Consider the following 112,834-nt stretch of genomic DNA (forward strand, 5'->3'; position numbering starts at 1 on the left):
GCGCGTGCGACGACGTCGGCGTGGTTGCTGTTGCGGAAGGTCGTCACGAGGCCCGGCTGCGCGAAGCCCAGGCGCAGGGTCGTGGCGTCGAGCTCGAGGACCTGCGCGTGCTGGTTGACGAGCGCCCACGAGGGCAGCCGCAGCCGCCGCAGCGTGGTGAGCACGTCGGGCCAGCGACGCCGCAGCATCTCGGTGTCCGCGGCCGCGGCGACCGCGCCCGGCGCCGGCGCGGCGGGCGGAGCGACCGGCGGCGCGGCGGGCGGAGCGACCGGCGGCGCGGCGGGCGGAGCGACCGGCGGCGCGACGGGTGGGGCGGCGGACGCCGCGGGACGCTGCGAGGCAGCCGGTGCCGCGGGCTGCGAGGCGGCCGGTGCGGTCGGCGCGGCAGGGGGCGACGCGGCCGGTGCGGGCGCTGCAGGCTGCGACACCGTCGCCGCGACGGCCGGTGCCGGGGAGTCGACCCGCGGCGCGTCCCCCCGCGACCCGGTGTCGCGCCCGGCGCCGGCGTCGGGCGCCGGACGTCCCTGCGCACCGGTCGCGGCCGGTGCCGTCGACGACGCGCGGACCTCCGCGGTGCTGGGCGTGCCGGTCGTCCCCGGCGCGACCCGTGCGTCCGCGGGCTCGGATGCACGTGCGGACCGCGCGGGGGCTGCGACCGGTGCCGCGTGGTCGCGCGCCGCCGGCGCCGCCGGCGCCGCCGGTGCGGCCGGTGCGGCCGGTGCGGCGCCGCCGCCCGCGGCGAACCCGCGCTCGAGGCGGTCGATCCGGGCGCCGAGCCCGGTGCGGGAGTCGTCGACGCTCGGCAGCAGCAGGCGCGCCATGAGCAGCTCGAGGTGCAGCCGGGGCGACGTCGCGCCGACCATCTCGGTGAGGGCGGCGTTGGCGAGGTCGGCCGACCGGGACAGCTCCGACGCGCCGAGGTGCGTGGACTGCCGCCGCATCCGGTCGAGCTGGTCCGTCGGCACGTCGCGCAGGACCGCGTCCGCCGCGTCGCCCGACGCCGACAGGACGATGAGGTCGCGCAGCCGCTCGAGCAGGTCCTCGACGAAGCGCCGCGGCTCGTGGCCCGTCGCGACGACCCTCTCGACCACGCGGAAGGCCGACGCGCCGTCGCGCGCCGCGATCGCGTCGACGAGGTCGTCGAGCAGCGAGCTGTGGGTGTAGCCGAGCAGCGCGACCGCACCCTCGTAGACCAGCCCTTCGTCGCCGGAGCCGGCGATGAGCTGGTCGAGGACCGACAGCGTGTCGCGGACGGACCCGCCCCCCGAGCGCACGACGAGCGGCAGCACACCGGGGCCGACGGGCACGCCCTCGGTGGCGCACAGCTGCTCCAGGTAGGGCACGAGCACGTCGGGCGGGACGAGCCGGAACGGGTAGTGGTGGGTGCGCGAGCGGATGGTCCCGATGACCTTGTCGGGCTCCGTGGTCGCGAAGATGAACTTCACGTGCGGCGGCGGCTCCTCGACGATCTTGAGCAGCGCGTTGAAGCCCTGCGGCGAGACCATGTGCGCCTCGTCGAGGATGAAGACCTTGTACCGGTCGCGCGCGGGGGCGAACGTCGCGCGCTCGCGCAGCTCACGCGCGTCGTCCACACCGCCGTGGCTGGCCGCGTCGATCTCCACGACGTCGAGCGACCCGCTGCCGCCGCGCGCGAGCTCGACGCACGACGGGCACACGCCGCACGGGGTGTCGGTCGGCCCCTCGGCGCAGTTGAGGCAGCGCGCGAGGATGCGCGCGCTCGTCGTCTTGCCGCAGCCGCGCGGACCGGAGAACAGGTAGGCGTGGTTGGCCTGCCCGGAGCGCAGCGCCTGCCGCAGGGGCGCGGTCACGTGGTCCTGCCCGATCACCTCGGCGAAGGACTCGGGCCGGTAGCGGCGGTACAGCGCGGTCGTCACACCCCGAGCCTACGGTCCCCCACCCACACGCCGACACCGCCGTCCCCAGCCCCGACGCCCCCGGCCCGGCCCCACGACGTGGCCGTGTCCGTCCGCCCGGACGACGGCGTCCGCCAGGACCCCGGTGCAGCTGCGGACGCGTCGCCTCCGTGGCCGCCACGACGAGCAGCACCCCCAGGGTCAGGCTGCCGACGAGCAGCAGCAGCCGCTGCAAGGCCGCGAGCGCGCGGGGCGGGGCGCGCAGGAGCGGGAGCGAGGGCACGAGCCGACGACCTCCGGGCATGCAAGGACCCCCCGCACACCCGCCAGAGCTCGCCTGCCCTTGCTGCCTTCCGGCCCTGGGGGAGTTCAGCGAGATGACGCCGTACGAGGGGTCTGGGCACCACCTTAACCCAGGTGGGGGCGACGTCGCGTCCGTCGGTCGCGACGTCGCCCTCCCGGGCGGGACCTCACGGATCGAGCGGGGGGAGCCGCTGCGTGGGGGGACCGTCGTCGCCGGTCTGACGCGCGATCCGCTCGGTCGCCGAGGGGTCGCCGGCCGACGTCGTGCGCCGCGGCGTCGTGCCGCCGGACGTCACGCTGCGACGCTCCGGCGGACGCACCGGCTCGGGCTCGACGTCGGGCGGCGAGGCGGGGCGCGCCGGCATCGCGGGCGTTCGACGGCCGACGGGTGCGGGTGCGGGGGCGGGCTCGACGATCTCGACCACCTCGACGACCTCGACGTCGACGATGTCCTCGGCGACGTCACGGCGCGGGCCGGGGCCACCGTCGGGCTCGCGCTCCGCGCCACCCCACTCGGGCCAGTCCGCGAGCACCTCGTCGTCGTCGGGAGCGGGCGTCGGCGTGGGGACCTCGCTGACGGTGGGCGACGCACCGGACGGCGTCGCAGGGCCGGCGTCGACGCCCTCGGACCCACCGCGACGCTCGGCGGGCGCCGGCAGGACGCGCGACGCGGCCCACAGCCCGAGCCCCAGCACGACGGTGTAGGTGCCGCCGAGCACGAGCAGCACCGAGATCGCGACGCGCTCGGACGAGTCGAGCGACAGCGCCAGCACGACGGCCAGGACGACGACGACCACGCCCCAGACCCACGCGAGCAGCCCGAGCCGGTGCACGACGCCCCGGTGCCCGCCACGCGCGGCGACGGCCGCGCCGTACCCGCCGAGGAACGTCGTCACGAGCGCCACGGCGGTGACGACCAGCCACGTCGCGACGCCCTGCACGGCCAGGACGACGAGGCCGACCAGGGCCATCGCGACCGCGGGGAGCGTGAGGACACCGAGCACGGCGCCGACGACGGGCGCGCGCCACCGGTCGAGCTCCCCCGGGTCGGTCCGCGGCGCGGACGTCGCATCGGGGGCGGGACGGGAGCCGTGGGGCGGCCGGTCCTCGGGGGGCTGCGAGGGGTCCTGGGTCATGAGCCCACGCTAACGAAGGTCCGGCGATCCGGACATTCGTCCGGCTGCCCCGGCGCGGACCTGCACGCTCCCCTCACACGCGCGCCGCGCGCGGGGCCCGCCCGGCGGGCGTCGGTCGGGCGTCGCGCGCGATGATGGCCCCATGCCCGACGCACGCACCCCCGCCCCTCTGTCGCCCATCCGCACCGCCCGGGGGTCCGTCGCGATCGTCGGCGGGTACGTCGTCCCGGTGGCGTCGGCGCCGCTGGACGGGGCGACGGTGCTGGTCGAGGACGGTGTCGTGACGGCCGTCGGCACGGACGTCGTCGTGCCGGACGGCGTGCGGGTCCTCGACGCGACGGGGCGCTGGGTGCTGCCCGGGTTCGTCGAGGCGCACGCGCACATGGGCGTCATGGAGGAGGCCGAGGGCTGGGCCGGTGACGACACCAACGAGAAGACCGGACCCAACGGTGCGGCGCTGCGCGCGATCGACGGCATCAACGTCGAGGACGAGGGGTTCCGCGACGCCCTCGTCGGCGGCGTGACGTCGGCCGTGGTCAAGCCGGGGTCGGCCAACCCGATCGGCGGGCGGACCGTGGCGATCAAGACGTGGGGCGGGCGGACGGTCGACGAGCAGGTCATCCGGCACGACGTGTCCGTGAAGTCGGCGCTGGGCGAGAACCCCAAGCGCGTGTACGGCGACCAGAAGAAGCTGCCGTCGACGCGCCTGGGCGTGGCCGCCGTCATCCGTGCGGCGTTCGTCGAGGCGCAGGGCTACGCGGCGCGCCGGGACGCCGCCGCCGCCAAGGGCGAGCCGTTCGAGCGGGACCTCGCCAAGGAGACGCTCGCCGCCGTACTGGCGGGCGACCTCGCGTGGGACCAGCACACGCACCGCGCCGACGACATCGCGACCGCGCTGCGCCTCGCCGAGGAGTTCGGGTACCGGCTCGTCGTCAACCACGGCACGGACGGCGCCGCGGTCGCGGACGTGCTCGCCGAGCGCGACGTGCCCGTCATCTTCGGCCCGCTGTTCACATCACGGACGAAGGTCGAGCTGCGCGACCGCGCGATCGCGAACCTCGGGGTCCTGGCGCGCGCGGGGGTGCGGGTCGCGATCACGACGGACCACCCGGTGGTGCCGATCAACTTCCTCGTCCACCAGGCGTCGCTCGCCGTCAAGGAGGGCCTGGACCGCGACACCGCGCTGCGGGCGCTGACGGTGAACCCGGCCGCGTTCATGGGCCTCGACGAGCGGGTCGGTGCCCTGACGCCCGGTCTCGACGGCGACGTCGTGGTCTGGTCCGGCGACCCGCTCGACGTCACCGCCCGGGCCGAGCACGTCTTCGTCACCGGCACCGAGGTGTACACGTGGGACCCGACCGCCCGCGGCGGCCTGGGCGAGGGCCGCGTCCGCGAGCGCGCGGATCGCTTCACGCTCTGACGGGTCCGCCACCTCCCGCCGCGGGACGACCCGTCGTCGAGACCGGGCTGAGTCGTCGAAAGAGGGCCGGACGACGACCCACGCCGGTCTCGATGCACCCGCGTCCCGCGACGTGGACGCCGGACAGGTGAGTCAGTCCGTCAGGACGTGGCGCAGGTAGCGCTCCGGGGCGTCGAGGAAGCCGCGCCAGCCGACGACGAGGTCCAGGTCCTCCCACGCGCACTCGCGCAGGCCCCACTCCCCGACCTCGTAGACCGTCGCGCCGGGCAGCGCCGCGAGCAGGGGCGAGTGCGTCGAGAGGATCACCTGCGAGTCGTGCTGGACGAGGTCGTGCAGGTGGCGCAGCAGCGCGAGGCTGCCGGTGAACGACAGCGCGGACTCGGGCTCGTCGAGCACGTACAGGCCGGGGCGCATCATCCGCGAGCCGATGAGCTCGAGGAACGACTCCCCGTGGGACATCTCGTGGAACACCGGGTCGTTGCCGGGGTGCTCGTCGAGGTACGTGTAGAAGCCGTGCATCGTCTCGGCCCGCAGGAAGAACCCGCGTCGCGGGGCACCGGCGCCCCGCACCAGCTGGACGTCGTGCGCGAACCCCGACTCGGTGGGCCGCGTGCGGTGCATCGACCCGGTCGACCCGCCCTCGGCCGCCATGCCGAACGCGGTGGCGATGCCCTCGACCAGCGTCGACTTGCCGGCCCCGTTGTCCCCCACCAGCACGGTCACCGGGCCCAGGTCCCAGCCCTGCTCGAGCACCTGACGCACTGCGGGGACGGTCAGGTGCCAGTCCCCGCCGCGCTCCGTGTCGAGCCCCGACACCCCCGTCCGCGCCTGCACCCGGCGCACGGGCAGCGTGCTCCACGGACCTGTGCGCGCCACCATGCGCCCACCCCACCACGGACCGCCGACAGGCGTCGACACGCGCGTCGCAGGCGACGAGGAGTACGCGATGGCTGATGTTCTCGTAGCAGTTCTCGAAGGGCCCGTGTTCGACGTCGCCGAGCTGGAGCGCGGAGCACGCCACGAGTGGGGCACTGTGGCGTTCACGGCGTCGACAGGCGAGCGGCGACAGTCCTCCACCGGCCAGCTGGAGCTCCACCACGACGGCCGGAGCGTCCGCATCGTCGCGCTCGTCGGGGGCGAGGGGTTGGGGATCGAGGGAGACGACGACCTCGTCGCCGAGGTCCTCGCGTGGCTCGCACGATGCCGCCCGGTTCTGGACGGTGCCCTCGCAGTGGTCACCGACTGGGCTGCCGAACCGCTGGAGCTCACCCCCGGCACGGCGGTCGACGAGCTACGAGCCCGACGCCTCTGAACAGCACCCGTTAACGCACCAGGCCGGACCCCTGAGGGTCCGGCCTGGGCCGACGTCCGGCGACGTCGCACGGCGGAGGATGGGGGATTCGAACCCCCGAGGGTGTTACCCCAACACGCTTTCCAAGCGTGCGCCATAGGCCACTAGGCGAATCCTCCTGGTGCCGCGCGCCCGTGAGCGGGCGTACTGCGGGTAGGAGTCTAGCCGAGGAAGGCGCGCCCCTCGTACGTCGGTGGCGGTCCCGTGGGGGCGAGGGCCGTCACGGCTCGATGCGCACGTCGGTCCCCCGCAGCGCCGCGCGGAACCCGTCACCCTGCACGGTGACGTCCCGCAGGACGAGCCCGTCCGGCATGCCCTCGATCTCCTGCTCGATCGTCACGAGCTCGCGCGCGAGCGCCCCGAACAGGTCGGCGAGGAAGCCCGGCCCGCCGATGTCGATGGTGCGGGGCTCGATGACGAGACGGCCCGCGCGCACCGTGACCGTCCCGGTCGCCTCGACGTCGAGCACGCGGCCGAGGCCCTCGAACGTGCGGTGCACCGCCGCCTCGTCGGGGCTGCCCGGGACGGGTCCGACGCGCACGTCGGGGCCGATCTGCGCGGCGACGAGCGCGAACGGCACGGTGGCGTCGACCGTGAGCGCGCCCGCGACCAGGCCGGACGCCCCCGTCCGCACGTCCTCGCCCGTCACCTCGACGTCGTGCAGCGTGCCGTCGGGCGTCGCCAGGGTGTCCGCGTCGAGCGTGAGCCCGCCCAGCCACAGGTCGCCCGCGGCAAGGTCGTCGGGCGGCGCTCCGCCCGCGGGGTCGGCCTGCGTCGTCGGCCCCGCTGCAGGCTCCTTCGACGACGCAGGCCGGGTCAGCGCGAACGCCGCGACGACGACCACCGCCACCATCACCAGCACGGCGACACCCGCGCCGACCAACCCGTCCACCAGCCGCCGTCGTTCCATGGGCGAAGTCTCGCCCGGCACGGCCGGGCGCACCCGGCGAACGGGCCACCCGTCCCCCGCCGGTCACGGATCGGCGGCGGGCCGACGAGTCCGGCCGTCGCGGGCGGTCTACCGTCGCACCCACCTCCGACCCAGGGAGCACCCCCATGTCCTTCCAGGCCTATCTCGACGCCGTCGAGGAGAAGACCGGACTCACACCGCGCCAGCTGCTCGAGCAGGCCCGCGAGCGCGGTTTCGACGCGTCCACCAAGGCCGGCCCCATCCTCGCGTGGCTCGCCGACGAGTACGGGCTGGGCCGCGGCCACGGCATGGCCGTGGTGCACGTCCTCACCAAGGGCCCCGCGATCTCGGGCAAGCACGTCGGCACGACGGGGTCGCACCGCGACGCCTCGGACACGCTGTGGCTCGACGGGCGGGCGACGCGCCCGGCGTGAGCCACCGCGCGTGACCGCCGGTGGCGCGACGGGCACGACCTCAGGCCAGCGCCCCGCCCATCACCGCGAGCGTCGACGTCACGGTCCAGGTCGTCCAGCGCTCCTGGGTCCACCCGCGGTCCTCGACCAGGCGTCGCCACGACTCGTGGGAGTACAGCAGCTCGACGACGTCGAGCACGTGCTCCATGTCGAAGGGCCGCGGCACACCGCGCGCCGTGAGGAGCGCGAGCAGGCCGCGCGTCTCGGCGCGGCGGCGGGCGGTCATCGCGACGTACTCGTCGCGCACCTCGGCGTCGGTGCCGGCGGCGACGAGGAACGCCTCCCACAGGCGCACCGACCGGGCGTACGCGTCGGCGACGAACACGGTCAGGGTCCGCAGCAGGGCCTCGGGGTCGTCGGGCAGGCTCCCCGCCTGCGCGGCCGCGCCGTCACCCAGGGAGTGCTCCCCCTCGGCACCCGCGAACACCAGCTCGAACGCCCGCACGAGCAGCTCACGCTTGGGCCCCTGCGCCTTGACGGTGCCCACCGGGACACCGGCCCGGCGCGCGATGCGGGTCAGGGTGGCGCCGTCGTAGCCGACGGCCGTGACCTCGTCGGCGACCGCGCGCAGCACCCGCTCGCGGGTGGCGGCGCCCTGGTCGGCGCGGCCGGCCGGTCGGGAGGGGCGGGAGGTGTCGGCCGTCACCGTTGCCCTCCCGTCGGGGTGGTGAAATGCTCCGCGCGTCGCCGCCCAGCCTAGGGCCCGACGGCACGAGCGCACCCGCCGGGGAGGACCGCCATGCCCACGACCGTCGTCGCGGCGTGCCCGATGCACGCGCACGTCGCGCCGCTCCTGCCGGTCGCCCGCGGCCTGGTCGGCGCGGGGCACCGCGTGCGCTTCCTCACCGGCGAGCGGTTCCGCGACGAGGTGGAGGCGACCGGCGCCGAGCTCGTCCCCCTGCCCGCCGACGCCGGGTTCGACGAGCGCACGCTCGACGTCGACGAGCCGGACCGTGCCGGGCGCACCGGGATCGGCCTGCTGCGCTGGGACCTCACGCACATGTTCATCGGGCGCTTCGAGGCGCAGGTCGCGGCGCTCGACGCCCTCGTCGACGGCTCGGTCGGCGCGCTCGTCTTCGAGCCCCTGTTCCTCGGTGCGTTCGCGGTCGCGACGCGCCCGCGCGCGTCCCGGCCGCGCACGGTCGTCGTCTCGATCTTCCCGTCGGCGGCCCCGCACCCGGGCGTCCCGCCGTTCGGGCCCGGGCTGACGCCGCTGCCCGGGCTGCGCGGTCGGCTCCGCGACGTGCTCGTGCGTGCCGCCGTCGAGCGCGTCGCGCTGCGCTCGGTGCACGTCGCCTCGCGCCGCGCCGCGCACCGGGTCGGGGTGCGCCCGCCGGCCGGCTTCGTGTTCGGGTGGACGAGCGCCGCCGACGTGACGATCCAGTGCACGGTCCCGGGCTTCGAGTACCCGCGCCCCCGCCTGGGCGACGCGTTCCGGCTCGTCGGTCCGGTCGGCGTGCCGCGACCGGGCAGCGTCGACGTCGACCCCGCGCTCCTGCCGCCCTGGTGGGGCGACCTCGACGGCCGGACGGTCGTGCACGTCACGCAGGGCACGGTCGCCAACGACGACGTGGGCCAGCTGCTGCGTCCGACGATCGACGCGCTCGCCGACGAGGACGTGCTCGTGGTGGCGGCGACCGGCGGCACGCCCGTGGACCGCCTCGGGCCGCTGCCCGGCAACGTCCGCGCCGCGACGATGGTCCCGTACGCCGCGCTGCTGCCCCGCACGGACGTCATGGTCACCAACGGCGGGTACGGCGGCGTGCACTGGGCGCTCGCGCACGGCGTCCCGCTGGTCGTCGCGGGGTCGACCGAGGACAAGGCGGAGGTCGGCGCGCGGGTCCGGTGGAGCGGCGCCGGCGTGCGGCTGCGCGGCAACCGCCCGGCGCCCGAGCAGGTGCGCGCGGCCGTCCGCACCGTCCGGGACGACCCCGCCTACCGCGCGGCCGCCCGGCGCCTCGCCGAGCAGATCGCGGCGTCGCCGGGGGTCGCCGGGGTGGTCGAGGCCGTCGAGGGCGGCCGTCCGGTGGCGTCCGGACCGCCGGCCTGACGGCGGCCACCGGCGCGGGCTCCGCCGTGCGCCCCGCCACGCACGGCCGTACGGTCGGACGCGTGACGACAGGCGCGCGGCAGGTGCTGACCGACGGGTTCGGGAGGGTCGGACCGGTGATCCGGGCCGCCCTGGAGGGCACGGACGCGGCGGCGCGCACGTGGCGCCCCACGCCGCAGGCCACCACGCTCGCGTGGCTCGCGTGGCACGTCGCCCGCGGGCAGGACGCCCAGGTCGCACCGCTCGCCGGTGTCGAGCAGCTCTGGACCGCGGAGGGGTGGGCCGACCGCTTCGGTCTCCCGTTCGACCGTGACGCCACCGGCTACGGGCAGTCGCCCGACGAGGTCGCCCTCGTCGACGCCTCGCCGGACCTGCTGCTGGGCTACCTCGACGCGACGACCGCGCAGACCGTCGCGTACCTCGAGCGTGTCGAGGACGACGACCTCGCCACGGTCGTCGACACGTCGTGGGACCCGCCGGTGACGCTCGGCGTGCGGCTCGTCAGCATCCTCGACGACTGCGTGCAGCACGCCGGGCAGGCCGCCTACCTGCGGGGCCTGCTCCCCCGCGAGCTGCTCGCCTGAGCAGCTCGCGGGACCCAGGTCGTCGTGACGCCGGCTCCGGCGGCCCTCAGGACGCCGGGACCGGCGCCGGGCGACGGGTGAGCTGCCCGGTCGCCGCCAGAACGCCGACGACCACGGCGAGCACCGCCCAGCCCACCAGGCCCAGCGGCCCCACGACCGCCATGTCCGTCGTCTCACCGGCGGCGGCGAGCAGCAGCACCAGCCCGGCCGCCGCGTTGAGCGCTCCGTGCCCGACGACGGCCGGCCACAGCGAGCCGCTGCGCAGCCGCAGCCACCCGAGCAGGACGCCCCAGGCGACGCACCCGCCGGTCATGAGCAGCACGCCGGTGACGTCGGTACGCCCGAAGTTGTAGCCCAGCAGGATCAGCGGCGAGTGCCACAGCCCCCAGACCACGCCGCTGACCAGCAGCGCGGGCCAGGTGCCGAGCGGCAGCAGCGCGGGCAGGAGCCAGCCGCGCCACCCGACCTCCTCCCCCAGCGCCGCGACGCTGTTGACCAGCGCCCCGACCGGGATCGACGCGAGCTGCAGGGCGACCAGCACACCCACCGGGGGCAGCTCGGCACCCGCGGGCAGCGTCTGCTCGACCTGCGCCGCGAAGCCGGAGAACGTCACGAGGTCCAGCCGGACCAGCCCGAGCGCGGCCGAGAGGAACGTGACCGCGGCGACGACGACGACCGGCACGACGACCGCCAGGCCCACGAACCCGAGCGTCCGGCGGACCGGGCGCAGCGGCCAGGTACCGAGCGCGCGCAGGCGGTCGCGGGCGGGGACCCGCAGGGCGAGGGTGACCACCGCGACGGCGACCGCGGGCGTCCACATCATGACGACCCCCACGAGCGACGTCAGCGGTGACGCGATCCCGTCGCCGAGCCACAGCGGCAGCGCGACGAGCCACGCCAGCGCGTACGCGACGACGACGAAGACGGCCACCGCGGCCCACGGCACACGAGGCGGCCACGGGTCGGCCTGCTCCTGCGGCTCGTGCGGACCGGCCTCACCTGCGGTCGTCCGGGCGGCGGGGACAGGCACCGAGGGTGCGGGGCCGGACGACGGGCTGCCCGGCGCGGACGGGGGCGGGGCGGGGTGGACGGTCACGTGACGTTCCTCTCGGGTGGGCGATTGTTCTATAAGTTATCAAACATCGCCTCCTGCGCCCAGCCTCCTCAGCCATCTCCGGGCACAGGCGTGACCGGACCGGCCCACCACCGTGTGGGACGCCGGCGGTAGCGTCGCCGACGTGACGGAGTTCGAGGTCGAGGCCCCGCTGTGGCAGGTCGAGAACGGGTCGTGGGTCTTCGCGTCGCTGCCGTTCCCGGTCGCGGACGAGATCGACGACCTCACCCGTGGCCGTCAGGGCGGCTTCGGGTCCGTGCGCGTGGAGGTGACGCTCGGCCCGACGACGTGGCGCACGTCCCTGTTCCCCGACAAGCGCCGGGAGACGTACGTGCTGCCGGTGAAGAAGGCCGTGCGCACGGCCGCCGGCGTCGCGGTGGGCGAGGTGGTCCACGTGCGGCTGCGGCTCGTCGACCTGTGACGCGACCTCAGGAGGTGACGCGCCCCTTCGCGAAGTACGCCAGCGGGCCGACCCAGTTGACGAGCAGCGCGAGACACCAGGCGATCTTCGGGCCGTTCACCTGCTCGGCCGGCCGCTTCACCAGGTCCCGGAACGCGGCCGCGGTGAGCGCCACCTGCGCTGCCCCGACCGTCGCGACGACCACGCGCTGGCCGCGTCGCAGCTCGCGCCACTTCTTCTGCTTCAGGTGCATGTCGGACCTCCGTGTCGTGCGGGCACGCGCCGCGGGGACGCCGCCCCCATCGTCCATCAGTCCGGCGCGCCGCGCCGGGCAGGACGTCCCGACGTGCCGCGCGTTCCGCACCGCGCGCGTCGGCGCCGGGCCGTAGCCTGACGCCATGGAGCTCACCCTGGGTCTCGACGAGGCCCTCACGCTGGCCCGCGCGGCCGACGCCATCCCGTCCGCGGTGACCGACGTCCGCGGCGGTGACCGCCTGGTGCAGGCGCAGGTGAAGGTGCACGAGCTGCCCGGCGTGCCCGGTGCCGTGCGCATGGCGACGCGGCTCGCGGGGCCGGTCGACGTGCGCGTCGAGGACCGCGGCGTCACGGGTCGCACGTGGAGCGTCGCGATCGTCGCGTCGCACCCCGTGCTGCGGATGGACCTCAGCGGGTTCGTCACCGACGCCGTGCGCGGGCAGCTCGTCAAGCTGCCCCCGGGCGTCGCCACGGTCCACACGCAGGAGGGCGCGACCGTCGTCGAGGTCGACCTCGACCGCCTGGGCCCGCTGGTCGGCGAGGCCCTGCCGGCGGCCCGCGCCCTGCCGGTGCGCGTCGACGACCTCACGCTCGGGGACCGGCTGCGCCTGACGGCCACCGTCGGCTGAACGGCCGCGCCGGGGACCCGCCCGCCCGGGCCCCCGGCGCTCGGGCTCCGGCCGTTCAGGCCCCCGGCTCGACGGCCGTGAGCGAGCGCAGGTGCCCGACGAGGATCTCCTGCGAGCCCTTCGCCAGGTACTCCCCCGACCACCGTTCCTTGAGCTCGATGCGCGACCCGTCGTGCAGCTCGACCGTCGCGTGCACGGGCGACGACCGACGCACGGTCGCCGTCCGCACGTCCTCGTAGGACACGAACCGGTGCACGTGGGCGAGCTGGTGCACCGGCGCCGACTGCACGACGCCCATGAGACGTGCCTTGCCGCCGTCCGTCTTCTTGGGGCACGGCACCAGGACGAGCCCGCGGTCCAGGACGACGACGTCGTGGTCCGTGCCGTCGACCGAGACGTTCGCGAGCCCGCCGAGCACCGACGCACCGTGGGCGGTGGCGCGCTCGTGCACCTGGCCCACCGCCTGCGCGTCGACGCCCAGGCCGGCGAGCCACGCGCCCACCTGCTCGACGCCCGCGGGGTCGGCGGCGAGGTCCGCCCAGGCCGTCAGCTCGGGCTGGTCACCCTCCCGGGACCGCAACGTGGCGGGGCCCGCCCAGTCGAGGTGCCAGCGCGCGGCACCGCCGTTGACGAGGGCCGAGGACAGCACGGGCTCGAGGGCACCGGCCAGCGGGTGGGGCAGCCGCTCGCCCGCGGGGCCGACCGTCGGGCCCCCGGGCTCGATGCCCAGCTCGCGTGCCAGGTGCTCGCCGCGGCCCTGGGCCACGAGGTCCAGCACGGTGCCGAGCGTCGCGCGCTGGACGCCGGCGAGCCGCGCGGCGGCGCGGTGGACGCTGTCCGCGCGGCGCTGCTGCTCGGCGGCGACGGCGGGCGGGATCAGCTCGGGCCAGGGCAGCCGGCGACGGTCCTCGACGGCCAGCACCTCGTCGGCCAGGTGCGCCGCGAGGACCTCGATCCGCGGGACGAGCACGGTCGCGGGCCGCAGGTCGGGCGCGTGGGGGACGTCGGGCAGCCGGTCCATCGCGACCACGCGCTCCCCGATGGGCGGGTGGCTGTCCCAGCGCCCGGCCTGCTCGGTGCGCGGCGCGTCCCGCACGGCGGCCAGCTCCTCGGCGCGGCCGGCCAGCAGGTGCGGGAACCCCCCGAAGAAGGCGTCGGACGTGGGCGCCAGGCCGACCTCCCACCCGACGTTCACGTAGCACTCCAGGTAGAAGTCCCACGCGGCGTCGAGCACCGGCACCTCGCGCAGCGCTGACTGCGCGGTCGCGCGGCCCACCGAGGCGACCGACATCGCGTCGGCGGCCAGCTCCTGCCGGCGGCTCGTGGCGGCCGACACGAGCAGGTAGAGCTTGCCGTACTGGCGCAGCAACCAGCCCGCCGGCGACCCCGCCAGCTCGGCGAGGGTCGCACCGATCGCGACGCGGCCCCGGTGCACGACCACCGACAGCCGCGTGTCGTCGTGCGAGTAGTGGCCCATCTCGTGGGCGAGCACCGAGCGCAGCTGGGCGACGCTCAAGCCCTGCAGCAGCGGCACGCCGAGCAGCATGCGTCGCGTGCCGCCGACGAGACCGAGCAGGCGCGCGTCCTCCATGACGCCGGCATTGACGTCGGGCGCGAGCCGGATCTCGTCGGGGGCGCGGGTGGCCGTCAGGACCGCCAGCTCGTCGACCATGGCCCACAGCTCGGGCGCGTCGGCACGCAGGAGGACCGGACCCTGCGGCGGTGCGGGGCGTGCTCGGGCGACCTTCCACAGCGCGACGACGACGCCCGCGATCGCGACGACCGTGACGATCCCGAGCTTGCCCGCGAGCGGGCCGCTCCCGGACCGGAAGGCGAGCACCGTCGCGGCACCGAGGGCGGCGATGACGACCAGCGCGACGACGTAGAACCCGGCGAGCGTGACGACCGCGACGACGGCGCGCGACCTGGTGCTCATGCGGTGCCTCCTGGACTCCCCTGGAGGGCGCGTGCCGCCCGGTCCGCGGGGAGCGTAGCGGCGCGAGGGCGCTCTCCGTGGGCGAACGGGGAACGAGCTGTGGACGGAGCGCGCATCCCGTCCAGGCCCTGGTCACGGTCGGGGGAATCGTTCAGGTCCGTGCGGCTCAACCCCTCGCGCACGCCCGATACCTGCCGCTACGCTGTTGCACGTAGTCGCAGTGCTGTGTGTGTCCCGTTCTCCGGAGCGGACGACGGCCACCGTGATTCACCGGTCCCGGTCGTCGGGTCCGTAGTAACCGCATGAGGAGAATGACGTGCCCACTGGCATCGTGAAGTGGTTCAACGCTGAGAAGGGCTTCGGCTTCATCGCCCCCGAGGACGGCGGCCCGGACGTCTTCGTCCACTACTCGGCCATCCAGACGCAGGGCTACCGCTCGCTCGAGGAGAACCAGCGCGTGCAGTTCGACGTGCAGGCAGGCCCCAAGGGCCCGCAGGCCTCGAACGTCACCACCGCCTGAGCCTCACAGCTCACCGAGCCCACGGGCTCACCGAAGGGCGCCCCGACCACTGGTCGGGGCGCCCTTCGCCTTTCCCGTCCGGGCGCACCGCCCGGCAGGTGGGTTGCGCGCCTACCTAGTCAGCCTTACTGTCTAGCCATGGCACGACGCACCCCACCTCCGGCCCTCGGCCCCGGCGACGACGTCGCGACCGGCACCGACTGGCCCGGTGAGTGGCTGCGCGGCGTCCTGTCGCTGTGCGCCCTGCGCGTCCTGGTGGACGGGCCCACGTACGGCTACGACATCGCCCAGCGCCTCGCCGCCGCAGGGCTCGGCGAGATCAAGGGCGGCACGCTCTACCCGCTGCTCGGGCGGCTGCACGGCGCCGGGCTCCTCGACGAGGAGTGGCGCCCCGGCGACGGCGGGCCCGGCCGCAAGTACTACGCGCTGACGGCCGCCGGCCACGAGCACCTGCGCGACGAGAGCGCGCGCTGGTCCCGCTTCGCCCAGCTCACCCAGACGTTCGTCACGAGCCAGGAGGCCTCCCCATGAGCACGGACCCCACGGCGCTCGCCCCTCATGTCGAGGCACGTTGGCGCGACGCCTTCGTCAGCGAGCTGCGGCTGCGCGACGTCACCGGCGACGCGATCGGCGACGCGCTCGGCGAGGTCGACGCCCACTGCGCCGACGCCGGGCAGGACGCCGCGAGCGCGTTCGGCGACCCGGTGGGCTACGCCCGCACCCTGGCGCCCACGCTGCCGGTACGCCGACGCACTCCCCTGCGGGACGCCGCCGCGATCGTCACGCAGACGGCCGGCGTCATGGGCGTCGTCTGGTCGGTGCCGCCGTGGCTGCACGGCGAGGCCGTCGTCAGCTCGCGCGGCTGGGTCACCACCTCCGTCGTGGTGCTGCTCGTCGCCGTCGCCCTGTGCCTCGCGCCGACCGGGGTCCTGCGGTGGTTCCTGGCGCGCACGTGGTGGCAGGCCGCCCTCGTCGGCAGCGGGACCGCGGTCGCGCTCGCCGCGCTCGCCGCGCTCGTGCCGAACGCCCCGTTGACCGCGCCGTCGGGGCCGCTCGTCGCGGTGAGCGTCGCCCTGCTCGTCGCCGGTGCGCTCGCCCTGCACCTCGGCGGCGCGACGTCGGACGCGGTCAGGACGCCCGGCCAGGGCACCCACGCACCGACGCGCCGCGCGCGGCTCGCGTCGATCGGCCTGAGCGCGGCGCTCCCGTGCGTGGCCCTGGTGGTCGCCGGTGCGATGGCACTGCTCCCCCGATGAGCACCCGCGGCGCGACGCCCGCCATGCGGCGCTCCTCACGACGGCGCTCCAGGTCGGCGCCCTCGGCCCGGCGCTCGCGGGCGTCCTCCTCGTGACGCGCCTCTCGGCCTGAGGCTCAGCGGCTCCAGCGGCGCACGACGAGCCCCAGTCCCACCGCGAACGTCACCCCTGCGGCCGCGAGGTACGGGCCGTAGAAGCGCCGCAGCACCGGGGCCGCGGCACCCGCGGCCGCACCGACGACCGCACCGACCACGATCGACCGCGCACCGCGCGCACCGAGCGCGTGCACGGCCAGCGGCCCGGCCGGCACCCCGGCGGCACCCGCCTCGGCCGCGTAGACCTTGACCGGTACGCCGTTGAGCGCCTGCCGCCAGATGCCGCGGGCGCCGGCCGCGGCGAGGTCGGCCGCGGCCCGCGAGCGCATCGCCGGTGTGGTCAGCGGCGCGGGCGGCCGCTCGCCGCGGGCCGTCAGCGCGCGCGTGACCAGGATGCCAGCGACCGACCCGGCCGCCAGGAACCCGGCGGCCGGCAGGACACGGCGCGGGTGGGCGGCGGCGACCAGCACGAGGTACATCTCCGAGGTGACGGGCAGGCTCACGGCCTCGGCGAACCCCCAGCCGAACGCCCCCGCCATGCCGGCGGGCCCCGACATGTGGTTGCGCAGCACCCGCCAGGTGCGTGACCGCGACGGGACCGGCGGCCCGGCGGCCAGCATCCCCTCGATCTGCGCGACGAGCGGTGCCATGTCCGTCAGCTCGTGCGGGTTCACCGGGTGGCCCACCCGCACCTCGACCGGCCCCGGCGTCAGGCGGCCCTTCTTGGCGAGCAGCTCGCGCGTGCCGACGACGGCCACGGGGATGATCGGCACGTCGAACTCCTGCGCGATGCGCAGCGCCCCGCTGCGGAACCGGCCCAGCCGCCCGTCGGTGGAGCGCGTGCCCTCGGGGAAGACCAGCAGGCTCGACCCGCTGCCCAGCACCTCCGTGGCGCCCTCGATGAGCGACTCGTACCCGCCGCCGCCGTGGCGCCGCACGGGCACGGCGCCGATCGCGAGCTTGAGGAGACGTGCCTTCCAGGGGTCGTCGAACCAGTAGTCCCCCGCGGCGACCACCACCGGCTTGTACGGCGCGGGGAACGCCGCGATGAGCGCCGGGGTGTCGGCGTGCGACTGGTGGTTCGCGACGACGACCATCGCCTCGTAGGGCGCCGAGCCGACGACCCGGAACCCACCGACGAGGTGGAACACGTTGCGCCACACCGAGTGCCGCACGGCACCGCCCACGCTGAACCCCGGGGGCAGACCGACCCGACGTCGCAGCCGCCGGAACGTCTCGGCGGGCGTGTGGCCGTGCCCCTCGCGCGGGGCGTCGTCCGCGCTCACGCCAGCACCCAGGCGAGCGGCAGGACCAGCAGCAGGGAGTCGACGCGGTCGAGCAGCCCGCCGAAGCCGGGCAGCCACGTCCCCGCGTCCTTGACGCCCGCGCGCCGCTTCACCATCGACTCCACCAGGTCACCTCCCACGCCGCCGAGCACCACCGCCAGCACCAGACCGGCCGAGAACGCACCGAGGACCAGGAGCACGATCGTGCCACCCACGGCGGCGCCCACCAGACCGCCGACCGTCTTGTTCGGGCTCAGCGGCGACAGCGACCGGCGCGCCCACGCGAACCGCTTGAGCCCCTGACCGCCGCACCAGGCCGCGACGTCGGTCGCGGCGGCGGCGAAGCACAGCAGGAACGCGTCGGACCCGACCAGCACGAGGTGCGCGAGCGACCAGCACAGCCAGATCGACCCGAACGCGGCGCCCGTCGCGCGCTCCATGCCTCGCTCGAGGTCGCCCGACAGCACGGCGGGCACCGCGCACAGCAGGGCGACGAGCGGCACGAGCGCGAGCAGCCCGGGGTCGAGCCATGCCGCGAGTGGGTAAGCGACGGCCAGGACCAGCAGGATCGCGGTCTCGGGCCGGGGCAGCCGGGTCATCCGGGAGAACTCGCGGACCGCCTGCAGCGCGAGCAGCACCGCGAGCAGCGCGGTCGCGCCGGGGCCGAGCCACATCGGGATGCCGATGACGGGCAGGATCAGCGCCCACGTCGTCCACCGGCGCCGCAGCTCCGGCTTGCGCGACAGGAGCACGGGGACGGCCGCGACCGCGAGGATCCCCACGGTCAGCGCGAGCAGGAAGACCGCACGCCCGTCGAGGTCGAGGTGCCACCCGCCCAGGCGCAGGTCGAGGGCGTACGCCGTGCGGTCCAGACCGGTCCACGCCGCGAGGGGGTCGAGCACCCCGGGACGCTGCGACGGGTCGAGGCTCACGCTCCGGACCCGGCGAGGCCCGCAGCCGTGCCGTCGGGAGCCGCGGCGGCGACGGGCGAGGTGAGCACGCGGTGGGCGCGCCGGGCCCGGACCAGCGCGGTCAGCACGGACCCGACCACGACGACGACGGCCACCCCGGGCAGCAGCGTCGGGAGCGCGGTCGCGAGCACCGCGAACGCGCAGCGCTCGGTCTTGCCGAACGGGCCTCCGTTGAACCGCGGCGTCCCGGCCCCGGCACCGGCGAGCGACACGAACGTCGGCAGCGTCGCGGCGACGGCGGCGACCAGCACCCACGCCAGCGGCGTCAGCCCGGCGACGGTCTCACCGCCGGTCCGCACGGCCAGGACGGCCAGCCCCGCGAACATCAGCAGGTCGGACACGCGGTCGCCGAGCTCGTTGAGCACGAAGCCCCAGGGCCGTGCCACGCCGCGCGCCCGGGCGACCGCGCCGTCCAGGTTGGCACCCGCGAGGCGCACCGCGAGCAGCACGAGCGCCAGCGGCCACCAGCCCACCGCGATCGCGGCACCTGCGAGCGCCGCTCCGAGGACACCCACGAGGGTGAAGAGGTCGGGTGAGGTCCCGCGCGCCACAGCACCGGCGACGAACCGGTGCAGCCGTCGGGTGTACCAGGGCTTGAGCGCGTACAGCGACGGCATGGCGCGACTGTACAGACCTCCCGACGTGCGGCGGCGCGCGTCCGGGCCGCGCGCCGGGCACCCCCTAGACTCGGCCCGTGATCTTCAAGGCCGTCGGCGAGGGGCGCCCGTACCCGGACCACGGGCTCACGACGCCCGCACAGTGGTCGGACGTCCCTCCGCGCCAGGTCCGGCTCGACGAGCTCGTGACCACCAAGCGGACCCTCGACCTCGAGGCGCTGCTCGCGGACGACTCGACCTTCTACGGCGACCTGTTCGCCCACGTGGTCGAGTTCAAGGGGATCATGTACCTCGAGGACGGGCTGCACCGCGCCGTGCGGGCGGCACTGCACCAGCGGGCGATGCTGCACGCGCGCGTCCTGGTGCTGACGTGAGTGCGGTGCGCCGCAGGCCGGTGAAGGGCGGGACGTCGTGAGCGACCAGGACCGTGGACGCGCGCTGCGCCGCAGGCACATGCAGGAACGGCAGGCCGTCGTGTTCGGCGTGCTGCTCGCGTGCCTCGCGGTCGCCGGGCTCGGGTCCGCCGCCCTGTACACCGACAGCCTGTCGCTGCCGTTCCTCGAGCGCGGTTTCTCCGTGAAGCCCACGGTGGACACCGCGGCGATCGCCACCTACTGCCCGCCGGAGGGCGCGCTGCCCGTCCCGACGGGTCAGATCACGGTCGACGTGTACAACGGTGCCGGCATCGGCGGGCTCGCCGGGACGACCGCCACCCAGCTCGCGGACCGCGGCTTCGTCATCGGCGTGACCGAGAACGCGCCCTCGCCGGTCACCGGCACCGCGCGCATCATCTACGGCGCGTCGGGGAGCGCGGCCGCGTACACGCTGCAGGCCTTCGTCCCCGACGCGGTCCTGCAGAACGACGCCCGCGGCGACGCGCTGGTCGACCTCATCGTCGGCAAGGAGTTCACGGGTCTCCTCCCCCAGGAGCAGGTGGTCCTGGACCCGGCCGCGCCGCTCGTCGGCCCGGAGGGCTGCACCCCGTTCGCGGAGATGACGGCCCCCGCCGCGCCGCAGCCCACCGGCGAGCAGCCCGCGCAGGAGCAGCCCGCCGAAGGCTGACCGCCCTGCGACCTCAGCGCGGCAGCTCCTCGCCGCCGGGGACGGACGCCGGCGTCGCCGGCTCCTCGTGGGTGCCGCGCCACCGGGCGACGGCCCGCATGAGGTGGTAGAGCCCGATCGCGACGGCCGTGCCGATCGCGATGCCCTCGAACCGCAGCTCACCGGCCTGCCAGGTGAAGTTCGCGATGCCCACGATGAGGGCGACCGCGGCCGGCATGAGGTTCACCGGCGCCGAGAAGTCGACCTTGTTCTGCACCCAGATCCGCGCGCCGAGCAGGCCGATCATGCCGTAGAGGACGGCGGCGGCACCGCCGAGGACGCCTGCGGGGATGGTCGCGACGACGGCGCCGAACTTGGGCGAGAGCGCCAGCACGAGCGCCGTCGCGGCCGCCACCCAGTACGCCGCCGTGGAGTAGACCCGCGAGGCGGCCATGACGCCGATGTTCTCGGCGTACGTCGTGGTGCCCGACCCGCCGCCCGTGCCGGCGAGCGTGGTCGCCAGGCCGTCGGCCATGAGCGCGCGGCCCACGTACGGGTCGAGGTCGCGGTCGGTCATCGCGGCGACGGACTTCACGTGGCCCACGTTCTCCGCGACGAGCACGAGCACGACGGGCAGGAACAGCCCGAGGACGCTCAGGTCGAACGAGGGCGCGACGAACGGCGGCAGGCCCACCCAGGCGGCCTCACGGACGGCCGCCAGGTCGACCTCGCCGCGCAGCAGCGCGACGCCGTACCCGACGAGCACGCCGACGAGGATCGACAGGCGACCCAGGATCCCGCGGAACAGCACCGTGACCAGCACGATCGCGAGCAGCGTGACGGTCGCGGTCACGGGTGCGGCGCGGAATCCGGAGCACGTGCCGTCCGGCTCGCAGGACCCCCACGCGGCGGGCGCGAGGTTGAAGCCGATGAGCGCGACGATCGTGCCCGTCACGACCGGGGGCATGAGCGCGTCGATCCAGCCCGTGCCCGCCAGGTGCGCGACGACGCCCACGACGAACAGCGCGAGGCCCGTCACCAGGATGCCCCCGACCGCGACCGACTCCCCGCCGGTCGCGGTGGCCGCCGTGACGGGTGCGATGAACGCGAAGCTCGACCCCAGGTAGCTGGGCAGCCGGTTGCGCGTCACGAGCAGGAACAGCGCGGTGCCCAGGGCCGAGAAGAACAGGGTCGTCTGCGGGGAGAACCCCGTGAGGAGCGGGACGAGGAACGTCGCACCGAACATCGCCACGACGTGCTGCATGCCGATCCCGACGGTCCGCCCCCAGGCGAGCCGCTCGTCGGGGGCGACCACCTCACCGGGCGGCACCGTCCGCCCGTCGCCGTGCACGGTCCAGCCCCAGCCGCTCATGTCTGCTCCTCGTGTTGCGTGGTCCTCGCCCGCTCGCGAGGTTAGCGACCGCGGACCGGTGGCGTCAGGGACGGACGTCCGGTGCACGACGCCCGCGTCACGAACGACGCATTCCTCCCGTCGCCGCCCGTGGCTGACGCACGTGGCGGACGCCGCACCTCCGCCGAGCCCGAGGGTTCGCGGCATTCGTCCCGGACCGTCCCTCGCGCGGCCGTCGTCGCGTAACCTGGCGCGGCATCGTCACACCGAGGCAGGGGGACCCATGTCCGCACCGTCAGGGGCGTCACCTCGCACCGCGCCCGGACGGTTCGCCCGGGTGGTGCCGCCACAGGCGTGGCGCACCCCGCTCGTGTGGCTCGCGTTCCTCCTCGCCCACGCGTGGGTCGCCCGCGTCGGGCTCGTGGTGTGGGACTGGACGCTCGGCGACCTCGGGCTGTACCGCTGGTGGGCCTACATGGCGTTCGTCGACGGCAACTGGCCGGTGCTCGACTACGAGTGGGTCTACCCCGCGGGCGCGATCGTGCCCATGCTCGTCGCGGGGTTCGCCGGGCTGGCCGACGGCGGTCAGTACCCGCTCGCGTGGCTGGCGCTCGTCTCGGTCCTCAACGCCGTGGCGGTGGCGCTGCTGCTGCGCCGCCCCCACGGACGGGTCGCGGCGCTGTGGTTCGTCGCGTTCATCGCCCTGCTGGGCCCGGCGGGCCTGGGACGCCTCGACGGGTTCGTCGCGCCGCTGACCGTCGTCGCCCTGCTCGTGGCGCTCTCCCGCCCGCGGCTCTCCGCGGCGCTGCTCACCGCGAGCGCCTGGGTCAAGGTGGCACCCGGGGCCGCGGTGCTCCCCCTGGTGCTCGCGGCCCGCCGGCCGGTGCGCGATGTCGTCGTGCCCGCCCTCGCCGTGTGCGTGGTCGTCGTCGGGACGGTCGTCGCGCTCGGCGGCGGGGCGAACGTGCTGTCGTTCGTCACCGCGCAGGGCCAGCGCGACCTGCAGATCGAGTCGATCCTCGCGACGCCCTTCATGGTCGCGGGCCTCTGGTCCACCCAGGTGGTCCGGGGCTACGACGACAAGATCTTCACGTTCGAGATCACCGCGCCGGGCGCCCGGGCCGTCGCCGACGCGGCCACACCGGCGCTGCTCGTCGCGGTGCTCGCCGTCACCGTGCTGCTGTGGCGGTTGCGGCGCCGCGCGGGCGAGCAGCTCTGGACCGACACCGCGATGCGTGCCGACTTCGTCGTGCGCGGTGCGTTCGTCCTCACGCTCGTGCTGCTCGTGATGAACAAGGTCGGCAGCCCGCAGTTCGTCGCGTGGCTCGCCCCTGCGGTGGCCGTGGCCCTCGCGCTCGGCCTGCCCCGGTGGGGCGTGACGGCGTGGGGCGTGCTCGCGGTCGCCGGTGCGACGCAGCTCGCCTACCCGTGGATGTACGACAACATCGTCGACGGCGTGCCCGGGCCGACGTTCCTCCTCGCGGGACGCAACCTCGCCGTGGTCGCCCTGCTCGCCGTCGCCGTCCGGCAGCTCGTGCGGCTGCCGGCGCCCGAGGAGGACGCCGGGGCGGACGAGGGGGCGTCGGCGGCCGGTGAGGGACCGGCCGCCGACGGGTCAGGCGCCGTGCGCGGCGAGCCAGGCGAGCAGGTAGGCGCGCGAGCTGCCGTCGTCGACGGAGGTGTCGGATAGCCCGACCGCGTCGTCCCACGCGGCGGAGGCCTCCTCCGGGCCGGCCAGCGCCCGGTACATCAGCAGGTAGTCGCCGAACTTGACGTCCGGCCCGGCCGGGGTGGCCTCGTCGGCGGCCGCCAGGATCGTCGCCGGGTCCACGTCCACCGCGAGGTAGTCCGACACCGGGCCCATGGGGATGAGCAGGATGCCGAGCATCGCGCTGGGCTCGGGGCTGAACCACGTCGCGTAGTCGCGCTTGCCGCTCCAGTTGAGGGCGAAGACGCGGTGCTCGAACCCCTCGGTGACGGGGTCGTCGAGGTCGGGGTCCGTCCAGTAGTCCCGCGCCGACGCCGCCTCGGTCGACGCGAGCCAGGTGGCCTGCGTCAGCAGGTCGTCCTGCCCGGACGCGGCGGCCCACAGCCCCAGGCCGTTCCACGCGTTGACGGCCTCGGACGCGGACTCCTGGTTGTTGCCGTCGGCGAAGGGCGAGGTGCCCGACGCCCAGGCGTGGCCCGCGTACGGGTCGAAGGTGCGCAGCTGCGGCAGCTCCTGCGACGGCTCGGCCGCCGCGATGTCGGCGGCGAGCGCGTCCATGACCGGACGCAGGTCGTCGACGAGGTCGGGGTCGTCCGCACCGAGCAGGCCCGCTGCGGACAGCAGGTACCCGTAGTGGAAGTGGTGGTCGTTGAGCTCCTGGGACCCGAACGACCAGGTCCGTCCGATCACGGAGCGCGCGGCCTCGTCGTAGACGAAGCACCGCGCGTCGCGTGCGTCGCACCCGGTCGGCTCGGCCCACTCCCGCAGCGCGTCGGCCACGCGCGTGCGCAGCTCGGCGACCGTGTCCGGCGCACCGAGCGACTCGCCCAGCCGCACGAGCGTCGCCGCGCGGTACAGGTGCTTGCCGCCGTAGTACGTGTCGGAGGCGAAGGCCCCGGTCGCGGCGACGTCCAGCTCGAGCTGGGCGAGGACCGCGTCGCGGCGCTCGCCGTCGACGCCCTCGAGGTCGAGCTCACCGGTCGGGTGGAGCGTCGGCGCGAACGACGTGAGCGTCGACCCCGCGCACAGCTCGAGGGTCCCGTAGACGCTGCGGTAGGTGCCCAGGCCGCAGCCGTCCCGCTCGGGCTGGTCACCCGTGGTGTGGTGGCGCATCAGCACGTAGGCGCTCGGCGTCGCACCCGCCGTGCGGTAGGTGAGGGTCGTGCGTGCCACGTCGTCCCCGACGCCGTAGGTGACGTCGACGCCCACGACCGGGTCGACCGCGGCGGCCGCGAGGACCGCCGCCGCGTCGTCCGAGGGGTCGTCGGGCAGCGCGTACCACGCGGCCGTCGCACCCTGCGGCAGCGCGAGCGCGCCGTCGGTGAGGGTGCCGTCGGACACCGCGAGCGCCCAGGTCGTGCCCGCGACCTCCGCCTCGGCGACGCCGTCGGTGAGCGTGGTGAACCCCTCGCCCGCCACGACGTCGACGTCCGCCGCCGCCGTGAAGGAGACGAACGGCGACCCGGCCGCGACCGTGACGTCCCCGAGGGGCGCGCCGCCGGCGTCCAGCAGACGCGTCGTGACGGCCACGGGGTCGGCCGCGACGACCTGCGCGGACGCAGCCCCGACGTCGACCGTCACGGCCGGCACGTGCGGGCCGACCACGGCCTTGGCGCTGGTCACCGGGTCCGGCAGCCCGACCGTGAAACCGCTGGGCGTGAGCGCGAACGACAGCGGCAGCGGGAACACCGGCAGCAGCTCCTTGCCGAAGACGAGGCCCGAGTACCAGCGGTTGGAGGGCGGCGCGACGCCCTCGGCGAGGCGCACCGAGTCGATCTTCTTCGCGTCCGGTGCCTGCACGAGCGCGCTCGTGAGCGCGGCCGCGTCGACGTCCGGGGGCGTCGCGTCGTCGGGGCCGACGACCGGGGCCGCGGGAGCGCCCCCGCCGGAGCCGCCGGCGGCGGGCGCCACCGTGCCACCCCAGGGACGCAGCACGAGCAGCACGACGACCGCGGCCACGGCGAGGACGGCGAGCGCGACGACCCAGCGCGTGCGGCCGGAGCCCGGCAGGAACGTGGTTGCCCCGGTCATCCGAGCACCCCCTCGACGTAGGTGCGGATCTTGCCGGCGACCGTGGTCACGACGCCGTCGTTCATCAGGGCGATCTGCACGACGACCGGCGTGCCCGCCGAGACGAGCCCGTTGTCGGAGCCGTCGACGAGCTCGTCGCTGGTGACCCGCACGACGGCCTGCGCCTGGCCGTCGATGGTGGTCACCTCGACACGCTCGACCTTCCCGTCCAGGGTGGTCTCGTTGGGCAGCGTGATCGTCACGTCCGCGCCGTCGGGCAGGCGTGCGTACTCCTTGGCGGTCAGCGTGTACTCACCCTGCACGTACAGGGTGCCCGCGCGCTGCACGGTCGCGAGCGTCTGGGCCGAGGGCACGAAGGTCCCGCGCTTGGCCGCGAGCTGCGTGATGCGCCCGTCGCCGCTCGCGAGCAGGACGAGGCGCCGCTGGTCGTCGAGGCGCGTGAACTCGGGCGGCTCGACGACCAGGCCGTTCGCCAGGTCGTACGTGAGACCCGAGGAGTCGATGACGAACATCGGGTCGCCCTCCTTGACGACGTCGCCCACGTCGACGAGGTGGTCGGCGATGAGGCCGGCGTACGGGCTGCCGACGGCGTAGGTCTCGGAGAGGATCTGTGCGGAGTCGCTGGTGGCGCGACCCTTGGTCTCGTTGAGGTGGTAGGTCGCCAGGGCGGCGACGACGAGCACGAGGATCGTGCCCGCGAGCAGGCGGATGCGGCTGGCCCAGGTCATGGGGTCACCTCTCGGTCAGCGGGGTGTGTCAGGGCGCGCGGCGGCGTCGGCCGACGGCGTGGGTGCGTCCGGGACGGGTCGGTGGTGCGTCGGCGAGCGCCGACGGCGGGTGCGTCGGCGAGCGCCGACGGCGGGCGCGTCAGCGCGGTGCGGACGACGGGGTGCCCGTGCCCGCCTGCTCGAGCTCGAGCAGGGCGGCGTCGTCCGCGAGGTCGGCGGCTGCCTGGTCGTGCGTCGCGAGCGCACGCTCGCGGGCCCGCGCCTCGGCGCGTCCCCGGCGCCCCTCGCGCCACGCCGTGACGATGAAGCCGCCGAGGATGAGCGTGTTGGTCGCGTTCCACGCGAGTGCGAGGGTGAAGACGCCGGACGAGTACGTCTTCCAGGCCGCGACCGCGGTGGTGATGAGCAGGAACTGGAAGACCAGCACCTGCGGCTGCATGAAGGCGAAGGGTGAGCGGTAGGCGCCCTTGCGCCCGGTGACGTGCCACGCCTGCTCACGCCGCAGGACCGCGTTGACGAGGGCCCGGACGTAGATGGGGAACGACACCGACGCGAGCAGCAGCACCTCCCACCGGAACGAGCCGAGCGTGTAGAACGCGAGCAGGATCTGCATGACGTAGAAGCCCGCGTAGTACATCGCCCACGTCGCGGGCGTCATCGTCAGGTTCATCGGGGACAGGTCGAAGTAGATCTCCAGCGGCGGCACCAGCAGCAGGAGCAGCGGTGCGATGCCGGTGAGGTAGTGCGTCGCCGTCACGAAGTACTGGATGCGCTGGTCCATCGTGAGGTTGCGCTTCCGGGACAGCGGGTTGTGGGTGAGCATGATCTCGAAGCCGCCGGTCGCCCACCGCAGCTGCTGCTTGGTGTAGGCCTCGACGGTCTCGGGGGTGTCGCCCACGGCGAGGGTGGTCGGGATGTAGACGGTGCGCCAGCCGCGCTCGTGCAGCATGAGCGACGTCCAGACGTCCTCGGACTTCGAGTCCGTGTAGATGCCGCCGATCGCGTCGACCGCCGCACGCCGGTAGATGACGTTGGTGCCCACGCAGAACGCCGCGTTGAACCGGTTACGGCCCGGCTGCACGTAGCGGTAGAAGACCGCCTGCATGTACCCGGCGCCGCGGCTGATGACGTTGTCGTAGTTGCCGTACGTCTGCGGCGTCTGGACGAACGCGACGTCGGCCGTCGCGAAGAACGGCAGGGTCTCGTGCAGGAAGGCGGGCAGCGGGACGAAGTCCGCGTCGAACACGGCGAAGTACTCGCCCTTGGCGAGCGACATCGCGTGGTTGATGTTGCCGGCCTTGGCGCCGCCGCTCGACAGGCGGCGGACGTAGCGGGCGCCGAGCTCGGCGGCCAGGTCGCGGACGTCGTCCGAGCGGCCGTCGTCGAGCACCCAGGTGTTGTGCCGGCCCTGGATGTGCAGGGCGGCGCTCACGGTCCGGCGGATCGTCTCGAGGTCCTCGCCGTACGTCGTGATGAACACGTCGACCGTCACGGGACGGTCCTCGAGGTAGATCTGCCACCGCCAGGGCTCGTCCTCGGCGCCGTCGCGGATGATCTCCGCGAGGTCGTACAGGCGCTCCTGGGAGTGGTGGAAGGTGAAGCCGCGCGGGTTCCAGGCGGCGGACAGGACGGTCCACATCGCCAGGAGCGCGTGCGTGATGAGGATCGTCTCGGCGAGCATCACCAGCACGTACGGCAGGAAGTCGCCACGGTTGCCGGGGTTGAGCAGGAAGACCGCGTAGATCACGATGCCCGCGGCCGCCAGCAGCACCAGCAGCACGAGCGACGGGCTCTGCGTCGCCTCGTTCTCGGGCGAGCGCGTGCTCCGCGGCCGGTCACGCGTGTCGTCGGTCCGGCGTGGTTCGAGGATGAGTCGGTCGAAGGTGGTGGCCACGGGTCGCCCCCCAGAGGTGCGTCGGCGTTCGCTCGACGACCGTCCCCGGGTGGGGCCGGCGTCGCGTTCACGACGGCCTCGTTGGCGCCTGGTGCACGAGGGACCGACGGCCCGGGAGGTCCGGGACCTGCTGTGACGTGGTCCCTCGTGGATGTCACCGAAGGTAGGAGCACGCGGCGCGGGGTGTCATCCGGGACGGATGTCCGGTTCACCCGGTTGAGTCCCGGGCGCCACCCCGCGCCGCGTCGTGGAACCGTGTCCACCTGCACGGACGTCGAAAGATGACAACCGTGTGAACATTTCGAGCAGGACCGATACGTCCCACCATTCGGACATTCCGGGCCGCGCTGGGCCCGGCCGCGGGCTGCGTCGTCAGGCGCCCGGCAGGTGCGGCGCGACCTGCTCCGCGACGAGCTGCAGGTGCTCGAGGTCCGCGAGGTCCAGGACCTGCAGGTACACCCGCTCGACGCCCTGGGCGGCGAGCCAGGTCAGGCGCTCGACGGCCTCGTCGGGCGTGCCCGCGACGCCGTTGGCCCGCAGCTCGGGGACCTCGCGGCCGATCGCCGACGCACGTCGCGCCAGCTCGGCCTCGTCGCGGCCGACGCACAGCACGAGCGCGACCGACTGGACCAGCGTCTCCGGGTCGCGGCCGGCCTCGACGCACGCGGCCCGGACGTGCGCGATGCGCCCGGGCACGCTCGCGACCTCGGGGAACGCCTGGTTGTACTCGGCCGCGAACCGCGCCGCCAGTGCCGGCGTCCGCGTGGGACCGCCGCCGCCGACGATGACGGGGACGCCCGCGCGCGACGGGTCCAGCGGCGAACGCTGCTCCGGCTTGGGCAGCGCCGGGGAGTCGGTGAGCGTGTAGTGCTCCCCCGCGTGGTCGAACGTCTCGCCCACGGGGGTGCCCCACAGCCCGGTCACGATCTCGAGCTGCTCGGTGAGGATGCCGAAGCGCTTGGCCGGGAACGGGATGCCGTACGCGGCGTGCTCCGCCGCGAACCAGCCGGCCCCGAGCCCCAGCTCGACACGACCGCCCGACATCTGGTCGACCTGCGCGACCTGGATCGCCAGCACGCCCGGGTACCGGAACGTCGCCGACGACACCAGCGTGCCCAGCCGGATCCGGCTCGTCTCGCGGGCCAGCCCCGCGAGCGTCGTCCAGGCGTCGGTGGGCCCCGGGAGCCCGTCGCCGCCCATCGTCAGGTAGTGGTCGGAGCGGAAGAAGGCGTCGAAGCCGAGGTCCTCCGTCGCGCGCGCGACGGCGAGCACGTCGTCGTACGTGGCGCCCTGCTGGGGTTCGGTGAAGATGCGCAGATCCATGCCTGCCAGCCTCGCACGTGCCGCACGGCGACGCGGGTGCGGGGGGCGCGCACCGCGACGCCCGCCGGGTACGGTCACCCGGTGCGCTGGTGGGAACCCGGCCGGGGCCTGCGGGCGGTCCGGTGGACGTCGCTGCTCCTCGTCGTCGTGTGCGGGCTCATCGGGCTCGGGTGCGTCGTCGTCGCCCTGCGCGGCCGTCCGTCGGCGCTCGTGCCCGGGGCGGTCGTGGCCGCGCTCGCGCTGCGCGAGCTGCGACGTCTGCGGCGCGCACGCCCACGACCCGGTCCGTGACGCACGGCTCGACGTGCGCGACGGCGTCGCCCTTGGGACGGTGGTGCGATGCATGCCGCCACCCGCCTCGACGCAGCCCTCGAGCTCGCCGACTGGCGACGACGCACCGCCGCGACGTACGCGATGGTGCGGTCGCTCGCCGTCGACGACCCCCTCCAGGCGCACGCCGTCTGGGTCCAGGAGCGCGACGAGCTGTTCGCGTCGCACCCCGCGTCGCCGCTGACCGCCGACGCCCGCGCCGACTTCGCCGGGCTCGACGTCGCGCCCTACGACCCGGCGTACCGGTTCGAGGTCGAGGTCGAGCCCGCGGGTCAGCAGCGGCTCGACCTCACGACGGACACCGACGGCGTGGTGGGGTTCGACCGCGTCGGGACGGTCCGGCTCGGCCACCTGGGCGTGCTGACCCTGTGGTCGCTGCGCGGGTACGGCGGCGGGCTGTTCCTGCCCGTGCGCGACGCGCTCGCCGGACGCGGCACGTTCGGCGGCGGCCGGTACCTGCTCGACACCGTCAAGGGCGCCGACCTCGGGTGCGACCACGTGGGGCGGCTCGTCGTCGACCTCAACTTCGCCTACAACCCCTCGTGCGCGTACGACCCGACGTGGTCGTGCCCGCTGGCGACGCGCGCGAACACGCTCGCGGTCGAGGTGCCCGTCGGGGAGCGCCACCCGGCCCTGCCCTGACGCGCGGCGCCGGGGCTCACACCTGGCAGACGGGGCAGCGGAACAGGTTGCGCGTCGCCATCTCCTCGACGACCACGGGCGTGCCGCAGACGAGGCACGGCAGCCCCGCGCGGCCGTAGACCCAGTGGCGCAGCGTCGGGTCGACGCGGGCCGCCTCCCGGCCCGCGGCGTCGAGGTCCTCGCGCGTGAGGATGAAGCCGTCGCGGATGCCGTCGGCGAGGAGCCCGACCCAGTCCTGCCAGATCGCGCGCACCACGTCGGGCGGCACGCGGCGGCCCGGGGTCCACGGGTCGAGCCGCGCGCGGAACAGCAGCTCGGCGCGGTAGATGTTGCCGATCCCCGCGACCACCGACTGGTCCATGAGCAGCTGGCCGACCGCGACGTTGCGCCGCGTCACGCGGTCGACGACGACCTCACCCGCGGCGGTGGTGTCCTCGACGGTCTGCGGGTCCGGGCCGAGCCGGTCCCGCACGAGCGCCGCCTCGTCGGCCGTGAGCACCTCGCACGCCGTCGGACCGCGCAGGTCCGCGACGACCGAGCCCGAGTCCAGCCGCACGCGCACCTGACCCACCGGCGGCGGCGGCCACGTCGCGCCGCCCTCGACGAGCTGCTGCGACTCGCCCTCCCCCATCCGCAGCCGACGCGTCGACGGCGGCGGGTCCCCCGCGACGCCGGGGCGCCCGGCGCGCGCGGCCACGCGGGGAGCACCGAGGCTGCCGCGCGCCACGTCGCCCTCGCCCAGCGGGCTGACGTCGCCGTACAGGTCCCACGCGCCGTACAGGCCCAGGTGCACGCGCAGCACGTCGCCGCTGTCGAACGTGCAGAAGAGCTGCTTGCCGACGGCCGCCGCCCGCGTCATCCGCCGGCCGTCGAGCCGGGCCGCGCCGGCGGCGAACCGGCCCTGCGGGGAGCTCACGGCCAGGGTGGGGCCGACGAGGTCGAGCGTCATCTGCCGCGCGATCCGATGAACGGTATGACCCTCCGGCACGCGGACCACCCTAACGGCGCGGCGGCGCGCCCGGCCGCCCGGCCGGGGCCACGCGTGCCGCGCGACGGTGTGCGAGGGTCGCAGGGTGGACGACGACGTGACCCTGCCCCCGCACCCGCCGACGACACCGACGGGTGAGCCCGTGCCCGACGCGCGGAGCGCGGCCGCGGGCGCCACGACCGACCCGCACGTCGTCGCGACGACGTCGCTCGCGAACCTGCGGGACGTCGGCGGGCGGGTCACGACCGACGGCCGCACCGTGCGGCGCGGCGTCGCGTTCCGCTCGGCCGAGCTGCGGGCACCGTCGATCGCCGACGACCCCGCACTCGCCGCGCTCGGCATCCGCACGGTCGTCGACCTGCGGACCGACGTCGAGCGCACCGCCCTGCCCGACGTGCTGCCCGTCGGCGCGCGCGGCGTGCACGCCGACGTCCTGGCCCTGGACCCGCAGGCCCCCGCGTTCGACCCGGGCGAGCTGCTGCGACGCCCGCAGGAGGCGGGCGAGGTGCTGGCGGCGCTGGACCCCGCGGGCCGGATGCGGCAGACCTACGTCGACCTCGTCGTCGGCGACGCAGCCCGGACCGGCTACGCGACCCTGCTGCGCGAGCTGCTGGACCCCGCGGCCGCGCCCGTGCTGTACCACTGCACGGCCGGCAAGGACCGCACGGGCTGGGCGACGACGGTGCTGCTGCTCGCGGTGGGCGTCGACGAGGCGGGCGTGCGGGAGGAGTACCTGGCCGTGAACCCCACGGTGCGGGCCATGTACGCGCCGCTCCTGCAGCAGTTCGCCACCGTCGGCGGCGACCCGAGCCTCCTCGTCCCCCTGCTCGAGGTGCGCGAGGAGTACCTGGACGCGGCGCTCGGCGCGGTGCACGAGCACTTCGGGTCCGTCGACGGCTACCTGCGCGACGGGCTCGGGCTCGGCACCCCGGAGATCGGCGCGCTGCGCGCGGCGCTCGTCGCCTGACGGCGGCCGCCGCGGACGTCAGCGACGCACGGTGCCCAGGAAGTCGGTGACGGCCGTCAGGTACGCCGCGCGGGGCGCGTCGAGCGACAGCGCCAGGTCGTGGACGCCGCCCTCGACGACGACCTCGCGCACGTCCGCCCCGAGCCGCGGGGCCAACGCCGCGATGGTCGCGACGTCGAGGACCGTGTCGACGCCGTCCAGGTCGGTGCCGTCCGCCACGTCGGCGCCCGAGCGGGACGAGCGCGCGACCAGCACGGGGATGCCCAGAGCGAGCCCGCGCGCGACGCGCAGCTGCCCGGCGCGCACGGCGGCCAGCCAGCCCGCGCGCACGGGCACCCCGTCCGGGCGCTTGAGCGACGTGTCGAAGTCCCACCGCTCGGCGAGACGCGCGGCGTACCGCGACGGCGCCGACGCGACCACGGCCAGCGGCACCCGACGCGCGAGCGGCCGCAGCGCACCGTCCTGCAGCGGCCGCACCCACGACCGCTCGACGGACAGGAACGGGCTGTCCAGGACGACGGCGTCCGGGCGCCCGCGCCCGCGGTGCGCGTGCGCCCACAGCGCTGTCACGAGCCCGCCCGTCGAGTGCCCGTGCACCACGACCGGCAGCCCCGGCCACGTGCGCCGCGCCGCCGCGACGGCCCGCGTGAGGTCGGACGCCTGCTCGCGCAGGTCACCCTGGTAGTGGGGCACGTCGCCGGGACGCCACGACCGCCCCGCGCGACGCGCGTCGAGCGCGAGGAACGCCCATCCCGCGTCGCGGAAGGCGTCCGCCAGGTGCGGCGCGAAGAAGTAGTCGTTGTAGCCGTGCAGGTGCACGACGACCCCGCGCGGTGCGTCCGGCGCCTGCACCGGACGCACGAGCGTCAGCACGGGGTCCCGCCCGCCGGCCGCGACCGCGCGCGTGACCGTGGCCGGCGCCTGCGGGAGCCACCCGCGCAGCGTGCGGGCCTCGTACCCCGGCAGCAGCCGGTCCGGCTCCCACCCGTGGCGCGACGCCGTCACGCGGCGCCCGTCGTGACGTCCCGTCGTCCGTCGACGCCGAGCCCGCGCGGGAAGCGCACGGGCAGGAAGAGCACGAGCCCGACCGCCAGGACCGCGACGATGCCGAGCACACCCCAGTACTGCGCCCCCCCGATGCCGATCGCGAGCGAGAACGCCGCCGGCGCGAGGAACGTCGCGGCCCGTCCCGTCGTGGCGTACAGGCCGAACAGCTCGGTCTCGCGCCCCGGCTCGGCGAGCCGCGCGAGCAGCCCGCGCGACGCCGACTGCGCCGGCCCGACGCACGCCGACAGCACGAGCCCGCCGACCCAGAACGCCGACGTGCCCGCGTCGTGCAGCAGGAAGACCGCAGTCCCGGCGATGACGAGCACGACGAGCGACCAGGACACCAGGCGCCGCGGCCCGTACCGGTCGTCGAGCCAGCCGGCGCCGATGGTCGAGGCGCCCGCCACGACGTTGGCGGCGATCGCGAACACGATCACCTCGCTGCTGGTGAACCCGAAGGTGCCGGCCGCGAGCACGCCGCCGAACGTGAACACGCCCGTGAGCCCGTCCCGGAACACCGCGGACGCGATGAGGAACCGCAGGGTCGAGCGACGCTCGCGCCACAGCTCGGCGATGTGGCGCCCGACGGCGGCGTAGGCGCCGACGATGCCGACGCGCGCGGGCGGCGCGCCCGGACGGCGGTGGTCCGGCACCCCGACCAGCACGGGGACGGCGAAGACCAGGAACCAGACACCGGCGATGAGCATCGAGATGCGGACGTCGAGCCCGCCCTGCGACGTGACGCCGAACCAGCCGACGTCGGGCTGGATGAAGCCCACGTACAGGATGACGAGCAGCACGATCCCGCCGACGTACCCCGCGCCCCAGCCGATCCCGCTGATCCGCCCGATGGTCCGCGGCCCGCTGATCTGCAGCAGCAGCGCGTTGTAGGCGACCGAGCCGATCTCGAACGCGATGGTGCCGATCGCCAGCAGCGTCACGCCCAGGCGCACGGCGTCGGCCATGCCGCCCTCCACGGGCTGCACGAACCACAGGGCCAGCACCGACGCCCCCACGACGGCCGACGCGCCCGCGAGCAGGGGACGGCGCCGGCCACCCGCGTCCGCGAGCGTCCCCAGCGCGGGCGCGGTCAGCGCCACGAGCAGCCCCGCGGCCGCCAGGCCCCAACCGAGCCACTGGCTGTGCAGCGCCGTGACGGCCTCGACGTCGCTGCCCGGCTCCGCGAACGAGGACCCGGTGAGCCAGACCGTGAACACGAAGGTCGTGACGACGGCGTTGAACGCGGCCGACCCCCAGTCCCACGAGGCCCAGGCGGCGATCTGACGGGTGGCGGGAGGGGGCTCGACGACGTCGTCGGGTGGAGCCTCGGCAGCGGGGTGACCCATGCGCGCAGCGTACGGCTCGGGTGTGGCGCCCCGGTGGACCCCGGACGGGTGAGACGTGGACGGTTGCAGGGGCGACGCGACGTAGAGACCGGACACCGCGGCCACCGCGGGCGCGTACCAGGCGGGCGCCGCCCCAGGACGACCGTGCGCCGAGAACCGACCAGAGGCCTGCTCCATCTGCGGAGGGCAAGGGATTCGAACCCTTGAGCACGGGGTCACCGCACCAACGGTTTTCAAGACCGTCGCTTTCGGCCGCTCAGCCAGCCCTCCCGTGCTGCCGGACGAGCCGGCAGCGGCGACGAGTCTCCCACACGGCGGGCCCGGGACGGCGACGGGCGGGCGCCGGTCCGACGCCCGCCCGCCGGTCTCACGGGCAGCTGCTCAGGCTCTGGTCCTGCACGATCGCCCGGCTGCCGTTCTCCACCTTGACGTAGGTGTTGCCCAGACCGCGGCGGTCGTACCGCACCGTCCAGTCCTTGCCGTACCAGTTGATGAACCGGATCTTGTAGCACCAGCCACCGTCGACCTGCACGACGTCCCAGTCCTCGTTGCTCGGCGTCTTGCCGTTCTGGTAGATCGTGAGCGTGCCGCCGCTCACGCACGACGTGCTCGCGGTGCCGGTGGACCCGCTGCTGCAGGTCCAGTTGCGCCGCGCCGTGATCGGCAGGTTGTCGACGTTCTCCACGCGCGAGCACCCGCTCAGCGAGCTGCACGAGCCGCCGGCCTGTGCCGCCCCCGCGGGCACCACCACCGCGACCGCGGACACGAGCGCGACGGCCGCCGCGACGGCCAACCTCTGCTTCCCGATCTTCATGTCGTCCCCCTGCGTCGTCATCGACGTGCGCCCCGACCCGGTGTCGGGGCGTGCCGCCACCGTAGCGACGGGGTACGACACCACCGGCCGCGTCGCGGCCGCCCTCAGGCGGAGGGCACCCGCAGCACGTGCGCCTGCGCGTCGCCCGCCACCCGCACCCGCCACCGCTGCCCCGCGTCGCGGTAGACGCGTCGCGTGGTGCTCCCCCGGGACGGCTCGAACGCCTCCACCAGCGAGCCGTCGACCAGGACCTCCGCCGGTCCGTCCGTCGCCCACACGGTCACGACGTCGTCACCGTCCACGAGCGCCAGCTCCACACCGAGCGACGCCTCGACGCGCCACGCGGGCTCGTCGGTGACGAGGTCGCCGCCCGCGAGGTCCAACGGCTCGCCGCGCAGGCCGGCGAGTTCCGTGGCCGGACGCGTGACGACACGCCCGTCCCGGGTGACGGCGAGTTCCCGCGGGCACGAGAGCAGGCCCGCCCACCCGGCGGCCGCGACCTCCTCGGCCGTCCGGCTGCCGTCGCGCGACTCCCAGGACCACCCCCACACCAGGACGCGCCCGTCGTCGGTGACGAGCGCCTGGGGCGCGTAGAGGTCCGGCCCGTGGTCGAGCGGCGTCGAGGCGTCGACGACGAACCGCGGCGCGTCGCCGTCCAGGTCGAGACGTCCCGTGTACGCCGTGACGCCCAGCCGCTCGGGCTCGACCGTGCGGTCGAACCACGACACGAGCAGCACCCACCGGCGGTCGACGTGGACCAGCTGCGGGCACTCCCACACTCGCCCGGGTGCGTCGACGCCCGCCGGGACGTCGTCGGCCACGACCAGCGTGCCGAGCAGCCGCCAGTCGTCGAGGTCCGTGGCGTCGTACACGAGCACGGCCCCACCGAACGGCGTGCCCGCGCCCTGGATGCCCAGGCGCCGCCCCTCGACCGTCACCAGGAACGGGTCCCGCACGTCGACCACGCCGGGGACGTCCGGGTGCGGCGCGGCCCACCGCTCGGGCTGCACCCAGCGACCGTCCGGCCCGCGGCGCGCGACGGCCACGCCCGCGGTCCCCGTGTCGCCGGCCGTGGCCACCGCGCTGTAGACCAGCGCCACGTCGCCCCCGTCGTGGACCGCGACGCCGCTCCACGCGCCCCCCGCGTCGAGCGTCCCCGGCCGCGGCGTCAGCGCCGTCGCTTGGTGCTCCCAGCGCAGCAGGTCGGGCGAGCTGGCGTGACCCCAGTGGATGTCACCCCAGACGGGCGCGTGCGGGTTCCACTGGTACATGACGTGCCAGCGGCCGTCCCACCACCCGATCCCGTTGGGGTCGTTCAGCCAGCCGCGGGGTGCGCGGACGTGCCACCGGGGGGCGTGCGGGTCGGGGGTGGTCATGGCCCCAGTGTCGCCGGGCGGATGCGGGACGCGGCGAACGACGCGTCCCGCATGTCACGACGCGGGGTCCCCCTGCTCGGCCTCGTCGCGCTCGCCCTCGTCACCCTCGTCCTCGTCACCCCAGGGGGCGCGGAGAGGCTCGTCCGGCAGGCGTGTCCGACCATCGTCGAGCACGACCCAGCTCCCGTCCCGCGGCTCGCCCATCAGCACGACGTGCTCCCCCGCGGGCGCCTGCCCGCTGAAGACCCAGCGCTCGCCGCCGACGTCGAGAGTCGCCCACCGGGTACCGACGACGAGGACGCGCGCCGGGTGCGTCAGGCTCGCGGTCCTCGCCGCTCGGACCGCGGCGCGCTGCGGCATCCGCCATCGGGCGAGCACGACGCAGACGGGCGTGAGCATCACCCACAGCAGGACCTCGGCCCACCACGCGTAGGCCCAGTCGTCGTGGCTGGTCGTCGCGAGCACGTGCGCGGGATCCTCCGGGTCGACGACCACCGCCACCGTCGCGCCCGGTGCGGCGTCGTCGATCTCGGGGTACGACAGGGCGAGCCGTGCACGACGCCCGTCGACCTCGACCACGACGTCTGCCTCACCCCTGGCCGTCAGCGGCGGCCGGACCTCCACGACCGTGGCGGTGAGGACCGGTTGCGTCCGCAGCAGCCACGCGTCGTGCTCGGACGCCCGGTGCCCGGCGACCGCGGCAGCGGCCAGCAGCAGCACGACGAGCCAGGGGAACGTCCGACGCAGCGCGCCGCGACGTCCCCGGCGGCGGGCGCGCCGCAGCGCGTCGGCCGGCCAGGTCGGGACGGGCCGCGTCCCGCGAGCCGGCGGAGGCACCCGCACGACCCCGGCGCGGTGCCACGTCCACGTCTCCCGGAGCAGCGCACCTAGTCCGCCCGTGAGCAACGTGAGCACCGCCACGTCCGCGAGCTCCTCGAACCAGGCCGCGTCCGTCCACAGCCGCACCAGCGTCACGACGAGGGCGCCCAGGCCGAGCAGCCCGAGTCCGCCGACCCACAGCGGGACCAGCTCGCGCCATCCCGCGTCCGGCGTCGGCGGGCCGGCCCCGAGGTCTCGCGTCGCCTCGTCACCCCGGTCGAGCCGCGGGTGCCGGACGTCGTCGAGGGGCCGCTGCACAGGGCCGTCCGGGTCGACCTCGGGCCCGTCAGGAGCTGGCTCGAGGCTCTCACCAGGAGGCGGGTCGGCACGCACGGGCACATCGTGCAGCACGGGCAGGCAACCCGGCACCACGTCGTCAGGACCGACGTCGACGTCACCCGTCCGGGTGCGCCGTCGCTGTCAGCGCCACCATCGCGCGGGGCGCCCGGGGCTGACGACGTCGAGCCCCGCGGCCACCGCCGTGCGCGCCGTCGCCGCGTCGTACGTCGCGATCTCCCGCACGTCGCGGTGGGCGAGCGCCGCGCCGACGTGCAGCGCCGCGAACGCCCCCAGCCCGGGCGGCAGCAGGACCGCCCGCCGCAGCACCTGGTCGGACAGCCGCATCTGCGGCACCCGGGTCAGCGCGTCGAGCAGGGCGAGGGTCGCGTCGCTGCCGAGCAGCCCGGCGGTGACCCGCGCCTCGAGCACCGAGACCCGCGAGACCACGACGGCCGGCTCGTGCTCGGCGGCCCACGTGGCCCACGCGCGCGCCTCCGGGGCCGGGGGCAGGTAGCGGCTCAGGGCCGAGCCGTCGACGTACACGCTCGCCACCGGGTCGCTCGCCAGCAGGACCGCCGCGTCGAGGACCGTGCGTGGTACGGGCACGACGGCGTCCTTACTCGCGACGGTCCCCGGCACCCCGCCGGGGAGACGCGAACGGCCGGGCCCCGAGGGGTCCGGCCGGTCGCAGGTGGTGCGGTGGCTCACCGCTGGCGCAGACGCTCCATGGCGAGCTGCACGAGCGCGATGAGCGCCTGCTTGGTCGCCGCCCGGGACCGCGCGTCGGTGTAGAGCACCGGCACGTGGGCGGGGATGGCGAGCGCCTCGCGGACGTCGTCGAGCTGGTGCTTGGCGATCCCGTCGAAGCAGTTGACGCCGACGACGAACGGGATGCCGCGCGACTCGAAGTAGTCCACGGCGGGGAAGCACTGGTCCAGGCGGTCGGTGTCGACGAGCACGACGGCACCGATGGCCCCGCGGACGAGGTCGTCCCACATGAAGAGGAAGCGGTCCTGGCCCGGGGTCCCGAACAGGTACAGCCACAGCGAGCCCGGCAGCGCGATGCGACCGAAGTCCATCGCGACCGTCGTGGTCGTCTTGCGGTCGGACACGCCGCCGGCGTCGTCGACGCCCACGGAGTGCTCGGTCATGGCTGCTTCGGTGTTGAGCGGCTCGATGTCGGAGATCGAGCCGATGAAGGTCGTCTTGCCGACGGCGAAGCCGCCTGCGACGACGATCTTGACGACGGTGGGTGCGACTGCGCCCGCGGTACCCGACGGAGCGGCGACGGCGGCGTCAGAGGGCGGAAATGCCATTGAGAACACTCTCCAGCACGCTCAGGGACAGGGCGGGGGACTCACCGGTGTTGACCTCGACCGGCTGTGAGGTGTGCACGCGCACAGAGTTCGCGTCGGTGAGGTCGGACACGAGGATCCGAATCACACCGAGCGGAAGATGGAGGAGCGCCGACAGCTCGGCGACCGAGATGTACCCGGCCGACGCGTGCTGGATGATCGCGCGCTTCTCAGGCGTCAGACCCGTGCTCGCCACGGCGCCCGGCATCACCTCGACCAGAGCCTCGAGAGGCAGGTCGGAGCGTGACGAGCGCACGCGGCCGCCGGTCACGGCATAGGGCCGGACCGTTCGGGCCTCGTACTCGACGTGTTCGCTCATCGCAGCCGGCCTCAGGCGACGGGCGCCCGGGTCGCACCGTCGACGGGCAGCTGGCCACGCATCTCGGAGATGAGCTGCGGGGTCAGCGTCGCCTCGGTGCGCGAGACGAGCATCGCCATCTCGTAACCGATGAGGCCCACGTCGCAGGTCGCCTCCGCCACCACCGCGAGGACGGAGCCGTTGGAGACGCTCATGAGGAAGAGGAACAGATGGTCCATCTCGATGATCGCCTGACGCACCTCCCCCGCACGGAGCTGGCGGGCAGCGCCACGGGTGAGGCTCGACATGCCGGAGACGATGGCCGCGAGCTGGTCGCCGCTGGTGCGGTCGAGCTGCTCGGACATCGCCATGAGCAGGCCGTCGGCCGACACCACGAGCGTGTGGCGAGTGCCGGGCACGGTCCGGACGAAGTTGTCCAGGAGCCAGCCGAAATTGGCTGCCTCGGTGCTGAGCGCGGTCACACTTCCTCCTTCATGGTGCAGTCTGGACGGACTGCGGGCGGGGTGTCCACGGTGACGCACGGGCCACCGAGGTCTCGGGTTCGTTGGATCACGAGTGGTCACCGTCCTGGGGGCCGTGCGCCGCGCGACGACCGCGCGACGTTCCGGTCTGGAAGCTGGACAAGCGGGAACGCAGCTGATCGGCGTCTCGCTGGACGGGGCGCTCCTCCAGGGGAGCCGGTGCGGCGGGAACCGCGCTCGGCACACGCTTGGCGAGTCGCTCCGAACCGCCCGCTCCGACGGCACTGGGCCGGTACGCGGACAGCTGGCTGAGCTCGGAGAGAGCCTGCTCCTGGATGTCCGAGCGGAGAGCGAGCATCGCGGCCACCTCGTCGTCGAGCGTTCCCACGCGAGGCGCGGCGGACGGCGGGACGGAGGGGTGGGGGACCGTCGAGGCGGGCGCGGGCTGACGTCCTGCCCACTCCGGCGGCGACCACGAGGGCGCGGGACGCTCCTCCTGGACGATGGGGGTGGCAGCCGACTGCGGCGAGGCGGGCGCGGACCACGTGGGCGCGTCCCAGCCGTTCGACGGGGCGGCCTGCGGGGCCGGCGCGGCGGGGGCGGCGGACGCGCCGGCCTCGGGGCCCCACGCCGACGTGCGGACGGGCGTCCGCGTCACGGCGGGCGCGGGCGTCTCCTCGACCGGGTCGTCCTCCTTCTTCCGGCTGAAGAAGTTGCCCCACCGACGCTTCGGCTTGTCGTCCGACGGTGCGACGAGCTCGCCGAACGCCGGCGCTGCCGAGGTCGACGCCGCGGGTGCCGGCGTCGGCTGCCAGACCGGTGCCGAGGCGGCCGCGGGAGGTGCCACCGGCGCGGGGGCCACGGGAGCGGGTGCGACCGGGGCCACCGGCGCAGGTGCGACCGGAGCCGCATCCACCGGCCTGAACATCTCCGTCGGCTGGTCGGCGGCTGCGGACCGGGCCCACGCCGGGGTCGACGGGCGCCACTGGTCGGCGGCGGGTGCCGCAGCGGCGGCCGCCGGCGCGACGGGCGCCTGCTGGCCCTGCCACGTCGGCTCCTGCCACGCGCTCGGCGCGGCCTGGCGCGCCGGCTCGGGGGCCGGGGCCTCGACAGCGGGCGGGGGCGTGGCGGCGACCGGCGCCCAGGGGGCGGCGACCTCCTCCTCGACCTCCGGCTCCGACTCGACCTCGACCTGCCCGAGCTCCGCCACCGGCGACCCGGCCGGGGCCGACCAGACGGGCTGCCCGTTGAGCGTGGGCTCCGGGACGACCGGGAGAGCCCCGGTGTGCCACGCCCGGGCCTCGTCGAGCGACCGCTCGAAGGGCACGTACGGCGCCGTGTACTGCAGCGACGGGCTGTCGCTGCTGCCGGCCCAGCCGGAGTAGCCGCTGTACGAGGTGAACGTCGGCTCGGGCTCGTGCTGGGGCGTCTCCTCGGGGTCGGCCGCCCACGCGGCGGCCTCCTCGCGGGTCCACACCTGCGTCTCGTCACCGGCCGGCGCGAGCGGGGTCTGCGCCACGGGCTGCGCCCACGGCTGCTGCTCGTCCCAGGACGCGGCGGGAGCCTGCTGCTCCTCCCACGACGCGGCCGGAGCCTGCTGCTCGTTCCACGACGCAGCCGGAGCCTGCTGCTCCTCCCACGCCGCAGCCGGAGCCTGGGGCTCCTCCCACGACGGGGCCGGAGCCTGGGGCTCGTCCCACGACGCGGCCGGGGTCGGCTGCGGCTCGTCGGCCGGCGCCTCCTGCGCCCACGGTGCCACGTCGGCCTGCGGCGCGTGCCACGGCTCCTCCGCCTGCGTCGGCGCCCACGGCTTCTCGTCGGTGTGGGGCGCGGTCCAGGACTCGGTGTCCGGCGCGCTCCACTGCTCGACCGGGCGGTCGTCGGTCGCGTCGGTGGCCGAGGGCGCGGCAGAGCCGCGGCTCGGCAGCCCGCTGCTCAGGTCGCGCCACGACGGCACCGGCCAGCCGGAGTCCTCGGCGGGCGCCGAGGCTGTCACGGCCTGCTCGTGCTCGTCCGGCTCGAGCGACGGCACGACGAACGCGTCGGGCGACGGCGTGGTCACCGGCTCCGGCACGTCCTTGCCGCTGCGGAAGCCGGAGAACAGACCGGCACGGGCCGCCGGGTCGGCGGGGGCCGGGACCGGGCGCACCTCGTCCTGCTGCGGCTCGCTCGCCCACGCGGACGTCGCGGCACGAGCACGCGTCGGCAGACCCACGTGCAGCGGCGTCGCCGCGACCGCGGGGGCCCACTCGCCGGTGTCGACCGACAGCTCGGGCGACAGGCGGGTGTCCGGGGCGACCGGGAGGACGATGTTGTCCTCGTCGAACGTCTTGCGCGAACGCGTCGGCAGCCCACCGGGCGTGCTGAGCATCGGCACGGGGATCGAGTCGTCCTCGTCGGCCGCCGCGGGCTGCGCCACGGACGAGGAGCCCGTGTCGTCACCGCGACGGCGGCGCGGCAGCCCGAGCGACGTCTCGCCGTCGGTGAGCTCGGCGAGGTCGACGGCCCGCACCTCGGGGATCTCCACCTCCGGCAGCCCGGAGGACTGGGCGGGGGCGGAGCTGGGCGGGAGCGCCCCGTAGGCGTTGACCTCGTTGGCCGAGAACAGCGTGCTGGGGAACTTCACGTAGGCCTCGGTCCCGGTGCCGCCGACGCGCTTGCTCAGCGTCACCTCGGCACCGAGGCGCTGGGCGAGGCGGCCGACCACGTAGAGGCCGAGGCGCTGGGCACCGAGGGCGTCGCTCGCGGAGACGGACGCGATCTTGATGTTCGCGGCCTCGATCTCCGCGTCCGTCATGCCCAGGCCCTGGTCCGCGATCCGCACGATCACCGACGCGCCGGACACGCCGGTGCTGACGATGACGGGCGTCTCGGGCTCGGAGAACACCGTGGCGTTCTCGAGGATCTCGGCGATGAGGTGCGCGGCCGACAGGGCGTTGAACCCGAGCATGTGCGGGTCGACCTGCAGGTCGAGCTGGACGCGGTCGTACTGCTCGATCTCCGAGGAGGCCGTGCGGATGACGTCGGACAGCGGCATCGCGTCACGCAGGCGTCGGCCGGAGTCGATGCCGGCGAGCACGAGGAGCGACTCCGCGTTGCGGCGCATCCGGGTGGCGAGGTGGTCGAGGCGGAACAGGTTCGCCAGCGTCCCCGGGTCCTCCTCGGCGCGCTCCAGCGAGTCGATGAAGGACAGCTGCCGGTTGAGCAGGACCTGGTCGCGACGGGCGACGTTGACGAACATCTCGGCGATGGAGCCGCGCAGCGCGGCCTGCTCCTGGGCGACCTGCACGGTGGTCGCGTTGACCGCGTTGAACGCCTGGGCCAGCCGGCCGACCTCGTCGTTGGAGCGGACCGGGATCGGCGCCAGCGTGATCTCGGGGCCCTCGCCGGGCGTCGAGACCTGCTCGACGAGGCGGGGCAGCTGCTCGCGGACGTCGGCGGCGGCGCTGGTGAGGCGACGCAGCGGCACGACGATCGAGCGGGAGACCGTCACGGCGAAGAAGAAGGACACGATGAGAGCGAGCAGGGCGAGGGCGACGGTGATGAGGGCCTGGTCGCGCGCAGCGGTCACACCATCTGCGGCGAGCTCGTCGGCGCCGCGGAGCACACCGCTGTTGACCCCGCCGATCATCGTCATCTGGTCGGTCGTCTGCGCCGTCCACGACGCGATGTCGATCGTGGCGATCGCGCCCACGGAGCCCTGCGTGAAGAGGGCTCGCATGGACAGCAGGGTCGCGGTCGGGTCGCTCGTCCTGACCTCGAGGCCGTCGATGCCGAGCGCGCCCACCATGAGGCGCGCACGCTCACGAGCGAGCTCCGTGCCGGTCGTCTCCGACTGGAACTTGCGGGCGAGGGCGGGGCTGTCGACGACGGCGCTCTTCAGCTCGAAACCCGTGACGTACTCGTTGACGAGCGCGTCGCTGAGCATCGCGAGCTCGAGGTTCGCGGAGACGTACTCGGCCAGCTCGCGGTCGCGCAGCGAGTTGGCGACACCCTCCATGACGCGCGTCTGCCCGTCGAGGATGTCCTGGAAGCCGTTCTTGACGACGACACGGTTGCCGCTGCCGTCGACGCGCTCGCGCAGCTGGGGAAGAGCGGTCCGGTACGTGGTCTGCTGGTCCTGGAAGTCCTTGACGACCGCCGCGGGGAACTCAGCGAGGTCGAGGTCGGCCGTGACCTTCCTCGTGTCCGCGAGGGCGCTGTCCGTCACCTGACGCGCAGCCTCCACCTGCTCCGGGGGTGCCCCCGTCAGGGACAGGATCCGCTCCTGCTGGAACGCCGCCGTGAGCGGGCTCAGCGCATCGAGCGTGCGCACCACGGTCTGGGTCGCCCGCGCGTACCGGAGGTCGTTGATCGCGCCGTACGAGATGTACGTACCGGCCACGAGCAGAACGATCATGGGCACGGCGAGGACCGCCAGGACCTTGGCACGGATGCCGAGCCGTCGCAGCATGTCGATCCTTCCCTTCGCCCGACGTCGGACGCTTGCGCGATACCGGGTGCGTCCGTGGTGCGGCCACCGCCGGTGACTGCCGTCTGCGCTTCATCGGTACCTGGACAGCGGACCATTAGCCCGGGGCCCGAGTTTGCCACGGACCTCACCCGTCCCGATACGGCATCGAGGGGGCAGATCGGGCACCCGTGGACGGACCGCCCCGGCGCGTCAGCGTGCCGCCCCCCGGTCGGCCGGACTACCGTTCGCCCCGTGCGTGCCGTCGTCGTCACCTCTCCCGGCGGCCCCGAGGTGCTCGGGGTCCAGGACGTGCCCGACCCCGTCCCCGGGCCGGGCGAGGTGCTCGTCCGCGTGACGGCGGCCGGTGTGAACCGCGCTGACCTGCTGCAACGCGCCGGGCACTACCCTCCCCCGCCGGGTGCCCCCGCGTGGCCGGGGCTCGAGGTCGCCGGCGTCGTGCTGGAGACGGGTCCCCCGGCCCCGCCGTCCGACGCCGCCGCGCCGTCGGCACCCTCGCTGCGGCCCGGCGACCGTGTCGCCGGCCTGCTCGCGGGCGGAGGTTACGCCGAAAGAGTGACAATTCCGGCGTCCCAGACCCTCCTGGTCCCTCGGGAGGGTGACCTCGAGGGCGCTGCGGGGCTGCCGGAGGCCCTCGCGACCGTCTGGTCGAACCTGCGCGCGGCCGCCTTCGCCCCCGGTGAGACGCTGCTCGTGCACGGCGGTTCGGGTGGCGTCGGCTCGGTGGCGGTCCAGCTGGCGCACGCCCTGGGGCACCACGTCATCGCCACCGCCGGCGGACCGGAGCGGTGCGCGCGCGTGCGGGAGCTCGGGGCCGACGTCGTCGTCGACCACCGCGCGCAGGACGTCGCCGACGCGGTGCGCGACGCGACCGGCGGGCGCGGCGTGGACGTCGTCCTCGACGTCCTCGGCGGCCGCGCGCTGGGCGGCAACGTGCGGCTGCTGGCCGAGGGCGGCCGGCTCGTCGTCATCGGGCTGCAGCAGGGGCGGCGCGGCGAGCTCGACCTGCCGGCCCTCATGGCGCGGCGCGGGTCGGTCATCGCCACGACGCTGCGCGACCGTCCCGCCGCGCAGAAGGCCGCGATCATGGCCGACGTGCGCGCCCACGTCTGGCCGCTCGTGCTCGACGGCCGCGTGCGTCCCGTCGTGCACGCGCGCGTGCCGCTGGCCGACGCGCGCCGCGCGCACGAGCTGCTCGAGTCGGGCGAGGTGTTCGGCAAGGTCCTGCTGCTGCCCTGAGCGCGCGGGCGCAGGCGTCAGCCAAGCAGACCGGCCGCCAGCGCGGGCGCCAGGGCGGGTGCGAGCGGCAGGCGCGGCACGAGCGTCGCCTGGACCGCGTGGTAGATGTCCGCCTTCCCGGCCCACACGGTCCGCGAGACCCGGTTGTCGGTGCCGAGCTCGTGCCACCACGAGCCGCCGTCCCGGTCCAGCACGTGCTCGCCGATGTACTCCCACCACAGCGTGTAGAGGTCGTCGTAGCCCGCGTCGCCGGTCGCGGCGTGCAGCGCGGCGGCGGCGGCGACGGCCTCCGCCGCGACCCAGTGCATGCGCTCGCGGACGACGGGACGCCCCTGCCAGTCCACCGTGTAGACGAACCCCGGGGCGCCGTCGACGTCCCAGCCGTCGCGCACGGACGCGCCGAAGAGGTCGGCCGCGTCGTGCAGGAGCCACGCGGGTGCGTCGTCGCCGCGGGCCTGCAGCGCGGCGCGCGCGTGCAGCGTGAGGCGCGCCCACTCGAACCCGTGGCCCACGGTCGCGCCGTAGGGCCGGAAGGGGTGCGCCGGGGTGTCGGCGTTGTACTCACGGTCCTCGCGCCACGACGCGTCGTAGTGCTCCGGCAGGCGCCAGGAGCCGCCGCGCGCGAAGCCGTGCACCACCCGCTCGACGATCCGCACGGCGCGGTCGAGCCACCGCCGGTCGCCGGTGACGTCCGCGGCGGCGAGGTACGCCTCGACCGTGTGCATGTTCGCGTTGACGCCCCGGTACGGGTCGAGGTCCGTGAACGTGCGGTCCCACTCCTCGACGACCATGCCGGCCTCGTCGTCCCAGAACCGGCGCTCCTGCACGGCGAGCGCGTCGTCGAGCAGCGCGCGGGCGCCGGGGCGTCCCGCGACGGTCGCGCTCGCGGCCGCGAGGACGACGAACGCGTGCGGGTAGGCGGCCTTGGTGGTGTCGCGCGGCGTCCCGTCGGGCTCGACCTCGGCGAACCAGCCGCCGTGCTCGTCGTCGCGGAACAGCCCGGTCAGCGCCGCGAGCCCGTGGTCGACGAGGGCGGCGGACCCCGGCCGGCCGGCGAGGTGACCGAGCGCGTAGACGTGCGTCATGCGGCACGTGATCCACAGCTCGAGGGGGCCGGGCTGGGGACGCCCCACGTCGTCGAGCCGGGCGAAGCCGCCGCGCGCGAGCCGCGACGGACGCCCGAACTCCCACAGGCGGTCCGTCTCCGCCTCGAGCCAGCGGCCGTGCGCCGGGGTGCTGAGCCACGCCATCCACCCACCCTAGTCAGCGCTCGTCCGGGTGGGCCTGCGCCTGGCGGGCGTCTCGGCGATGATGGCGGGGTGGACCACGACGAGCAGCACGACGAGCAGCACGGCGGGCGCGCGACGGGCGAGACCCGGGTGGGCCCCGGAGCCGGGAGCGGGGGGTCGGCCCCGCGCGTCGTCGTCGTGCCCCCGGACGCTCCGGAGGGCGACGCGCGCCCCGGCGGTGACGAGGACCTGGCCGGCATGGTCGGCCAGCCGGCGAAGGTCATGCGGATCGGCACAATGATCAAGCAGCTCCTCGACGAGGTGCGCTCGGCCCCGCTCGACGAGGCCGCCCGCGCGCGGCTGGCGGAGATCCACGAGCGCTCGTTGCACGAGCTCGAGGAGGGCCTGTCCCCCGAGCTGCTCGCCGAGCTGCACCGCATCACGCTGCCGTTCACCGAGGACACGGCACCGTCGGACGCCGAGCTGCGGATCGCGCAGGCCCAGCTGGTCGGGTGGCTCGAGGGCCTGTTCCACGGCATCCAGACGGCGCTCGTCGCGCAGCAGATGGCGGCGCAGGCCCAGCTCACGCAGATGCGGCGCGCACTGCCGCCGGGGCACGCGCCGGGACCGGGTGGCCTCGTGGTCCCGGTGGCCCGCGACGAGGGTCCGGACGACCTGCGTCCGTCGACGGGCCAGTACCTCTAGCCGTCGGTGCCGCCGTCGGTGTCGCCGTCGGTCCCGCGGGACGGGCGGGCGGTCAGGGCGATGGCGCCCGAGACGAGGACCAGCCCGACCAGCTCGAGGCCGTGCGGCCACTGCCGCAGCGCCACGGCCCCCACGACGGCCGCGGTGGCCGGCAGCAGCGCGAGCAGGATCGCGAACGTCGCGGCGCTGACCCGGCGCAGGACGACCTGCTCGAGCACGTAGGGCACGAGCGAGGAGCACACGGCGATCGCGACGACGACGCCGGCGAGCCGCGCGTCGTGCAGGACCGGACCGGCACCGCCCACGAGGAACGGCGCGAGGACCAGCGCGCCCGCCGCCATGGCGACCGCCAGGCCCGACGGCCCGGGCGCCCCGGCCCGCGCGACCCGGCGCCCCAGGACGATGTACGCGGCCCAGCACGCGGCGGCGACGCCGATCGCGACGAGGCCGGTGACGGCACCGGGCCCGGTGTCGAGGCTGATGCCCGCCAGCAGCACGACCCCCACGGCGGCGACCGCGATCGCGGCACGGTCCCGCCAGCCGGACCCGGTCACCGCGGCCACGGCCACCGGCCCGAGGAACTCGAGCGCGACCGCCGTGCCCAGCGGCAGGTGCTCGATCGCGATGTAGAAGGTGACGTTCATCGTCGCGAGCACGACGCCGAAGACCACGGTCACCCGCAGGCGCCGCGCCTCCCACAGCTCCGCCACACGCCACGGCCGCCGCCACGCGAGCAGCACCGCCGCCGCGACGGTGACGCGCAGCCACGCGACCGTCCCCGCCGGGACCACCGCGAACAGCCCGACCGCGAGCGCTGCCCCGAGGTACTGCGTCAGCCCCGACAGCACGAACATCAGGGGAGCAGGCACGCCGCCAGGCTACGTCCCCCGTGCTCCCCCACCCGGCCCGCCACCCCTGGCACGCGAGAGAGCGATCCAGCACGTGCTGGATCGCTCTCTCGCGGACGACGGGCGGTGCGGCCGGGGGGTCAGCCCTTCACGGAGCCGGCCAGCAGGCCACGGACGAAGTACCGCTGGAGCGCCAGGAAGACGACCAGCGGGACGACCATCGCGACGAACGCCCCCGCCGACAGCAGGTGCCACTGCGACCCGCGCGTGCCGGCGAGCTCGGCGATGCGGACCGTCAGCGGCGCGACGTCCGTGGTGCCGCCGACGAACACGAGCGCGACGAGCAGGTCGTTCCACACCCAGAGGAACTGGAAGATGCCGAACGACGCGATCGCAGGCGTGAGCAGCGGCAGCAGCACCCGGAAGAACACGGTCACGTGCCCCGCGCCGTCGACGCGCGCGGCCTCGACGAGGGACGCCGGGATGTCCTTCATGAAGTTGTGCAGCAGGTAGATCGCCAGCGGCAGCGCGAAGATCGAGTGCGACAGCCACACGACCCAGAACGAGCCGGCGAGCCCCCACGACACGTACTGCTGGAGCAGCGGCAGCAGCGTGACCTGGATCGGCACGACCTGCAGCGCAAAGACGGCGACGAACAGGACCTCGCGGCCGCGGAACGGGATCCACGCGAACGCGTACGCCGCGAGCAGCGCGAGCGAGATCGGGATGACGACCGCGGGCAGCGTGATGACCAGGGAGTTGACGAAGAACGTCGCGAAGCTGGTCGACGAGCCGAACAGCACCTCGGTGTAGTTCTCGAGCGTGGACATCGGGTTGCCGAAGTACGTCCACCAGCCGCTGGTGCGGATCTCGGAGCGCGGGCGGAACGACGTGACGAGCAGGCCGAACGTGGGGACGGTCCACAGGATCGCCAGGACGATCGCGATGCCCGAGGCCCACGGCGAGCTGAGCCGCCCCTTGGCCGCGATCGCACGCTGCTCCGCCCGGGTCAGGCCCCGGACCTTGCGGGTGTCGACCTCGCCCGGGTCGATGAGCGTCGTCGGCGGGATGGCGGTCATCGGATCTCCTCCGCGAGCTTCAGCTGCCGCACGTTGTACGCGATGATCGGGATGACGAGGATGAAGAGGATGACGGCCAGAGCGGCGCCCAGCCCCTGGTTCCGCGCGGTGAAGCTCTGCGTGTAGAACTCGTAGGCCACGACCGACGTGCCGAAGTTGCCGCCGGTCATGGTGCGGACGATGTCGAAGACCTTCAGCGTCGCCATCGCGATGGTCGTCAGGACGACCACCAGCGCCGGCCGGATCGACGGCACGGTGATGAAGCGGAACATCGACAGACCGTGCAGACCGTCGAGGCGCGCGGCCTCGACGATGTCGTCGGGGATCGCCTTGACGGCGGCCGACAGCACGGTCATCGCGAAACCTGCCTGGATCCACACCATGACGACGATGAGGAACAGGTTGTTCCACGGCTGGTCCTGCAGGAACTGCTGCGGTTCCATGCCCAGCCACACGAGCAGCTGGTTGAGCAGACCCGTCTGCTGGATGTTGCCCTGCACGGGCTTGTACTCGTAGACGAACTTCCAGATGATCGACGCGCCCACCAGGGAGATCGACATCGGCAGGAAGACCAGCGTCTTCGCGACGTACTCGAACCTGGTGCGATCCACCAGCACGGCGTACACCAGGCCGAAGAACGTCGCCGCGAGCGGGACGAGCACGACCCACAGCGCGGTGTTGCGCAGCACGGTCTGGAACTGGTCCTCCGTGAACGCCGTGACGTAGTTGTCCACGCCGACGAAGTTGCGCCCACGCCCGTCGTGGAAGGAGCTCCACACGGTGCGCAGCCCGGGGTAGAGCAGGCCGAAGGAGAGGAAGAGCAGGGTCGGGCCGAGGAACCCGAGCACGACGAGCCACGTCGGTGCCCGCCTCAGCCGGTCGATCCCCAGGAGGATCGCACCCATCACGACGACGAAGAGCAGGATGGCAAGAACCATCAGCGTCAGCTTCTCGGCGGTCGTGTCGGGTTGGAGCAACCAGTCCACGATGGTCATCCCCTCGTCGTGCCGGTCGACGGCGACCGGTCAGCGGGTACGGCGGACGGCGTGGTGGGGGCCACCGATGTCGGCGACCCCCACCACGTGATGCTGCGACGTCAGCTGCTGGGCCAGTCGGCCTCGACGTTCGACAGCGTCGTCTGCGAGTCCTGCCCGGGGCTGATCCAGGAGACCATCTCGCGCCAGAACGAGCCGGCACCGACGGAACCCGGCATCTGGTCGGAGCCGTCGAAGCGGAACGTGTACGTCTCGTCCGTCAGCAGGTCGAAGGACAGCTGGTCGATCGGCGACTGCAGCAGCTCGGGGTCCAGGCCGCTGTTCGCGCTGATCCAGCCCTGGCCCGTGACCTCGGCCTTGGCGTTGGCCCACTGCGGGCTCGACAGGTACGCGTGGAAGGCCCCGACCTCCGGCCGGTCCGAGAACGCCGTGACGAACTCGCCGCCACCGAGCAGCGGCTTGTCGTCCTCGGAGGCACCCGGCAGGTAGAACGCGTAGACGTCACCGTCCTCCGCGACCTCGATCCCCTCGTCCCAGTTGGCCTGGTAGAAGTTCGCGGCCCGGTGCAGGAAGCACGTCCCGTCGGGGATGCCGTTGCCGGACTCGTTCCACGGGGCCGACGCGATCGACGCGACGTTGCCGAGGCCACCGTTGACGTAGTCCTCGTTCTTGAGGATGCCGCCGACCTCGTCGAGCGCCGCGACGATCTGCGGGTCGTCGAAGGGGATCTCGTGGTTGACCCACTGGTCGTAGACGTCCGGACCGGCGGTCCGCAGCACGACGTCCTCCAGCCAGTCGGTGGCCGGCCAGCCGGTGCCCTCGCCCGACTCGATGCCGGCGCACCACGGCTTGATGTCGGGGTTGTCCTCGACGATCTGGTCGGTCAGGTCGAGCAGACCCTGCCACGTCGTCGGGACCTCGTAGCCGTTCTCCTCGAACGCCGCCGGCGAGTACCAGACGAACGACTTCACGTTCGCACCGAGCGGCGTCGCGTAGAGCGTCCCGTCGACGGTCCCGTACTCGGCCCAGGCCTCGGTGTAGTACTCGCTCGCGTTGTCGATGACGGGCTGCGGTGCGGGCTGCACCGCATCGGGGAAGTCCGCGACGAGCGACCGCAGGAAGCCCGGCTGCGGGATGTAGGCGATGTCGGGCGGGTTGCCCGCCTCGAGCCGCACGGGCAGCTGCGCCTCGAACTCGCGCGACCCCTCGTAGTCGATCGTGGCGCCGGTGCACTCCTCGAAGGGTGCGTACGACGCCCGCTGCTCCTCGGCCTCCGGGTCGACGATCGAGGTGTAGACGGAGATCGTCTTGCCCTCGAGGTCTCCGTACTGCTCGAAGTCCGCGCAGTCGAACGTCGGCTCGGCGTCACCGCCCCCCGAGGTGTTGTCCCCGTCCCCGCTCGAGCATGCCGTCAGCACGAGCCCGAGCCCGGTGACAGCGGCAGCGAGCGTCAGCCCGCGGCTCTGCTGGATGCGCTTCATGTGACCTCCACGTCCATGTGGTCGTGCCGGCGGGCCCTGGTGGACCCGACCTGCCACGAGACAAGTCCGTTTCGCGGGCACCTGCAAGGGCAAACGCACGTCAACCGGTCACGATCGGATCACGGTCGGAACGTTGGGTGACCAGCGCGTCCGTCCCGTCACACCAGCACGTGCCGCAGCACGGCCACCGCCCCGTCGTCCTCGATGGTCCCGGTCACCTCGTCGGCCGCGCCGCGCACGGCGTCGTTCGCGTGCCCCATCGCGACCCCGCGCGCCGCCCAGCGCAGCATCTCCAGGTCGTTCTCGCCGTCGCCGATCGCGAGCGTCTCGTACGGCTCGACGCCCAGCGCGCGCCGGACCTCCTCGAGCGCGGAGGCCTTGGAGACGCCCCCGGGCGTGAGGTCGAGCCACGCGCTCCAGCCGACGGCGTACGTCACCTCGTGCAGCCCGACGCGCTCGACGATCGCGTGGAACTCCTCGGGGGTGCTCTGCGGCGCCCGGATGACGACGCGGGTCGCGGGTGCGGACGCGAGCTCGTCGAACGCGACGACCGTCACCTCGCCGGTCATCTCCCCCGGCGGGAACGGGGCCGAGACCCGGAAGCCGACACCGAGGTCCTCGACCGCGTACAGCGCGTCGGGCAGCTCCAGGGCGATGGCGCGCAGCGCGGGCCCGGGGTCGAACGTCACGGAGCCGGCGATCGTCCACCCGTTCTCCTCGTCGGCGTCGAGCCGTGCCGTCACCGCACCGTTGGAGCACACGACCCAGCCGTGGGTCAGACCCAGGTCCTGCGCGACGGCGACGGCCGAGTGGGCGGACCTGCCGGTGGCCAGGACGACGTGGACACCCGCGTCGACCAGCGCGGTCACCGTGGTGCGCACGTCGTCGCTGATGACGCCGTCGTAGGACATGAGCGTGCCGTCGACGTCGAGCGCGACCAGCCGGGTGCGGCTCATCGGACGGGCTCCAGGACCTCGAGGCCGCCCAGGTACGGCCGCAGGCCGTCGGGGACGCGCACCGAACCGTCGGCCTGCTGGTGGTTCTCGAGGATCGCGACGATCCAGCGCGTGGTGGCGAGCGTGCCGTTGAGCGTCGCGACCGTGCGCATGCCGTCGGCCGTGCGCTCGCGCACCCCGAGCCGGCGGGCCTGGAACGTCGTGCAGTTGGAGGTCGACGTGACCTCCATCCAGCGCTGCTGGCTGGGCAGCCACGCCTCGCAGTCGAACTTGCGCGCGGCGCTCGACCCGAGGTCGCCCGCGGCGGTGTCGATGACGCGGTACGGCAGGTCCACGAGCGCGAGCATCTCCTTCTCCCACGCCAGGATCCGCCGGTGCTCGTCGTACGCGTCGTCGGGACGCGTCCACACGAAGGCCTCGACCTTGTGGAACTGGTGCACGCGGATGATGCCGCGCGTGTCCTTGCCGTACGACCCGGCCTCGCGCCGGTAGCAGGCGCTCCACCCGGCGTAGCGCAGCGGACCGTCCGCCAGGTCGAGGATCTCGCCCGAGTGGTAGCCGGCCAGGGCGACCTCGCTGGTCCCGACGAGGTACAGGTCGTCCGCCTCGAGGCGGTAGATCTCGTCGGCGTGCGACCCGAGGAACCCGGTGCCGGCCATGATCTCGGGCTTCACGAGCGTGGGGGTGATCGTCGGCGTGAACCCGTTGCGCATCGCCAGGTCCATCGCGGCGTTGAGCAGCGCGAGCTCGAGGCGCGCGCCGACGCCCGTGAGGAAGTAGAAGCGTGCGCCCGAGACCTTGGCACCGCGCTCGGTGTCGATCGCGCGCAGCCCCTCGCCGAGCTCCAGGTGGTCCTTCACGACGAAGTCCGGGCCGTACTCGGCCGCGAGGTCGCGCGGCGTGCCGACGTGCTCGAGCACCGTGTAGTCGTCCTCGCCCCCGCTGGGGACGCCGTCCTCGATGACGTTGCCGATGCGCCGCGCGAGCTCGGTGGCGCGCGCCTCGGCCTGCTCGGCGTCACCCTGCAGGGCCTTCACGCGGGCGGCGAGCTGCTTGGTGTGCGCGAGCAGCGCCTGCTTCTCGTCACCGGAGGCCTGCGCGACCTGCTTGCCGAGGGACTTCTGCTCGGCCCGCAGCGTCTCGTACTCCGTCAGCGCGGAGCGACGCAGCGCGTCGGCGTCGAGCACCTCGTCGACGAGGTGCGGGTCCTCGCCGCGGGCCACCTGGCTGGCGCGCACGATGTCGGGTTCCTGGCGCAGGAGCTGCAGATCGATCACCCCCCGACCCTACCGACCCCGCCACCCGGGTTCCCGCCGGCGCCCGCGCTGCGGCGTCGGCCGCGCACCCGTAGATTGCGCGACATGTCATGGGTCGCGTGGGTCGCAGTGGTCGCCGGTGTGCTGGCGCTCGTCGCCGTCGGGCTGGGCCTGTGGGTCTGGCGTCAGCAGCGCAGTCTCGGCGCACGGCTCGCGGGGCCCGCACCCGCGTCGGCGGAGACGGGTCGACCCGCCGGCCAGCTCGTCGCGTTCGTCGCCAACCCGTCCAAGCCCGACGTCGCCGACCTGCGCGCCGCGGTCCGCAAGGCCGCGTCCGAGCAGTACCTGCCCGAGCCGATGTGGCTCGAGACGACCGTCGAGGACCCGGGCGTGGGTCAGGCGCGCTCGGCCGTCGCGTCCGGCGCTGACCTCGTGGTCGCCGTCGGCGGCGACGGCACCGTGCGCGCGGTCGCCGAGGCCCTCGCCGGGACGGGCGTGCCGATGGGTCTCATGCCGCTGGGCACGGGCAACCTCCTGGCCCGCAACCTCGACGTGCCGCTGAACGACCCGCTCGCGGCCCTGCAGCTCGCGCTCGACGGCACGGACAAGCCCATCGACGTGGGCTGGCTGCGCGTCGAGCGGTGGGAGTCGCAGATGGACGACGACATCGCCGAGGCCGCCGACGACCTGCCGGACGACACCGACAAGCCGCGCGACCACATCTTCCTCGTCATCGCCGGCCTGGGCTTCGACGCCGCCATGGTCGCCGACACCGACGACCAGCTCAAGGCCAAGGTCGGCTGGATCGCCTACTTCATGGCGGGCGTGCGCCACCTGCACGGACGGCGGCTGCGCGTGCGCCTCACGCTGGACGACAAGCCCGTCCAGCAGCTGCGCGCCCGCAGCCTGCTGGTCGGCAACTGCGGCAAGCTGCCCGGCGGCATCACGCTGCTGCCCGACGCGGTCCTCGACGACGGCGTGCTCGACATCGCCTCGATCGACACGCGCGGCGGCATCGCGGGCTGGGCGCAGCTGTTCGGCGAGGTCGTGCTGCAGGGCGTCGGCGTGCGCAACGAGTCCGCCGCGAAGATCGGCCGCATCGACCACGTACGGGCCCGCACCGCGCGCATCGAGGTGGCCGGGGGCGAGCACGTGCAGGTCGACGGCGACATCGTCGGGCGCGCGGGCGTCATCACCGCGCGCGTGGACCCCGGCGCCCTGGTCGTGCGCGTCGCGGCCTGAGCCCCGCCCTCGTCGGGGCGCGGCGCACGGCGGCCCGCGTCAGGCCGGGTCGCCGCCGCGCAGCCGGTCGAGCCACGCACGCGCCTCGACGAAGTCCGCGTCCGACGTGCCCACGTGGACCAGCGGCGCGACCGCGTCGGCACGCGGGTAGGACCCGAGGAACCGCACGTACGGGCACCGCCGGTGCAGGCCCATGAGCACCTCGCCCATGCGCTCGTCGGTCACGTGCCCCTCGGCGTCGATGGAGAACGAGTAGCGGCCCAGCGCGTCGCCGATGGGCCGCGACTCGATGCGCGAGAGGTTCACGCCGCGCACGGCGAACTGCTCGAGCATCGCGAGCAGCGCGCCTGCCTCGTTGTCCGGCAGGTGCACCACGAGCGTCGTCTTGTCGGCGCCCGTCGGCGCGGGCACGGGGCCGGGCGGTCCGACGACGACGAACCGCGTGAGCGCCGACGGGTTGTCCGCCACGTGCTCGGCCACGGGTGCCAGCCCGTACGTCCCGACCGCCGCCGGGGGCACGAGCGCGGCGTCGAACGCGAGCGCGCGCACCGCCGCCGGGTCGCCCGCCGCTTGGGCGAGCAGCGCCGCCGGTGCCGTGTTGCTCGTCGCCGGGACGTGCACCGCGTGCGGCAGGTGCGCCGCGAGCCACCGGCGGCACTGCACCCACGCGTGCGGGTGCGCCGCGATGCGCCGGACGTCCGCGAGCCGCACGCCCGCCGGGGCGACGAGCGTGAACTGCACCGGCACGAGCACCTCGCGCACGATGACGAGCGGCGACCCCGCGGCCAACGAGTCGAGCGTGGCGGTCACGCCGCCCTCGGCGGTCGACTCGATCGCGACGACCGCACGGTCGGCGTCGCCCGAGCGGACCGCGGCGATCGCGGAGCCCACGTCCGTCTGCGGCAGGTACACGGCCTCGTCGGGTGCCGCGACCTGCCGCAGCGCCTCCTCCGTGAAGGTGCCCGCAGGCCCGAGGTACGCGTAGCGCAGCACGGCGATCGGCCTCCCACCCGCGGGCGCCAGGGCCCGTCGTCTCCGTCGCGCACGGCACCGGACAGGTGCGCGGACGCGGCGCGACCGCGCGCGCGGCCCCGCCGAGCCTACTGGGCGCCCGTAGGCTGGGGTGGTGCCCCGGTCCCTGCGCGCGCTCGCCGCTGCCCTGCTCGCCGCGCTCGCGGTGCTGCTGGGTGCACCCGCGCAGGCGGCCGAGCGTGCGGTGCCCGAGCCCGTCCCCGGGCCGGTGGTGCTGGTGGGCGTCACGGGTCTGCGCTGGGACGACGTCGGTGCCCTGACGACGCCGGCGCTGTGGACGCTGTCGCGCGAGGGCTCCGTCGGCACGGTCGCGACCCGCTCGGTGCGCGCGCGCGGGTGCCCCGCCGACGGGTGGCTCGCGGTCTCCGCCGGCAACCGCGCGGCCGACCTCGTCGCGGACGACAAGACGTGCCGCTCGCTGCGCGACCCCGGCGAGTCCGGCGAGGTGCCCGGCTGGGAGGACTACCTCGCGAGCGCGGGCGCCGAGTCGTACGGCGCACGGCCCGGCATGCTCGGCGACCTGCTCGCGCGCACCGGCACCACCGTCACCGGCGTCGGGCCGGGTGCCGCCGTCGCGCTCGCGGACTCCGCGGGCCGGCCGGTCGGCGAGCACGTGCGCCTCCCCGCCGAGCAGCGCGGCCTCGCACAGGTCGTCCGGGACGCCGCCGCGGCCTCCGAGCTGCTCGTCGTCGACGCCGGCACGATCCGCGACCCCGGGTACGCGACCGTGGCGCGCCTGCCCTCCGCGACACCCAGCGCCGTCCCCGACGACGAGCTGCCCGGCATGGGCAGCGCCGACGACGACCTGCCGGGGTCCGAGTCCATCGTCGAGCCGACGCGCGCGCAGCAGGCGGTCCGGCTCGACGCCCGCATCGGCGCGGTGCTCGACGGCCTGTCGGGGCACGACGCCACCGTCCTCGTGGTCTCCCTGGCCGACTCGGGGCGCTCGGGCCTGCAGCTCGCGATCGGCCTCGGCCCGCGCGAGGTGCCACCCCCGTTCGCCGAGAGCCAGCTCACGTCGGGGTCCACGCGGCAGCCCGGCGTCGTCCAGGTCACCGACGTCACCCCGACGCTGCTCGCGCTGCTCCTGCTCGGCGACGACGCCCCCGCGCTGCCCGGCGCGCAGATCGTGCCCACGCCGGGCGCCGCGACCGGCGGCGAGCGCGTGGCCCGGCTGCTCGACGTGCAGCGGGAGGCCGGCGCGATCTCCCTGGTGTTCGGGTCGTTCTCGGCACGTCTCGTGCTCGCGCAGGCCGCACTCTTCGTCGCCGCGGCGATCATCCTGGTCGCGCGCGGCCGCGCCGACCACCCGCCCCTGCGCCCCGCGCTGCGGGTCCTGCAGGTCGGGGCGCTCGTCCTGGGGTCCGCCCCGGTCGCGTCGTTCCTCGCCGGGCTCGTGCCGTGGTGGCGTGCGGACCGTCCCGTCACCGCCTTCTGGCTCACGCTCCTCGCCTGGATCGTCGTCATCACGGCCGCCGCGCTCGCGGGCCCGTGGCGCCGCCACGTCCTCGGCCCCGCGGGCGTCGTCGCCGGCGTCACCGTCGTCACCCTCGTGCTCGACGCCGTGACCGGGTCGAACCTGGTCATCGACGGGCCCATGGGGGCGCACCGGATCGTCGCCGCGCGGTTCTACGGCATGAGCAACCAGGCGTTCGCCCTCATCACCGCCGGGGGCGTGCTGCTCGCGGTGGTGGTGGCGGACCACCTGCTGCGCATCGGCAGGCGGCGCCTGGCGGTCGCGTCGGTCGTGGCGATCGGCGCGCTGCTCGTCGTCGTCGACGGTGCGCCGCAGTGGGGCGCGGACTTCGGCGGCCCGCCCGCGATCATCCTGGCCTTCGCGATGCTCGCGGTCGCGGTCAGCGGGCGGCGCGTGTCGTGGCGGCTCGTGCTGCTCGTGGGCGCCGTCGGGGTGGCCGTCGTGCTCGGGTTCGCCGTGCTCGACTGGATGCGGCCCGCCGCGGACCGCACGCACCTGGGCAGGTTCCTCGACACCGTGCTCGAGGGCGGGCTGTGGGACGTCGTGTGGCGCAAGCTCTCGGTGAACCTGCGGGTCCTGACGTCCTGGCGCTACCTCGTCCTGGCCATCGGCGGCGTCGCGCTGACGTGGCTCGTGCTCGCGGGCCCGCGCGCGCACCGCGGCGGGCTGCTCGGCGCGGGGTCGCCGCTCGCGGACCTGCAGCGCGAGGTCCCGCTGCTGCGTCCGGCGGTCGCCGCCACGGGTGCGGCGCTCACGGTCGGCTTCCTCATGAACGACTCGGGCATCGTCGTGCCGGCCACGGGGATCGCGCTCGCGGTGCCGTGCCTGGTCGCGGCGTCGGCGCAGTGGCGGCTGGGCGCACGGCACGTCGAGGACGCGGGCGGTGCCGCGCCGACCTCGACGGACGCGACGGGAGCCCGTCGGACCGTCGGGGAGACCGCCGTCAGCGACCCGGACGCTGCGGGTCCGGCGACATCGTCCGCCTGACGCTCGACGCGGCGGCGCGCGCCCGGCGCGCGTTCACGGCGAGCTGCACGTCGCGGTACTGCGCGGCGCGGTGCAGCTGACCCTTGAGGTCCGTGCCCGAGGGCCGGTGCCGCAGCTCGCACGGCACCTCCAGGACGCGGAAGCCCAGGCGCAGCAGGTCGATCGTCATGCCCGCCTCGACGCCCCAGCCCCGCGCGAGCGGCGTCGCGGCCTCGAACGCCTCGCGGGTCAGGCAGCGCATGCCGGACAGCGGCTGCGTGGGCGTCCACCCCGTCATCGACGCGATGGCACGCCGCGCGGCGCCGACCACGAGCCCGCGACCACCCGCGCCGGGCTGCGGCGGCAGCAGGGCGATCGTGAGGTCCGCGATGCCGTCCATCACCGGCGGCACGAGCGGCGCGGTGTTGACGGCCGTGTCGGCCAGGTCGCCGTCGACGAACAGCAGGTGGCGCGGCGGCCGGTCGGGGGCGTCGCGCATCGCGACGACCGCGGCACCCGTCTCCATCGCCGCGGCCTTGCCGCGGTTGTGCGAGTGCCGCACCACGACCGCGCCGGCCTCGCGGGCGACGTGCTGCGTGTTGTCCTCGGACCCGTCGTCGACCACGAGCACGAGGTCGACGTGCGGGATGGCGCGCGCCGAGCGCACGGTCGCGGCGATCCGGCGCGACTCGTCCTTGGCCGGGATGATCACCGCCACGCGCTGGCGCTGCTTGTGCCCGCGCGCGGCGCGGGCCGCGCGCTCGGCGGTCGCGTCGGAGGCCGTGCCGGGGGCCGGGTCAGCGGTCACGTCGGCCATCGGTCGGACGGCCTCGCTTCCCGTGCGTGTCACGGGGCCCACCTTATCGACCGCAGGTGACACGTCGCCTCACGAGCGCCGGACGGCGCGCAGGCCGCCCCGTCAGCGCAGCGTGACCTGCCGCGCCACGAGGCCGGCGCGGGCCCGGCGGGCGTTCGCGTCGAGCGGCGTGTCGTCGGCCATCGCAGCCTCGAGGCGCGGCACGAAGGCGGCCAGGGGCTTCTCGACGTCGTCGGCCTCCGAGCCGCGCGCCAGCTCCCACACGGGCACGACGATGCCGGCGGCACGGAAGTAGCCGATGAACTTGGCGTCGTCGAAGCCGGACTCCCGGCGCGCGTGCAGCCGCGACAGGCCGTCGAGGACGACCTGCTCGTCCGCGGGCTGGGCCCAGCGCAGGTACTCGCGGGCGCCCATGCGGCACCAGTACGCGGACTCGGCGGCGGCCAGGCGGCGCGTGTCGATGATGCCGGCGTCGGCCTCCTCGAGCGCGGCCTGCAGGTCGGGGGTGACGTCGGTGCTCGGGTCGAGCCAGTAGGCGAAGCTCTCCTGCACCGTCACCTCGAACGGCACCGACAGGTCCAGGACGTCCTGCAGCCGGGGGCCCGGCGTGGGCAGGCCGATGGTCTCGATCGCGGTGCCGGGCTCGGCGTCCAGCGCCAGCAGCAGCGCGGTCGCGACGTCGCGGCTCGCGTCACCCGAGCTGGTGCCGGTCTGCAGCGCGACGAGCACGACGCCGTCCGTGCGGTGCAGGGCCGCCCAGCTGTTCGGCAGCACGGTGGTGACGACGACGTCACGTGCACCGTGCTCGGCGGTGGTGCGGGCGGTCGCGGTCGCCGCGGGCACGAGCTCGCGCAGCGCGACCCAGTCGGGCTCACCGGGGAGCCCCTCGAACGGGCGCAGCACGAAGTCGGGCGTGTTCTTGGCCATGCGTGCACCTTACCGACCCGCGAGACGTCCGGCCGAGCACGTGCGCCGCGGGGGTCGACTGCGGGAGGATCACCCGTATGGATCCGCGCGCCGGCACCCCCGCCCAGCCTTCCGACCTCGTCGACCTCGATGCCCTGCTCTCCGCCTACCACGACCGTCAGCCCGACCTCGACGACCCGGCGCAGCGGGTCGTGTTCGGCACGTCCGGCCACCGCGGCTCCTCGCTCGACGGCGCGTTCAACGAGGCGCACATCGTGGCGATCACCGCGGCCATCGTCGAGTACCGCCGCTCGCAGGGCACCGACGGCCCCCTGTTCATCGGCCGCGACACGCACGCGCTGTCCGAGCCGGCGTTCACGACGGCCCTCGAGGTGCTGGCCGCCGCGGGTGTCGAGGTGCACGTCGACGCGCGCGACTCGTGGACCCCGACGCCGGCGGTGTCGCTCGCGATCCTCACGCACAACGGTGCGGCGACGGGCGCGGGCGTGCGGACGCAGGGCCCGGGCCTGGCCGACGGCATCGTCGTGACCCCGTCGCACAACCCGCCGCGCGACGGCGGCTTCAAGTACAACCCGCCGCACGGCGGCCCCGCCGGGTCGGAGGCGACGGGCTGGATCGCGGACCGCGCCAACGAGATCCTCCGGACCGGCTGGCGCGACGTGCAGCGCGTCGGCATCCAGCAGGCGCTCGCGGCGGACACCACCCGCAAGCACGACTACCTGACGTCGTACGTCGACGACCTCGCGAACGTCGTGGACCTCGACGCGATCCGCGCCGCGGGCGTGCGCATCGGCGCCGACCCGCTGGGCGGCGCGTCGGTCGAGTACTGGGGCGCGATCGGCGAGCGCTACGGGCTCGACCTGACGGTCGTGAACCCGCACGTCGACCCGCGGTGGGCGTTCATGACGCTCGACTGGGACGGCAAGATCCGCATGGACTGCTCGTCGCCCTACGCGATGGCGTCGCTGCTGGAGCGGATGCAGCCCGGCGCCGACGGTCGCGCACCGTTCGACATCGCGACGGGCAACGACGCCGACGCGGACCGCCACGGCATCGTCACGCCCGACGCGGGCCTCATGAACCCCAACCACTACCTCGCGGTCGCGATCGCCTACCTGTACGGCGGTGCGCGCCCGGGCTGGCCCGCGGGGACCGCGATCGGCAAGACCCTGGTGTCGTCGTCGCTCATCGACCGGGTCGCCGCGTCGCTGGACCGCCGTCTGCTCGAGGTGCCCGTGGGCTTCAAGTGGTTCGTGCCCGGGCTCATCGACGGCTCGGTCGGGTTCGGCGGCGAGGAGTCCGCCGGGGCGTCCTTCCTGCGCACCGACGGCACGGTGTGGACGACCGACAAGGACGGCCTGCTGCCGGCGCTGCTCGCCTCGGAGATCCTGGCCACCACGGGGAAGTCGCCGTCGCAGCACCACGCCGAGCTCGTCGACCGGTTCGGCGAGTCCTTCTACGCGCGCGTCGACGCCGCGGCCACGCGCGAGCAGAAGGCGACGCTCGCGGCCCTGTCCCCCGAGCAGGTCACCGCGACCGAGCTGGCCGGTGAGCCGATCACGGCCAGGCTCACGAAGGCGCCCGGCAACGACGCGTCGATCGGCGGGCTGAAGGTCACCACCGAGAACGCGTGGTTTGCGGCGCGTCCGTCCGGCACCGAGGACGTCTACAAGATCTACGCCGAGTCGTTCGTCTCCCCCGAGCACCTCACGCAGGTGCAGGAGGCGGCCAAGGAGGTCGTCGCCCAGGCCCTGCAGGCCTGACCCCTGGTGGTCCCCTGGTGGCCGTGAGAGCGCCATCCGGTCTGTGTCTCGGGCTGGATCGCACTCTCACGACCCCGGGGGACGGCGGAGCCGGACCGGCCTCCTCACGGGGGTGAGGGACCGGCCCGGCTCGGTCGGGCCGGGTCAGGCCGTCAGGCGGCCCAGTCCCGTGAACTCCCAGCCGGCCGCACGCCACTGGTCGGCCGAGAGCTTGCCGCGCGCGTCGATGACCCGCGGGGTGCTGGTCAGGCCTGCGAGGCGCTGCGGGTCGACGTCGACGAACTGCTTCCACTCGGTGAGCACGAGCAGCACGTCGGACCCCTCCACGGCCTCGTCGACGCTCGTGCCGTAGCCCAGCGTCGGGAAGGCGCGGCGCGCGGTGTCGCCCGCCTCGGGGTCGTAGACCGTGACCTGCGCACCGCGCAGGTGCAGGGCCGCCGCCACGTTGAGCGCCGGCGAGTCGCGCACGTCGTCCGTCAGCGGCTTGAACGCCGCCCCCAGGACGCCGATGCGCTTGTTGAGCACCGACCCGCCGCAGGCCTCGAGTGCCATGTCGATGACGCGCTCGCGCTGGCCCATGTTGATCTCGTCGACCTGCTGCAGCAGCGCGGCCGCGCGGTTGGCGCCGAGCTCCTTGGACCGGTGCATGAGTGCACGGATGTCCTTGGGCAGGCAGCCGCCGCCGAAGCCGAGGCCGGCGTCGAGGAACTGGCGGCCGATGCGCACGTCGTGGCCCAGCGCGTCGGCCAGGACCGTGACGTCGGCGCCGGCGGCCTCGCAGACACCCGCGATCGCGTTGATGAACGAGATCTTGGTGGCGAGGAACGCGTTGGCGCTGACCTTGACGAGCTCGGCGGTCGGCAGGTCCGTCACGACGACGGGTGAGCCCTCGGCGATCGGCGCGGCGTAGACGGCACGCATGATCGCCTCGGACCGCTCCGAGACGCCGCCGAGCACGATGCGGTCGGGGTGGAGGGTGTCGCCGACGGCCTTGCCCTCGCGCAGGAACTCGGGGTTCCACAGCAGCTCGGCGTCGATCCCGGCCGGGACCGACGCGGCGACCAGCTCACGCAGCCGCGCGGCCGTGCCGACGGGGACGGTCGACTTGCCGACGATGACGGCGTCCTTGGTGAGGTGCTGCGCGATGACGCGCGTCGCGTCCTCGACGTACGCGAGGTTCGCGGCGTGCGACGTGCGCTGCTGCGGGGTGCCGACGCACACGAAGTGCACGTCGGCGCCGGCGACCGCGGACGCGGCGTCGGTCGTGAACCGCAGGCGGCCGGTGGCCAGGGTCTTCTCCAGCAGCTCGGGCAGCCCGGGCTCGAAGAACGGGACCTTGCCGGCGGCGAGGGCGTCGACCTTCGCCTGGTCGACGTCCACGCCGACCACGTCGAAGCCGAGCTCGGCCATCGCGACGGCGTGCGTCGCGCCGAGGTAGCCGGTGCCGAAGACCGTGATCCTGAGGTTCGCCGGGGCGGTCGTGGCCGCCCCGGCCGGACGGGGGGTGGTGCTGCGCTGGGTGCTCATGGGTCCTTCTTCTTCACGTCGGAGGTGTCAGGAGCCGGGGAGGAAGCCGGCGGAGGGGTCGCGGATGCCGTCGAGGAACGCCTGCTGGGAGTCCTCGCGCGAGGTGATGCGCCAGTCGTTGGTGACCAGCTGGCCCTCGCTGACCGTCGTGACGGTGTGGTGGAACCAGGCGAACCCGATGACGTCGGCGTTGCGCGGCTGCGCGAGGGCGTCGAACAGGTCGGTCACCCAGGCGGCCTTGTTGCCACCGGACTCCGACGCCCCGATCTCCGTCAGGAGGACCGGCTTGTCGGTGATGGCCCGCAGCTGGTCGAGCGAGCGGTCGAACGTCCACGAGAACGTGGGCGTCTGGTCCGCGTCGTACGGCGGGCGGTAGTAGCCGGACAGGCCGACCCAGTCCACGTACTCGTTGCCGGGGTACAGGCTCCGCGTGTACTCGAGCGGCTGGTTGAGCTTGGGCAGGCGGTTGACGATGTTGGGCGACCACACCCAGATCGCGTACTCGTTGGCGCCCTCGGCCTCGAAGATGTCGTGGACGTGCCGCCACACCTTGACGAAGTCGCCCCGGTTGTTGCCGTTGACCTGCGCGCCGTTGACGCCCAGCTCGGACCACGGGTACCAGGACCCGTTCATCTCGTGGTTCAGCCGGATCGCGACGGGCAGGCCCAGGGCCGTGACGTCCCGTGCGTACTGACGCAGGTAGTCGTCGAACGCGCCGTCGAGGATGCGGGGCAGCGAGTACTCCGGTGCCTCGGACTCGCCGTTGCTCGCCTCCATGGGCCGCGACTCCCACGTCACCATGGGCAGCGCGCCCTTGGTCCACGAGCGCGTGACCGCGTCGGCCCGGAACGGCGTGTCCCAGCCCTGGAAGTACCCAGCGAGGTCCGGCTGCACGCCGACCGTCGACGCGACCTGGTCGTGCTCCGACCAGGAGAACGGGGACTGCGCCGTGTACAGACCGAAGTACCGGTCCGTCGGGTGCACGATCGCGTCCCGGGTGGGCGTGCTCGGCCTGACCGGCTTGGCGGCCTCCGCACGGGCGGCGGCGGCCTGCCGGGCGAAGTCGACCTGCGACTGCGCGACCGCCGCGCGGATGGCGGCACCCTGCGCGTCACCGCGCGCCGCGGCGAGCTGACGCTCGAGCACGGCCTTCTGCTGCGAGCGGGCGTGGGCCGCGGCCTTCTCGGCCGCAGCCTTGGCCTTGCCGTTCGCGGCAGCAGCGGCCTTCTCGGCGGCGGCCTTGGCCTTGCCCCCGTCCTGCGCCGCGGCCTTGTCGGCGGCGGCCTTCTCCTGCGCCGCGGCCTTCTCGGCGGCGGACTTGGCCCGGCCGGACTCCGCACCGGCGGCGCGCTCGGCGGCCGCCTTGTCCTGCGAGGCCAGCAGGTCGGCGATCTCGTCGTCGCGGTCGGCGAGGACCGCCGCGAGATCGGCGTTCTCCTGCGTGAGCTGCCTCTCGGCCTCCGTCATGAGGGGGCCCGGCATGGCGCCCGAGGGCGAGAGCCAGACGACGCCGGTGACGGCACCGAGCGTGACGGCGAGCACGACGGCCGAGAGCTTGCCGACGAGTCCGAGGTGGCCGTCGAGCGTCCACCAGTGCTTTCCGGTGCGCTCAGACATAGGCCACCGCCATGAGGGCGAACATGAGGATCCCGATCAGGTAGGGGACGAGTGCGAGGGGGTTGCCACGGCGCCGGGCGGCGGGTGCGGCCTGCGCCTGGGCGCGGAGGCGGGTCTCGGCGCGCAGCGCGACACGGCCGCCGGCCGCGGCCTGGGCGTCGGGGCGCAGGACCGACACGCGCGGGACGGCGTGCCCGGCCTGCGTGGGCACGGTCGGCCGGTCGACGACGTCGACGGGAGCGGTGTGCGGCGTCGTGTCCTCGAGCTGTGCCATGAGGTCGCCGTCGGACGCGTCCTGCTGGCCCGCGACGTAGGCCCCGGCACGGGTGCCCCAGCCGGCGACGTGCGCCATGCGGAAGAACCCGATGATCCGGATCGGCATGAGGAAGAGCGTCGAGGTGATGATGAAGACGGGCAGCCGCAGGAAGTCCGAGGGCTTCTCCTGCAGGTGGCGGATCTGGCGGATCGCCATGGACAGCACCGACGAGACGATCATCAGGCTGACGACCCAGGCCAGGCCCTGCACGCCGGTCGTCGTCTCGAGGATCGCCTGGTACAGGTTGATGCCCGTGCCCGAGACCGCGCGGTAGACCCAGCCGGCGACGGTCCCGAAGAGCAGGAACGGCAGGATGATGTCGACGAGGAAGAAGATCGACAGGACGGGCGCGTGGCCGAGCATCCAGGGCAGCATGCGCAGGGTGTTGTACTGGCTGCCCCGCGACCAGCGCAGCTGCTGCTTGTAGAGCTTCTTGATCTCGAGCGGGGCGTCCGTGTAGACGAGGCTCGTGTGCTGGTAGACCGTGCGGTAGCCGGCCTTGAGCGTGAGGTTCGTCAGGGTGCGGTCGTCGGAGACCTCGAGGAAGACGCCGAGGAACTTCTCGGTCATGAACTTGTCCATGACCGACATGAGGATGTGCCGGCGGAACGCGATGGTGCGTCCCGGCAGGCAGCCGACCTGACCCAGCACGGACTGCGCGGGCATCGAGTACAGCGCACGCGTGTTCTCGAGCCAGTCGGCCCAGCGGGTGATCCAGGAGCGATTCGGCTCGAGGATGCGCTGGCGCGTCGTGACGCCGCCGACCGACGGGTCCGCGAACGGCTTGACGAGCTCGTCGAGCGCGCCGTCGGTCCACACGGTGTCGGAGTCGACGAGCACGGTGATGTCGCCGTGCGACATCACGGTGCCGATCTTCACGGCGTTGCGCTTGCCGGGGATCGGCGTGTGCACGCGCTGGACGACGGGTGCGAACTCGTCGCACACGCCCTCGAGCCCGGGGTTGGGTGCGCCGTTGATGACGACGATGACCTCGTCGGGCTGCTGCTCGACGATGCGCCGCAGGACGTCGCGGAAGAGGTCGAGCGGCTCGTCGACGACGGGGACGACGACGCTCGTGCTGATCGCGTACGGGGCGGTGACGGGACGGTAGCGCCGCGAGAGCACGACCTTGAGGATCCAGAGAGCCCAGACGATGGTCGAGAAGACGGCGAAGAGATAGATCTCGTTCTGGCCCTCGAACATGTGCCGCAGCTGCAGGATGAAGATGAACATGGGTCTCCTGTGCAGACCTGACGTGGGACGGGCTGCCCGACGTCGTCGGCGATGCAGCAGGGAGGGACCGGGCAGGCCCGGGAGCAGCCCGAGGGCTGGTGTGTCCGAGGGGAGCGGTGGCGCCGGGGCGGGTGCGACCCGTCGTCCGTCGTGCGCCGGTGCTGAGCGCCACTGGCGTGCGGCGCGTCGTCGGTGGTTCCACTCTGGGGCCCACCAGGGCGAAAGAGAAGTAAGACGGATGTTCAGGATTGAAACGACTCATCGGACAATTGTCCAGGTCCGACGGGCCCGCTCAGCGAACTCCCAGGTCACGTGCGAGATCGGCTGGCGCCGGTAAGTTCGCAGGTCAGCGCGCGATGTGAGGCACGTCACACCGGCGCGATCCCGCTCGACGCACCCCTCCTGTCGGCATTTTGTCGCGTCTCCGGCACCTCGTCCCGACAACGCCCGGACGTCCTGAGTGAACCGATTCACACCACGGTGCCCCGATCGCGCACCGGGTGGCCCCGTCGGCCGCCCGGACCCACCCGGCACCGCGGCCACCGCCGCAGCGCACGCACCCCCGGCGCCCGTCGTGGGCGCCGGATGCGACAGTGGAGGCATGCTCCAGCCCTACCGGGACGTCCTGGCACGCCCTGGCGCACTCGCGTTCTCCGGCACCGCCGTCGTCGCCCGGCTCCCCATGTCGATGGTCGGCATCGGGATCGTCCTCATGGTCTCGGCCCTGTACGGCTCCTACGGGCTCGCGGGACGCGTGTCCGCGGCCGTCGTGATCGCCCAGGCCGGCGGCGCACCGCTGCTCGCCCGGCTCGTCGACCGGCACGGCCAGGCCCGCGTCATGCGGCCCGCGATCATCGTGTCCGCCACGAGCCTGGTCGCGCTCGTCGTCGCCGCCTCGCTGCGCGCCCCCACCGTCTGGCTCTACGTCACCGCGCTGCTCGTCGGCGCGACCATCGGCTCGTTCGGGTCCCTCGTGCGCGCGCGGTGGAACCACTCCCTGGGCGACGACCCGCGCCGCGTCCACACCGCGTACTCGCTGGAGTCGGTGCTCGACGAGCTGGTGTTCGTCATCGGACCCGTCGCGGCGACCGTCCTGGCCACGAGCGTGTCCCCGACCGCCGCCCTCATCGTCCCGGTCGTCGCCATGGTGGTCGGCGGCCTGGCGTTCCTGAGCCTGCGCGACACCGAGCCGCCCGTCGCGCCCGCGCACGAGCCGCGGCCGCGCGGCAGCGTGCTGCGCCGCCCCGGGATGGTCGTCATCGTCCTGGTCTTCGTCGCCATCGGCTCGATCTTCGGCGCGACCGACGTCGCGACCGTCGCCTTCGCCGACGAGTCCGGCCGCAAGGAGCTCGCGGGCGTCATCCTGGCGGTCTTCGCGCTCGGCTCCCTGATCTCGGGTCTGCTCTACGGCGCCCGGCACTGGGTCTCGCCGCTGCACCGCCGGTTCGCGATCGGCGTGGTGGCCCTCGCGATCGGCGTCTGCGTCTTCTTCCTGGCGCAGACCCTCTGGGTGCTCGCTGCCGCGATGTTCGTGGTCGGGTTCTCGATCGCGCCGTCGATCATCAACGGCAACGCGCTCGTCGCCGAGCTCGTCCCCCCGGGCCGGCTCACCGAGGGCCTGACGTGGGTGGGCACCGGCCTGAGCATCGGGGTGTCCGTCGGGGCGTCGGTGGCGGGCAGCCGCATCGACGCGGCCGGGTCGCACGCGGGTTTCCTCGTCGTCGTCGTGTCCGGCGCGGCCGCGCTCGTCGCGACGCTCGCTGCCCTGCCCTCGCTGCGCCGCCACACCGCGCGACGCGCCGACCGGGCGGCCGCGCTCGCGGACGCCGCGCAGGCCGCGGACCGCGACGCCCGCGCGAGCGAGGACGAGCCGCCCAGCGCGACGGCGGGGGCGACGGTCGCGGCGTGCGAGCTCGCGCGCGACCGCACGGCCGAGCACCGCGACGAGCACGACCACTGACCCTGCGGGGTGCGACCCCGTCGCACGCCGCCCACGCTGAGGTGAACCCCACCTCTCACCGGAGGTCACCGTGGCCAGACGCACCGGCGGCGACCCGCTGCGCCGGCGGGCCTCTCAGGGCGTCGGGTGCCGCGCGTCGTAGTGCCAGAACGTGCGCTGCGCGCGGACGAGCACCCACAGCAGCACGACGCACGCGACCCCGCCGATCACCGCCGCCCCGGCCTCACCCACGCGCGTGGACAGCGCACCGAGCACCAGCTCACCCAGGCGCGGGCCGCCTGCCACGACGACGACGAACACGCCCTGCAGGCGGCCGCGCATGTGGTCCGGGGTCGCGGTCTGCAGGATGGTCTGGCGGAACACCGACGACACCGCGTCCGACGCGCCCGCGAGCGCGAGCGTCACGACCGCGAGGGCCAGCGCGAGGGGCAGCACGCCGTCCGGCGTCGTGCGGCCGGCGGTGACCAGGACGAGGCCGAACGCGACGATCGAGAGCCCCCACGCCGTGATCGCACCCGCGATGACGCGGCCCTGCCAGCGCACGCGCGCCAGGCCGCCGGAGAACAGGCCGGCGAGGATGCCACCGGCGGCGATCGCCGCGGTCAGCACGCCCGTCGTCGTCTCGCCGCCGCCGAGGTAGAGGACCCCCACGGCCGGGAACAGCACGCGCGGCATCGCGGTCACCATCGCGACGATGTCGACGAGGAACGTCATCCGCACGTTGGGCTGCGTGCCGAGGTAGCGCAGGCCGTCGACCACCGAGCCCAGGCCCAGGCGCTGCCGGCGGTCGTCGGACGGCTCGGGCGGCACGGGCGGCAGGCGCAGCAGGGCCGTGAGCGCGAACGTGAACAGCACCGCGTCCACCGCGTACGCCCACACGTAGCCGATGCCGGCGACCAGCGCCGCACCCGCGAGCGGGCCGAGCGTCAGCGCGACGTTCCAGCCCATGGTCTGCAGCGCGTTGGCCGCGGGCATCAGCCGCGGCTCGAGCAGGCGCGGGATGATCGCCGAGCGGGCGGGCGAGTTCACCGCACCGGCAGCCGACTGCACCGCCACCAGCGCGTACAGGACACCGACGTGCTCGTTGCCGACCGCGGCCTGCCCGACCAGCGCGAGGACGGCGACCCACGACACGACGGACGCGACGACGGCGACCGTGCGGCGGTCGTAGTGGTCGACGAGCGCACCGCCGTACAGCCCGAACACCACCAGCGGCACGAGCGCGCACATCCCCAGCACGCCGACGGCCAGCGTCGACGCCGTCAGCGCGTACACCTGCAGGCCGACCGCGACGACCGTGAGCTGCGAGCCGAGGTTCGCGACCGACAGGCCCAGCCACAGCCCCCGGAAGGCCGGGCTGACGCGCACAGGGGTCAGGTCGACGAGCAGCGAACGCACCGCAGCACCCTACGTTGCTCGGGGCAACGGACCGGGCCGTCAGGCCAGGGCCGTCAGCGCGTCCTTGACGACGACGTCCGGGCCGCCCGTCACCGGGACCGTGACGCCGTCCTCGTCCGCGCCCAGCGGCTCGAGCGTCGCGAGCTGGGACTCCAGCAGGCTCGGGGGCATCCAGTGCCCGCTGCGGTGCACGACGCGCTCGCGCAGGTCCTCGGGTGGGACGTCGAGGAGCAGGAAGCGCACGCGCCCCTGCGCCTCGCGCAGGACGTCGCGGTACTGCCGGCGCAGCGCCGAGCACGCGACCACGGTCGACCTGCCCTCGCCGGCGTGCACGCTCATCGTGTCGCGAACCGCCCGCAGCCAGGGACGCCGGTCGTCGTCGTCGAGCGGCGTCCCGGCGCTCATCTTGGCGACGTTCACCTCGGGGTGCAGCGCGTCACCCTCGAGGAACGGCCGCCCGAGCCGCTCGGCGACCGCCTGTCCGACGGTCGACTTGCCGGTACCGGACACTCCCATGACCACCAGGTGCTCGACGTCCACGCGCCCACCCTGCCATCCGTGGGGCCACCGCACCGCCCACCGGAGCCCCGTTCCCCGCAGGTCACCCTGCCGGGAACGGGGGTTCCGGTCGGGTGGTCAGACGCGCGGGGCGTCGGGGTTCGCGTCGTCGGCGTCGACGAGCGGGCCGTCCGCGGGCTCCCACGTCGACGTCTCGGACGACGCGTCGTCGTCCGACGAGCCGGACGAGCCGAACTTGCTCTTCGCGGTCGAGACCGCCTTCTCCTTCAGGGCGCCGCCCTGCGTCTTCGCGAACTCGGTCGCGGCCTGCTCCGCGTTGTGCACGTAGCCCTGCAGGCGCGGGTCCTGCCAGGTGTCCGACGCCCAGGTCTTGATCTTCTCGAACTGCTGACGGCCGGCACGGGTGCCCAGCAGGTAGCCGACCCCGGTGCCGACGACGAACGCGAGCTTGCCCTTCATGGGTGTCCTCCTTCGCCCCGGCCGCACGGGCCGGGGGGTGCGTGTGGTCGTACGAGGGCGGCGACCGGCCGGTGGGGTCCTCGGACGAGCGACCCCACCGGGCCACGTCGCCGGAGCCACCGAGCGTAGGGCCGCGACGGCCCGCCCGCGCGGTGAACCGCGCGGTCACCGCGCCGACGGCCTCGACGCGCGGCAGCGGCGCGGCGGCGCGAGACTGGCGGGCAGACCGGCCGCCCGGCCGGCTGTCCCGGAGGCTGCCATGGTCGCCACCTCGCCCGCCAGCACGCCGGCCCTCAAGCGCTCGGTCGGCCGCCGGATGCTGCTGGTCTTCGTCATCGGCGACATCCTCGGCGCCGGCATCTACGCGCTCACCGGCAAGGTCGCGGGGCAGGTCGGCGGAGCGATCTGGATCCCCTTCCTGCTCGCGTTCGGGCTCGCGGCGCTGACGGCCACCGCGTACGCCGAGCTCGTCGGCCGCTACCCCCGGGCCGCGGGTGCCGCGGTGTACGCGCAGCGGGCGTTCGGGCGGCCGTTCGTGACGTTCCTCGTGGCGTTCGCCGTGCTCATGAGCGGCATCACGAGCGCGAGCGCGGCGGCGCGGGCGTTCGGCGGGGACTACCTGGCCGAGCTCGTCACCGTCCCCACGCTCGTCGCCGCCTGGGCATTCGTCCTGGTCGTCGCGGTGGTCAACGCCGTCGGCGTCTCGGAGTCCGTGCGCGTGAACCTCGTCCTCACCGCCATCGAGGTCACGGGACTCGTCGTGATCCTCGTCATCGGGGCGCGCGCGTTCCTGGCCGGCGAGGGAGACCCGGGCCGGGCCATGACGCTCAGCAGCGACGGACCGGTGTGGATGGCCGTGCTCGGCGGCACCGCCCTCGCGTTCTACGCGCTGCTCGGGTTCGAGGACTCCGTCAACCTGGCCGAGGAGTGCCGGCACCCCCGCAACGACTTCCCGCGCGCGCTGTTCGGCGGCATCGCGGTCGCCGGCCTGATCTACCTCGCGGTCGCGTTCACGACGTCGATGCTGGTCGACACCGCGACGCTCGCCGAGTCCACCGGGCCGCTGCTGGAGGTGGTCCGGGTCGCGGGCCTGGTGTTCCCGCCGTGGCTGTTCGCGCTCATCGCCCTCGTCGCGGTGTCGAACACCGCCCTCATCAACATGATCATGGCGTCCCGCGTGGTCTACGGCATGTCGCGCGAGGGCATCGTGCCGTCCTGGCTGGGCCGCGTGGACCGCCGCCGCCGGACGCCCTGGGTCGCCATCGCCTTCACGACCGTCATCGCGCTCACCCTGGTCAGCACCGGTGACCTGTCGGGGCTCGCGGACACCACCGTGCTGCTCCTGCTCCTCGTCTTCGCCGTGGTCAACGTCTCGGTGCTCGTGCTGCGGCGACGCCCGGAGGACCGCGACGCCCGGATCGAGGGCGACGGCCCGCGCGGCTTCCGGGCACCCACGTGGGCCCCCGTCGCGGGTGCGGTCGTGTCGCTGGTCCTGGCGTCGCCGCTCACAGGACGGTCGGGCGACGTGTACGCGCGTGCCGGTCTGCTGCTCGGCATCGGCGTCGTGCTGTACGTGGTCAACCGGCTGTTCGTCGGGCCCGCCCGGCAGGCGGACGCGATCGACGCCTCCGCCCCGACCGACTCACCCTGACCTGGGCCCCTGCTGCGAGGTGATGCATGGACCCGGTGGTGTTCGCCGTCCTGGTGGTGCTGGTGATCGTCGCCGTGACGTCGTTCGCACCGCGGGTCGGGGTCGCCGCACCACTGCTGCTCGTGCTCATCGGGATGAGCGTGAGCCTGCTGCCGTTCGTGCCGCCGATCGAGGTCGAGCCCGAGCTGATCCTCGCGGTCGTGCTGCCGCCCCTGCTGTACTCGTCGGCCACCAACATGCCGACCATGGACTTCCGGCGGGACTTCCGGACGATCTCCGCGTTCTCCGTCGTGCTGGTGGGGGTGTCGGCGGTCGTCGTCGGGTTCGTCCTGGAGCGGCTGGTGCCGGGGATCGGACTGGCGACCGGCATCGCCGTCGGCGCCGTCGTCAGCCCGACCGACGCGGTCGCGACGTCCGTCGTCCGCAAGGCCGGCGTCTCGCCGCGCATCGTCACCGTCCTGGAGGGCGAGTCGCTGCTCAACGACGCGTCCGCGCTGGTGCTGCTGCGCTCCGCGATCGTCGCGACGGCCGGCACCGTGTCGCTGTGGGGCGTCGCCGGTGACTTCGTGTACGCCGTGGTCGTGGCGGTCGTCGTCGGGTACGCCGTGGGACGCCTGCACGTCTGGGCCCGCGGCCACCTGAGCCAGACCACCTCGAACGTCGCGCTGTCCTTCGTCGTGCCGTTCGTCGCGTTCCTGCCCGCGGAGCACCTGGGCGCGTCGGGCCTGGTCGCGGCGGTGACGGCGGGGCTCGTCACCGGGTCGGCCGCCCCGCGGGCGCTGCGGGCCCGCGACCGCGTCACCGAGCACGCCGTGTGGCGCACGATCGAGCTGCTGCTCGAGGGCGCCGTGTTCCTCGTCATGGGTCTCGAGGTGTTCGCCCTCATGGAGGACGTCGAGCACGCGCACGGCAGCGTGTGGACGGCCCTCGGGCTCGGTGCGGTCACCGCGACGCTCGTCGTCGCGCTGCGCTCCGTGTTCGTCGCGTGGTCCGTGTGGGAGCTCGCGCGCCGGGCCGACCGCAACCCGCAGGTCCGGGACTGGCTGACGCACGCGCAGGCGCGCCTGGACGCGGGCGAGACGGTGACGCCGCCGCCGGGCAGGCGGCGGCGCCGCGCGGCCGCGCGGGGCAGCGACGCCGGCAGGCTCGTGCGCCGGCGCATCGCCGACATCGACTACCTGGCGGCGGAGCGGTTCGGTCCGCGTGAGGGGGTCGTGCTGGTCTGGGCGGGCATGCGTGGTGTCGTGACGCTGGCCGCGGCGCAGTCGCTGCCGTCGGACACCCCGCAGCGGTCGCTGCTGGTCCTGGTGGCGTTCGTCGTCGCGGCCGGCACGCTCGTCGTCCAGGGCGCCACGCTGCCGTGGGTCGTGCGGCGGCTGGAGCTGACCGGTCGCGAGGAGGACGACCGCGAGGCGCTCGCCGCGCTGCGCGCCGAGCTGCGGCGGGCCGCCGTCGAACGCCTCGACGACCCGCGCCTGCGGCAGCCCGACGGCACCCCGTACCCGCCGTCCGCCGTGGAGCAGGTGCGCGAGCGCGTGGTCGCGCCCGACGCCGCGGCCGACGAGGACGCCGAGCCGGCCACGCGCGACCGCGCCACCGACCTGCGGCTGCAGCTGCTCGTCCTGCAGGCGCAGCGTGCGGAGCTGCTGCGCCTGCGCGATCTCGGCACGTACCCGTCGGCGGCGCTGCAGCGGGCGCTGACGGAGCTCGACGCCGTGCAGATCGGGCTCGAGCTGCGGTCGTGACCGGGCTCGGGGTCAGGCGCCCGGGCGGGGCAGGTCGGCGAGCCACCCCCGCACGCTCGCCTCGGCGCCGTGCAGGAGCTCGACCACGGCCGCCTGCGCGGCCGGGTCCGTGTGCAGCAGCCCGACGACGACGCCGACGGCCGCCGACGTCGTCAGCAGGGCGAGCGCCACGTCGCGGACGACGTGCCCGCGGCGCGCGGTGCCGTGCCGTGCCACGGACGCGCGGCCGCCGGAGCGCGTGTGCTGCGGCGGGCGGACCCACTCGGGGTCACGCGCGTGGTGCGCGGTCGCACGCCGGGGACGACCCTGTCCGCGGCGGTCGACGATGGTCGCCATCTGCGCAAACTAGACAGATCGCCCACGCACCGCACCCCTCGCACGGCGCGTCGGCGGCAGACTCACCTGGACGAGTGACCTGATCGGGTCCTGGCCCGTCCTCCGCCGCCGGAGCGCCCGGCGGCGTCAGGCGCCGACGTACTGCGCCAGGTGCTGCCCGGTGAGCGTCGAGCGGTCCGCGACCAGGTCGGTGGGCGTGCCCTCGAAGACCACGCGTCCACCGTCGTGCCCCGCGCCGGGGCCCAGGTCGATGATCCAGTCCGCGTGGGCCATGACGGCCTGGTGGTGCTCGATCACGATGACGGACTTGCCCGCGTCGACCAGCCGGTCGAGCAGCCCGAGGAGGTTCTCGACGTCGGCCAGGTGCAGGCCGGTGGTCGGCTCGTCCAGCACGTAGACGCCGCCCTTGTCGCCCAGGTGCGTCGCCAGCTTGAGGCGCTGGCGCTCACCGCCGGACAGCGTCGTGAGCGGCTGGCCGAGCGTGACGTACCCCAGCCCGACGTCGACGAGGCGCTGCAGGATCGCGTGCGCCGCGGGGATGCGCGACTCACCGGCGGAGAAGAACTCCTCCGCCACCGTGGCGGGCATCGCGAGCACCTCGCTGATGTCCCGCCCGCCGAGCCGGTACTCCAGCACCTCGGCCAGGAAGCGACGGCCCTCGCAGACCTCGCACGTGCTGGAGACGCCGGCCATCATGCCGAGGTCGGTGTAGACGACGCCCGCGCCGTTGCAGACGGGGCACGCGCCCTCCGAGTTGGCGCTGAACAGCGCGGGCTTCACGCCGTTGGCCTTGGCGAACGCCTTGCGGATCGGCTCGAGCAGCCCGGTGTACGTCGCGGGGTTGGAACGCCGCGAGCCGCGGATCGCGCCCTGGTCGATCGCGACCACGCCGTCGCGCCCCGCGACGGACCCGTGGATCAGCGAGCTCTTGCCCGACCCGGCCACGCCGGTGACGACGACGAGCACGCCGAGCGGCACGTCCACGTCGACGTCCCTCAGGTTGTGCGTGGCCGCGCCACGGATCTCGAGCACCCCGGTGGCCGGCCGGACGGCGGGCTTGAGCGCCGCGCGGTCGTCGAGGTGGCGCCCCGTGAGGGTGCCGCTGCGCCGCAGGCCCTCCACCGTCCCCTCGAACACCACGTGACCGCCGTCGGTGCCCGCGCCGGGCCCGAGGTCGACGACGTGGTCGGCGATCGCGATGGCCTCCGGCTTGTGCTCGACGACGAGCACCGTGTTGCCCTTGTCCCGCAGCCGCAGCAGCAGGTCGTTCATGCGGGCGATGTCGTGCGGGTGCAGGCCCACGGTCGGCTCGTCGAAGACGTAGGTGATGTCGGTGAGCGAGGACCCGAGGTGCCGGATCATCTTGGTGCGCTGCGCCTCGCCGCCGGACAGCGTGCCGGACGGGCGGTCGAGCGACAGGTACCCCAGCCCGATCTCGACGAACGAGTCGAGGCTCTCGCGCAGCGCCCCGAGCAGCGGCGCGACCGACGGCTCGTCGAGCTGCCGCACCCACGCGGCGAGGTCGGTGATCTGCATCGCGCACACGTCGGCGATGTTCACCCCGCCGATGCGCGACGCGCGGGCCCCCTCGTTGAGGCGCGTGCCGCCGCACTCGGGGCACGTCTGGAACGTGATCGCGCGCTCGACGAACGCGCGGATGTGCGGCTGCATCGCGTCGACGTCCTTGGCGAGGAACGACTTCTGGATCTTGGGGATCAGGCCCTCGTAGGTGACGTTGATGCCCTCGACCTTGATCCTGGTCGGCTCCTTGTACAGGAGTGCGTGCAGCTCTTTGTCGGTGAAGTCCCGGATCGGCTTGCCGGCGTCGAAGAACCCCGACGAGCGGAAGATGCGGCCGTACCAGCCGTCCATCGTGTACCCGGGGACGGTCAGCGCGCCCTCCTCGAGCGACTTCGCGTCGTCGTACAGCGCCGTGAGGTCGAAGTCGTTGACCTTGCCCATGCCCTCGCAGCGGGCGCACATGCCGCCGATCTGCTCGAACGAGACCTTCTGCGCGCGCTTGTGACCCTGCTCGACGGAGATCGCGCCGCTGGCACGGACGGTCGGCACGTTGAACGAGTAGGCCTGCGGGGAGCCGATGTGCGGGTCGCCGAGACGGCTGAACAGGATCCGCAGCATCGCGTTGGCGTCGGTCACGGTGCCGACCGTCGAGCGCGAGTTGGCGCCCATGCGCTCCTGGTCGACGATGATCGCGGTGGTCAGGCCCTCGAGGACGTCGACGTCGGGGCGCGCGAGGGTCGGCATGAAGCCCTGCACGAAGGCGCTGTAGGTCTCGTTGATGAGCCGCTGCGACTCCGCCGCGACGGTGCCGAACACCAGCGAGCTCTTGCCCGACCCGGAGACGCCCGTGAAGACGGTGAGCCGCCGCTTGGGGAGGTCGACGCTGACGTCCTGCAGGTTGTTCTCCCGCGCGCCGTGCACGCGGATGAGGTCGTGGGTGTCGGCGCGGGCTCCGGGCATGGGGGTGCTCATGTGTCCTCCGTGACGGTGCGGGCGCCCTCAGCGTAGGACCGGCGTGCGACACGCGCCCCGCCCCGCGCCTCGCCTCGCCGTGCCCCGCCACGCATGGCACGCTCCGGGGACAGAGCCCCGAGGTGAGGAGACCACGTGCCGGCATCGGCGGACGACGCGACCAGCGAACCGCGGCCCGTCGACGCGCACGACGCACGCCTGTCGCTGCTCGACTCTGCCGCCCAGGCGGCCGGCCTGGGCACGTTCCAGTGGGACCTGACCACGGGCGCGCTGCACTGGGACGCGACGCTCCTCGAGGTCTTCGGCTACGACGAGGGCTCGTTCCCCGGCACGATCGACGCGTTCGACGCCCGGCTGCACCCGGGGGACGCCGCCCTCGTCGCGGCCGCGCTGGAGACCGCGATCTCGACGTGCGGTGTGTACGAGGCCGAGTTCCGCGTCGTGCAGCGAGACGGCTCGACGCGCTGGCTGGCGGCACGGGGACGCGCACTGGCGGGTCCGTCGGGGCGCGCGGAGCACCTCATCGGCGTGACGACCGACACCACTGCGTTGCGCGAGCGGGACCTGCACGTCCAGCAGATCCTCGAGGACATGTCGACCGGCTACTTCTGGCTCGACGCGGACTGGCGCTTCGGCTACGTCAACGCGGAGGCGGAGCTCATCCTGGCCCGCACGCGCGCCGACCTGCTGGGCGGCGTCATCTGGGAGCTGTTCCCCGCCGCCGTGGGCGCCGCGTTCGAGGAGCACTACCGCGCGGTCGCGCGCACCGGCGCACCGCAGGTGTTCGACGCCTACTACCCTGCGCCGCTGGACGCCTGGTACGAGGTCCGCGCGATCCCCGAGCGGGGCGGCGTGGCCGTCTACTTCACGGACGTCACCGCGCGCCGGCGGGCCCTGGCCCTCGCCGAGGAGGGACGCGCCCGCTCCGACCTCCTCGCCGCGGTCGCGGCCGAGCTGGCCGATGCCGTCGACCCGGTCCGGGCCCTCGACGCCGTGCTGCCGCACCTCGTGCCCGGCGTCGCCGACTTCGCCATCGCGAGCCTTCTCGACGACGGGCCCGGGCCGTGGCGCACGCGCCTGCGCGACGTGTCCGCGCGGCACGCCGACCCGGACCTGCAGCCGGTCCTCGACGAGTACCGGTCGCTGCGGGTGCCCGCGCTGACCCGCACGTCGCTCGTCGCGGAGGTGCTCACGACGTCGCGTCCCGTGGTCCGGTACGGCGCGACGTCGCTCGACGACATCGTGGAGCCCGGTCCCGTGCGCGACCTGCTCGACCGGCTCGCACCCGAGACGCTCATGGTCCTGCCGCTGCGGGGGCGGGGCCGCACGCGCGGCGTCGTGACGCTGGCGCGCGGCGCGGGACGCGGGGGGTTCACGGACGCCGACGTGAAGGCGATGCGCGAGGTGACCGCCCAGATGGGCCTCGCGCTGGACAACGCCCACCTGCACTCGGCGCGCCGGGACCTGACCGAGGAGCTGCAGCGCAGCCTGCTCACCGAGCTGCCCGAGCCGGACCACCTGCACCTGGTCGCCCGGTACGTGCCGGCGTCGACGGGTACCCAGATCGGTGGTGACTGGTACGACGCGTTCCTGCTGCGGGACGGCTGCACGTGCCTGGTCATCGGTGACGTCACGGGCCACGACCTGCAGGCGGCCGTGAAGATGGCGCAGATCCGCAACGTCCTGCGGGGTGGCGCGCACGCGGTCGTGCAGCCGCCCGCGGCGATCCTGTCGGCGTACGACTGGGCCGCGCGTGACCTCCTCATCGGCGCGTTCAGCACCGCGATCCTCGCGCGGATCGAGCAGCCGGCCGAGCTGGTGCCGCAGGGTGCGCGGCTGCTGCGCTGGTCCAACGCCGGGCACCTGCCGCCGCTGCTGCTGCAGCCGGACGGGCGCGCGGAGCTGCTGTGGCGTCCGACCGACCTGCTGCTGGGCGTGCGCGCGCACACCGTGCGGCACGACCACACGGAGCTCCTGCTGCCCGGTGCCACGCTGCTGCTGTACACCGACGGCCTGGTCGAGAGCCGTGGTGAGCGCCTCCAGGTCAGCCTCGAGCGGTTGCGCGCGTGCGCCGAGCGCCACGCCCACCTGCCGCTGGAGGAGTTCTGCGACGCGGTCGTCGCCGAGCTCGCGCCCTCGAACGACGACGACGTGGCGCTGCTGGCCGTGCGGGCGTACCCCCAGGACGAGCCGCGACCGCCGGAGGCCGGTCCCCGGTACGTCCCGGCGGACGACGACGAGGCACCGACGGACCACCGGTTTGGTTGACGATTGAAGTAATCCGCCGTAACCTTCGGTTGTCACGACAACTAGAGGTCCGGAGATGACGATGCCCACGCCGACCACGCCCGCCGCCCCCGTCGAGGAGGCCGTCCTCGCGCCCGCCACGGCGATGGACGCCGTCACGCTGCACGTGGGCGACCTCGAGGGGATGTCGACGTACTACGCGAACGCCATCGCGATGGAGCCCCTGGAGGAGCGCAGCCGCGGGCGCCAGGTGCACCGCGTGCTCGGGCGTGGCACCACACCCCTGCTGCGGCTCGTCCACACCCCCGACCTCCCCACCGTCGACCCGCGCCAGGCCGGCCTGTTCCACACCGCGTTCCTCTTCGACGACGCCACCAGCCTGTCGGCCACCGTCTACCGCGCCGCGCAGGACCCGCGCAGCAGGTTCGTCGGGTCGAGCGACCACCTCGTCTCCGAGGCCTTCTACTTCACCGACCCCGAGGGCAACGGCATCGAGCTGTACACCGACCGGGACCGGGACCTGTGGCTGCACCGCGACGGCAACCTCGTCATGGGCACCGAGTACCTCGACCCGAACGCGTACCTGCGCACGCACCTGTCGCAGGAGGCCGTCGACGCCGGGCCCGCGCTCGCCGGGCGGGTCGGCCACGTGCACCTGCAGGTCGGGGACATCGCGGCGGCGGAGTCGTTCTACCTCGACGCCCTGGGCTTCGAGGCCACCGTGCGCGGCTACCCCGGTGCGCTGTTCGCGTCGGCGGGCGGCTACCACCACCACGTCGCGATGAACACGTGGAACAGCAGGGGCGCGGGCCCGCGCGCCTCGACGCTCGGCCTCGGGGACGTCGCGGTGACGGTCCCCGGACGCGAGGACCTCGACGCGCTCGCGGCCCGCCTGCGCGCCCGCGGCCTGACGTTCGCCGACGACGGCCGCGCGATCACGCTGCGCGACCCGTGGGACACCCAGGTCACGGTCTCGGTGCCGGGCACCACCACGGCGGACCTGCTCGCGCGCTGAGGCCCGCGCCGACCTGCGTCGTCAGAGCCGCCTCTCGAGCAGGACGACGTCGAGCCACGTGCCGGCGAGCGGGCCGTGCGTCATGAGCCCCAGCCGTTCGCGCGTGCCGACGACCCGGAACCCCGCGGCGGCGTGCAGCGCCAGGCTCGCGACGTTCTGCGGGAAGACGCCGCCCTGCACCGTCCAGAGGCCGCCGTCGCGCGCCGACGCGAGCAGGCGCTCGAGCAGGACGCGCCCGACGCCGCGGCCGCGGGCGGCCGGTGCGACGTAGACGGAGTGCTCCACGACGCCCGCGTACACCCGGCGTCGCGACACCGGCGAGACGGCGACCCAGCCGACGACGTCGCCGCCGTCCAGCGCGACGAAGCGGTGCTCGGGCAGGTGCCCGGCGTCGAACTCGTCCCAGGCCGGCGGCTGCGACTCGAACGTCGCCAGGCCGGTGGCGATGCCGGCGGCGTGGACGTCCAGGACCGCGGGCGCGTGCGCGGGGCGCATCGGGACGACGCGCAGCGCCCCGGCCGTCGACGTCACCGGGTGCGGGTCGGGCGGCATGGACCCATGATGCGCGATCCTCAGCGGCTGCGGACGAGGTCCTCGACGGCGTCGCGCAGCGTCGCCCGGGCCGCGTCGGCGTCGTCGAGGTAGCCCGCGACCATGGCGCCGTCGCGCAGGGCCGTCCAGCGACGCCCGCCCTCCTGCGGGTCGGGGTGGCCGCCGAGCCGCAGGGCCCGCGTGGCCGCGTCCTGCAGCCAGTCCCGGTGCGCGCGCACGACGCGCCGCACCGGGCTGGCCGGGTCCGGGAACTCGGCGGCGGCGTTGATGAACGGGCAGCCGCGGAAGCCGGGCCGGCACAGCTCGTCGGCGACGCGCAGCGTCATGCCGGTGAGCCACTCCCGCGCGGCGGCGGCGTCCTGCGGGACGTCGCCGACGGCCGCGCGCACGGCACGGTCGGTCGCGTCGAGGTACGCGACGACCAGCGCCTCCTTGCCCGGGAAGTGCCGGTAGAACGTCGCGCGCGTGACGCCGGCCTCGGCGATGACGCGGTCCACGCCGACCGCCCGCACGCCGTCGGCGTAGAAGAGCTCGGCCGCGGTGCGCAGCAGCCGGGCACGGGCGGCCGACGGCCCGCGCGCCCCGACGGCGTGCTGCGTCGCACCGGCGCCCTGCGCGTCAGCGGTTGACATCCCGGCCTCCCGGCGGTGAGGTGAGCAGTAAAGAGAACGAACGTTCTGTCTTGGAGGCTATCCCATGCCCGCTCTGTACACCGCCGTCGCCACCGCCACGGGCGAGGGCCGCGAGGGCCACACGCGCAGCTCCGACGGCCTCGTCGACGTCGACCTCGCCGTCCCGCGCGAGATGGGTGGCCCCGGCGGCGCCACCAACCCCGAGCAGCTGTTCGCCGCCGGGTACGCGGCGTGCTTCCACAGCGCGCTGAAGTCCGTGGCCCGGCGCGACAAGGTGACCTTCACCGACTCCGCGGTCACCGCCGAGGTCGGCATCGGCCCCACGGACGGCGGCGGCTTCGGGCTCGAGATCACGCTGCGCGTCGAGCTCGGCGGCGTCGACCAGGCGACGGCCGAGCGTCTCGTCGAGGCCGCGCACCAGGTGTGCCCCTACTCGAACGCGACCCGCGGCAACGTCCCCGTCACGCTGGAGACGGTGACGGCCTGAGGCACCCGGCGACCACCGGGCGGGCGCTCAGCGCGCGGGACCGCCCGGCGGGTCGACCGTCACGCACGCCGCGCACAGCCCCGACAGCGCGACGTGCGTCGGCTCGACGGTGAACCCGTCGCGGTCCAGCACGGCGCTGGCGACGCCGTCGAGCAGGTCGGGCGGCAGGTCCTGGACCACGCCGCACCGGCGGCACTCGGCGTGCAGGTGCTCCCGCCCCCCGTGCGCCAGGTGGTACGCCGTGCCGGTGCGCCGCACGTGCACGTGCTGGACGACCCCGAGGTCCGCGAGCGCGTCGAGCGTCCGGTAGACCGTGGCGCGGTGCACCCCCGCGTCCAGGGCCGCCACCCGGCCGACGACCTCCTCCGCGCCGAGGTGCGCGCCGTCGCCCACCAGGACCGTCAGCACGGCCCGCCGCGCGCGGGTCATGCGCTCACCCCGCGCCCGCAGCAGCACGCCGACGCGCTCGATCGTGGTCGCCGGGTCCGCGGCCACCGCCACCGCCGCCGCCGGCCGGCGGACCACCTCGCTCGTCATCGATCAGTCCCACCCCTCACGACGACTGACGGACGGCCGTCCGCTGCACGGTGGTTCCACTCTAGGACGGGGGGTCTGCCGGGTGTCGCCCGTTCTGGTGCAGTTACGACCCTGTCGCAGTAGCGTGGCGAGCGGCGCACGCACCTGATGCCTTCGGGTGCGACGCGTCCGGGGGGAGCGCCATGACAGCGACGTCCGGCACACGCACAGGGACCGTCCGCGGCCGGGGCCGCCTGACCAGGGGCGAGTGGGCGTCGATCTCCGTGATGGCGGCGGTCGTGCTCGCGCTCACCGTCGTCGGCTGGGGCGTGCTCGTCCTGGTCGTCGCGCCCGCGCAGTACCAGGTCGACTCGACCACGGTGTTCGGCGTCGGGCTGGGGCTGACCGCGTACACCCTGGGCATGCGGCACGCCTTCGACGCCGACCACATCGCCGCGATCGACAACACCACGCGCAAGCTCATGACCGACGGGCAGCGGCCCGTGTCCGTCGGCTTCTGGTTCTCGCTCGGGCACTCGAGCATCGTGTTCCTGCTGTGCGTGCTGCTCGCGCTCGGCGTGCGCGCGCTGGCGGGGCAGGTCGAGGACGAGTCGTCGACGCTGCAGCAGACCACCGGCATGATCGGCATCTCGGTGTCCGCGGTGTTCCTGCTCGTCATCGGCGTGGTCAACCTCGTGGTGCTGCGCCAGATCCTGCGGGTCTTCCGGGACATGCGCGGCGGCGCGTACGACGAGGCGACGCTCGAGCAGCACCTGGCCAACCGCGGCCTGATGAACCGCATCCTGTCGGGCGCGACGAAGGCCGTCCGCAAGCCGTGGCACATGTACCCCGTGGGCCTGCTCTTCGGCCTGGGGTTCGACACCGCCACCGAGGTCTCGCTGCTCGTGCTCGCCGGCGGCGCCGCGGCGTTCGAGCTGCCCTGGTACGCGATCCTCACGCTGCCCGTGCTGTTCGCCGCGGGGATGACGCTACTCGACTCGATCGACGGCTGCTTCATGAACTTCGCCTACGGGTGGGCGTTCTCGCAGCCCGTGCGCAAGGTCTACTACAACCTCACGGTGACGGGGCTGTCGGTCGCGGTGGCGCTGCTCATCGGGGGCATCGAGGTGCTGTCCGTCGTCACCGAGAAGCTGGGCCTGGAGTCCGGTCCCGTCGCGTGGGTCGGTGGTCTCGACCTCGGCTACGTGGGCTTCCTCGTGGTCGGGCTGTTCGTCGCGACGTGGGCCGTCTCGCTCGCGGTGTGGCGCTTCGGGCGCGTCGAGGAGCGCTGGACCGCGCACCTGCGACCCGCACCCGCGACCACCGAGCGCGACTGAGGGACGGCGTCACCCCGCCGTGCCGACCGCACCGTCGGGCTCGAAGCGGTGGTGCGCCGGCCGCACCGTCAGGGGGTGTCGGGCACCGCCGCGGCCAGCCGCCGGGCCAGGACCGCGCACACCACGATCTGCAGCTGGTGGAACGCGATCACCGGCAGCGCGACGCTCGCCGCGACGGCCGGGGCGAACAGCACCGCCGCCATCGGCAGCCCGGTCGCCGCCGACTTCTTCGACCCGCACATCAGCAGCGCGATGCGGTCGCCGCGGTCCAGCCCGAGCCGCCCGCCGCCCCACCACGTCAGCCCGAGCATCGCGGCGAGCACGACGCCGCACACGACCAGCAGCGCCACGAGGGTCCCCACCGTCAGGTCGTCCCAGGCGCCCTCGGACTGCGCCTCGCTGACCGCGGTGAACACGACCAGCAGGATCGTCGCGCGGTCGGTGACCTTGGTGAGCCGGCCGTGCCGTCGCAGCCACGCACCGATCCAGGGCTGCACGCACTGGCCGACCACGAACGGGAGCAGCAGCTGCAGCAGGATGCCGCCCACCGCACCGCCGTCGAGCCCCGCGCCCGTGGCACCCAGCAGCACCGCGACGAGCAGCGGCGTCAGCAGCACGCCCAGCACGTTCGAGATCGTCGCGCCCGTGATCGCCCCGGCGACGTTGCCGCGCGCGATCGACGTCATCACCACGGAGGACTGGACGGTCGACGGCAGCACCGACAGGTAGAGCAGGCCGTGGCGCAGCTCGGGGGCGAGCACCGCGTCGGGCAGCAGCTGGACCGCCAGCCCCAGCAGCGGGAAGACCAGGTAGGTCGCCGCGAGCATCGAGCCCTGCAGCCGGAACCGCCGCAGCCCTTCGACGACCTCATGCGTCGGCATCCGGGCGCCGTAGAGGAAGAACAGCAGGACGATCGCACCCGTGCGCACGGTGTCCAGGCCCGCCGCGACCCCGTCGGGGACGGGCACGAGCAGCGCCAGCACCAGGACGCCGAGGATCATCGCGGTGAGCGGGTCGAGCCACCGCAGCCAGGTGGGGGTCCTCATGCGGAGCGACGGGAGCGGAGGCGGGGGCGGAGGCTCACCGGCACATCCTCGCGCACGCGTACACGTCCGCGGCGCCCCGTCACGCCCCTGGGGACGTCCGCTCGCCCATCTGCGTCGGGCACCCGCTCCCACGCCGCGCGCGAGTCGTCCTCGCTCAGGGTGTTGGCGAAGGCGCGGCAGCGCCTCCACCTCGATCTCGAACCCGGGGGGCCGGGTACCGGGGCCCCAGGCGCGTGTCGTGCCAGGTGTGCCCGGTTCGACCGTTGGCGCGACGACTGTCCCGGCACATCGCCCGGGTGTCCAGGGGTCGCGGGCGACGGGTGGGGACGGCCGCGCCGTACAGCCGTCGACGCGCGGGCGCTCGCGCTACCGTCGGTCGATGAGCGGGGACGCACCACCGCACGCCGGGCCGCCGCGGGTCGACGGCGACCGCCACCTGCGCATCGCGCCCGAGGACGTCGTCGACGTGTTCGTCTACGTCGTCGTGCTCAACCTGGCCCAGCAGTACGCGCCGCAGGTCATCACGGAGTCGTTCTCGATGTCGCTGCTGGTCGCGGTGGTCCTCAAGCTCGTGCTGGAGGCCGTGCTCGCGGTGAAGGGCTGGGCGCGGCGCAGGTTCGCCGCCGCGCGGACGCCCGTCGGCAAGGTCGTCGGCGTGCTGACGCTGGCGGTGATCCTGCCCGGCTCGAAGCTCCTGGTGCTCGAGGTCGTCGACGTCGTCTTCGGCGACGCGGTGAGCCTGGGCGGGTTCTTCCTCGTCACGGCCCTGATCCTCGTGCTGCTGCTGGCGCGGCTGGGCGTCCGCAGGCTGCTGGCGTCCACCTGACGAGATGCGTCCGTGGCCCCGGGTCGTGGACGCGGACCACTCCGCCGACGGCCTAGCCTGGGGAGGCACCCGAGAAAGGACCCGGACGGCACCGGCCGCCCGACCCCCATGACGAAGACCCTCCTGGCCGTCGACGGCAACTCCCTGCTCCACCGCTCGTTCCACGCGCTGGCGGGCTCGCAGCTGCGCACTCGCGACGGGCAGGCCACGTGGGCCGTCAAGGGCGCGCTGTCGCAGATCCTCGGTGCCGTCGACCGGGTCGCCGCCGACGCCGTCGTCATCGGGTTCGACGACGCCGCGGGCAACGAGCGCAAGGTCGCCCACCCGCACTACAAGGCGCACCGCACCGAGAAGCACGCCGACCTGGTCACGCAGCTCTCGCTCGCGGTCGACGTCTTCTGGTCCGCCGGCCTGCACGTCGTGATCCCTGACGGCCTGGAGGCCGACGACGTCCTGGCCTCGGCCGCCTCCACGGCGACGGCCGCGGGCTGGCACACCGTGGTCTGCACGTCCGACCGCGACGCGTTCGCGCTGGTCACGGAGACGACGTCGGTGCTGCGGATCATCAACGGCGGCGTCGAGGCCTCCCCCGTCCTCAACCCGGAGCGGCTGCGCATCCTGCTCGGCATCGACCCGTGGCAGTACCGCCAGTACGCGGCGATGCGGGGGGACGCGTCGGACAACCTCACCGGCATCCGCGGCATCGGCGAGAAGACCGGCGTCGCGCTGCTCAACGCGTTCGGCTCCGTCGAGGCCGCCTTCGCCGACATCGACACCAACGACGGCGCCCGCGTCGCCGAGGTGCTCGGCAAGGCGTGCGTCAAGAAGCTCGCGGACCCGGACGGGCGTGCGGCGTTCTGGCAGAACGTCGAGCTCATGACGATGCGCACGGACCTGGACCTCGAGACGGACCTCGCCGCCGGGACCGGGCCGGGCCTCCTGCCCCTCGACCCGCAGGCCCTGCACGACGCGCTCGCCAAGGTCGAGCTCCACTCGCTGCAGTGGCTGGCGGCCCGGGTGCTGGCCGGCGCCGCCGCGGACGCGCCCCGCGAGGCCGTGACACGGGCGCCGGCCCCCGCCCGCGAGCCCGCCACCGTCACGGCGGCCGTCGTGGACGCCGAGGACGAGGACGACCTGACGCTGTTCTGAGCGGGGACCCCGACGACACCGCAGGACCTCGTGCCACCCGCAACGCCGCGCTTCCTCGTGTCGTGCGGAGGGCGGTCGCGGTGGAGGATGCAGCATGAAGACCTTCACCCTGCCGGGGACCGACGTCGTCGCTCCCAACGTCGTGCTCGGGCTCATGCGGATCGCCGAGAAGTCGGACGACGAGATCCGTGAGCTCGTGCGCACCGCACGGGACGCGGGCATCGACTTCGTCGACCACGCCGACGTCTACGGCCGCGAGATGCACGAGTGCGAGCGCCGGTTCGCCGACGCCATGGCGCTCACGCCCTCGCAGCGCGACGAGATCACGATCCAGACCAAGTGCGGGATCGTGCGCGAGGGGCCGTACTTCGACTTCTCGTACGAGCACATCATGGCGTCGGTCGAGGCCTCGCTGCAGGCCCTGCGGACCGACCACGTGGACGTCCTGCTGCTGCACCGCCCGGACGCGCTCGTCGAGCCGGACGAGGTCGCGCGGGCGTTCGACGAGCTCGAGGCGGCCGGCAAGGTGCGGGCGTTCGGCGTCTCCAACCACACGCCGCGGCAGATCGAGCTGCTCAAGCGGTCGGTGCGCCAGCCGCTCGTGGCCAACCAGCTCCAGCTGTCGATCACGCACGCGGCGCTCGTCGCCCAGGGCGTCGCCGGGAACATGGTGGCCGAGGACCAGTCCGTCACCCGGGACGGCGGCGGGCTGCTCGACTACTGCCGCCTGAACGACATCACCGTGCAGGCGTGGTCGCCGTTCCAGGCCGGGTTCTTCACGGGCACGTTCCTCGGCTCCCCGGAGTACCCCGAGCTCAACGCCGTCATCGACCGGCTCGCCGCCCAGTACGAGGTGCCGCCGATCGCGATCGCCACGGCGTGGATCACGCGGCACCCCGCGCAGATGCAGGTCGTGCTCGGCACCACGACCCCCGAGCGGGTCGCGGGGGCGGCCCTCGGGTCGGACCTGCCGCTGACCCGGGCCGAGTGGTACGAGCTGTTCCGCGCTGCCGGGCACATCGTCCCCTGACCGCCGGGCCCCGGAGCCCGGTCCGCAACCGTGCGGGCCGGGCGCCGTCGTGCTCCCGTCGGACTGTCCACCCCGGCCGTCCTCGGCCGGGCGGTCCTCCCGGTCGAGGCCGTCGCGGCGCCAGGCTCCGTCGCTCGCTCCACACGGCCGACGCCCACCTGGTGAGCATCGCCCCGGCGGCCTGAGACCGACCTGGCACCTCCTCGACCGACCGGGTCGGTACCGTCCTACCCGCCGGCAGCGCCCGTGAAGTAGTCGACCAGCCCCGAGCGCACCTGCAGGTAGAGCGACCGGCTCGGCACGGTCTCACCGCGCTCGGCGCGGCGTGCCCACTCGTCGTACGCCAGGCGCACCGCGGTGCCGATCGCGGTGACCACGGTGCGGGCGCGCAGCTCGTCGACGTCGGGGTGGTCGCTGGCGTGCAGCACGATGGTGGTGAGCTCCTGCACCTGCTCGGCGTCGCGGGCGAGGGCACGAGCGAGGAGGCCCGGGTCGGTGAGGACGAGCCGGCGGACCCGCAGGACGCGCGCGTGGCTCGCTGCCGGTTCGGCGTCGAAGGCGTCGAAGTGCGCGAGGAACGCCTGCTCGATCGCGCGGACCACGGCGGGACCCCGCTGGTCGACACCGCGCACGCTCGCGACGAGCCGTTCCATCGAGTCGTCGTCGACGAACAGCGCGTTCTCCTTCGTCCCCGCGTGGCGGTAGAAGGTGCGCGGGGCGATGCCCGCGGCGTCGGCGATGGCCTCGACGCTCGTGGCCGGGACGCCCTGGCGCTCGAAGAGGTCGAGTGCGGCGTCGGTGATCGCGCGACGGGTCTCACGGCGGCGGTGCTCGCGCAGGCCGCAGTCGGCGTCCGGGCCGTCGGGGACGCCGTGCGGGCCGCGCTGCGGGTCGTCCACCTCGAGCATCCGTTCATCCTCCCACCCCACGACGATGGTGGCAGTTACTGCCATATACTCGTCGCCCGGACGTCCGCGGTTCCTCAGGAACGCCGCCCGCGACCCCCTCCCCTGACAGAGAGACCTCATGACGCTCGAGCACGACCTGCGGCCCACCCCGCCCTCCACCCCGGACGGGGCCCCCGCGATCCGCACCGGCCCCGTGATCGCGCTGCTCGTGGCCTCCGCGTTCGTCGTCATCCTCAACGAGACGATCATGGGCGTCGCCCTGCCCCGGCTCATGGTCGACCTCGACGTCACCGCCGCGACCGCGCAGTGGCTGACCACCGGCTTCCTGCTGACCATGTCGATCGTCATCCCGTGCACCGGCTACCTGCTGGCCCGGTTCCCGCTGCGGGGACTGTTCTTCACGGCGATGTCGCTGTTCGCCACCGGCACCCTCGTCGCGGCGCTCGCGCCCGGCTTCGAGGTGCTGCTCGCCGGGCGCGTCGTCCAGGCGTCGGGCACGGCGATCATGCTGCCCCTGCTGTTCACCACGGTGCTCAACGTCGTCCCGGCCAGCCACCGCGGCCGCATGATGGGCGTCATCTCCATCGTCATCGCCGTCGCTCCCGCGATCGGCCCGACGGTGGCTGGCGCGATCCTGTCCGCGCTCGACTGGCGCTGGATGTTCTGGCTCGTGCTGCCCATCGCGCTGCTCGCCATCGCGCTCGGCGCCGTGTGGGTGCGCAACGTCACCGAGACGTCGCCGGCGACGTTCGACCCGCTCTCCGCGCTGCTCGCGGCGGCCGGGTTCGGCGGACTCATCTACGGCCTCAGCCTCGTCGGGGAGTCGGCGTCGGGGCACGCGCCCGTGGCGCCCGGCATCCCGGTCGTGGTCGGCGTCGTCGCGCTCGTCGTGTTCGTGTGGCGCCAGCTGGTGCTGCAGCGGACCGACTCCGCCTTCCTCGACCTGCGCACGTTCACCTCGCGGTCCTTCAGCCTCGCCGTCGTGCTCGTCGTCGTCGTGATGTCGGCGCTGTTCGGGTCGCTCATCCTCCTGCCGCTGTACCTGCAGCAGGCGCTCGCGCTCGACACCCTGACCGTCGGCCTGATGATGCTGCCCGGCGGCGTCCTCATGGGCGTCATCGCGCCCGTGGTCGGCGCCCTCTTCGACCGTCACGGGCCGCGGCCGCTGGTCCTGCCCGGCATGGTCGTCGCCGCGGCCGCGCTGTGGGGCATGACGACGTTCGGCATCGACACGCAGATCTGGTGGATCGTGGCCGTGCACATGACCCTCAACCTGGGCCTCGGCTTCGTCTTCACACCCCTGCTGACCTCGGCGCTCGGGTCGCTGCCCCGCTCCCTGTACTCCCACGGCAGCGCCATCACCAGCACGCTGCAGCAGGTCGCCGGCGCCGCCGGCACCGCGCTGTTCGTCACGCTCATGTCGGTCGGGGCCGCCGGTGCAGCTTCCGCGGGTGCCGCACCCGCCCAGGCGATGGCCGTGGGCGTGCACCGCGCGTTCGTCGTCGGCGCGTTCATCGCCAGTGTCGCGGTCGTGCTCACGCTGTTCGTGCGCAAGCCTGCGGAGGTCGAGGGGGAGGCTCCGGTGCTCGTCGGGCACTAGGGCCACAGGGCCGCTGACCCTCTGGGACCGCTCGTCGCGGCGGGCCTGCTGACGCAGCCGCGGCTCCCACCGTCGCCGCAGGCGACACGACGGACCGGTATCGACCCCTTCCTGGAGTCGATGCCGGTCCGTCTCCACGTTCTCAGGAGGCTCAAAGGGTCGACCACCATGCTGCGGGCTCCCGATGTTCATCCACCGGCCCGCCGCTGTTCGTCGCGCCGGCCGGACCCACGAGAGGACCGCGCCCGTGCGACGCCTGTCCCGACGCGCCACCGAGGACCCCGGAGCCATGCCGGACGCGACGGACGACGGTCCGGTCGCGACCGTCGCGAGCGCCGCCCGCACCAACACCGCCAGCCGCCTGCACGCGTTCAACCGGTTCGAGATCAAGTACCTCGTTCCGCAGGCCCAGGCCGACGAGCTCCGCACCGAGCTGGGTCGGCACATGGACGAGGACGCCTACTCCGGCGCGACCGGCTACCCGGTCACGAGCCTCTACTACGACACCCCGCACCTGAGGTTGTACTGGGAGAAGATCGAGGGGCTGAGGTTCCGGCGCAAGCTGCGTGTCCGGCACTACGGCACGGCGGACGACCTGACCGCGGACTCGGCGGTGTTCGTCGAGATCAAGCAGCGCGTCAACCGCGTCACCCAGAAGCGGCGGGTGCGCCTGCCGTACCGCGACGCCCTGCTGCTGTGCTCACCGCAGGGGTACGCGCCGGTCGGTGAGATCAGCAGCCGTGAACACGCCTTCCTGGACGAGGTGACCGCCCTCGTCGGTGAGCTCGGGCTGCGCCCGACCGTGACGACGGCCTACCACCGTGAGGCGTGGGTGGGACGCGAGGCCGATCTGGGCCTGCGCATCACGCTCGACCACCGGCTGCGCGGCCGGGACCGCGACTTCCACCTGGCCTCCGAGAGCCTGAACCGCCTCACGCTGCCCCCGGGGCTGTCGATCCTGGAGGTGAAGGCCGACGAACGCGTCCCGACGTGGGTCACGGACGCGGCAGCCCGGATGAGCCTGGACCTGGTCCGGATCTCCAAGTACTGCCAGAGCGTGCAGGCCTTCGGTCTCGCGCCCCGCTCCCTCGCGCACGCACCCGACGAGGTCGACGAGGTCCTGCGCCCGGCGCCGGACCAGGCACCCGGCCGTCACCGCGTCACGTCTGCACGCCCGACCACCCCGACCGGCGTCGACGACGCCCCGAGCCGACAAGGTGCACCCACCCGATGAACCTCACCGACCTGAGCGGTACCTTCTCCGTCTTCGACGTCGCGGCGACGCTGACGCTCTCGTTCGTCCTGTCCGCCGCCATCGGCTGGGTCTACCAGCGGACGCACCGCAACATCTCCTACAGCCAGTCGTACGTCCAGACGCTCGTCGTCATCGGCATGGTCGTCGCCGTCATCATGCTCGTCGTCGGGTCGAACATCGCGCGCGCGTTCGCGCTGGTCGGCGCGCTCTCGGTGATCCGCTTCCGCAACGCGATCAAGGAGACCCGCGACGTCGGCTTCATCTTCCTCGTGATGGCGATCGGCATGGCGGTGGGCACCCGCTTCTACCTCCTGGCGGCGGCCGCGACGGCGTCCATCCTGCTGGTCGTCTTCCTCATGCAGCGTTTCGACTGGTTCAAGCTCGACATCCAGCGCCAGGTGGTCAAGGTCCAGACCCCTCCCGAGGCGCGTTACCAGCAGGACGTCGCCGACGTGCTCGTCCGCACGACCCTGGAGTTCGAGCTGGTGAGCGTCGAGACCGTGCGGGGAGGTGCGCTGACCGAGCTCTTCTACTCGGTACGCCTCAAGCCGGGAGTCACGACCACGGAGATCATCGGCGCGCTGAGCGAGATCAACTCCGGGCAGAAGGTCACCGTCCTGACCGGGTACGACCAGTCGGACATGTGAGAGGCAGCAGCATGAGTCGCGCAGACCTCCGCAGGCGCCTCCCGGTGCGGCTGCGTCAGCACTGGAAGCCGCTGACAGCAGGCGTGGCAGGAGTCGCCGTCGCCCTCACGGTCCTCGGTGACGTGACGATCCGGCCCTACTCCACGAGCACGGCCGCCGTCACCGACGAGGAACGCGTCACCGAGGACGTCGAGGGCACGGTCGACCTCTTCGACACCACCGTCGAGCACCAGATCGCGTTGTCCTACTCCCAGGACGGCTACGACCGGATGCTCGACGCCTACTTCACCGAGGGCGAGAAGGAGTGGATGACCGCCGACATCACGATCGACGGCACCACGATCGAGTCCGCAGCGGTGCGCCTGAAGGGGAACTCGACGCTCTCGTCGCTGGTCGACAGCCGTGCGGGATCCGCGACCCAGGGCGAGCGCGCCCCGGGGGGCCTCGGAGGCCGGGGCGGCGGTGAGGTGCCCGGCGGCGGCGAGGTGCCACAGCTGCCGGGCGGCGGGGGCGAGGTGCCACAGCTGCCCGACGGCGCTGGACGCGGCCCGGGCGGCGGGTTCGCCGGCGCGGGCGTCCCGCTGAGCACGCAGGAGCCGGAGAACCTGCCGCTGCTCGTCAGCCTCGACGAGAACCGGCCCGGGCGCGCCTACCAGGGCATGACCGAGCTGGCGATCCGTCCCGCGAGCGCCGCGGCCGCGTCGTCGCTCAATGAGGCCGTCGCGCTGGAGCTGACGCAGCAGTCCGGCCAACCGACGCAGGACTACGTGTTCACGACCTACGCCGTGAACGACCGCCCGACGACGACCCGCCTGGTCGTGCAGAACCCCGACCCGCAGTACGCCGCCGGGCTCGAGGGCGACGGAGTGCTCTACAAGGTGCTGTCCACGAGCTCCTTCACCTACCAGGGCGATGACCAGACCGCGTACGTCGACGACTTCACGCAGGTCAACCTCCGGGGAAGCCAGGACCTGCAGCCGATCGTGTCGTTCCTGGAGTGGCTCGGCGGTGCGTCCGACGAGGAGTTCGCACGGGACCTCGACCAGTGGGTCGACGTCGAGTCGTTCGCGACCTACCTGGCCACCCAGGACGTGCTCGGGAACATGGACACGATCGCGGGGCCCGGCCGGAACGCCTACCTCTACTACGACCTGGGCACCGGGCTGATCAGCGTCGTCGCGTGGGACCTCAACCTGGCTCTGGGCGGCATGTCGATGCCGGGCACGGGCGGGCCCGGTGGCGGCGACGGCTCGGCCCGGCCGGGCGCGCCGGGTGCCGCTGGGATGCCGGGTCTGCCCGAGGGCGTCGAGCTGCCCGAGGGCGTGGAGCTGCCCGAGGGCGTCGGGCGGGGACCGGGAGCCATGGGAGGCAACGCGCTCGTGACCCGGTTCGAGGCGAGTGTCGACTTCGCGGCTCTCATCGACGCGGCGACCGCGGAGCTGCGGGCCGCGTGGCTCGACAGCGGCCAGGCGAGCCGGCTCGTCGAGGAGGTCGCCTCGCGGGTGCCGGTCACCGACGGGGTGGACCAGGCGACGATCGACGCCGACGCCCAGGCGGTCATGTCCCGGCTGGTCGGCGACGATGCTCCCTGACCGGGACGACGAGCCGCTCGGGCTGCGGGAGCGCAAGCGCGCCGCGGCCCGGGCGCGCGTCGAGCAGATCGCCGTTGACCTGTGCCTGCAGCACGGCTACGACTCCGTCACCGTCGCGCAGATCTGCGCCGCCGCCGGGATCGCGCAGAGCACGTTCTTCACCTACTTCGGCAGCAAGGACGCGGCGATCCTCGGGCGACCGCCGCTGCCCTCCCCCGAGGCGGTCGAGGCGTTCGTCGAGGCGGACGGGCCCCTGCTCGGTGACCTGCTGACGCTCCTGACCGTCGGCGCCCGCGACGCCGTGGGCGACCTCGCCCTCTTCCGCCGCAGGTTCGAGCTGGTCGACAGCGACGCGCGGCTCAGAGCCCGCGAGGCCCGACGCGCCGAGGTGGCCCCCTGGCAGACGGACGCGGTCGCCCGGCGGCTGCGGCGGCGCGGTGATCTGGCCGCAGCAGAGATCGCGGAACAGGCTCAGATGGCGGCGGCCCTGGCCCTCAGCATCCTGCGGCACACGTTCTGGTCCGTCCAGAGCGCACCGGGGACCGAGTGGAACGACCGCCTCCGGCGCAGCCACGCCCTCGCGCGCGCTCTCCTCCTGGGGTCCCCGCAGAATGCACCACGTGGCCGAGCGGTGTCCGGGGTCCCGCGCCCCGGGGCCGGTGGCGGCTCCCGCCCTCGGAGGGGCTGAGGCCGGACGACCGGCACGTGGCGTACGCCCGCGACGAGGCCTCAGTTCGCCTCGGAGCGCCCCTGACGCCAGTACCCCATGAACGCGACAGCCTTGCGGTCCACGCCGCACCCGGTGACCAGGTGCCGCCGCAGCGTCTTGATGACGCCGGCCTCACCCGCGAGCCACGCGTACAGGTGCGCCTCGGCGGCCAGGGGCGCACCGGTCGTCCAGTCGATCGGCACCTCCCACAGCATGTCGTGGTCGACGTCGACGTCCTCGAGCACCTGGTCCGGTGCCGGTGCCTGGCCGGGCAGCAGGCGCGCGCACGCGGCCTGGACGGCGGGCACGAGCAGCTCGCCGTGGGCGCGCCCGTCGCGGCCGAGCCAGTGGATGCGCACGCCCTCGGGCGCGTCGAGCGCGAGGCGGTCGTCGGACCACGGCATCTCGATGAGGACCTCGCCGCGGGCGTCGCGCGGCAGGCGCTCGACGATGCCCGCGATGGCCGGCAGCGCCGTCTCGTCACCGGCGATGAGCAGGCGGTCGGTGCGGGCGGGCGGCACGAAGTCGACGCCGCCGTGCGGGCCGACGTGGTCGGCGTTGGGACCCATGACGACCAGCTCGTCGCCGACCTGCGTGGTCGACGCCCAGCGCGACGCCGGGCCGGTGTCGCCGTGCAGCACGATGTCGACGTCGAGCTCGCGCGGGTGGGGGCGCACGCCGCGCGCCGTGTAGGTGCGCATGGGGTGGCGGCGGTCGTCGGGGAGCGCGCGCCACGAGCCGTACCAGTCGCCCGTGCGGCCGAGGTCGATGAGGTCCGCGTACGGCGAGCCCGTGACGGGCAGGAAGAACTTGATGCGCTGGTCGAACCCGTTGTCCGCGAAGCGGTCGAGGTCGTCGCCGGTGAAGGTGACGCGCAGCAGGCTGGGGCACAGCCGCTGCAGCGCGACGACGCGCACGTGGAACATGCGGAACGGGGACGCCGCGGGTGCGGTCGCCTCGACGGCCGTCGCTGTGGCGACGGTCACGGGGGCCTGGGTCACGGCGTCAGCATAAGGTGAGGCTTACCTGATCGTGCAACCCCCGTCTCATGCCGGGAGCCGCGCGGGCCCGACGTCCCGTCGGTCAGTCGTCCCAGGGCGGCGTCTCGTCGAGCTTCGCGTAGTACTTGGCGAGGTGGCTGCGCACGCGGTCACGGTCCTTGTCGGGCAGGTCGACGCCCCCGCGCGAGCCCTGCATGACCGCCGCCGCGGCGAACACCCCGCGCGGCACGGCGACGAGGTCGCCGTCCACCACGTCGGCGATCAGCAGCTTGTACGCCGTGAAGTTGTCCTTCTTCTCCGCGTCGTACCAGACGTGCGCGTCGCGGTACCGGTCGTTGGGCTCGTCCTGCGCGTCCGCCCACTGCCGCACGCGTCGTTCGGCCGCCGCGCCGTCCCACTCGCGGTCGCGGTCGGCGAGGTCCAGGTCCTGGAAGGCGGTCACCGCCATGGTCGCTCCTCTCGTGCCGTGCCTGCACGCCCCACGGGCGCCCGTCAGTCGCTCGGTGCTGCCGCGCGCAGCTTCTCCAGCAGCGGCCCGGCGGCCTCGTCGAGGAACCGCTGCTGCAGCGCGTCGCCCACCTGGACGACGGCGACGTCCGTGAACCCGGCCTCCCAGTACGCGCTCACCGCCTCGACGACCGCGTCGAGGTCCGGCCCGCACGGGATCGACTCCGCGACGTCCTCGGGTCGGACGAACTGGCTGGCGGCGTCGAACGACTCGGTGGTGGGCAGGTCGGCGTTGACCTTCCAGCCGCCGCCGAACCACCGGAACTGCTCGTGCGCCCGGGCGACCGCCTCGTCACGGTCCGGCCCCCACGAGATCGGGATCTGGCCGATCTTGCGCGAGGGCCCGATGACCTCGATCGTCTCGAGACCCTCACGGGCCTCGTCCCAGCTCCGCACGAGGTCGGCGTCCGGCTCGACGGCGATGAGGTGGTCCGCGAGCCCGGAGAACCGCGAGACCGACTGCGCGCCGGACACCGCGACGCCGATCGGCACGGGCACCTCGGGGATGTCCCAGAGCTTCGCGGAGTCCACGCGGAAGTGGGCACCCTCGTACGTCACGCGGTCGCCGGTGAGCAGCTCGTGGATGATCTCGAGCGCCTCCTCCAGCATGTCGTGCCGCTCGCCGACGGCGGGCCAGCGCTCACCGACGACGTGCTCGTTGAGGTTCTCCCCGGCGCCCACGCCGAGCGTGAAGCGGTCCTGCGACAGCAGCGCCATCGTCGCCGCCTTCTGCGCCACGACCGCCGGGTGGTAGCGGACGGTGGGGCACGTCACGTACGTCATGAGGCCGATGCGCTCGGTCGCCTGCGCGACGGCGCCCAGCACGCTCCACGCGTACGGTGCGTGGCCCTGCTCGTCGAGCCACGGGAAGAAGTGGTCGGACGACACGGCGAAGTCGAAGCCCAGCCGGTCGGCGTGCTGCGCGTACCGCACGAGCTCGCGCGGACCGGACTGCTCGGTCATGAGGGTGTACCCGAATCGCGTCACCCCCCGAGCCTCACCCGACGCGCGCGATCCGGCATCCGGAGACGACGTCAGACCGCCGAGGCGCCGAAGGCGAGACCCAGCAGGTACGTCACCGCGGCGGCGCCGTACCCGATCGCGAGCTGCCGCAGCGCCCGCCGCACGGGCGACGCCCCGGACAGCAGGCCCACCACCGAGCCGGTGCCGATCAGCGCGACACCGACGAGCCCGCACGACCACGCGACGGCGGTGAACCCCGTGGCACCCACGAGGTAGGGCAGCACGGGGATCAGCGCGCCGGAGGCGAAGAAGCAGAAGCTCGCCATCGCGGCGCCCCACGCGGTGCCGACCGACTCGTGCTCGTCGCGGTCCGGGACGGGAGGCGCGGGCGGTCCCGAGGCGGACCCAGCCTCCGCACCGTCGTCGACGCCACGGCCGGGCAGAGCGGTCGTCGTGCGCAGCAGCGACGCGTCGACCGCCTGCTGGGCCTCGTACTGCGCGAGCGACGCGAGCACGACGTCGGCCCGCGCGTGGGCGTCGTCCGCGCTCATGCCGCGCGCGCGGTAGACCAGCGCGAGCTCGTTGGCGGCGACGTCGAGGTGCGCGAGCGCCGTGGCGGCGTCGGCGGCGGGCCGCGACGCCTCGAGCAGCTCGCGCTGCGAGCGCACGGACACGTACTCGCCGGCCGCCATGGACAGCGCCCCCGCGAGCAGCCCCGCCAGGCCCGTGAGCAGCACGGTCGCCGCCCCGACGCCGCTCGCGCCGATGCCCAGGACGAGCGCGAGGTTGGACACGAGCCCGTCGTTGGCGCCGAACACCGCGGCACGGAACGTGCCGGAGATCTGCTGGCGCCCCCGCATGGCCAGCCCGCGGACGACCTCCTCGTGGATCTGCTCGTCGGCCGCCATGCGGGGCGTCGCCTCGGCGTCCTGCGCGTACGCCGACCGGGACTCGGCCCGCTGCGCGAGCGCGTACACCCACACGGACCCGAAGCGTCGCGCGAGCCAGCCGAGCACGCGCGTGCGCCAGTCGCCGCGCACGGGCCGGCCGACGTCGTCGCCGAGCAGGTCGAGCCAGTGCACCTCGTGGCGCCGCTCCGCCTCGGCGAGGGCGACGAGGATCTCGTGCTCCTCACCGGTGCGACGCGAGGCGAGGTCCCGGTACACGGCCGCCTCGGCACGCTCGTCGGCGAGGTTGCGCCGCCACCGGCGCAGCTGCGCCGAGGAGGGACGGTGGTGTCCGTCCGGGCCGGTGGGGGCGGTGCGGGGAGGCATCGAGCTCCTGGGACGACGGGACGGGGTGCAGCGGCACGCTAGCGGGCCACCGGGGGTTGCGAGGACGGGCGGCGTGGGAGTGCCGATGCCCGCAACCGCACGTTCCGCCTGCCCGAACCACCATGCTTCACCCGGTGCCGGTTAGGACCTAGGTCTCTGGACCCCCGATAATCCGACCATGACGGCCGAGATGTCGACGTCCGGCGAGTCCGGGCGTGGCACGGGGGCGGCCGGGGCGTCGGCGCGACCGCCCCTGCGGACGCCTGGGAGCGCAGTGGTGCGCGCGCGTCTGCCCGCGCGCCTCGACCGCGTCGAGAAGGTCGCCGTCGTCCGGGCCGCCACCGGCTACGGACGCACCACGCTGGTCTCGCAGTGGGCCGACGCCCGTCGCGCCGCGGGCCACCCCGTCGCGTGGACGGCACGGCCGTGGAACCGCGACGACCCCTGGTCGGTCCTGCACGGCGCGGTGACCGCCGCGCTCGGGGCGCACGGGGTCGACGTCCCCGAGGCGGCGTGGCCCGACGCGCTCGCGGCGGCGATCGACGCGGCGGGCCGTCCGGTGATCCTCGTGGTCGACGACGCGGACGAGCTGGACGACCCGGACGCGGTCAAGGCCCTGGCCGAGCTCCTCGCGACGTCGGCCGCGCTGCGCGTGGTGCTCGTCACCGGCCCGCGCTACCGCATGCTGCCGACCGGTCCGCAGCACCCCGTCCTGACGGCCGTCGGCCACCCGCTGCCGGTCCTCACCCTCACGGCGCGCGATCTGGCGTTCACGGCCGACGAGCTGCGTGCCGCTGTCGTCTCGTGGGGTCACGACATCGACGACGCCCGCCTGGAGTACCTGGTCGAGCTCGTGGGCGGTTGGCCGCGGCTCGCGCGCACCGTGCTCGACGACACGCGACCCGACGACGAGCAGCTCGCCACGGCCTCGGCGTACGCCTTCATCCGTGACGTGGTCGTGCCCTCCGTCGGCGACACGGACCTCCTCGAGATCGCGATGCTCGTGGCCGCCGCCGGCGACCCGACGGTGGAGACCGTGCGGCTGGTGCTCAGCACGGCGGGGCGGAACGTCGGCCCGGACGACCCCCTCGACGCCCTCATGCGGCTCGAGTCCGTGGGCATCGCCGTGCGTGACCGCGAGCGCAGCGGCGCCGCCGCCCCCAGCCGCTGGCACATCCCGGCGCTGCTGCACGAGGTCCTGCGCCGTGAGCTGGAGCGGCGGTCCCCCGACCGCGCGGTCGCGCTGCACCGGGCCCTGTCGCGCGCCGCCCTGCGCGCCCACCCGCCGGACCCGCGCCGCGCCGTCGAGCACGCCGCCCGCGCGCACGACTGGACGCTGCTGGAGACCTGCTGGCTCGACTTCGGCACGTACCTGGTCGCCACGGGCGGTCCCGCCGTGGACGCCGTGTACAGCGCGGTGCCCGACGACGTCGCCACCACGTCGACCGTGCTCGCCCTGGCCCGTGCGACGACGCGCCGCACCCCGGAGGAGCGCGCGGACGCCCGCGAGCTGGTGCTCGGGCTCATGACCGAGCTGGGCTCGCTCGCGCTCGACGGCGCCTGGCGCAGCCGCACGGCCGCCGGCCGCTGGGCCGGTGCGGCCGCCGCGCTCGTGGCGGCGCGCGCCCGCGGCGACATGCGCCGCGCGATGACCGTCATGCGCGACACCGAGGTCGCGGCCGCGCGCTCGGGCGTCAAGGGCGGCACCGCGGGTCGCCCGTACTGGTGGTTCCTCGTGCAGGCGGGCCGCACGGCGCTGCTCGAGGGCGACCTCGGCTCGGCCCTCGAGCTGCCGATGCGCGCGTACGAGCTCGCGGACCCGTACCGGGCACCGGACGTGCGCGCGGCCGCGGCCGGGCACGTGGCGCTCGTGCACGCGCTCGACGGGATGCTCGTCGACTCCGACCGGTGGCTCGTGCGGCACGTGGAGTCGCTCGAACCCGAGTGGGAGGACGTCGTGCGCGACAACGCGGCCGACGTGGCCGAGGCGCTCCTCGCCACCGGCCGGCTCGACAAGGCGGCCACCGACGCAGCGCTGTCCCGGCTCCACCTGGACGTGCGGGCGCCGGACGTCACCTGGCCGTACGTGCTGCGGGCACGCGTGCGCCGGGCGGTGCTGTTCGGTGACCCCGAGCAGGGCCTGGCCGAGCTCGAGCAGATCGAGCGCACGCGGCACGCCTGGCTGGAGCAGGTCGGGACGGTGCAGCAGGCCCTCGTGCGGATGCGCGCGGAGCTGCTGATCGCGCTCGGGGAGATCCACCGCGTCGCGGACCTGCTCGCGGAGCCCGACGCGACCGGCGCGTGGAGCGACGTGCCCCGCGCGCGCTGGCACCTGCTGACGGGCGACCCCAACGCGGCGCTACGGGCGGCCGTGCTGGGCGGGCGTCGCCGGCGCGTCAACCTCGGCGACCGCACCGACCTGCTGGTGCTCGAGGCGTGGGCCGCCCACGAGGTGCGCCAACCGGTCCTCGCCGTGCGCGCGTTCCGCACGGCGCGCCGCCTCGCGGGTGAGCAGGATGCGCTGCGCAGCTTCGCCCACCTGCCCCCCGACGTGCGCGACGAGCTGGCGGAGCAGTCCGGCCTGGGCTTCAGCGAGGACGAGCTGGCGCGGCTCGCCGCGACCGGTCGCGTCGTGCCCGACCCGGGCCGGCTCGTGCCGCTGACCCCGCGCGAGCGCACCGTGCTGACGCTCCTCAACGAGCACGACACGACGCGTGACGTGGCCGACGCGCTGACGGTGTCCGTCAACACCGTGCGCAAGCAGGTGCTGAGCATCTACGCGAAGCTCGGCGTCCACGACCGGGAGGCCGCGCTGCGTCGCGCGCACGAGCTGGGGATCATCAGCCCGGACGACCCGGCACGGTGATCCGCGGGTGCGTCGCCGGTCCCGGTTAGGGTCGACGCCGACGAGGAGGTCCGTGTGACGCAGCAGCAGCCGACCCGGTTCGGGGTCGTGGGGTCCGGATGGCGTGCCGAGTTCTTCGTGCGTGCCGCACGCCTGATGCCGGACCGGTTCCGGTGCGTGGGCGTTGTCACGCGCACCGCCGAGCGCGGCGCGTGGGTCGAGGCGCACTGGGGCGTGCCGACCGTGCGCACGGTCGAGGAGCTGGTCACCGGCGCGCTGCCGGGTGCCGGCGCAGCGCCCGACCGGCCCGAGGTCGTCGTGGTCGCGACGCCGTGGCCGGTGACGCCGGACGTCGTCCGCGAGGTCGTGGACGCCGCGGTCCCGGTGCTCGCCGAGACCCCGCCGGCGCCCGACGTCGACGCGCTGCGCGCCCTGTGGGCCGACGTGGGCGCGACCGGGCTCGTGCAGGTCGCGGAGCACTCGCCGTCGATGCCGGCGCACCGCGCACGGCGTGCGGTGGTCGAGGCGGGGACGATCGGGCAGCCGACGAGCGTGCAGATCTCCTCGACGCACCTGTACCACGCGGTCGGTCTGGGCCGGTACCTGCTGGGCGCCGGACGCGGGCCGGTGACGGTGCGCGCGCAGGCGTTCACGGCGCCGCTGCTCGAGCCGGTGGGGCGCGACGGGTGGACGGGCGCGACGTCACCGGAGGCGGTGCGGTCGATCCTCGCGACGCTCGACCTGGGTGACGGCCGGACGATCCTCTACGACTTCACCGACAACCAGTGGTACAACCCGCTGCGCACCAACCGCGTCGTCGTGCGCGGGTCGCACGGCGAGATCGTCGACGACGCCGTGACGCGCTGGGTCGACGAGCGGACGGTGCTGACGTCGTCGATCGTGCGACGCCAGGCCGGGATCGAGCAGAACCTCGACGGCTTCGACCTCGAGCACCTGTCGATGGACGGGCGCGTGCTGTACCGCAACCCCTTCGCGGGCGCGCGGCTCGCCGACGACGACCTGGCGGTCGCGCACCTGCTCGACGACACCGGTGCGTGGCTGCGCGGCGAGGCGGCGCCGCCGTACCCGCTGGCCGACGGCTGCCAGGACCACCTGCTGGGCCTGGCGATCGAGGAGTCGGCGCGCACGGGCGACCCGGTGACGACGGCGACGGAGGCGTGGGCGGACGCCCTCTGACGGACCGGTGACCCCCTCCGCCCGACCAGGTCCCACATCTCGGGACGCACGCCCGTCGAGACCGGGCTGAGTCGTCGCCAGACGCTCCGAGGACGACTCAGCCCGGTCTCGCCGTGCGGGGGAGCTGGGCCAGCGGTGCGTCAGGCGGTGGCGGCCCACGCGGCCGTCAGGCCGTCGAGGAGGGAGGTCGTCGGGCGGCCGAGCAGCGTCCGCAGGGTGTCCGTCGCGTCGGCCAGTGCACCCGTGGCGATGTTCTGCTCCAGCGCGACGACGAACCCGGCGGTGCCCTCGTCGAGCCCCGCGGCCAGCAGTCCGGCGCGCTGCTCGTCGGGCGTCACGTCGCGGTACACGACCTCGCGGCCCAGCACCTGGGACGCGGCGGCCGCGAGCTCGTCGTGCGTCCACGCGTGGTCGCCGGTGAGCTCGTACGTGCGGCCGTCGTGCGCGTCCGTCGTCAGCACCGCGACGGCGCCGGCGGCGAGGTCCGCGCGCGTCGCGGACGCCACCCGGCCCTGGCCGACGGAGCCGACGATCTCCCCCGTCGCCGCCGCCTGGCGCAGGGGCTGGACGTAGTTGTCGGTGTACCAGTTGTTGCGCAGCACCGTCGTGACCAGGCCGGACGCCGCCAGCAGCTCCTCGGTGGCCTTGTGCTCGGGCGCCAGGACGAGGTCGGTCGTGTCCGCGTGCGGCGCCGAGGTGTACACGACGCGGCGTACGCCGGCGGCCCTGGCGGCGTCGATCGCGGCGCCGTGCTGCGCGACGCGGCGGCCCACCTCGGACCCGGAGACGAGCATGAGGGTGTCGGCGCCCGCGAGCGCGGCGGCCAGGGTCTCGGGGCGGTCGTAGTCGAGCTCGACGACACGCGCACCGCGCTCGGCCAGGTCGGCGGCGCGCTCGGTGCGGCGGCCGCCCGCGACGACGTCCGTGACGCCCGCGTCGAGCAGCCCCTCGACGATCAGACGGCCCAGGTGGCCGGTGGCCCCGGTGACGACGACGGACATGTGTCCTCCTGCAGGTCGGGATGCGGTCGTCCTCGCAACCCCGCGGGCGCGCAAACCCTTCCGCGGGGCGTGCACGCGCGGCGTCAGGGCGTCCGGTCCGCGGCCTCGCCCGCGCCGGCCGGGACCTGCTCGTCGTCGCCGTCCGCCGCGTCCGCGAACACCTGCCACACGGGCCCGGCGACGAACCAGATGCCCATGACGAGCGTCGCCCGCCCTGCCCAGCCGAGCAGGATCTCGCGCTGCGCGGGGTCGTCGGCGATGAGGAGCAGCACGCCGAGCACCGCGACCGCGACGACCCATGCGAGGACCACGCGCAGCCACAGCCGCCACTCGTGCACGACCTTGGCGCGGCCGGACGGCACGCGCGGCGGGCGCGGCCCGTCGAGGAACCGCCAGGCGACCCACCCGTCGACCTTGTGCACGGTGTACCGGCCGAACGCCACGGTGAAGCCCAGGTAGACGGCCGCCAGGCCGTGCGTCCACGTCGCCTCGGCGCCGCGCAGCAGGTCGGTGACGGTCGCGACCAGCAGGACGACCTCGATGAGCGGCTCGCACAGCAGCAGGACGGTGGACAGCCGGCGGCGGCGGAACACGTAGCGCGCGACGACGGCCGCGGCGAGGAACACCCAGAACGCGACCTCGCACGCGATGACCAGCGCGGCGACGGGGTGGACGCGGACCCACTCGACGATCTCCATGCCGCGACGATGCCGCGCCGGGGCGTCCGCGCGCTTCCGGCGGACGGACCGACGTGCGCGCCGCGTCTCCTCCGTCCGGAGGAGAGCCGCAGGTCACGGACGTGCTGGGATGGGTGCATGAGCCCCCACCTCGCCGCCGTCGTGCGGTGGGTGCGCACGCCGCCGCGGGGGCCGGCGGCGGACCGGGCGTACGCGGTGGCGCTGCTGCTCGTGGGGCTCGCGCTGCTCGCGCTCGACGTGCGGATGATCGGCACGGACGAGCCGTTCGTCGACGTGCCCGGCGGCACGATGCCCTGGCAGGTCGGCATCCTGCTGCTGGGCACGACGGCGCTGCTCCTCAAGCGACGCCGACCCGTGCTCGTGCTCGTGGTGATTACGGCGCTGCTCGCCGCCGACGTCGCGCTCGGCGGCAGCCTCGGCATGTACCTCGTGCTGTTCGACGCGCTGTTCACGGTCGCGCGGGCCGCGGCGCCGCGGGCGCGGGCGGTCGTGCTGGGTGTGCTGGTGGCGCTCGTCCTGGCCGTGCTGGTCGGCACCGTCGTCGCCGGCGCGTCCGCCCGGGACGTCGTGCAGCTCACGCTCGTCGCGGGGTCGCTGCTGCTGCCGCCGTGGTGGTGGGGCTCGGACGTGCGCCGCTCGGAGGTGCTGGCGGCCGAGCAGTCCCGCCGGGCGGACGCCGAGCGGGCGCGCGCGGACCTGGCACGCGCGCACGCCGACGACGTCGCCCGCATCGCCGCGCTCGACCGCGACCGGGCGGTGCAGGACGAGCGCGCCCGGATGGCCCGGGACCTGCACGACGTCGTCGCGGGACACCTGTCGGCCGTCGCCATCCACGCCGAGGCGGCGCTCGCCGCACCGCCCGACGAGTCGCGGGACCGCGCGGCGCTGGCCGCCGCCCGCGCCGGGTCGCTCGACGCGCTGGGCGAGATGCGGTCGATGATCCTCGTGCTGCGCGAGGGTGCGGACGCCGATGCGACGACCGCACCGGCGGGCCTCGCGCGGGTCACCGACCTCGAGGTGGACGTCGTCGGGGACGTGCCCGCCGGGCTGGCGGCCGCGGTGGACCACGCGGCGTTCCGCATCCTGCAGGAGGCGGCGACCAACGCGCACAAGCACGGCTCGGGGCCCGCCTCGGTCCGGTTCACCGCCGACACGGACACCCTCGAGGTCGTCGTCGAGAACGCGCTGCGCACGGACGCCGTGCCCGTCGACCCCGCGCTGACGTCGTCCACGGGGCTGGAGACGATGCGCGAGCGCGCGACCGCGCTGGGCGGGGCCCTGACGGCGGCACCCACCGGGGCGACGTGGCGTGTGCACGCCTGCCTCCCCCTGCGACCAGGAGACGAGACACGTTGACGGAGCCGAACGGGACCACCGGTGCCACCACCCCGGTCCGGGTGCTGCTGGCCGACGACCACGCGGCGATCCGCGCCGGGCTGCGGCTCATGCTCGAGCAGTCGGGCCGGGTCGAGGTCGTCGGGGAGGCCGCCGACGGTGACGTGGCCGTGCGGCAGGCGCGCGCGCTGCGCCCCGACGTCGTGCTCATGGACGTGCGGATGCCGGGGACGGACGGGATCGCCGCGACGGCCGCGATCGTCGGTGAGCGGCTAACCGAGGTCGTGGCGCTGACGACGTTCGACCTCGACGAGTACGTGCTCGGGATGGTGCGCGCGGGGGCCGCCGGGTTCCTGCTCAAGACCGTCGGCGCGGGCGAGCTGGTCGACGCCGTGTGCCGGGTGGCCGCCGGTGAGGGCGTGCTGGCGCCCGAGGTCACGCGCCGCCTGCTCGACGCGGTCGCGGCCCACGTCCCCGCCGACGCGCCCGCCCCGGCCGACGACCGACTCGCGAGCCTGACCGCGCGCGAGCGCGACGTCCTCGATGCACTCGGTGACGGCTTGTCGAACGCCGACATCGCGGCGCGGCTCGTGGTGTCGGAGACGACGGTGAAGTCGCACGTCAGCCACCTGCTGGCCAAGCTGGGCGTGCGGACGCGGCTGCAGGCGGGGGTGCTGGCGCGCGACCTGCGCGGCTGACCGGTCGTCGCAGATGGTCAGTCGTACTGCGGTGGGCCACTTGATCTCGATCGGCGTGGGCAGTCCGCGTCAGGATCGCCGTCGGTACGAAGGCACAGGCTCGTGCCGCGGCGTCCTGCACGACCTCCCCTGGAACCACTTCCCTGGACATCACAGCTGGTCCGACGCTGAGCGCCGAGCCTCTAGGGCGTTCTTCGCTGCATCTCGGACGACCCAGGATTGATCTTCTGCTAGGCGGCGCACGACGCCGAGGGGAGCACGTTTATTGCTGGCAACTCGCGCCCGGACGGTCGCGTCCTCGTCGCGCGCCAGTCGCTCCAGAACTCGTGAGGGCGCGCTGCGCCGCCTTGCGACCGTCGCTCTGACCGTAGGATCCGAGTCATCGGCGAGCATCTCCAGCACGACAGCAGGAACCGTCTTGTTGTGAGCGACCCAACGCCTCAGGTCAGGGTACTTTCCAATGATCTCCAACCAGACTTCTAGCGGAGCATTCTCGCGGGACGCTCGATCTTGGTCGTGCAGATTCTCGCTCGTGCGCATTTCGAGAAACTGCGTCGCAGACTCAATCAATTGATCAACCTCCAGGGGATAAAGGCTCCGACGGCACTCTTGTGCTTGCCACGGATGAAGTCCCCGTACTGATCCGCGCCGGCCATCCACTCGAGACCTTTAGGGGTTTCTTGGTATACTTTCCAAGCCGACCCTCCATGCCCAGCCGTGTCACGCGACCACCATAAATCATCGGACTTACTCTTCCACAAAGTTCCGAACGGACCTCTTCGGGTGGCCGCCGTCCCTTCTGTGGTGATGTTCCACAAGCCGCGCACTTTGCAGGTGTTGTGCACGAGAGCGGACTCGTCGCCAACCCCGACGAAGTAGGTGTGGATCCCCTCGACGGTGAGGTTGTACGCCAAGGCCTGCCGTGCGCTGCCGGGCGCGAGGCCGTAGACCTCGAGCTCTTGCCCATCGGCGCTGAGAATCCGCTCGCCTTCACTGAGTTCGTCGGCAGCCTCGAACCGCTGGTCTGTGACCGACCAGAAGGGATGATCCTCGGTCGTGGTAAGTGCCGCCCCGCCCTCAACCGTGAGGTCGACCAGTGTGTCCTGGTGCATCCACGTGTGAGTGACCTCGCGAGCACCGGCCTCGCCGGTCTCGGGGTCCATCGCCTGAACCATCTCTCCAACGCGGACCTCGTCGATTGGCTTTCGACTGCCGTCGGCCATCACGACCAGGGTCGCACCGTCAAAAGAGCACACATCGTCAACCACGTTCGCGGCTCGGCCCGCTTGAACGCCACCTCGGAACGCCCACCCTCCGAGTGCGCCGAGAGCGCATCCCGACGCGGCCGCCCCTCCGACGGTCCCCCAGTTGACCTTCCGCCCCGACAACCGCTCACCCAGGTACGCCGCCCCACCATCGAACGCCGCCCCCGCCACACACCCGATCAGCATCGGGTTGTGCCCCGTCGGATCCGTGAACACCGTCGGCGCATTCGCCCCGTACGCGTACGGGTTCGACCCACCGGCGAACCCGATCGGGTCCTCCGAGATGAACCGCCCCAGACCCGCGTCGTAGTACCGCGCCCGATGGAACGTCAGACCCGCACCATCGAACTGCCGACCCGTGAACCCCAGATCCGCACCATGGACATCACCGCTGACCGAGGCCACCCCGAACGGGTCGAACGACCACCGCGCCGACACCGACCCGTCCGCACCACCCAGACCCACCGGCGAACCCAGCAGATCCGTCAGCACCGCGTCCGTCCCCCCGGCATGCGTCCGGGCGAACCACTGATCCATCCCCCCGGACAACAACCCCGCGACGGCCTGCCCCTGACCATCGAGCTCGACCGCCGGATTGGCCCCCACGTCCACGAAGCCCGAGGCCGAGTCCCCCACGCCCCGAGACGAACGACCACCCGTCGGGGAGTACCCGAAGGACAGATCCCCACCCGCGACGTCCACCGACACCAGACGTCCCAGCTCGTCCCACACGAACGACCGCGACCCGTCCGAGAGCAGGTTCCCGTCCGCGTCGTACTCCAACGCCTCACCGGCGGCCTCGACCAACCGGTTCTGCGCGCCCAGGAGCGTCGCAAGGCCTCACGATCGGCGAGAACGCCGACGATGCAAGCGGTCGGGGACGTCGCCACCCCTAGACACCGGTCGGGTGGAACTCCAGGTCACGTGCGTCGACGGCGACGACCGATCCCACGGCCAACCGCATCGGCGCACTCTGCTCGAGCTGGATCTGCATTGCTGCGCGCGCGACCTCGAGCACGATCACCCCATCGTCGAAGACACGGGCCACGGTGCCGCGAAGCATCCCGGGCGACACGGCTCGAACAGGGTCCAGGACGAGGTCTTCGAGTCGCCGCTCACCTGGCAGCTCGAGCTCCACGTCGAGGTTCTCGCCGACGGCGACCGGTCGCGGGCCCATCCAGAACCCTACAAGGCGACCGGCCTCCGTCTCGAGTTCTATGCGTCGGTGATGTGGGTCGGCGCTCGTCACAGCGATTGCACGCACTACCAAGCTCCCTTCGGGAACGGGACACGAACTGCAACATTATGCAGGTTCCAAACAGCAGCGATCTCATCGAACTCCCACGTCTCCTCGTGGAAATGGAACTTTGTGGGCGAGGATCCCGCCTCATGAGCACCGAAACGGATACTGCGGAGACCGTCGGCCGATACGATGCGATCCGGGTCGGGTAGGCCGGTTCTCGGGTGGATGTTCGAGTGATTCCCAGGACCCAGAAAATCATCCCACCGGCTGACCGCATCTTGTGGCTTCAGCGGCTTCGGAGCGTACGTTTCGACCATGTGAACCGGGGCGGTAGCCCTGCCTTGTGCGCCCACCCCAGCGCGGGGCGCGGATAGGCGGCTGGCGGTGGTGATGCGACCAGTGAACACCCCACCCATCGCGCCGATAGCACAGCCAGCAACGGCGGCGCCGCCGACGGTCCCCCAGTTGACCTTCCGCCCCGACAGCCGCTCCCCGATGTAGGCCGCCCCACCATCGAACGCCGCCCCCGCGACGCACCCGATCAGCATCGGGTTGTGCCCCGTCGGATCCGTGAACACCGTCGGCGCATTCGCCCCGTACGCGTACAGGTTCGACCCACCGGCGAACCCGATCGGGTCCTCCGAGATGAACCGCCCCAGACCCGCGTCGTAGTACCGCGCCCGATGGAACGTCAGACCCGCACCATCGAACTACCGACCCGTGAACCCCAGATCCGCACCATGGACATCACCGCTGACCGAGGCCACCCCGAACGGGTCGAACGACCACCGCGCCGACACCGACCCGTCCGCACCACCCAGACCCACCGGCGAACCCAGCAGATCCGTCAGCACCGCGTCCGTCCCACCGGCATGCGTCCGGGCGAACCACTGATCCATCCCCCCGGACAACAACCCCGCGACGGCCTGCCCCTGACCATCGAGCTCGACCGCCGGATTGGCCCCCACGTCCACGAAGCCCGAGGCCGAGTCCCCCACGCCCCGAGACGAACGACCACCCGTCGGGGAGTACCCGAAGGACAGATCCCCACCCGCGATGTCCACCGACACCAGACGTCCCAGCTCGTCCCACGCGAACGACCGCGACCCGTCCGAGAGCAGGTTCCCGTCCGCGTCGTACTCCAGTACCTCACCGGCGGCCTCGACCAACCGGTTCTGCGCGTCGTACTCCAGCCCGCCACGCGCCGCCGGCAGCACGACGTTCGCGTACGAGCCCGTCACGCCCGCCGGCTGCCCGTCGGGACGGTATGGGTAGCCCAGGTCCCCCTGGACCTCCCCGTCGTGGCTGTGGGTCAGCCCGCTCACCAGGCCGCTGGGGTCGTACGCGTACTGCACGGGGGCCTGGCCGGCGACGACCGCCGCCGTGGCCGATGACTCGACGTCAAGGGATCTCCACCCCTCGGGCAGCCCTGCTCCGCCCGTTCACCGAGCGGGACAAGCGTCCAGCCGGTAGGAAAGGGGCCCATGGTGCGCGTCGGATTTCACAACTCACACGAGCAGGTCCACCCGTCCGCGTTGCTCGCGGCGACCCAGCTGGCGGAGCAGCGCGGCTTCGACGCCGCGATGTGCTCGGACCACTGGGCCCCCTGGCAGTCGACGCAGGGGCACTCCGGGTTCGCCTGGACGTGGCTGGGCTCGGCCCTGGCGACGACCGGCCTGCCGTTCGGCGTGGTGAACGCGCCGGGCCAGCGGTACCACCCGGCGATCATCGCGCAGGCCGCGGCGACGCTGGCCGCGATGTACCCCGGCCGGTTCTGGGTCGCGCTGGGCTCCGGCGAGAACATGAACGAGCACATCACCGGCGACGGGTGGCTGCCCAAGCCCGTGCGCGACGCGCGCCTCGTCGAGTGCGTGGAGATCATCCGCGCGCTGCTCGACGGCGAGGAGGTCACGCACGACGGCCTCGTGAAGGTCGACCGCGCCAAGCTGTGGACGCTCCCGGAGGTCAAGCCGCTGCTCATCGGCCCGGCGGTGTCCGTCGCGACGGCCCGCAACCACGCCCGGTGGGCCGACGGCCTCGTCACGGTCAACCAGCCGAAGGACAAGCTGCGTCAGGTCGTCGACGCGTACCGCGACGCGGGCGGCCGCGGCGAGCTCTCCCTGCAGGTCCACGTGTCCTTCGCCCCCACCGACGCCGACGCGCTGCGCCTGGCGCGGGAGCAGTGGGCCGGCAACGCGATCGGCCCGCCCGTCGCGTGGGACCTGGACACCCCGGAGGCGTTCGACCAGATCGCCGACAAGGTCAGCGACGACCTGCTGCGGGGGTCGGTGCTCGTCGAGCACGACCCGCAGCGCCTCGCCGACCGGCTCGTCGAGCTCGCGGAGATCGGCTTCGACGCCGTCTACCTGCACCAGATCGCGACCGACGTCGTCCCGTCCGACGACAAGCACCCCGACGCCGCCGACACGGCCACGCAGCCGTCGTCGTCACTGGAGGCGTTCATCGACATGGCGGCCGAGCACGTGCTCCCCGCCCTGAAGGAGGCCCACGCGTGAGGATCCGCGACACCGGTGACCTGTGGTGGAAGTCCGCCGTCATCTACTGCCTCGACGTCGAGACCTACATGGACTGGAACGACGACGGCATCGGCGACCTGCCCGGGCTCGTCCAGCGCATCGACCACCTGGCGGAGCTGGGCGTGACGTGCCTGTGGCTCATGCCGTTCTACCCGACGGCCGACCGCGACGACGGCTACGACATCACCGACTACTACGGCGTCGACCCGCGCCTCGGTGACGCGGGCGACCTGGTCGAGCTGGTCCGCACCGCCAACGACCGTGGCATCCGCGTCATCGCCGACCTCGTCGTCAACCACACGTCGGACCGGCACCCGTGGTTCCGCTCCGCGCGGCGCTCGAAGGACAGCCCGTACCGCGACTGGTACGTGTGGCGGCAGGACGCCCCGCCGGACACGTCGAAGGAGGTCGTCTTCCCCGACAAGGAGGAGGGCATCTGGACGTACGACGAGAAGGCCGAGGCCTGGTACCGGCACCGGTTCTACAAGCACCAGCCGGACCTGAACACCGCCAACCCGGAGGTCCGCGACGCGATCGCCAAGACCGTCGGCTACTGGGCGCAGATGGGCCTGGACGGCTTCCGCGTGGACGCCGTGCCGTTCTTCCTCGCCGACACGGCCAAGACGCCGGGCGACGACATCGACCACCCGCACGAGTTCCTGCAGCAGCTGCGGGCGTTCCTGTCGCGCCGCACCGGGGACTCGATCCTCATGGGCGAGGTCAACCTGCCGTACGACCAGCAGCGCCAGTTCTTCGGGGACCACTCGGGCGACGGCGAGGACGAGGGCAAGGAGCTGAACCTGCAGTTCGACTTCGTCCTCATGCAGCAGATGTACCTGGCCCTCGCCCGGCAGGACGCCGGCCCGATCATCTCCGCGCTGGAGTCCCGGCCGGACATCCCGTCGGACGCGCAGTGGGCGACGTTC

Annotated in this window: 103 protein-coding genes, 2 tRNA genes and 1 other RNA gene (2 of these 106 cut by a window edge); 42 read left to right on the forward strand and 64 right to left on the reverse strand. The window is 74.1% G+C overall.

Features of this window, described 5'->3' with window-relative positions; translation table 11 throughout:
* The 3 genes from KKR89_RS15750 to KKR89_RS15760 form a co-directional block, all read right to left on the reverse strand.
* Nucleotides 1-1,895 carry the 5' portion of a DNA polymerase III subunit gamma and tau gene (locus tag KKR89_RS15750; RefSeq protein ID WP_208196274.1) on the reverse strand. The gene continues 883 nt to the left of window position 1, outside the view, so the window shows 1,895 of its 2,778 coding nt (coding positions 1-1,895); its start codon is at nucleotides 1,893-1,895; its stop codon lies off the left edge, out of view.
* Nucleotides 1,896-2,177: 282 nt separating this feature from the next.
* An RNA gene (ffs, locus tag KKR89_RS15755) (signal recognition particle sRNA small type) lies at nucleotides 2,178-2,274 on the reverse strand.
* Nucleotides 2,275-2,344: 70 nt separating this feature from the next.
* On the reverse strand, nucleotides 2,345-3,313 hold the full coding sequence (locus KKR89_RS15760) for a hypothetical protein (protein WP_208196275.1): 969 nt from the start codon (nucleotides 3,311-3,313) through the stop codon (nucleotides 2,345-2,347).
* A 142-nt stretch (nucleotides 3,314-3,455) separates the two neighbouring features.
* Here KKR89_RS15760 and KKR89_RS15765 point away from each other — a divergent pair, with 142 nt between their 5' ends.
* Complete coding sequence (locus tag KKR89_RS15765; RefSeq protein WP_208196276.1) at nucleotides 3,456-4,733, forward strand: amidohydrolase; 1,278 nt, start codon at nucleotides 3,456-3,458, stop codon at nucleotides 4,731-4,733.
* Nucleotides 4,734-4,865: 132 nt separating this feature from the next.
* Here the strand turns inward: KKR89_RS15765 and KKR89_RS15770 are convergent, their stop codons facing one another.
* The gene (locus tag KKR89_RS15770) at nucleotides 4,866-5,612 is read right to left on the reverse strand and encodes an AAA family ATPase (protein WP_208196277.1); all 747 of its coding nucleotides are present in this window, start codon (nucleotides 5,610-5,612) and stop codon (nucleotides 4,866-4,868) included.
* Here KKR89_RS15770 and KKR89_RS15775 point away from each other — a divergent pair.
* Nucleotides 5,599-6,045, forward strand: coding sequence for a hypothetical protein (locus KKR89_RS15775; protein ID WP_214765507.1), 447 nt, complete (start codon nucleotides 5,599-5,601; stop codon nucleotides 6,043-6,045). The genes KKR89_RS15770 and KKR89_RS15775 overlap by 14 nt on opposite strands.
* Before the next feature lie 73 nt (nucleotides 6,046-6,118).
* On the opposite strand, the gene KKR89_RS15780 is transcribed toward KKR89_RS15775, so the two are convergent.
* Both KKR89_RS15780 and KKR89_RS15785 read right to left on the reverse strand, forming a co-directional pair.
* A tRNA-Ser gene (locus tag KKR89_RS15780) sits at nucleotides 6,119-6,203 on the reverse strand.
* Between the two features lie 101 nt (nucleotides 6,204-6,304).
* Nucleotides 6,305-6,994, reverse strand: a complete 690-nt coding sequence (locus KKR89_RS15785) for an LmeA family phospholipid-binding protein (RefSeq protein WP_208196279.1) — start codon at nucleotides 6,992-6,994, stop codon at nucleotides 6,305-6,307.
* 146 nt (nucleotides 6,995-7,140) lie between these two features.
* Here KKR89_RS15785 and KKR89_RS15790 point away from each other — a divergent pair, with 146 nt between their 5' ends.
* Entirely contained in the window at nucleotides 7,141-7,428 is a 288-nt protein-coding gene (locus KKR89_RS15790) for a DUF4287 domain-containing protein (RefSeq protein ID WP_208196280.1), read from the forward strand.
* Between the two features lie 40 nt (nucleotides 7,429-7,468).
* On the opposite strand, the gene KKR89_RS15795 is transcribed toward KKR89_RS15790, so the two are convergent.
* The gene (locus KKR89_RS15795; RefSeq protein WP_208196281.1) at nucleotides 7,469-8,113 is read right to left on the reverse strand and encodes a TetR/AcrR family transcriptional regulator; all 645 of its coding nucleotides are present in this window, start codon (nucleotides 8,111-8,113) and stop codon (nucleotides 7,469-7,471) included.
* Nucleotides 8,114-8,206: 93 nt separating this feature from the next.
* Between KKR89_RS15795 and KKR89_RS15800 the strand changes: the two genes are divergently transcribed.
* On the forward strand, nucleotides 8,207-9,517 hold the full coding sequence (locus KKR89_RS15800) for a glycosyltransferase (RefSeq protein ID WP_208196282.1): 1,311 nt from the start codon (nucleotides 8,207-8,209) through the stop codon (nucleotides 9,515-9,517).
* A 62-nt stretch (nucleotides 9,518-9,579) separates the two neighbouring features.
* On the forward strand, nucleotides 9,580-10,101 hold the full coding sequence (locus KKR89_RS15805; protein ID WP_208196283.1) for a mycothiol transferase: 522 nt from the start codon (nucleotides 9,580-9,582) through the stop codon (nucleotides 10,099-10,101).
* 46 nt (nucleotides 10,102-10,147) lie between these two features.
* On the opposite strand, the gene KKR89_RS15810 is transcribed toward KKR89_RS15805, so the two are convergent.
* A complete protein-coding gene (locus tag KKR89_RS15810) occupies nucleotides 10,148-11,197 on the reverse strand; it encodes a CPBP family intramembrane glutamic endopeptidase (RefSeq protein ID WP_251140921.1) in 1,050 nt (349 codons plus the stop codon).
* A 142-nt stretch (nucleotides 11,198-11,339) separates the two neighbouring features.
* Here KKR89_RS15810 and KKR89_RS15815 point away from each other — a divergent pair, with 142 nt between their 5' ends.
* A complete protein-coding gene (locus KKR89_RS15815) occupies nucleotides 11,340-11,636 on the forward strand; it encodes a DUF1905 domain-containing protein (RefSeq protein ID WP_208196284.1) in 297 nt (98 codons plus the stop codon).
* A gap of 7 nt (nucleotides 11,637-11,643) precedes the next feature.
* Here KKR89_RS15815 and KKR89_RS15820 read toward each other — a convergent pair whose 3' ends face one another.
* Nucleotides 11,644-11,868: a PLDc N-terminal domain-containing protein gene (locus KKR89_RS15820; protein ID WP_208196285.1), complete on the reverse strand. Its 225-nt coding sequence runs from the start codon at nucleotides 11,866-11,868 to the stop codon at nucleotides 11,644-11,646.
* A 145-nt stretch (nucleotides 11,869-12,013) separates the two neighbouring features.
* Between KKR89_RS15820 and KKR89_RS15825 the strand changes: the two genes are divergently transcribed.
* Complete coding sequence (locus tag KKR89_RS15825) at nucleotides 12,014-12,499, forward strand: hypothetical protein (RefSeq protein ID WP_208196286.1); 486 nt, start codon at nucleotides 12,014-12,016, stop codon at nucleotides 12,497-12,499.
* Between the two features lie 55 nt (nucleotides 12,500-12,554).
* On the opposite strand, the gene KKR89_RS15830 is transcribed toward KKR89_RS15825, so the two are convergent.
* On the reverse strand, nucleotides 12,555-14,435 hold the full coding sequence (locus tag KKR89_RS15830; protein WP_208196287.1) for a M48 family metallopeptidase: 1,881 nt from the start codon (nucleotides 14,433-14,435) through the stop codon (nucleotides 12,555-12,557).
* Between the two features lie 316 nt (nucleotides 14,436-14,751).
* Here KKR89_RS15830 and KKR89_RS15835 point away from each other — a divergent pair, with 316 nt between their 5' ends.
* From KKR89_RS15835 to KKR89_RS15845, 3 genes are all read left to right on the forward strand, one after another.
* Nucleotides 14,752-14,955, forward strand: a complete 204-nt coding sequence (locus tag KKR89_RS15835; protein WP_208196288.1) for a cold-shock protein — start codon at nucleotides 14,752-14,754, stop codon at nucleotides 14,953-14,955.
* Nucleotides 14,956-15,093: 138 nt separating this feature from the next.
* Entirely contained in the window at nucleotides 15,094-15,486 is a 393-nt protein-coding gene (locus KKR89_RS15840; RefSeq protein WP_243882646.1) for a PadR family transcriptional regulator, read from the forward strand.
* Entirely contained in the window at nucleotides 15,483-16,211 is a 729-nt protein-coding gene (locus KKR89_RS15845; RefSeq protein ID WP_208196289.1) for a hypothetical protein, read from the forward strand. The genes KKR89_RS15840 and KKR89_RS15845 overlap by 4 nt, the downstream gene beginning before the upstream one ends.
* A 115-nt stretch (nucleotides 16,212-16,326) precedes the next feature.
* Here the strand turns inward: KKR89_RS15845 and KKR89_RS15850 are convergent, their stop codons facing one another.
* The 3 genes from KKR89_RS15850 to KKR89_RS15860 are packed head-to-tail and all read right to left on the reverse strand — an operon-like array spanning nucleotide 16,327 to nucleotide 19,180.
* A complete protein-coding gene (locus KKR89_RS15850; RefSeq protein WP_251140922.1) occupies nucleotides 16,327-17,592 on the reverse strand; it encodes a lysophospholipid acyltransferase family protein in 1,266 nt (421 codons plus the stop codon).
* Nucleotides 17,589-18,524: a phosphatidate cytidylyltransferase gene (locus tag KKR89_RS15855; RefSeq protein WP_208196290.1), complete on the reverse strand. Its 936-nt coding sequence runs from the start codon at nucleotides 18,522-18,524 to the stop codon at nucleotides 17,589-17,591. Before KKR89_RS15855 ends, KKR89_RS15850 begins: the two co-directional genes overlap by 4 nt.
* Nucleotides 18,521-19,180, reverse strand: a complete 660-nt coding sequence (locus KKR89_RS15860; protein ID WP_208196291.1) for a CDP-alcohol phosphatidyltransferase family protein — start codon at nucleotides 19,178-19,180, stop codon at nucleotides 18,521-18,523. Before KKR89_RS15860 ends, KKR89_RS15855 begins: the two co-directional genes overlap by 4 nt.
* Before the next feature lie 77 nt (nucleotides 19,181-19,257).
* On the opposite strand from KKR89_RS15860, the gene KKR89_RS15865 reads away from it, so the two are divergent.
* Both KKR89_RS15865 and KKR89_RS15870 read left to right on the forward strand, forming a co-directional pair.
* On the forward strand, nucleotides 19,258-19,554 hold the full coding sequence (locus KKR89_RS15865) for a type II toxin-antitoxin system VapB family antitoxin (RefSeq protein WP_208196292.1): 297 nt from the start codon (nucleotides 19,258-19,260) through the stop codon (nucleotides 19,552-19,554).
* Between the two features lie 37 nt (nucleotides 19,555-19,591).
* Entirely contained in the window at nucleotides 19,592-20,242 is a 651-nt protein-coding gene (locus tag KKR89_RS15870; RefSeq protein ID WP_208196293.1) for a LytR C-terminal domain-containing protein, read from the forward strand.
* 13 nt (nucleotides 20,243-20,255) lie between these two features.
* On the opposite strand, the gene KKR89_RS15875 is transcribed toward KKR89_RS15870, so the two are convergent.
* The gene (locus KKR89_RS15875) at nucleotides 20,256-21,593 is read right to left on the reverse strand and encodes a uracil-xanthine permease family protein (protein WP_208196294.1); all 1,338 of its coding nucleotides are present in this window, start codon (nucleotides 21,591-21,593) and stop codon (nucleotides 20,256-20,258) included.
* 316 nt (nucleotides 21,594-21,909) lie between these two features.
* Here KKR89_RS15875 and KKR89_RS15880 point away from each other — a divergent pair, with 316 nt between their 5' ends.
* Entirely contained in the window at nucleotides 21,910-23,262 is a 1,353-nt protein-coding gene (locus tag KKR89_RS15880) for a glycosyltransferase 87 family protein (RefSeq protein WP_208196295.1), read from the forward strand.
* Here KKR89_RS15880 and KKR89_RS15885 read toward each other — a convergent pair.
* From KKR89_RS15885 to KKR89_RS15900, 4 genes are all read right to left on the reverse strand, one after another.
* Nucleotides 23,188-25,311, reverse strand: a complete 2,124-nt coding sequence (locus tag KKR89_RS15885; protein ID WP_208196296.1) for a glycosyl hydrolase — start codon at nucleotides 25,309-25,311, stop codon at nucleotides 23,188-23,190. The genes KKR89_RS15880 and KKR89_RS15885 overlap by 75 nt on opposite strands.
* Nucleotides 25,308-26,039 (reverse strand): HlyD family efflux transporter periplasmic adaptor subunit, encoded by a 732-nt coding sequence (locus KKR89_RS15890; protein ID WP_208196297.1) that lies wholly within the window; start codon nucleotides 26,037-26,039, stop codon nucleotides 25,308-25,310. The genes KKR89_RS15885 and KKR89_RS15890 overlap by 4 nt, the downstream gene beginning before the upstream one ends.
* Nucleotides 26,040-26,178: 139 nt before the next feature.
* Nucleotides 26,179-27,933 (reverse strand): glycosyltransferase family 2 protein, encoded by a 1,755-nt coding sequence (locus KKR89_RS15895; protein WP_251140923.1) that lies wholly within the window; start codon nucleotides 27,931-27,933, stop codon nucleotides 26,179-26,181.
* Between the two features lie 372 nt (nucleotides 27,934-28,305).
* Nucleotides 28,306-29,256, reverse strand: coding sequence for an LLM class F420-dependent oxidoreductase (locus KKR89_RS15900; protein WP_208196298.1), 951 nt, complete (start codon nucleotides 29,254-29,256; stop codon nucleotides 28,306-28,308).
* 81 nt (nucleotides 29,257-29,337) lie between these two features.
* On the opposite strand from KKR89_RS15900, the gene KKR89_RS15905 reads away from it, so the two are divergent.
* Together KKR89_RS15905 and KKR89_RS15910 are read left to right on the forward strand one after the other, a co-directional pair.
* Entirely contained in the window at nucleotides 29,338-29,547 is a 210-nt protein-coding gene (locus KKR89_RS15905) for a hypothetical protein (RefSeq protein ID WP_208196299.1), read from the forward strand.
* A 48-nt stretch (nucleotides 29,548-29,595) separates the two neighbouring features.
* On the forward strand, nucleotides 29,596-30,228 hold the full coding sequence (locus KKR89_RS15910; protein WP_208196300.1) for a DUF1684 domain-containing protein: 633 nt from the start codon (nucleotides 29,596-29,598) through the stop codon (nucleotides 30,226-30,228).
* A 16-nt stretch (nucleotides 30,229-30,244) separates the two neighbouring features.
* Here KKR89_RS15910 and KKR89_RS15915 read toward each other — a convergent pair whose 3' ends face one another.
* Nucleotides 30,245-31,216, reverse strand: coding sequence for an Fpg/Nei family DNA glycosylase (locus KKR89_RS15915; protein WP_208196301.1), 972 nt, complete (start codon nucleotides 31,214-31,216; stop codon nucleotides 30,245-30,247).
* An 85-nt stretch (nucleotides 31,217-31,301) separates the two neighbouring features.
* Between KKR89_RS15915 and KKR89_RS15920 the strand changes: the two genes are divergently transcribed.
* Nucleotides 31,302-32,183: a tyrosine-protein phosphatase gene (locus KKR89_RS15920; RefSeq protein ID WP_251140924.1), complete on the forward strand. Its 882-nt coding sequence runs from the start codon at nucleotides 31,302-31,304 to the stop codon at nucleotides 32,181-32,183.
* Nucleotides 32,184-32,201: 18 nt separating this feature from the next.
* On the opposite strand, the gene KKR89_RS15925 is transcribed toward KKR89_RS15920, so the two are convergent.
* The 11 genes from KKR89_RS15925 to KKR89_RS15975 all read right to left on the reverse strand — a co-directional run bounded on the left by KKR89_RS15925 (nucleotide 32,202) and on the right by KKR89_RS15975 (nucleotide 44,512).
* Nucleotides 32,202-33,188 carry an alpha/beta fold hydrolase gene (locus tag KKR89_RS15925; protein WP_208196303.1) on the reverse strand — a complete coding sequence of 329 codons (987 nt, stop codon included), beginning with the start codon at nucleotides 33,186-33,188 and terminating at the stop codon, nucleotides 32,202-32,204.
* Nucleotides 33,185-34,576 (reverse strand): MFS transporter, encoded by a 1,392-nt coding sequence (locus KKR89_RS15930; protein WP_208196304.1) that lies wholly within the window; start codon nucleotides 34,574-34,576, stop codon nucleotides 33,185-33,187. Before KKR89_RS15930 ends, KKR89_RS15925 begins: the two co-directional genes overlap by 4 nt.
* A gap of 180 nt (nucleotides 34,577-34,756) precedes the next feature.
* A tRNA-Ser gene (locus tag KKR89_RS15935) sits at nucleotides 34,757-34,846 on the reverse strand.
* A 97-nt stretch (nucleotides 34,847-34,943) separates the two neighbouring features.
* Nucleotides 34,944-35,390: a hypothetical protein gene (locus KKR89_RS15940; protein WP_208196305.1), complete on the reverse strand. Its 447-nt coding sequence runs from the start codon at nucleotides 35,388-35,390 to the stop codon at nucleotides 34,944-34,946.
* Between the two features lie 104 nt (nucleotides 35,391-35,494).
* Entirely contained in the window at nucleotides 35,495-36,766 is a 1,272-nt protein-coding gene (locus KKR89_RS15945; RefSeq protein WP_208196306.1) for a glycoside hydrolase family 32 protein, read from the reverse strand.
* Nucleotides 36,767-36,820: 54 nt separating this feature from the next.
* Nucleotides 36,821-37,978 (reverse strand): hypothetical protein, encoded by a 1,158-nt coding sequence (locus KKR89_RS15950; RefSeq protein ID WP_208196307.1) that lies wholly within the window; start codon nucleotides 37,976-37,978, stop codon nucleotides 36,821-36,823.
* Nucleotides 37,979-38,065: 87 nt separating this feature from the next.
* Nucleotides 38,066-38,530 (reverse strand): hypothetical protein, encoded by a 465-nt coding sequence (locus KKR89_RS15955; protein WP_251140925.1) that lies wholly within the window; start codon nucleotides 38,528-38,530, stop codon nucleotides 38,066-38,068.
* A gap of 98 nt (nucleotides 38,531-38,628) precedes the next feature.
* Nucleotides 38,629-39,240, reverse strand: coding sequence for a GTP-binding protein (locus KKR89_RS15960; RefSeq protein ID WP_208196308.1), 612 nt, complete (start codon nucleotides 39,238-39,240; stop codon nucleotides 38,629-38,631).
* Nucleotides 39,221-39,598, reverse strand: coding sequence for a DUF742 domain-containing protein (locus KKR89_RS15965; protein WP_208196309.1), 378 nt, complete (start codon nucleotides 39,596-39,598; stop codon nucleotides 39,221-39,223). The genes KKR89_RS15960 and KKR89_RS15965 overlap by 20 nt, the downstream gene beginning before the upstream one ends.
* An 11-nt stretch (nucleotides 39,599-39,609) precedes the next feature.
* Entirely contained in the window at nucleotides 39,610-40,059 is a 450-nt protein-coding gene (locus KKR89_RS15970; protein ID WP_191783704.1) for a roadblock/LC7 domain-containing protein, read from the reverse strand.
* Between the two features lie 88 nt (nucleotides 40,060-40,147).
* Nucleotides 40,148-44,512 (reverse strand): ATP-binding protein, encoded by a 4,365-nt coding sequence (locus KKR89_RS15975; RefSeq protein WP_208196310.1) that lies wholly within the window; start codon nucleotides 44,510-44,512, stop codon nucleotides 40,148-40,150.
* 252 nt (nucleotides 44,513-44,764) lie between these two features.
* Between KKR89_RS15975 and KKR89_RS15980 the strand changes: the two genes are divergently transcribed.
* Nucleotides 44,765-45,769 (forward strand): NAD(P)H-quinone oxidoreductase, encoded by a 1,005-nt coding sequence (locus KKR89_RS15980; protein WP_208196311.1) that lies wholly within the window; start codon nucleotides 44,765-44,767, stop codon nucleotides 45,767-45,769.
* 17 nt (nucleotides 45,770-45,786) lie between these two features.
* On the opposite strand, the gene KKR89_RS15985 is transcribed toward KKR89_RS15980, so the two are convergent.
* Nucleotides 45,787-47,019 (reverse strand): AGE family epimerase/isomerase, encoded by a 1,233-nt coding sequence (locus KKR89_RS15985; RefSeq protein ID WP_208196312.1) that lies wholly within the window; start codon nucleotides 47,017-47,019, stop codon nucleotides 45,787-45,789.
* Nucleotides 47,020-47,148: 129 nt separating this feature from the next.
* Between KKR89_RS15985 and KKR89_RS15990 the strand changes: the two genes are divergently transcribed.
* Nucleotides 47,149-47,703 carry a bacterial proteasome activator family protein gene (locus KKR89_RS15990; protein ID WP_208196409.1) on the forward strand — a complete coding sequence of 185 codons (555 nt, stop codon included), beginning with the start codon at nucleotides 47,149-47,151 and terminating at the stop codon, nucleotides 47,701-47,703.
* Here KKR89_RS15990 and KKR89_RS15995 read toward each other — a convergent pair.
* The 6 genes from KKR89_RS15995 to serS form a co-directional block, all read right to left on the reverse strand.
* Nucleotides 47,700-48,572 carry an EamA family transporter gene (locus KKR89_RS15995; RefSeq protein WP_208196313.1) on the reverse strand — a complete coding sequence of 291 codons (873 nt, stop codon included), beginning with the start codon at nucleotides 48,570-48,572 and terminating at the stop codon, nucleotides 47,700-47,702. The two genes, KKR89_RS15990 and KKR89_RS15995, sit on opposite strands and share 4 nt — an antisense overlap.
* A 119-nt stretch (nucleotides 48,573-48,691) precedes the next feature.
* Nucleotides 48,692-49,630, reverse strand: coding sequence for a carbohydrate ABC transporter permease (locus KKR89_RS16000; protein WP_208196314.1), 939 nt, complete (start codon nucleotides 49,628-49,630; stop codon nucleotides 48,692-48,694).
* Nucleotides 49,627-50,625 carry a carbohydrate ABC transporter permease gene (locus tag KKR89_RS16005; protein ID WP_243882648.1) on the reverse strand — a complete coding sequence of 333 codons (999 nt, stop codon included), beginning with the start codon at nucleotides 50,623-50,625 and terminating at the stop codon, nucleotides 49,627-49,629. Before KKR89_RS16005 ends, KKR89_RS16000 begins: the two co-directional genes overlap by 4 nt.
* A gap of 101 nt (nucleotides 50,626-50,726) precedes the next feature.
* Nucleotides 50,727-52,106 (reverse strand): ABC transporter substrate-binding protein, encoded by a 1,380-nt coding sequence (locus KKR89_RS16010; RefSeq protein WP_208196315.1) that lies wholly within the window; start codon nucleotides 52,104-52,106, stop codon nucleotides 50,727-50,729.
* A gap of 158 nt (nucleotides 52,107-52,264) precedes the next feature.
* Complete coding sequence (locus tag KKR89_RS16015) at nucleotides 52,265-53,062, reverse strand: HAD family hydrolase (RefSeq protein WP_208196316.1); 798 nt, start codon at nucleotides 53,060-53,062, stop codon at nucleotides 52,265-52,267.
* Nucleotides 53,059-54,339 carry a serine--tRNA ligase gene (gene serS, locus KKR89_RS16020; RefSeq protein WP_208196317.1) on the reverse strand — a complete coding sequence of 427 codons (1,281 nt, stop codon included), beginning with the start codon at nucleotides 54,337-54,339 and terminating at the stop codon, nucleotides 53,059-53,061. Before serS ends, KKR89_RS16015 begins: the two co-directional genes overlap by 4 nt.
* Nucleotides 54,340-54,423: 84 nt before the next feature.
* Here serS and KKR89_RS16025 point away from each other — a divergent pair, with 84 nt between their 5' ends.
* On the forward strand, nucleotides 54,424-55,560 hold the full coding sequence (locus KKR89_RS16025; RefSeq protein ID WP_208196318.1) for a diacylglycerol/lipid kinase family protein: 1,137 nt from the start codon (nucleotides 54,424-54,426) through the stop codon (nucleotides 55,558-55,560).
* Between the two features lie 39 nt (nucleotides 55,561-55,599).
* On the opposite strand, the gene pheA is transcribed toward KKR89_RS16025, so the two are convergent.
* Nucleotides 55,600-56,550, reverse strand: coding sequence for a prephenate dehydratase (gene pheA / locus KKR89_RS16030; protein WP_208196411.1), 951 nt, complete (start codon nucleotides 56,548-56,550; stop codon nucleotides 55,600-55,602).
* A 136-nt stretch (nucleotides 56,551-56,686) separates the two neighbouring features.
* On the opposite strand from pheA, the gene KKR89_RS16035 reads away from it, so the two are divergent.
* Nucleotides 56,687-59,056, forward strand: a complete 2,370-nt coding sequence (locus KKR89_RS16035; protein WP_208196319.1) for a hypothetical protein — start codon at nucleotides 56,687-56,689, stop codon at nucleotides 59,054-59,056.
* On the opposite strand, the gene KKR89_RS16040 is transcribed toward KKR89_RS16035, so the two are convergent.
* Complete coding sequence (locus KKR89_RS16040; protein ID WP_251140926.1) at nucleotides 59,013-59,885, reverse strand: glycosyltransferase family 2 protein; 873 nt, start codon at nucleotides 59,883-59,885, stop codon at nucleotides 59,013-59,015. The two genes, KKR89_RS16035 and KKR89_RS16040, sit on opposite strands and share 44 nt — an antisense overlap.
* 69 nt (nucleotides 59,886-59,954) lie before the next feature.
* The gene (locus tag KKR89_RS16045) at nucleotides 59,955-60,779 is read right to left on the reverse strand and encodes a DUF5926 family protein (RefSeq protein WP_208196320.1); all 825 of its coding nucleotides are present in this window, start codon (nucleotides 60,777-60,779) and stop codon (nucleotides 59,955-59,957) included.
* Between the two features lie 77 nt (nucleotides 60,780-60,856).
* Here KKR89_RS16045 and pgm point away from each other — a divergent pair, with 77 nt between their 5' ends.
* Nucleotides 60,857-62,542, forward strand: coding sequence for a phosphoglucomutase (alpha-D-glucose-1,6-bisphosphate-dependent) (gene pgm / locus KKR89_RS16050; protein ID WP_208196321.1), 1,686 nt, complete (start codon nucleotides 60,857-60,859; stop codon nucleotides 62,540-62,542).
* 144 nt (nucleotides 62,543-62,686) lie between these two features.
* Here pgm and KKR89_RS16055 read toward each other — a convergent pair whose 3' ends face one another.
* Genes KKR89_RS16055 through KKR89_RS16065 form a run of 3 tightly spaced genes read right to left on the reverse strand, consistent with a single transcriptional unit; the run spans nucleotide 62,687 to nucleotide 67,235 of the window.
* Nucleotides 62,687-64,069 (reverse strand): UDP-glucose dehydrogenase family protein, encoded by a 1,383-nt coding sequence (locus tag KKR89_RS16055; RefSeq protein ID WP_243882650.1) that lies wholly within the window; start codon nucleotides 64,067-64,069, stop codon nucleotides 62,687-62,689.
* Nucleotides 64,070-64,096: 27 nt separating this feature from the next.
* A complete protein-coding gene (locus KKR89_RS16060) occupies nucleotides 64,097-65,686 on the reverse strand; it encodes a glycoside hydrolase family 26 protein (protein ID WP_208196322.1) in 1,590 nt (529 codons plus the stop codon).
* Nucleotides 65,679-67,235: a glycosyltransferase family 2 protein gene (locus KKR89_RS16065; RefSeq protein WP_208196323.1), complete on the reverse strand. Its 1,557-nt coding sequence runs from the start codon at nucleotides 67,233-67,235 to the stop codon at nucleotides 65,679-65,681. Before KKR89_RS16065 ends, KKR89_RS16060 begins: the two co-directional genes overlap by 8 nt.
* Before the next feature lie 601 nt (nucleotides 67,236-67,836).
* On the opposite strand from KKR89_RS16065, the gene KKR89_RS16070 reads away from it, so the two are divergent.
* Nucleotides 67,837-69,195 (forward strand): MFS transporter, encoded by a 1,359-nt coding sequence (locus KKR89_RS16070; RefSeq protein ID WP_208196324.1) that lies wholly within the window; start codon nucleotides 67,837-67,839, stop codon nucleotides 69,193-69,195.
* 114 nt (nucleotides 69,196-69,309) lie between these two features.
* On the opposite strand, the gene KKR89_RS16075 is transcribed toward KKR89_RS16070, so the two are convergent.
* From KKR89_RS16075 to KKR89_RS16085, 3 genes are all read right to left on the reverse strand, one after another.
* Nucleotides 69,310-70,593 carry an MFS transporter gene (locus KKR89_RS16075; RefSeq protein ID WP_208196325.1) on the reverse strand — a complete coding sequence of 428 codons (1,284 nt, stop codon included), beginning with the start codon at nucleotides 70,591-70,593 and terminating at the stop codon, nucleotides 69,310-69,312.
* A gap of 39 nt (nucleotides 70,594-70,632) precedes the next feature.
* Nucleotides 70,633-71,133 (reverse strand): gluconokinase, encoded by a 501-nt coding sequence (locus KKR89_RS16080; protein WP_251140927.1) that lies wholly within the window; start codon nucleotides 71,131-71,133, stop codon nucleotides 70,633-70,635.
* Nucleotides 71,134-71,229: 96 nt separating this feature from the next.
* Nucleotides 71,230-71,571, reverse strand: a complete 342-nt coding sequence (locus KKR89_RS16085) for a YtxH domain-containing protein (protein ID WP_208196326.1) — start codon at nucleotides 71,569-71,571, stop codon at nucleotides 71,230-71,232.
* Between the two features lie 259 nt (nucleotides 71,572-71,830).
* Here KKR89_RS16085 and KKR89_RS16090 point away from each other — a divergent pair, with 259 nt between their 5' ends.
* Both KKR89_RS16090 and KKR89_RS16095 read left to right on the forward strand, forming a co-directional pair.
* Nucleotides 71,831-73,222: an APC family permease gene (locus KKR89_RS16090; RefSeq protein WP_208196327.1), complete on the forward strand. Its 1,392-nt coding sequence runs from the start codon at nucleotides 71,831-71,833 to the stop codon at nucleotides 73,220-73,222.
* 26 nt (nucleotides 73,223-73,248) lie between these two features.
* A complete protein-coding gene (locus tag KKR89_RS16095) occupies nucleotides 73,249-74,967 on the forward strand; it encodes a cation:proton antiporter (RefSeq protein ID WP_208196328.1) in 1,719 nt (572 codons plus the stop codon).
* 12 nt (nucleotides 74,968-74,979) lie between these two features.
* Here the strand turns inward: KKR89_RS16095 and KKR89_RS16100 are convergent, their stop codons facing one another.
* Both KKR89_RS16100 and KKR89_RS16105 read right to left on the reverse strand, forming a co-directional pair.
* Complete coding sequence (locus KKR89_RS16100) at nucleotides 74,980-75,303, reverse strand: hypothetical protein (protein ID WP_208196329.1); 324 nt, start codon at nucleotides 75,301-75,303, stop codon at nucleotides 74,980-74,982.
* Nucleotides 75,304-75,429: 126 nt separating this feature from the next.
* A complete protein-coding gene (locus tag KKR89_RS16105; RefSeq protein WP_208196330.1) occupies nucleotides 75,430-77,796 on the reverse strand; it encodes an ATP-binding cassette domain-containing protein in 2,367 nt (788 codons plus the stop codon).
* 135 nt (nucleotides 77,797-77,931) lie between these two features.
* On the opposite strand from KKR89_RS16105, the gene KKR89_RS16110 reads away from it, so the two are divergent.
* Both KKR89_RS16110 and KKR89_RS16115 read left to right on the forward strand, forming a co-directional pair.
* On the forward strand, nucleotides 77,932-80,064 hold the full coding sequence (locus tag KKR89_RS16110) for a SpoIIE family protein phosphatase (RefSeq protein WP_208196331.1): 2,133 nt from the start codon (nucleotides 77,932-77,934) through the stop codon (nucleotides 80,062-80,064).
* Nucleotides 80,065-80,125: 61 nt separating this feature from the next.
* Nucleotides 80,126-81,058, forward strand: a complete 933-nt coding sequence (locus KKR89_RS16115; protein ID WP_208196415.1) for a VOC family protein — start codon at nucleotides 80,126-80,128, stop codon at nucleotides 81,056-81,058.
* 21 nt (nucleotides 81,059-81,079) lie between these two features.
* Here KKR89_RS16115 and KKR89_RS16120 read toward each other — a convergent pair whose 3' ends face one another.
* Both KKR89_RS16120 and KKR89_RS16125 read right to left on the reverse strand, forming a co-directional pair.
* Nucleotides 81,080-81,610, reverse strand: coding sequence for a GNAT family N-acetyltransferase (locus tag KKR89_RS16120; RefSeq protein ID WP_208196332.1), 531 nt, complete (start codon nucleotides 81,608-81,610; stop codon nucleotides 81,080-81,082).
* 20 nt (nucleotides 81,611-81,630) lie between these two features.
* The gene (locus KKR89_RS16125; protein WP_208196333.1) at nucleotides 81,631-82,242 is read right to left on the reverse strand and encodes a TetR/AcrR family transcriptional regulator; all 612 of its coding nucleotides are present in this window, start codon (nucleotides 82,240-82,242) and stop codon (nucleotides 81,631-81,633) included.
* A gap of 64 nt (nucleotides 82,243-82,306) precedes the next feature.
* Here KKR89_RS16125 and KKR89_RS16130 point away from each other — a divergent pair, with 64 nt between their 5' ends.
* Complete coding sequence (locus KKR89_RS16130; protein ID WP_208196334.1) at nucleotides 82,307-82,729, forward strand: organic hydroperoxide resistance protein; 423 nt, start codon at nucleotides 82,307-82,309, stop codon at nucleotides 82,727-82,729.
* Between the two features lie 27 nt (nucleotides 82,730-82,756).
* Here the strand turns inward: KKR89_RS16130 and KKR89_RS16135 are convergent, their stop codons facing one another.
* Nucleotides 82,757-83,266: a Fur family transcriptional regulator gene (locus KKR89_RS16135; protein WP_208196335.1), complete on the reverse strand. Its 510-nt coding sequence runs from the start codon at nucleotides 83,264-83,266 to the stop codon at nucleotides 82,757-82,759.
* A 182-nt stretch (nucleotides 83,267-83,448) separates the two neighbouring features.
* Here KKR89_RS16135 and KKR89_RS16140 point away from each other — a divergent pair, with 182 nt between their 5' ends.
* Complete coding sequence (locus KKR89_RS16140) at nucleotides 83,449-84,582, forward strand: Nickel transporter NicT (protein ID WP_243882651.1); 1,134 nt, start codon at nucleotides 83,449-83,451, stop codon at nucleotides 84,580-84,582.
* A gap of 68 nt (nucleotides 84,583-84,650) precedes the next feature.
* On the opposite strand, the gene KKR89_RS16145 is transcribed toward KKR89_RS16140, so the two are convergent.
* Nucleotides 84,651-85,628, reverse strand: a complete 978-nt coding sequence (locus tag KKR89_RS16145) for a bile acid:sodium symporter family protein (RefSeq protein WP_208196336.1) — start codon at nucleotides 85,626-85,628, stop codon at nucleotides 84,651-84,653.
* Nucleotides 85,629-86,007: 379 nt separating this feature from the next.
* Between KKR89_RS16145 and KKR89_RS16150 the strand changes: the two genes are divergently transcribed.
* The 3 genes from KKR89_RS16150 (at nucleotide 86,008) to KKR89_RS16160 (ending at nucleotide 88,633) form a co-directional block, all read left to right on the forward strand.
* Complete coding sequence (locus KKR89_RS16150) at nucleotides 86,008-86,454, forward strand: hypothetical protein (protein WP_243882652.1); 447 nt, start codon at nucleotides 86,008-86,010, stop codon at nucleotides 86,452-86,454.
* A gap of 108 nt (nucleotides 86,455-86,562) precedes the next feature.
* Nucleotides 86,563-87,603, forward strand: coding sequence for a 5'-3' exonuclease (locus KKR89_RS16155; RefSeq protein ID WP_208196337.1), 1,041 nt, complete (start codon nucleotides 86,563-86,565; stop codon nucleotides 87,601-87,603).
* Nucleotides 87,604-87,697: 94 nt separating this feature from the next.
* The gene (locus KKR89_RS16160) at nucleotides 87,698-88,633 is read left to right on the forward strand and encodes an aldo/keto reductase (protein ID WP_208196338.1); all 936 of its coding nucleotides are present in this window, start codon (nucleotides 87,698-87,700) and stop codon (nucleotides 88,631-88,633) included.
* Nucleotides 88,634-88,860: 227 nt separating this feature from the next.
* Here KKR89_RS16160 and KKR89_RS16165 read toward each other — a convergent pair whose 3' ends face one another.
* Nucleotides 88,861-89,541: a TetR/AcrR family transcriptional regulator gene (locus tag KKR89_RS16165; protein ID WP_208196339.1), complete on the reverse strand. Its 681-nt coding sequence runs from the start codon at nucleotides 89,539-89,541 to the stop codon at nucleotides 88,861-88,863.
* Between the two features lie 118 nt (nucleotides 89,542-89,659).
* Between KKR89_RS16165 and KKR89_RS16170 the strand changes: the two genes are divergently transcribed.
* The 5 genes from KKR89_RS16170 (at nucleotide 89,660) to KKR89_RS16190 (ending at nucleotide 95,323) form a co-directional block, all read left to right on the forward strand.
* Complete coding sequence (locus tag KKR89_RS16170) at nucleotides 89,660-91,141, forward strand: MDR family MFS transporter (RefSeq protein ID WP_208196340.1); 1,482 nt, start codon at nucleotides 89,660-89,662, stop codon at nucleotides 91,139-91,141.
* Nucleotides 91,142-91,388: 247 nt separating this feature from the next.
* A complete protein-coding gene (locus tag KKR89_RS16175; RefSeq protein WP_214765510.1) occupies nucleotides 91,389-92,375 on the forward strand; it encodes a polyphosphate polymerase domain-containing protein in 987 nt (328 codons plus the stop codon).
* The gene (locus KKR89_RS16180) at nucleotides 92,372-93,043 is read left to right on the forward strand and encodes a DUF4956 domain-containing protein (RefSeq protein ID WP_208196341.1); all 672 of its coding nucleotides are present in this window, start codon (nucleotides 92,372-92,374) and stop codon (nucleotides 93,041-93,043) included. Before KKR89_RS16175 ends, KKR89_RS16180 begins: the two co-directional genes overlap by 4 nt.
* Before the next feature lie 11 nt (nucleotides 93,044-93,054).
* Nucleotides 93,055-94,635, forward strand: coding sequence for a CotH kinase family protein (locus KKR89_RS16185; RefSeq protein ID WP_208196342.1), 1,581 nt, complete (start codon nucleotides 93,055-93,057; stop codon nucleotides 94,633-94,635).
* Nucleotides 94,625-95,323, forward strand: coding sequence for a helix-turn-helix domain-containing protein (locus KKR89_RS16190; protein WP_208196343.1), 699 nt, complete (start codon nucleotides 94,625-94,627; stop codon nucleotides 95,321-95,323). Before KKR89_RS16185 ends, KKR89_RS16190 begins: the two co-directional genes overlap by 11 nt.
* A 41-nt stretch (nucleotides 95,324-95,364) precedes the next feature.
* On the opposite strand, the gene KKR89_RS16195 is transcribed toward KKR89_RS16190, so the two are convergent.
* From KKR89_RS16195 to KKR89_RS16210, 4 genes are all read right to left on the reverse strand, one after another.
* Complete coding sequence (locus tag KKR89_RS16195) at nucleotides 95,365-96,270, reverse strand: siderophore-interacting protein (protein ID WP_208196419.1); 906 nt, start codon at nucleotides 96,268-96,270, stop codon at nucleotides 95,365-95,367.
* Nucleotides 96,271-96,427: 157 nt separating this feature from the next.
* The gene (locus KKR89_RS16200; protein WP_208196344.1) at nucleotides 96,428-96,793 is read right to left on the reverse strand and encodes a hypothetical protein; all 366 of its coding nucleotides are present in this window, start codon (nucleotides 96,791-96,793) and stop codon (nucleotides 96,428-96,430) included.
* Nucleotides 96,794-96,837: 44 nt separating this feature from the next.
* Nucleotides 96,838-97,839 (reverse strand): TIGR03557 family F420-dependent LLM class oxidoreductase, encoded by a 1,002-nt coding sequence (locus tag KKR89_RS16205; protein ID WP_208196345.1) that lies wholly within the window; start codon nucleotides 97,837-97,839, stop codon nucleotides 96,838-96,840.
* A gap of 47 nt (nucleotides 97,840-97,886) precedes the next feature.
* The gene (locus KKR89_RS16210) at nucleotides 97,887-99,089 is read right to left on the reverse strand and encodes a VIT1/CCC1 transporter family protein (RefSeq protein WP_208196346.1); all 1,203 of its coding nucleotides are present in this window, start codon (nucleotides 99,087-99,089) and stop codon (nucleotides 97,887-97,889) included.
* 178 nt (nucleotides 99,090-99,267) lie between these two features.
* Between KKR89_RS16210 and KKR89_RS16215 the strand changes: the two genes are divergently transcribed.
* Both KKR89_RS16215 and KKR89_RS16220 read left to right on the forward strand, forming a co-directional pair.
* Nucleotides 99,268-101,955 carry a helix-turn-helix transcriptional regulator gene (locus tag KKR89_RS16215; protein ID WP_208196347.1) on the forward strand — a complete coding sequence of 896 codons (2,688 nt, stop codon included), beginning with the start codon at nucleotides 99,268-99,270 and terminating at the stop codon, nucleotides 101,953-101,955.
* Nucleotides 101,956-102,009: 54 nt separating this feature from the next.
* Entirely contained in the window at nucleotides 102,010-103,131 is a 1,122-nt protein-coding gene (locus tag KKR89_RS16220; protein ID WP_208196348.1) for a Gfo/Idh/MocA family protein, read from the forward strand.
* A gap of 140 nt (nucleotides 103,132-103,271) precedes the next feature.
* Here the strand turns inward: KKR89_RS16220 and KKR89_RS16225 are convergent, their stop codons facing one another.
* Together KKR89_RS16225 and KKR89_RS16230 are read right to left on the reverse strand one after the other, a co-directional pair.
* Nucleotides 103,272-104,132 (reverse strand): SDR family oxidoreductase, encoded by an 861-nt coding sequence (locus KKR89_RS16225; protein WP_208196349.1) that lies wholly within the window; start codon nucleotides 104,130-104,132, stop codon nucleotides 103,272-103,274.
* Nucleotides 104,133-104,215: 83 nt separating this feature from the next.
* A complete protein-coding gene (locus KKR89_RS16230) occupies nucleotides 104,216-104,830 on the reverse strand; it encodes a hypothetical protein (RefSeq protein ID WP_243882654.1) in 615 nt (204 codons plus the stop codon).
* Between the two features lie 117 nt (nucleotides 104,831-104,947).
* On the opposite strand from KKR89_RS16230, the gene KKR89_RS16235 reads away from it, so the two are divergent.
* Both KKR89_RS16235 and KKR89_RS16240 read left to right on the forward strand, forming a co-directional pair.
* Nucleotides 104,948-106,186: a sensor histidine kinase gene (locus KKR89_RS16235; protein ID WP_208196350.1), complete on the forward strand. Its 1,239-nt coding sequence runs from the start codon at nucleotides 104,948-104,950 to the stop codon at nucleotides 106,184-106,186.
* Nucleotides 106,187-106,275: 89 nt separating this feature from the next.
* Nucleotides 106,276-106,863, forward strand: a complete 588-nt coding sequence (locus KKR89_RS16240; RefSeq protein ID WP_243882957.1) for a response regulator — start codon at nucleotides 106,276-106,278, stop codon at nucleotides 106,861-106,863.
* Nucleotides 106,864-107,013: 150 nt separating this feature from the next.
* Here KKR89_RS16240 and KKR89_RS18640 read toward each other — a convergent pair whose 3' ends face one another.
* From KKR89_RS18640 to KKR89_RS16265, 5 genes are all read right to left on the reverse strand, one after another.
* A complete protein-coding gene (locus tag KKR89_RS18640; RefSeq protein WP_208196351.1) occupies nucleotides 107,014-107,403 on the reverse strand; it encodes a variant leucine-rich repeat-containing protein in 390 nt (129 codons plus the stop codon).
* 26 nt (nucleotides 107,404-107,429) lie between these two features.
* Nucleotides 107,430-108,935 carry an RHS repeat-associated core domain-containing protein gene (locus KKR89_RS16250; protein ID WP_214765513.1) on the reverse strand — a complete coding sequence of 502 codons (1,506 nt, stop codon included), beginning with the start codon at nucleotides 108,933-108,935 and terminating at the stop codon, nucleotides 107,430-107,432.
* Nucleotides 108,936-109,020: 85 nt separating this feature from the next.
* Entirely contained in the window at nucleotides 109,021-109,266 is a 246-nt protein-coding gene (locus KKR89_RS16255; RefSeq protein ID WP_208286368.1) for a hypothetical protein, read from the reverse strand.
* A gap of 125 nt (nucleotides 109,267-109,391) precedes the next feature.
* Nucleotides 109,392-110,066, reverse strand: a complete 675-nt coding sequence (locus tag KKR89_RS16260) for an RHS repeat-associated core domain-containing protein (protein WP_214765790.1) — start codon at nucleotides 110,064-110,066, stop codon at nucleotides 109,392-109,394.
* 15 nt (nucleotides 110,067-110,081) lie between these two features.
* Nucleotides 110,082-110,726 (reverse strand): hypothetical protein, encoded by a 645-nt coding sequence (locus tag KKR89_RS16265; RefSeq protein WP_214765515.1) that lies wholly within the window; start codon nucleotides 110,724-110,726, stop codon nucleotides 110,082-110,084.
* 129 nt (nucleotides 110,727-110,855) lie between these two features.
* Between KKR89_RS16265 and KKR89_RS16270 the strand changes: the two genes are divergently transcribed.
* Together KKR89_RS16270 and KKR89_RS16275 are read left to right on the forward strand one after the other, a co-directional pair.
* Nucleotides 110,856-111,887 carry a TIGR03885 family FMN-dependent LLM class oxidoreductase gene (locus KKR89_RS16270; protein ID WP_214765518.1) on the forward strand — a complete coding sequence of 344 codons (1,032 nt, stop codon included), beginning with the start codon at nucleotides 110,856-110,858 and terminating at the stop codon, nucleotides 111,885-111,887.
* Nucleotides 111,884-112,834, forward strand: partial view of an alpha-amylase family protein gene (locus KKR89_RS16275; protein ID WP_214765521.1) — the 5' portion only. Its footprint extends 744 nt past the window's final position; the window shows 951 of its 1,695 coding nt (coding positions 1-951); the start codon lies at nucleotides 111,884-111,886; its stop codon lies off the right edge, out of view. The genes KKR89_RS16270 and KKR89_RS16275 overlap by 4 nt, the downstream gene beginning before the upstream one ends.

It is taken from the genome of Cellulomonas dongxiuzhuiae, from assembly GCF_018623035.1.
GTDB lineage: Bacteria > Actinomycetota > Actinomycetes > Actinomycetales > Cellulomonadaceae > Cellulomonas > Cellulomonas dongxiuzhuiae.

Bases quoted from the DNA above. Each gene is read 5' to 3' on its own strand.
- KKR89_RS15760 (WP_208196275.1), bottom strand. From the start codon at position 3,313: ATGACCCAGGACCCCTCGCAGCCCCCCGAGGACCGGCCGCCCCACGGC.
- KKR89_RS15765 (WP_208196276.1), top strand. From the start codon at position 3,456: ATGCCCGACGCACGCACCCCCGCCCCTCTGTCGCCCATCCGCACCGCC.
- KKR89_RS15770 (WP_208196277.1), bottom strand. From the start codon at position 5,612: ATGGTGGCGCGCACAGGTCCGTGGAGCACGCTGCCCGTGCGCCGGGTG.
- KKR89_RS15785 (WP_208196279.1), bottom strand. From the start codon at position 6,994: ATGGAACGACGGCGGCTGGTGGACGGGTTGGTCGGCGCGGGTGTCGCC.
- KKR89_RS15790 (WP_208196280.1), top strand. From the start codon at position 7,141: ATGTCCTTCCAGGCCTATCTCGACGCCGTCGAGGAGAAGACCGGACTC.
- KKR89_RS15800 (WP_208196282.1), top strand. From the start codon at position 8,207: ATGCCCACGACCGTCGTCGCGGCGTGCCCGATGCACGCGCACGTCGCG.
- KKR89_RS15820 (WP_208196285.1), bottom strand. From the start codon at position 11,868: ATGCACCTGAAGCAGAAGAAGTGGCGCGAGCTGCGACGCGGCCAGCGC.
- KKR89_RS15825 (WP_208196286.1), top strand. From the start codon at position 12,014: ATGGAGCTCACCCTGGGTCTCGACGAGGCCCTCACGCTGGCCCGCGCG.
- KKR89_RS15830 (WP_208196287.1), bottom strand. From the start codon at position 14,435: ATGAGCACCAGGTCGCGCGCCGTCGTCGCGGTCGTCACGCTCGCCGGG.
- KKR89_RS15840 (WP_243882646.1), top strand. From the start codon at position 15,094: ATGGCACGACGCACCCCACCTCCGGCCCTCGGCCCCGGCGACGACGTC.
- KKR89_RS15845 (WP_208196289.1), top strand. From the start codon at position 15,483: ATGAGCACGGACCCCACGGCGCTCGCCCCTCATGTCGAGGCACGTTGG.
- KKR89_RS15860 (WP_208196291.1), bottom strand. From the start codon at position 19,180: ATGCCGTCGCTGTACGCGCTCAAGCCCTGGTACACCCGACGGCTGCAC.
- KKR89_RS15875 (WP_208196294.1), bottom strand. From the start codon at position 21,593: ATGAGCGGCTGGGGCTGGACCGTGCACGGCGACGGGCGGACGGTGCCG.
- KKR89_RS15885 (WP_208196296.1), bottom strand. From the start codon at position 25,311: ATGACCGGGGCAACCACGTTCCTGCCGGGCTCCGGCCGCACGCGCTGG.
- KKR89_RS15890 (WP_208196297.1), bottom strand. From the start codon at position 26,039: ATGACCTGGGCCAGCCGCATCCGCCTGCTCGCGGGCACGATCCTCGTG.
- KKR89_RS15900 (WP_208196298.1), bottom strand. From the start codon at position 29,256: ATGGATCTGCGCATCTTCACCGAACCCCAGCAGGGCGCCACGTACGAC.
- KKR89_RS15910 (WP_208196300.1), top strand. From the start codon at position 29,596: ATGCATGCCGCCACCCGCCTCGACGCAGCCCTCGAGCTCGCCGACTGG.
- KKR89_RS15930 (WP_208196304.1), bottom strand. From the start codon at position 34,576: ATGGGTCACCCCGCTGCCGAGGCTCCACCCGACGACGTCGTCGAGCCC.
- KKR89_RS15940 (WP_208196305.1), bottom strand. From the start codon at position 35,390: ATGAAGATCGGGAAGCAGAGGTTGGCCGTCGCGGCGGCCGTCGCGCTC.
- KKR89_RS15945 (WP_208196306.1), bottom strand. From the start codon at position 36,766: ATGACCACCCCCGACCCGCACGCCCCCCGGTGGCACGTCCGCGCACCC.
- KKR89_RS15960 (WP_208196308.1), bottom strand. From the start codon at position 39,240: ATGGCATTTCCGCCCTCTGACGCCGCCGTCGCCGCTCCGTCGGGTACC.
- KKR89_RS15965 (WP_208196309.1), bottom strand. From the start codon at position 39,598: ATGAGCGAACACGTCGAGTACGAGGCCCGAACGGTCCGGCCCTATGCC.
- KKR89_RS15975 (WP_208196310.1), bottom strand. From the start codon at position 44,512: ATGCTGCGACGGCTCGGCATCCGTGCCAAGGTCCTGGCGGTCCTCGCC.
- KKR89_RS15985 (WP_208196312.1), bottom strand. From the start codon at position 47,019: ATGGCGTGGCTCAGCACCCCGGCGCACGGCCGCTGGCTCGAGGCGGAG.
- KKR89_RS16000 (WP_208196314.1), bottom strand. From the start codon at position 49,630: ATGACCGCCATCCCGCCGACGACGCTCATCGACCCGGGCGAGGTCGAC.
- KKR89_RS16005 (WP_243882648.1), bottom strand. From the start codon at position 50,625: ATGACCATCGTGGACTGGTTGCTCCAACCCGACACGACCGCCGAGAAG.
- KKR89_RS16010 (WP_208196315.1), bottom strand. From the start codon at position 52,106: ATGAAGCGCATCCAGCAGAGCCGCGGGCTGACGCTCGCTGCCGCTGTC.
- KKR89_RS16015 (WP_208196316.1), bottom strand. From the start codon at position 53,062: ATGAGCCGCACCCGGCTGGTCGCGCTCGACGTCGACGGCACGCTCATG.
- KKR89_RS16025 (WP_208196318.1), top strand. From the start codon at position 54,424: ATGTCATGGGTCGCGTGGGTCGCAGTGGTCGCCGGTGTGCTGGCGCTC.
- KKR89_RS16045 (WP_208196320.1), bottom strand. From the start codon at position 60,779: ATGGCCAAGAACACGCCCGACTTCGTGCTGCGCCCGTTCGAGGGGCTC.
- pgm (WP_208196321.1), top strand. From the start codon at position 60,857: ATGGATCCGCGCGCCGGCACCCCCGCCCAGCCTTCCGACCTCGTCGAC.
- KKR89_RS16055 (WP_243882650.1), bottom strand. From the start codon at position 64,069: ATGAGCACCCAGCGCAGCACCACCCCCCGTCCGGCCGGGGCGGCCACG.
- KKR89_RS16060 (WP_208196322.1), bottom strand. From the start codon at position 65,686: ATGTCTGAGCGCACCGGAAAGCACTGGTGGACGCTCGACGGCCACCTC.
- KKR89_RS16065 (WP_208196323.1), bottom strand. From the start codon at position 67,235: ATGTTCATCTTCATCCTGCAGCTGCGGCACATGTTCGAGGGCCAGAAC.
- KKR89_RS16070 (WP_208196324.1), top strand. From the start codon at position 67,837: ATGCTCCAGCCCTACCGGGACGTCCTGGCACGCCCTGGCGCACTCGCG.
- KKR89_RS16085 (WP_208196326.1), bottom strand. From the start codon at position 71,571: ATGAAGGGCAAGCTCGCGTTCGTCGTCGGCACCGGGGTCGGCTACCTG.
- KKR89_RS16090 (WP_208196327.1), top strand. From the start codon at position 71,831: ATGGTCGCCACCTCGCCCGCCAGCACGCCGGCCCTCAAGCGCTCGGTC.
- KKR89_RS16095 (WP_208196328.1), top strand. From the start codon at position 73,249: ATGGACCCGGTGGTGTTCGCCGTCCTGGTGGTGCTGGTGATCGTCGCC.
- KKR89_RS16100 (WP_208196329.1), bottom strand. From the start codon at position 75,303: ATGGCGACCATCGTCGACCGCCGCGGACAGGGTCGTCCCCGGCGTGCG.
- KKR89_RS16105 (WP_208196330.1), bottom strand. From the start codon at position 77,796: ATGAGCACCCCCATGCCCGGAGCCCGCGCCGACACCCACGACCTCATC.
- KKR89_RS16115 (WP_208196415.1), top strand. From the start codon at position 80,126: ATGCCCACGCCGACCACGCCCGCCGCCCCCGTCGAGGAGGCCGTCCTC.
- KKR89_RS16120 (WP_208196332.1), bottom strand. From the start codon at position 81,610: ATGCCGCCCGACCCGCACCCGGTGACGTCGACGGCCGGGGCGCTGCGC.
- KKR89_RS16125 (WP_208196333.1), bottom strand. From the start codon at position 82,242: ATGTCAACCGCTGACGCGCAGGGCGCCGGTGCGACGCAGCACGCCGTC.
- KKR89_RS16130 (WP_208196334.1), top strand. From the start codon at position 82,307: ATGCCCGCTCTGTACACCGCCGTCGCCACCGCCACGGGCGAGGGCCGC.
- KKR89_RS16135 (WP_208196335.1), bottom strand. From the start codon at position 83,266: ATGACGAGCGAGGTGGTCCGCCGGCCGGCGGCGGCGGTGGCGGTGGCC.
- KKR89_RS16140 (WP_243882651.1), top strand. From the start codon at position 83,449: ATGACAGCGACGTCCGGCACACGCACAGGGACCGTCCGCGGCCGGGGC.
- KKR89_RS16145 (WP_208196336.1), bottom strand. From the start codon at position 85,628: ATGAGGACCCCCACCTGGCTGCGGTGGCTCGACCCGCTCACCGCGATG.
- KKR89_RS16150 (WP_243882652.1), top strand. From the start codon at position 86,008: ATGAGCGGGGACGCACCACCGCACGCCGGGCCGCCGCGGGTCGACGGC.
- KKR89_RS16155 (WP_208196337.1), top strand. From the start codon at position 86,563: ATGACGAAGACCCTCCTGGCCGTCGACGGCAACTCCCTGCTCCACCGC.
- KKR89_RS16160 (WP_208196338.1), top strand. From the start codon at position 87,698: ATGAAGACCTTCACCCTGCCGGGGACCGACGTCGTCGCTCCCAACGTC.
- KKR89_RS16165 (WP_208196339.1), bottom strand. From the start codon at position 89,541: ATGCTCGAGGTGGACGACCCGCAGCGCGGCCCGCACGGCGTCCCCGAC.
- KKR89_RS16170 (WP_208196340.1), top strand. From the start codon at position 89,660: ATGACGCTCGAGCACGACCTGCGGCCCACCCCGCCCTCCACCCCGGAC.
- KKR89_RS16180 (WP_208196341.1), top strand. From the start codon at position 92,372: ATGAACCTCACCGACCTGAGCGGTACCTTCTCCGTCTTCGACGTCGCG.
- KKR89_RS16185 (WP_208196342.1), top strand. From the start codon at position 93,055: ATGAGTCGCGCAGACCTCCGCAGGCGCCTCCCGGTGCGGCTGCGTCAG.
- KKR89_RS16190 (WP_208196343.1), top strand. From the start codon at position 94,625: ATGCTCCCTGACCGGGACGACGAGCCGCTCGGGCTGCGGGAGCGCAAG.
- KKR89_RS16195 (WP_208196419.1), bottom strand. From the start codon at position 96,270: ATGTTCCACGTGCGCGTCGTCGCGCTGCAGCGGCTGTGCCCCAGCCTG.
- KKR89_RS16200 (WP_208196344.1), bottom strand. From the start codon at position 96,793: ATGGCGGTGACCGCCTTCCAGGACCTGGACCTCGCCGACCGCGACCGC.
- KKR89_RS16210 (WP_208196346.1), bottom strand. From the start codon at position 99,089: ATGCCTCCCCGCACCGCCCCCACCGGCCCGGACGGACACCACCGTCCC.
- KKR89_RS16215 (WP_208196347.1), top strand. From the start codon at position 99,268: ATGACGGCCGAGATGTCGACGTCCGGCGAGTCCGGGCGTGGCACGGGG.
- KKR89_RS16225 (WP_208196349.1), bottom strand. From the start codon at position 104,132: ATGTCCGTCGTCGTCACCGGGGCCACCGGCCACCTGGGCCGTCTGATC.
- KKR89_RS16230 (WP_243882654.1), bottom strand. From the start codon at position 104,830: ATGGAGATCGTCGAGTGGGTCCGCGTCCACCCCGTCGCCGCGCTGGTC.
- KKR89_RS16235 (WP_208196350.1), top strand. From the start codon at position 104,948: ATGAGCCCCCACCTCGCCGCCGTCGTGCGGTGGGTGCGCACGCCGCCG.
- KKR89_RS16240 (WP_243882957.1), top strand. From the start codon at position 106,276: ATGCTCGAGCAGTCGGGCCGGGTCGAGGTCGTCGGGGAGGCCGCCGAC.
- KKR89_RS18640 (WP_208196351.1), bottom strand. From the start codon at position 107,403: ATGCGCACGAGCGAGAATCTGCACGACCAAGATCGAGCGTCCCGCGAG.
- KKR89_RS16270 (WP_214765518.1), top strand. From the start codon at position 110,856: ATGGTGCGCGTCGGATTTCACAACTCACACGAGCAGGTCCACCCGTCC.